Below are 115343 nucleotides of genomic sequence, written 5' to 3'. Positions count from 1 at the left end.
TCCCCCGGGGCCCCTCGCTGCCACAGCCCATCCAAGGCTCGAGCGATGGTGGCCGCGCCCTTGTGCTGGCCGAGCTTCGCCTTGCCCTCGATGCGTCTGGGCCTGATGCACCCGACGAACAGTCCGTCGATCGCGTTGGCATAGAGCGGATCATCGGCCGTGATTGGCTGATGGCGCCCCTCCGGCTGGTGGTGCTCCATCAACGCCTGGAGTACGGCTGCCTTCGTGACCCGGTCGGCCACGCGCTCGATGGTCCCCCACGCGTAGACGCTGCGGTAGTAGGTCGTGGCCGGGCACGCCCTGCGCTCGTCGAAGAACCAGCTGGGCAGGTGCGCCACCACTTCCTCCCCTGCGACCATGACCTCGCGACCGACGAGCTCGAGCTTCGTGCCCCGGTCGGCGCCATGGAAGCACAGCATCCCGTCGTGGACCACGCCATCGACCGTCCGCAGCAAGGGCCCGTCCTCGGTCATTCCCGCGATCCGGAACACCCCAGTGCGAGACAGCACGGCCAGCGCCTCGGACTCGGACATGGCGAAGCAGGGCTTGAGCATGGCCCAATCATGGTCTCCATCTGGATGATCATCGAGGTCCAGTTCCGAGATTCTCGATGGTCCAGTTGATGACCGGTGCATGGGCCCGTGGCATCCTGGGAGAGTCATGGGCTCCTGGACACTTGCGCTCGACCTCGGCCCGTCCTCGGAAGGAGGGGTGGCCATTCGAATTGCTTCGGCCATACGCGCGGAGATCCTTCGTGGTCGGCTCCTTCCCGACCAACGGCTGCCTGGCTCCCGCACCCTCGCCAGGCAGCTGGGGGTCAACCGCAACACCGTGACCGCCGCTTACGACGCCCTCGACGCCGAAGGCTGGATCCGCACCGAGCCTGCCCGAGGGCGGCGAGTGGCCCCACCAAGCAGCCGCAATCGCCCGGTGCGGCGCGACGAAGGGCCGCGAGCCGCCATGCCGGGGCGACTGGGCTTTGCGCTGGGCGACCCTCCGGCCACCACGGCCTCCTCCGATCCCTCCCTTCCCTTCGACCTCGGCGGTGGTTTGCCCGACGTGCGACTGGTCCCGTGGGAGGCGCTCGCTCGCGCCCACCGGCGTGTGCTTCAACGGCATGCGGCTCGCATCCTCGACTACGGTCCGGTGGCGGGCCATCCCGGTCTGAGGGCACAGCTGGCCGTGATGCTCGCAGAGACCCGGGGATTGGCCTGCACCGGTGACGACGTCTTCGTCACCCGCGGCAGCCAGATGGCGCTGTGGCTGGTGGCGGCAGCCATCTTGCGGCCCGGTGATCGTGTTGCGGTCGAGGCCTTCGGCTATCGCCCCGCGTGGGATGCCCTACGAGCCCATGGTGCCGACCTCATCCCCATACCGGTGGACGACGACGGGCTCGATGTACCTCGCCTGACCGAGGTCCTCGAGCAGGGTCCGCTACGCGCCGTCTACCTGACTCCCCACCACCAGTATCCCACCACGGTCGCGCTCGGAGGGCCACGGCGCCTCGCCCTGCTCGACCTCGCCCGCAAGCATCGGCTCGCCATCATCGAGGACGACTACGACCACGAGTTCCACTACGAGGGACCGCCCGTGCTGCCATTGGCCACCCTTGATCACGGTGGACACGTGATCTACGTGGGGACCCTGTCCAAGGTCCTGGCTCCCGGCCTGCGCATCGGCTACGTCGTGGCTCCGCCACCGTTGCTGCGACGGATCGGGGCGCTGCGCGTCGCCATCGATCGTCAGGGGGCGCTCTCCCTCGAAGCCGCGGTCGCCGAGCTCATGGAGGACGGTGAGCTACAGCGGCACGTGTGGAGGACACGGCGTTGCTACCTCTCCCGGCGCGACACCTTGCTCGACGCCCTGCGCACGCACCTCGGAGATCGCATCCATCTGCGCCCGCCGTCGGGCGGCCTGGCCCTGTGGGCCGAGGTCAGCGGGCTCGATGCGGACGAGTGGGCCGAGCGAGCGGCCGTACGCGGCGTTCGCATCCGACCGGCCCGGCAATTCGCCTTCGATGGCCGTCGGCGCCCGTTCGTCCGCCTGGGCTTCGCTCGACACGACGAAGACGAGCTACGCGTCGCCGTCGGGCACCTTGCTCGGGCCGCCAGCGCACGATGACGAATGCCTGCGAGCGACGTCCCGTCGGGCTCAGCGATCCCCGTCACGAAGCTCGGGCCGAACCTCGTCATCACCGATACGCTCCGACGACGGCTCGGGCCGGGCCCCCTCCTCTTCGATGCGTGCCGGCGACGGCTCGGGCTCGGAGGATGCCGCCCCGGTCGCTGGCTCGTCGTCCGCCGTGACCTCCTGGCTCACTCGAGCACGCCGCCAGAGCATCCACCACGACGGCAGGGCACCGGGCGGTCGCTCCCAGTCCGGCGATGGTCCGAGCAATACCGCGATCCACCGCAGCATCTCGTGCCGCTCGAGCGCGATGCGTACCGCGATCGTCATGGGCACGGAGAGCACCATCCCCACCGGACCCCAGACCCAGCCCCAGAACACCAGCGAGACGAACACGACCAAGGGCGACAGACCGAGCCGACGGCCAAGGAGCTGGGGCTCGATGAGATTGCCAATGACGGTGTTGATCGCCAGGTAGCCCAAGCCGACCAACACCATCGACAGCGGCCCCTGATCGGGCTGTACCAGCGCCACCGCCATCGCCGGGAGCGCGGCGATGATCGAGCCCACGTTGGGGATGAAGTTGAGCAGGAACGCCACCATGCCCCACAGCAGCGGAAAGTCCACGCCCAAGGCCGAGAGCAGCACGAGCACGCATACGCCGGTTGCCGCCGAGATCACCGTCTTGAGGCCCAGGTAGCGCTGAACCTCGGCCATGATCTCCGACAACTCGGAGAGATCGGCCTCGGGATCGCCGAGCGCCGCTCTGAGCTTGGTGGGAAAGCCCGCTACCTCGAGCAGGATGAAGACCATCGTGAGCACCACGAGTGCGGTGTTGGAGAGCGCGGCAATGACGTTGCCCACGAACGAGCCCGCCATCCCCACCACCATGCCGGGTTCGATGGACTCTCCTCGCAGCGCTTCCTCCACGTCGATGCCGTGGCCGGCGAGCCACTCCAACAGCTCGGCGAACGTGGCATCGAGCGCGGCGCGGTAGCCAGGCACGGCTTGCTCGAACCCTGCAACGGACTGGGTCACCAATGCCCCGAATCCGAGCATCACCCCGATGACGCCCACCATCGTGACCATCACCGCCCAGCCCGGAGGAAATCCCCTTCGCTCGAGCCACAGCACGAACGGCGCGACCACGATCGACAGGAACACCGCCACCAGGAACGGCAACAGCAGCGTTCCGGCCAGCTTGAGCCCGGCCACGATGATCACCAGCGCCGCCAGGACCAGCAGCGTGCGAACGGCGGTCGTCTCGGTGACCCGAGCCACGGGACCTCACGAGGCATGCTGCGGGTCTGGGCGACGGCCAGCGCCCGCGGCCACCTTGCCCGCGGCGTGCGTCACTTGACCCCGTGCATCATCTTGTTGAGCCAAGGTGATGCCAGCGAGAGGGCCACGCCGATCGCCAGCGCAATCACCCCCATCTGCGTGTAGATGTCGACGTAGGTATCGAGACCCGTAGCCGCTTCTCCCCCGCCCTCCCCGGCCCCCGTGCTCTGCGCGATGGTGGCCGCCAGCGAGTTGGAGAACGCAAAGCTGAGGAACCAAGCTCCCATCACCGCGCCCGTCATGTGCTTGGGCGCCAGCTTGGTCACCATCGACAGCCCGATCGGCGACAGGAACAGCTCGCCGGTGGTGTGCAGCAGGTACATGAACGCGAGGATGAGGAGCGGCACCTTGGCGTCGTCTCCCGCCATCGAGGCCCCCACGTACAGCAGGAGGTAGCCCAGTCCGAGCTGGACGATGCCCAGACCGAACTTGAGCGGGATGTTCGGGTTGGCGTTGCGCTCCTCGAGGCGAATCCACATCACCGAGAAGAACGAGCCGAACAGGATGATGAACGCCGGATTGAAGAACTGCGTCATCGACGCAGGCATCTCCCAGCCGAGGACCATGCGGTCGACGTTGCGATCGGCGAACAGGGTCAGCGACGAGCCCGCCTGCTCGAAGCAGGCCCAGAACACCACGTTGAACACCATCAGGATCATCAGCACGAAGATGCGATCGCGCTGCACGCGATCACCACCGGCAAACGCCGCCTGCAGCAGCTGGATGACCACCACCGCGAGCGCGACCAGCAGCAGGATGTCGACGAGCTCCTTGTGCTGCAGCAAGTAGTAGAGCACCGGTACGATCACCACCGAGAGCACGATGGTGACCGTCTGCAGGCTCATTCCCGCAAAGTAGGGCGCGGCCAGCTTGGCCGGATCGGGCGGCTCGCCCTTGCCCTCGAGCTTGTGCTTGCCGAGCACGAAGAAGGCCAAGCCCGCGACCATGCCCACTCCCGCCAAGGCGAAGCCCACCAGGTACCCGGCGTCGCCCATGGAGCCGCGTGACAGTCCCTCGCCCACCGGTGCGCCGATCAGGGTCGCCCCGACCGCACCGATGTTGATGCCCATGTAGAAGATGGTGAAGCCCGAGTCGCGACGAGGATCGCCGTCACGATAGAGCTTGCCCACGATGCTCGAGATGTTGGCCTTGAAGTACCCGTTGCCGACGATGATGACCCCCATGCCGAGGAACAGCGCGTCCTCGGTCCCCAGGCAGATGATGAATTCCCCGACCATCATCATCACGCCGCCGAGGATCACCGCGCGGCGATAGCCCAGGATGCGATCCGCGACCTGCCCGCCGATCACGGGGGCCGCGTACACGAGCGCGGTATAGGCTCCGTAGATCGCGAAGGCCCGCTCGTCACCCATGGCGAGCGCCTTGATGAGATACAGGGTCAGAAGCCCCCGCATCGTGTAGTAGCAAAACCGCTCCCACATCTCGGCCGAGAACAAGACGTAGAGGCCGAGTGGGTGCCCCTTGTCGGAGCCCTTCTCGGGGCCCTTCTCGGGGTTGGCAGGGGTCGGGGCATTGTCGTCGTCGGCCACGGTCGTCTGACTCCAAGGAGAAGGGGCGAGAGCCGGCATGCTCTCAGCCTCGCGGCGTCCACGCAAGACGCGCGGGAGCCTCGCGTCGTCCACCGGGCGGTGGTCCCCTCGACAGCGAGACCTGGACCGCCAGACGGGCGTCACGTCGAGCTAAGGCGGCATCGCCACGACGCCTGCCCGACCCATGCCGGCCCAACGAGCGGGTCTAGAGCAGCGGGAGCTGCGGAGGAGCGAGGCGGGTCATCACCGCGTCTTCGACCAACGACAACCACCCGTCCCGGGTGCCGGGATCCAGCATCAACGCCGTGAGTCCGCGCCGCTGCAGCTCGCGTCGCACCCCTTCTTCGACCGCCCGCTGAAAGCTCGGGTCGGTCGCTCGAAGGCCATCTGGCCGGGGTTCGTCCACGATCGGCACGAGCACGAGGAGGTCGTACGTGGACATCCACGCTTCCATCATGACCTCGACGGATCGCTGTCGACCGCCCGCGAGCCACATGTAGACATAGTTGTCGAGCGCGCTCCGGTCACAGACCACGACGGGGTAGCGCTCGGCCGCCACGATCTCGGCTGCGACCTGCGTGTGCAGGATCCAAGACTGCGCGGCAACGCTGGTCTGCTCGTTGATGGGCAGCGGACACTGACGCGCGACCTCGTGCACGACCTCGAGCGAGACGTCCCGCGCCTTGAGCCGTGCCGCGAGGCCGTAGCACAGCGTGGTCTTGCCCACGCCATGGCTGCCGATGAAGGCGACCTTCAGCCGCTGGGGGTCGTCGGCCATCGGGGCGATTCTACGCACGGAGGCGATCGAGCGCCGCCCGGCGACGACGCTCCTGGGTCACGAAATGCGACGATGCCCCGTGCGAAGCACGGCTCATCCGGAGATCTCCTCGCGGAGCACCAGGGTTTCCGGGACGCGGACAGCCGCTCGATGCCAGCGACCCAGCTCAGCTCGCCAATGCGCTGGGCTCGGACCGGAACGGCGAGCGACGATGGCCCGCCAACGTCGTGCGCTGAGCCACCATCAGGCGCGACACCGCCTTCCAACGCCGAATGTCATCGTGCAGGTCGGCATCACGGGTCAGCAAGCGAACGACTCGGTCCACGCTGCGGGCCGCGAGGCGCTCGCCCACCCAGGCCCCCAACGTGCTGCCCGCCACCAACGCCATCATCAGCGCGACCATCAGCAGCATGCCGCCCAGCATGTAGACCGGGTTGTTGACGCCGATCATGAACCAGCCCAGCAGCAAGAACAGACAAAGACCCACGCCACCGCCGATCAAGCGACCGTGTCGAATGAGGCGGTCACCCACGGCATTGGCCCGCACCACGGCGTTGGCACGAGCCCGGCCGAACATGCGGACCAACGGACTTGCGGAAACAGCGCCGCGCCCCCGTAGCTCGAGTTCGTGCTCGATCGCAACGGTGGCTTCGAACTCGCCCCGACGCACGGACATCCGCAGCCCCTGCGCAGGATCCGCCGCCGGCTCGACGACCACCTGATAGCCACGCTCGGCGGGAAAATGGCGGGTCCATGCGCTGGTGGACGACCGCACCAGCGCCCGCACATCGTGCTCTACCTCGGCAGGCTTGCGCCCGGCGCACGCGATTGCCCACCCAAAGGGCGGAATCCCCCCTCGCTCGTCCAGCATCTGGTTCCAAGAAACGTAACGTGGCGTCCGTGCTGCGTCCACCATCGACGGACCTGGACTGCTCCGCGAAGCGCTACGTCCACTGGTAGCTCACGTACGCGATGGTCTTACCCTTGGCCTCGCCGCAGATGAACGTCAACGAGTAGCGGTCCGTGCTCCCCTCGAGCTGAATCCTCCCGTCGGCCTGCACCTCCCGCTGCACGTTCGACACCTCGCCGGCCACCTTCTGCTCGAGATGATCGGCACACGCCTCGACCGTCATGTCCGAGAGCTCGAAGCGGATGAGGCTGGAGAAGCGCCCCTGATCGTCGGCCTGGGAGCGCTTCGTATCGAGCACCTTCGCCCCCTCTCCAAACATGGTCTTGCGATACCAACGAGGATCCGCCAAGTGGGCTCCAAGCGCCTTGTCGGGCTCGGCGGGCGGCTCGGCCGAACCGGGCTCGGGGGAGCCGGCAGCGGAGACCTCGGGGGCTGCGTCGGCGGCCGAAACCGCCTGTGACATGGCCGCGCCGGCTTGCTTGCCTTCGACTTGCTTGCCCTCGGCCTGCGTGCCGGTCGGGCTCGGCCCCACGCCCTTGCTCTGGCAAGCGGGTGCAAGGGCGAGGATCCACAGTGAACCAAGCCAGGCGAGGCGAAGCGAGCTCATCGGCGAGACGGTAGCAGAACTCACCAAACGAGGCATCCGCGTCGGCCCATGCCCGTCATGGGACGGTCGAGGAGCCGTCGAGTCAACCCGCGTCGTGCACACATCGAGCAACGAGCGCATCGGAGGGCTCGGCTTCGTCCTGCTCCCACGGCTCGTCGGGGCCCAGCTTGCCCCCTCCTCGCTGGACGATGGCTCCGTCGGCCGCCCAGAACGGACCCGGACCACGAAAGACCTGCGCGATCGACTGAACCTCCACGAGGGTCGGCAACCGCCAATCCTCGTGGACTTGGCCCTCGAATTCCACCCGTAGGACGTCGCAGAACGCTTCGGCCTCGCGCCGGTCCACGGCCTCGACCACTCCACCGAACACCGCGAGGCTCGATCCTGCCGCGCGCATCAACGGGATCGCAGGCGGCTCGGCCGGCACCGTCAGCGGTTCCTCCCCTGGGCCCAGGTCGGCCACACAGCGAAACCCTACCCGAGGATCGGCCGGGCCCATGTCACGACGCGCCCCCGCCTTGCCACCCTTCATCACGAACCGAGGAGCCCGAGTCGACTCGGCGCGGAGCAGGGGGCCATCGGCCCGGCGAAACGGCCCAGGGAGGAAGCTCTGGAGGCCCGCGTCGACCTGATACGGCTCGGCAATCCACTCCAGGGCGCTCGTCCCCATGCCCCGGATGCCGAAGTAGCTGATGTCTCCCGGGGTGGCGCTGATCGGCATGAGCATCGCGGTGTATTCGTCACGCATGTCGTTCCCCCACGGGAAGAGCCTGGCGTCCGGGCCCCGTGCGGCGTACTCCCACTCGATCTCCGTGGGCAGGCGACCCTCGTGGGCCTCACAGAAGCGTGCGGCTTGCTCATGAGTCACGCAGGTCTGCGGGACCAGCCGAGCGGCGTCCTCGGAGTACTTGTCCACCGGATCGCGGCCGTCGGGACAGGAGGCCTCGGTGCACTGCCCTGCGGCCACGCACTTGGCGTAGGCCTCCCGCGTGACCTCGTGCAGATCGATCCAGAAGGCCGGGGCCTCCGCGTAGCGGGGGGGCTGGCCGGCCCAGCGCTCACGGGGATCATGACGGCCGATCTCGGCCGCGTAGCTCTGGGGAATGTCCCCCATCACGAAGCGACCCGCCGGGAGCTGCACTTGCTGCACATACGCGAGCTCGCGGGTGTGAAGCTGCTCGCATTCGCCCTTGGCATTGCGACCCGTCGCCCGACCGCAGCCATCCGCGTCGGCTTCCGAGCTCGCGCCAGACTCCACTGGACGTGGCGGCTCGGGGATCTTCGCGGGAGCCGGCTGAGGAACATCGACGAAGTCGTACTCGTGGGACGCAGGCCCATCGCACGAGCCCAGGGACATCACGAGCAAGAGCGGCAAGATGAAGGTCGAGCGAGGCATGGGAAGCGTTCGGCCGGGTCGACGCAGTGTACAGCCGGTTCGTGCTCGCCCGCGATGCCCGGGCCACGCCAACTCGGTTGGCGTGCGGGTGGCCACGGAGACGAGTTCACGAGGTTCCCGGGGAAAGCCCGCTCGGGAGAGCCGCTCGAAGTCGTCGAAGGGCAAAATTCATCATGCCGGCCGCAAACCGGTCAGCCGCTCGATGGGTCCGAGGTGCGGCCGTCGGTCGCGGGGCGGGGACCTGGTCCGGCCCACAGCATCCCGAGCCCGTCGTCAACCAGCACCAGAGAAGCGTAAGAATCGCCGTTCAATCATTGTTCTGAGGGATCTCACCCGCGTGGGAGGACTCACGACCCCCTCGAGCCTACGACCTGACGTTGTGTAACGTTGCCCCTTCCGAGGGGGTTTTAGGCGTGAGCGGGACCACCGCCGCGATCGGCAGCCAGGAGCAGGACAGACCCTTTCTGCCCGACTCGAGCCATCGATTCATCTCCAGGACTGGCAGCCCATTTCGTTTCTTTCAGACTGTGAGCGAGGCGGTCCCCCGCACCGGACCGCAAAGGTAGGCAAACCATGAGTCTCCGAGCCAACATCGAGCATCTGGCCGCCGCCCAAGGCATCGTGGCGGTCTCCGTAGTATCCCCCGCTGGTCCCCGCGAGCTTCGTGGCGACGAGACGTGGGCTCCCATCCTCGACGCCGCGCTCTCCCTGCTGGACAAGACGGGGGAGAAGACCATTCGCTTGGTCGTCGGCAAGCACACCGTCGTGCTGCAAACCGAGAACGACGAGACCGTGGGAGTCGTCCTTCCCACGGGCCACGCGATTGCAAAGAGCCTACGGCGGATGATCCGTAGGATGTCACGCAAGCCTCGAGGTCCGCTGCCGCGGCCCATCGTCACCGCCCCCCAACACGCCGCGCCCCCGAGCGCTCCAAGCCCGGCGGCGCACGAGTCCGGGTCGTTTCAGTCCTCATCCTGGGGCTGATGCACCCGGGACACGGCGTCGAAGCGTGCGTGCGGGGGCTTCGGCGCCGTGATGCGTCCTGCGCACTTCGTCGGGATGCACGCACTTCCTCCTGCACGATGAGCTTTCGCTCGATTGGCTCACCAGAAAATCGAGCCAGGGGCCGGTGAAATCCCCACGCGCAGCCCTTCCGATCACGAGCCCAGCGGCACACCCGCTCACCCGCATCATTGCCCATCCCGCTGCCGGTGCCGGCAGCCCCGGCTCAGCGCCCGCCCGCAAAGTCGTAGAGCTCCGCCCGACGCACCGGAGGCAGTGCGTCGCGGCGTAGGAGGACGGTTCGTACGGCCCAAACGTCACCAAAGACGCGATAGCGCAGAGCGGTTTGATCCAGGTAGTCCACTCCGGCCGATCCTCCGGTACCCGTTCGTCGGCCGATCACCCGCTCGACCATTCGCGCATGACGTTGGCGGAAGATCAGGAATGCCTGCTCGAGCGCCACGATCCCGTCGAGCACCTCACGGGGCCATGCCAACAACGGGAGCTCGCGATAGCTCTCGATGAACACGATCGCGGCGCGAATGCGACTGATCCGAGGACGCATCGCCTCGGGATGGTCCGCAGCGGTGAGGAACCTTCGCGCCGAAGCACTCTCGTCCTCGAAGCGCCTCCGCAGGCGATCTGCATCGTCCGAGTTGAGCGCCTGCACCTTGGCACCGTCGATCTGGGCGGCCTGCTGGCGCTGATGGGCCTCGAGATACTCCTCGATGAACCCTTCCACGACTTGCTGATCATCGGGAGCATCGGGGCCCGAGCCCTGGATGGGCGTTCGATGGAGCCACTCGCCGATGGTGCGCTTGAGGGTTGCTTCGTCCTTCAAGCGCGCCTGCACTCGTAGCAGCGCCGGAGATGCAGACCCATCGGGATGGCGGAGGGCATCGAGATAGCTGCTCTCGTGTCCCATCGCGACGCGCTGGCCGACCTCGAGCCCCATCAAGATCTCGATCTCCCGCATCTGGGCCGACTGGAACCCACTCGCAGGGCTGAGCTTGTCCCGAAACGCCAGATAGTCGCGAGTCGTCATCGTCTCCATCAGCTCGAAGTGCTGGGCGACGTTCTGCAGCAGCTTCGAAGTCCTTCGGATCCCTCGCACCGCCGACGCGAGCGATTGCTCCGGCACCGGACTGCGAGCGAAGCAATCTCGGATCATCACCAACTCTCGGAGGATGAGCTTGAACCAGAGCTCGTCGATCTGGTGCACCGTGATGAACAGGACCTCGTCGTTCGAAAGCGCGTCATCATCACGCTCCAGCCCGGACTGGAGCGCGAGCAGGGGCTCGACCTTGATGTAGTCCCAGTAGGTGATGGGGAGGTGGGCCATGACGTGGCCACGCTGCCACCGATGCGGAACGACTTGCAATCGAGCGTCACGATGGCGGGCTCACGTCCGAGACATACGGCCGCCAGGAATCGGTCCGCTGGTCGGCAACGATTCCTCGATGCGCGTGCTCCTCCCGTTCGCGTCTCGTGCGTGTACAGGCTCGGGACCAGGCTCGGGCCTAGGGGAGATCGAGCCAGCCGGTGTCCGAAGGCGCTTCGAGGCCCGAGCGCTCGAGTTCTACGATGCTGAGGACGGGTACGTGGGGCACGATTCCGGCGACCAGAGCGGCGGCGCAGGGACGAGCTCCAGCCGTCGTGAGGAGCACGACCGGACCCGAGCGAGATGGGCCAAGCCGCGCAATGGTCGACATCGATGGCGGTGGTGCGGGCTCGGATGGAGGTCCATCGCGCTCCTCGTCGCTCCGCAGTGCATCGAGCCAACGGTCACGTTCGGCGGCCGACATTCGCAGTGCCAACCCCGCCTCGCCGCGGAGCGTCCGGTCCATGAGCGCTTCCTCGGCGTCGGGCGTCAGTCGAATCCAGCGGGCCCGTCCCAGGGTAGAGATCCCGTCGAGGACGTCGGTCACCCAGTGGGAGGCCAATTGCTCCCGCACCAGCTCGACGAAGCGAGGGCGCTCGGTCGGCGAGCGAAAGCGGCGATCTTCCGCAACGACCGAGAGAATGGCACGTAGCGGCGGTCGGGGCAGACGCTCGCGGAGGAACGCCCGCACGATGGTCAGGAGGTCGGCGACATCCACCACCTCCAGCGCACGACGCACGACCATTGGATGGGTGCCTCGCAGCTGCTCGAGCGAGTCTTCGAGGTCCTGGAGATCGACCAGGGAAGGCGCGTGATCCATGATGGCTCGAAACACCGCCAGCAAGACCACGTCGATGGCAGCCCGGCCCTCGAGCTCCACGCGAGCCAACCGACGAGAGCCCAGTCTCAGCTCCCACCGCAAGGGAGGCAAGGCATCGTCGAGCACGAGCCGCAGTGGCGGGACCTCCATGCCGAGCGCGGTGCGAAGGCGGGCCCCGAGCTCGCTCAGCGCCCGCTCGAGCGCGCGAGCGTCATCGATGGAGGAGGGGTGCAGGCGAACCTGAAGGCGTGACGGGTCCTCCTCCTGGGGCGGCCGAGCCCGTGCCACCCGAGCCGCCAAGAGCAGCGCACCACTGAGCAAGGCAACCGCCGTGGTTGCAAACGCGAGGCCTGGCATCCCCGGGACCAAGGCGAGGACCAAGAGCATGACGGCGGGCACGAGCAGCATGGCGGGATCGAGCCACTGCGCGTCCGGCTCCCTTCGCGGCCCATCCTCATCGACTCGGGACACCAGGACTCCGGCGGCCACGCTCACCAGCAGAGCCGGAATCTGAGCGAGCAGTCCGTCACCGATGGTGAGGCGCCCGTAGAGATCGAGGCTGTCTTGCCATGGGTAGCCCATGCGACCGATCCCGATCGCCAAGCCCCCCACGAGGTTGATGCCGGTGATGGCCAGCCCGGCCACGGCGTCGCCCTTCACGAAGCGAATGGCTCCGTCCATTGCGCCATGGAAGCTCGAGCGCTCGACCAGGCGAGAGCGACGGCGCGCGGCCTCGCCAGGAGAGATCAAGCCGGCCCGAAGATCGGCCTCGATCGCCTGCTGATGACCCGGCAGGCCGTCGAGGGCAAAGCGCGCCGCGACCTCGGCCACGCGCTCGGCGCCACGCGCGATCACCAGGTACTGGATGACCGAGAGGATCGCGAACATCACCCCGCCGACCACCAAGTCCCCTCGCACCACGAACGAGGCGAACGCGTCGACCACTCGCCCCGCGTCGGCCTGGCTGAGGATGAGACGCGTGGTCGAGACGTTGATGGCCAGACGATAGAGGGTGACCAGGAGCAGCAGCTTGGGGAAGCTCAGGAAGTCGGCCGAGCGCCGCACCCCGAGGCTCGCGACCAACAGCAAGACCGAACCGGCGAGGCTGATCGAGAGCAGCAGGTCCACCAAGGGGGTGGGAAGCGGTACGAGCACGCAGCCGAGCAGGGCCACCACCAAGAAGGTGGGCGTCAAGCCAGGCAGTGAGCCGAGCAGAGTCGTCCCCCCCGAGCGCAGGTGGCCAAGGAGGGGCGAGCGAGGCCGCTTGCTCTGCGCCACGACCGCTCGATCGTAGCGAGGAGCCCCGCTGGACCCAACAAATGGACGAAAACCGGCGTGTCAGGCCCGGTTCCCGACTGGGGGACGACCCCGGGGCGGCTGTGCTACCAATCCCCTGCATGACGACGCTGGTCGTTGGGATCGCGGGCGCCACCGGTTCGGGCAAGACCACCGTCGCACGACGTTTGACGGAGGCGCTCCCGCGGGGCTCGGTGGCGCTGCTGCAGCACGACAGTTATTACCGAGACCGCAGCGACCTGACCTACGAGGCACGTTGCGAGCTCAACTTCGACCACCCCGACTCGCTCGAGACGTCGCTGATGGTGGAGCACATCCAGTCGCTGCGCGAGGGCAAGGCGGCCGGGGTGCCCATCTACGACTTCACCACCCATCGCCGCCGCCCCGACGTCCAGCGCATCGAGCCGGCCGCGGTATTGGTGGTCGAGGGCATCCTGGTCCTGGCCGATGCCGCGGTCCGCGAGATGCTCGACATCAAGGTGTTCGTCGACACCGACGCCGACATCCGGGTGTTTCGACGGATCCGCCGCGACATCGAGCAGCGGGGGCGTAGCTTCGCCGCGGTACGCAAGCAGTACTACTCGACGGTCAGGCCCATGCACCTGCAGTTCGTGGAGCCGTCCAAGCGCTGGGCAGACGTCATCGTGCCCGAGGGTGGTCGCAACCAGGTCGCGCTCGATCTGCTGGTCGCTCGGCTGCGCACGGTGATCACCGAGGAGACCTGATGACCGAGCCGAGCACATCACCGAGGGAAGCCCCCGACCGCGAACCCGAGCAGGCGCCCGGGGAGCCGGCGCCCGGGGTCCCTGCCCCGGATGCAGCAGCGCCTCCGGGCAAGTCGAACAAGCTCCAGCAGCTCATGATGGAGTACGGGGTCATCGCGGTCATCGTGCTGCTGAGCCTGTCCGCGCTGAGCTACCTGGGCTTCTTCTTCGCGTTCATGGTCGGCTTCGAGGTCGAGGGAGCCGGTGGCACCGCAGGAGCGTCGGCCGCCGCCCTGGCGGGATGGGTCGCGACCAAGCCGTTTCGGATTCCGTTGGCCATCGCGCTCACCCCGGTGGTGGCCGCGATCTGGCGTCGCCTGCGAGGGCGCGCCAAGCACAGGGGCTAGCGCTCGGGGAACTCTCGTCTGCGCACGCAGACGACCTCACCGGTGGGCTCCTGCTTGGCAGACAACGAGAGCGCACCCGTGGACGAATCGAGCACGTAGGCGGAATCCTCGTCCTCGTCGGGCACCGTGCGCGTCCAGTAGTCACCCGCAGGCAGCGAGAGCACTGCGTTGACGAGCTTCATCTCCCTGCGGTGGGGCAGGCGCCATCCCTTGATGCCGTCGACGTCGAGCTTGGCGCAGCGCTGCCAGCCTCCCGCGAAGGTGGTCGCGGGACCCGTGCGCTTGGTGGTGAAGAGCGTCTTGAGCATGTAGATGCGGCGCTCGTCGACTGCGATCCCCAGGCGTCGTTCATCCGCGGAGAGCTTCACGGCCGGGTCGGAGGCCGTGGGCTCGGGATCGTCGATGCCCGGGCCGTCGTCCGTGCTCCCGGCGGAGCTCGCCACGGCCACGGTGCCGTCGTCCTGCCCAGTGGAGCCCGAAGCCTCGAGGGGCTCGCCGGTGGAGCCACCGTCTTCCGGCTCGGCCTCGGTCGAGCCGGCGCCCGTCTCCATGGCCGCGGTGGAGCCCGCTGCGGAGGTCTGTGGATCCCCGGTGGAGCCGGTCGCCATGAGCTCCGCGTCCGAGGTCGTTCCCGAGGGCTCGTCGGGCTCGCTGGTGGCAGCCAGCGCGGGAGTCTTCGTGTCGCCGGCAGGCGCGGCATCGTCACCGCCGCCATCGGCCGCAGCGCGGCCAGCCTGGGCGATCGTCGTGTCACTCGAGGAACTCCGACCGAGCAGACCGTCGAACAGGCCCGCCTGGAAGGAGCCCCATCCCACGCCGGCAGCGAGCAGGACGAGGAGCGTCCAGAGCCACCCGTAGCGCGATGACGACGAGCGACGCGCTCGCGTGCGCGGGGGCGAGCTCGCCACCTGCTCGCTCCGAGCCTCGGAGGTGGTGACGCCGGACCTGCGCGTGCGGGATGGTCCCCGGCGCTCGGGCGCGGCCGCTACGGCCTCGTGCTTCTCGGTGGGGATGGCACTCGGCACTCGCTTGCGTGGCTCGCGTGGCTCGGCGCTCGCTGCATCGGCGACGGCCGGCGCTGCGTCCACGGCGTCCGTGGAGGCGGCTGCGGACGCCCATGTCATGGGCCCATCGGACGGTACGCTCGCCGCCGATGGGGGAGCCGGCTCGGCCCCGACGGAGTCGGCGTAGAGGGCGGTCTTCTTGGGCTTGAAGCCATCCTCCTCGGGCTCGACGCGATCCTCGGGCTCCAGCGTGATGTGGGGGCGTCCCTCGACGGGTATCTCGGGTCCAGTCTCGGACTTGGCAGGCCCAGTCTCGGGCTTGGTCATCCCGGAACGAGCCGCTTGGGCCTTCTGCAGCACGGTCTGCGCGCTCTCGAACGCGCCGTCGCTGCGCAGCAGCGTCTTCGCGCTCTCGGAGACCACGGCATCGTTCGGGGACCCCGCGGGGGACGGCCCCACGACGGTCTCGCCGAGCGTGGGTGCCGGGCCGACCACCGTCTTCTCGGCCACGGGCGCGGGCCCGACCACCGTCTTCTCGGCCACGGGTGCAGGTCCCGGCGCAGGCGTCCTCTCGGCCGCAGGCGCAGGCCCGACCACCGTCTTCTCGGCCGCGGGCGCAGGCCCGGCCACCGTCTTCTCGGCCACGGGTGCGGGCCCGGCCACCGTCTTCTCGGCGCGGCCCGGCGCCATCATGATCATCGTCGGCTCGACCGGCTCGACCGCCTCGTCGCCGTCGGCCGATGCCCTTCGATCGCGCGCGCCCTCTTGGAACGGCGGCTCGTCGAGCCGCAGCGTGGACGCGGTTCTGGGCACCTCTTCGAGCACGCCGTGGACCACGGTCCGATCGGCGTCGCCGAGCACCTCGGAGAGCGGCACGCGCGTGACCGCGCCCGCGTGGACTGGTCGCTCCTCGGCCTTCTTGACGCCAGGCGGGGTGAACCGGAATCCAGCGTCGGTCCGCGGCCGAAGCCGGTCGGGCTCGGGGGCAACCGCGCCAGGGTTCGTGGTCAGGCTGGGGGTCGCTGCGCCCGTCGAGGCTTCCGGAGCGCGCCCGCGGGCGCCCGCGGGCTCGAGAGGCCGGGAGGGCGGCGGCGGCGGCGATGCGGAGACGGAAGGAAGGGTGGTCGAGCTGCGGCGGCGCGTCTGACCGGTCGGGGGCGGGGGCGGGGTCGCCTCGCGCGGGGGTAGCGGTCCGGAGTCCTCGCGAACGACGTCCTCCGGAAGACCCAGTACTCGACTCGCAGGCACGGGACGACCGGCCGAGGTCACGAGATGCGAGCGCTCGCGTCGACGTTTGTGCACCCTGGTATCGTTCTGAGGCACGATCGGGTGGCTCGCCGTGATCGCCTGATACTTTGCCGTGGGCGCGACCTTGGCCGCACGCCCGCGCGCTCCGAGCGACCGCGAGCGGCGCGGCCTGTCCTCGCCATCGTCGGCGATCGGAGGCTTGGTGCCAGGGCGCTCCGGCACGCGAGCGACCGAAGGATAGGTTCGCGTGGGCAGCATTTCCTGGTCGCGCGGTGTCGCGCGATCGAGGCCGAGCCCTTGCAGGGGCCCTCCGCCCTCGAGCCCCTCGGCAAAGCGCCGGATCTGCCCGACCATCGCCAACGGGACCTCGAGATCGAGCACCGCCACGAACAGGTGGTGGTTGGGACCGCCATGCGAGGCCAGGGCTTGTCGGAGGGGCTTGAGCACCCGCTCCTGCATCGACCCCTGGACGCAGACCACGTGGATCGTGGGCTGGTTGGAGTCGGTGTGACTGCCGAGCAACGCCGCGCGCGCCTCCGCCCCGCAGACCACCGCGACCTGGAAGCCGAGTTCCTCGAGATTGCGAGCGGCTTCCTCGACGACCCGGTGCACGCTCTGGGCGCAGCACAGGTTGATGACGTGCTGCCTACGAGGACGAGGAGGCGAGGATGCGGCGCGCTCGTCCGGCTCCGCTTCTTGGGCCTTCGCCATGGCTGAGCGAACGCGAGACCCTACCATCACCCGCGCCCCGTGGGCGAGACCCTCCGCATGTCCCGTGAAGGGGGCCGTAGAGCGGTAAAGGAGCGCACCAACGCGCGTTCCGTCCCGATCGCGCGTCGCTCCGCGGAAGCGACCATTCCGGTGACGATCTCCGCCGCGAGGGGAGTGCGCGAACGCTCATCCGTCCGATTTGCGTCGCCAGAGCCCCCCGACTAGTGTGCGGACTCGCAACGCCCACACCTGGAGAAGATCCGATGGCCATCAAGATCGCAATCAACGGGTTCGGACGAATCGGCCGGCTGGTCTACCGCATTGCTGCCGAGCGCGGCGGCATCGAGATCGTCGCGGTCAACGACCTGGTACCGGCCGACAACCTCGCCTACCTCCTCAAGTACGACTCGACCCACGGCCGGTTCCGCAAGCAAGTCGAGACCACGAACGACGGCTTCGCCGTCGACGGTCACCACACGCGCTGCCTGTCGGTGCGAAATCCCGCCGAGCTGCCGTGGCGCGACCTGGGCGTGGACTACGTGCTCGAGTCGACGGGGCTGTTCGTCGCCCACGACGACGCCAAGAAGCACCTCGAGGCGGGGGCCAAGCGCGTGCTGCTCTCGGCGCCCACCAAGACCCCCGAGCAGGTGCCGACCTTCGCCTACAAGGTCAACCACGAGCAGTACGACCCCGAGAAGCACCGCATCCTCTCCAACGCGTCGTGCACCACCAACTGCCTGGCTCCGGTCGCCAAGGTCATCCAGGACTCCTTCGGTCTCGCCGAGGGTCTGATGACCACGGTGCACGCGGCCACGGCCACCCAGCCCACGCAGGACGGTCCGTCCAAGAAGGACTTCCGCGGCGGTCGCAACGCCTACGCCAACATCATCCCGGCCAGCACCGGCGCCGCGAAGGCAGTGGCGCTGTGCATCCCTGCCCTCAAGGGCAAGCTCACCGGCATGGCGTTCCGCGTGCCCACGGTGGATGTCTCGGTCGTCGATCTCACCTTCCGCACGGATCGGGCCACGTCGCTGGAGGACATCAACGCGGCCATGAAGGCCGCCGCGGAGGGGCCGATGAAGGGCGTGCTCGGCTACACCGAGGACGAGGTCGTCAGCAGCGACTTCATCAGCGACCCGCACAGCAGCATCTACGACGCCAAGGCGGGCATCCAGCTCAACGATCGCTTCTTCAAGGTCGTGTCCTGGTACGACAACGAGTGGGGCTACTCCGCGCGATGCGTGGACATGCTGGCCATGATGGCCGAAAAGGACGGCCTGACCGGCTGATCGGCGTTGAGGCCGACCGTCGTGAAGGCGCGGGGGCGATCTCCGCGCCTTCTCGCGTTTCGAAGGCGTGGAGTCCTCCGCTCGTGCCGAAGCGGCAGACCCCCGGCCGAAGCGAGTAGGATGGCACCGTGGCCCGGTCCACGCGACAAGCCATGCTGGCCCAGCTCTGGACGGCCGAGAGCATCGAGGCGCTCCTGGACGTGCTGGCGCGCTCGCGGGACATCCGCTCGCCCGAGGTCATCCACGAGCTCCATGCGCAGGCGATGGAGTGTGAGCGTACCGCGCCCGAGGTCTCGGCCCAGCTCGACCGCGTGGCGGGCCAGCTCACCGAGCTCCACGCCGCGCTTCGTGGTGCCGAGTCGCTCGCGTCGCTCGACGAGCTGCTGCGATGGCAGGCGGAGGCCCCGTGGCGCATGTCCGGCGCGATGCAGCGCTTGCTGGCGGCCGTGGCCGCCAAGCCCGAGCCCGCCGCCTGGCCCTGGGCGCTCGAGCCGCTGACGCGACTCCAGGCCGAGCTCGATCGCCGGGCCGCGACATCGTCTGCGCCCACGACGTCGAGCCCCACCCCGTTCGACGTCCTCGCGGAGCTCATCGAGCCCTGGCACCGGCTCGACGCCGGCCTCGAGCGAGCGTGCCAAGCCCTCGCCGCCGAGGTCGTCGCCGGGCGGCGATCGCTGGCCGACGCCCTGAGTGCGGTGGACACGGATGCGGCGGGCGCCCCGAGCACCAACGCCGACCACACCGCCGCGAGCATTCATCGCCGCAGCAGCCTGCTGCTCCACTTGCTGGAGGACGCCTCGCCCGCGATGCGGCGGGCCGCGCTGGTGGCCCATACGCGCATGCTGTCGAGTCCCGAGGCCCACGGGCTCGAGCCACGGTTGCGCCTCGAGTGGTTGCTGCGATGGGCCACGGCGCTGGACCTCGGCTGGAGCGTCTTGCCCGATCCTGCCGCGGCGTTCGAGGGTGCGCTGCGATTGCTCGACCAAGCCCGTGCAGCCGCAGCGGAGCTCCCCGCCCAGCTCCATCGCGATGCAACCACGGTGTGCGCCCGGATCCTGCGACGCCTGGCGGGCTGGCGCGACGCCATGCTGGAGCCCGCCATCGCGGCCCACGAGCGCGCGTTGGAGGCCCTCGACCCCCAGCCCGCGGCTGGCGCAATGGGCCGGGTGCTCGGCGATCTGGCCGTGCTGCTCGCGGCGCGTCGCAGCGACGAGCCGCAGGTCCAGGACCAAGCCGTCCGCGCCACGTTCGAGGAAGCGCTGGTCGAGCTGCGCGGCTCGGTCGTGCTCCGAGCGCGAGCGCTGGCCGACTACGCAGCGTACCTCGGGCGACCGCGTCACGCCTCGTCGGAGGATCCCGAGCTCGCGCTCGCGCTCGCCCACGAGGCGGTGGCGCTGCTCGAAGGGCTACCGGCCGCGGCACGCGGGCACCCGTGGCTGCGCATCGAGGAAGCCACGCATCGCATGACGCTGAGCAACCTTCGCCTCGAGCTCGGCGAGCACTCGCCGTCCGAGCGCTGGGTGGTGTGCACCCGCGAGCTTCGACGAGCGCTCGAGTGCGTGGGCGACCACGACGAGGTGCTGGTGGGCGCTGTGCACCTGGGTCTCGCCCTGGCGGTGCTCGGCACGGCATCCGCCGAGCATCGTGCCGAGCAGCTCGAGGAGGCCACCCACTGGCTCGCACGGGCGGCTTCGTGCCTTGGGCCGCTGCCCGTGCTCCACGGGCGGGCGCTCGCCGAGCTGGCCATGCTCACGATGCTGACGGCGCCCGAGGACGAGCGAGCACGCGACGATCTCATCACGGAGGTCGAGTCGGCGCTGCAGCGCTTGCCGCTCGGCTCCGATCCGAGCGTCCGGGCTCGAGTGCAGAGCGAGCTCGGCAAGCTGCTGCTCCATCGCGATGGGCCCGACGATCTGGTGCGCGCGGCCGAGCACTTCGCCGCCGCCCGCACCGCCTTCGTCGAAGGAGGAGAGGTACGCTTGGCGGCCGAGGCGGCACGCGACTTCGCCGAGTGTCAGCTCCGCCAGCACGCCGACGGTGGCGATCCCACCGCCCTCGTCCGAGGCGTGGTCGTGCTCGAGCAGGCGTCGTTGCTGGCCGAGCAGCGCTGGGCGGCGCGCGGCCCCGACGATTCCCCCGATGACCCCCCCGACGAACCACTGGCCGAGCTGTCGGCGACGCTCAGCGACATGCATGGAGACCTGGCGTGGTTGCAGGCCAAGCTCGGGCGTCCCGTCGAGCAGCTGCTGCACCACGTGACCCGGGCCAAGCACCTCCAGGCGCCGACTCTTCGCGCTCTGGAGCGGCGAGCCGAGCGCTCCTCGCTGCTGCGTCCGATGTATCTCGATGCGCTCGCGCGCCGCTCGTCGCCGCCCGTGCTCCGTCGCTCGACGCCGTGCGCGGCCCCGGCTCCCGCCAGAGCTCGTGCACGAGCCCTGGCCTTCGCAGCGGCCAACCCCGAGGTGCTCGTCCTCGATCTCACGCTCACGCGCTGGGGCACGGTCGTCGTGGCGGTGTCGCCCAGGGGACTGGACCTCGCCACCATCCCGCTGTCGCAGGCGACCGTACGGCGATGGATCTGGGGTGAGCCCTCGGCCCCGGGGTGGTGGGCCCACTACCTCGCTCATCGCCGGGCGCTGGCGGCAGACGACGTGGAGGCCGCCGCTGCTCACGAGCGAGCCTGGATCGCAGCGGGCGCCCGGCTCGCCGCCGACCTGGGCATGCGCTTGCTCGAGCCGCTGAGCCTGGCGCTGGGCATCCCGCTCGCCGATCGTACGCTGCTGCTGGCCCCGGGACGGCTCGATGGTCTGCCCCTCGCCGCCGCCCGAGTCGCGGGCGAGCCGCTGGTGGTGCACGTCAAGGGCTTGGCAAGGATCGCGTCGCTGGCGGAGCTGCCCCCGGGTCCGCTGCCCGACCCACGCCCTCATCGAGCGCTCTGCGTGCTCGCCGACCCTCGGTCGGTGGAGGCCGAGACATCGGTTGCGCTGGAGGAACTCCACGACGTGGTCCGGTTGCTCGCGTCGGCTCGCGCAGAGGTCGAGGTGCTGGCCCGGCTGGGCACGACCGAAGGCGCGTCGCTCCTTCGATCGGCACCAGCCCGCACCCGCGAGCGTGCGTCGGTGAGCCCGGAAGCACCCACGATCGAGGCCGTGCTCCGGCGGGCACCACGGGTGGACCATGTCTTTCATGGCGGCCAGGGGCGAACCGACGGCCTGTTCCTGCTCGACGAAGAGGGCCGACCCACCCAGCTCGACGGAGCGATGCTCGAGGGAGGGCCGCGGTGGGCTCCGGGCAGCAGCGTGCTCGTGAGCGCGGCGAGCCGCTGTGCTCCCCCGGCCGAGGATCGCCCCACGTGGGACCTGGTCCGGTCGCTCCATCGCGCCGGCGTGACCGCGGTGATCATCGCCCCCCATGCGGTACCCCCGACGCTCGCGCGAGACGTGAGCCGCGGCCTCTACCTCTACTGGGCGCTCGGGCGCAGCCTCGTCGAGGCGAGCACGGCCGCGCTGGCCAACGTGGCGGGCTCCGATCCCTCGCGGATCGGCGCGTTCGTGGTCTCGCTGGGCGCCATGGACGAGCCTCCCGCGGCGGACGCCCCTACCAGTCCACCCGCACCCCGAGGCTAGGGAAGATCGGCAGACCGACGTATCCGGCCTCGCTGCGAAAGTCGGCCGCGTAGAGCACCAGCTCGGGATTGACGCGGTTGTAGACGTTCTGCACGTCGACGTAGGCCGTGACGCTCGCCCGATCGCGAATCCACTGCTTGTCCACCCGCAGGTCGAGCTGATGGGACAGGGGCAGGCGAGCCGCGTTGCGGGTCCCGAACACCGGCTGGTGGCCTCCGGGCAGCGCCACCGAGCCCACGACCGGCGTGTAGGGCAAGCCGCTGACCAGCCGAAAGCGCCCGCCGATCCGCCAGTGCTCGGGCAGCACGTAGCTCGCGAGTGCGACGAGGTTGTGGCGCTGATCGTAGTCCGAGGGTCGACGCGAGTAGTCGAACCCGGGCGGGGCCTGCAGCAGCACGAGATCCGCGAACGTCAGCGTGTAGGCGACCCAGCCGTAGAGCTTGCGACCCACCCGCGCCCTCACCAGCGCCTCCAGCCCCGTCGCCCGACTCACGCTGTCGAACGGATTGCGCGCGCCATCGTCGAGCGGAGGGACGTTGTTGTGCTGGTTGTTGAGGAACCCTCCGAGCTCGGCCGCGCCCCCGTCGCCGAGGCGAACGCGAACGGCCGCGCTGGCATGCAGCGCCTCTCGCACGTTGAGCGACGAATCCTGGGGCGCGAACGTGGCCGCGGGATCGAGGTTGCCGAACGACGAGGGCAAGAACGCGCTGGCCCCCTGCACGCCCGTGCCCTGCCCCACGAGGTCGACCTCATTGCGATCGGCGATGCTGCGGACCTGCGAGTAGCGGCCCAGGCCGGCGCTGAGCTGCCAGCGCTCGCCGAGCGACAGCTCGCCCACGGCGCGAGGATCGACCGCGAACGCGAACCTCGGGCCCACCGAGAACGCGCTGGCTCGCGCCCCGGGGCGCAAGGTCAGCGCGCCCAGGCGCAGCTCGCCGCTGACGTAGACCCCCAGCGAGCTCTGCAAGCCCCGCTGCTCGTCCTCGGAGAGCGTGCCCTGGCCCGTGACCAGATCGAGCCCGGCCTCCTCGTCGAGCGTCGAGTAGCCGTCGAGCTCGAAGTCGGTGCCCACGGTGAGCGCGGCTCGCCGACCCACCGCGTGTCGCAGCTCGGCCCGGGCCGAGCCGATCGCGTCGCGACGACGGCGACGAAACGTGTCGGCCGCGGCCACCAGGCGGTTGCTCTCGTAGCGAAACGAAGGGGTGAGCCGCACCGCCCAGCCCTGCCACTGGGTGCGATAGACCAGATCGGCGCGGTGGAAGCCCGTGCGCAGCACGAAGGCCGAGACGTCGGCCGCCTCGGGTGAATTGCGGGCGCGCAGCACGTCGCCGGCGCCGAACACCCGAACCCCCAGCGTCGCTCCCCCGCGCAGCGGGTGGTCCAGCAGCGCCTGGTAGTCGAAGTAGCGCGGAAGCAGCACGCTGCTGGGCTCGCCCGTCACCCGCTCGGTCACGGCCGCGGCGCTGGCGAGCACCGCGTCCACGTAGCCTCGCTGCCCGCCCACGATGAACGACCCGCGACCGATCGGGCCCTCGACCATCGCGCTGGCGGCTCCGAGGTCCACCTCGCCAAAGCCATGGACACCGTCCCTTCGACCCCGCCGGGGCTCGATCACCACGATCCCGCCGGTGGCGTTGCCGAACGCGGCGTCGAAGTTCCCCGGGACGTACTGCAGCTCGTCGAGCACGTCGGCCGGAAACACGCTGGCGAGCGACAGGATGTGGAAGGCGCGGGGCATGGCATGCCCACCCAGGAACACCTGCGACTGGCCCGGGGGCGTGCCGCGGATCACCAGCACCCCGAGCCCTCCCGGAGGGCGCCCCACCCCGGGCAGGTTCTGCAGCGCGCGCAGCGGATCTCCCTGACTACCCGGGAGCGTCGCGATCTCCTCCTTGGTCAGGCGATGCTCGACGACCTGGCTGCGCGGCACGGGAGGAGCGCCCGCCACCACCGTGCGAAACGGCGAGGCCTCGAGCGGAACCACGTAGAGCGTCAGCCGGATCGTGGCCCCGGGGTCGATGCGCACGATGTGATCCCGGCGCTCGAATCCCGGCACCAGCACCGCCACGCGCACCAAGCCCGCGGGTAGCTCGTCGACCCCAAACAGCCCTTGGTCGTCGCTCCGTGTCGACCGGGCCCACGGCGGCTCTGCTTCTCCAAGCGGCGGATCGTAGTCCCCTGGCTCGGAGCCCGGTGGCGCGGGCATCACGATCAGCGAGGCGTCCGGCAGCGGGATGCGCTGCCCGGCCACCCGAACCTCTCCGCTCACCGAACCACTCCCGTCCTCGCAGCTCGGCCCCGGGCACGAGCCCTCGGCGGGCACGCCCGCAGCGGGCGGCTCGGCTCGCGCCACGGCGCCGAACGACGCGAGCCATGCGACCCACGGCAGGCCTCGCTCCCAGCTCCACCTTCGCGTGGTCAATCGCCGAGCTCGAGGTCCAGCCATCCCCAGCCCTCACCGCCGCGATCGTCACGGAGCACCACATGAGCGCGCACTGGTCCCTGCACGGCTCCGACCCGCACGCGAACCCACAGCTGCCCTGGCGGCGCCTCCTCGACCTCGATGTCGCGGTCGAACCACCACTGATCGTAGAGGAAGTCCTCGAGCGTCGCCGTCTGCTCCCCCACCGCGGTCTCGAACGCGTCGAGATCGTCGTCGGTGGTCTCGAGCGTGAGGGTCACCCACTCGTCGCGTGGCACGACGATCGTGTCCTCGGCCGAGGCCATCATCGTCCGCTCGCCGATGTCGACGCGGATGTGCTCGACCCCAGGATTGCGATTGCGCGGGCGGTTGAGCAGCGTCTCCGCCGTGGGATCGAGCCCGGGATCGATCCCATGGTCCTCGAGCAGGCGCGCCAGGTCGCCCAGGGGCCCGATCCCCAGCACGCGCTCCATCGACAGGCAGCCGTCGAGCGGCTCGCGAGCATCGAAGCGCGCGAGGCAGCCGTCCAGCCCGGGGCCGTCGGGCGCGCTAGCGATGAACCCCACGGTGGGCCCGCTGACGAGGCCGAGCACGGTGGAGAAGCCGGAGGGCAGCTCGGAGGGGGCGTCGGCCATGGTCAGCGTGGCCGTGCCGCCCTCACCGAAGCGGCACGGCGTGGACGGCTGGAGTTCGTCGCCGCTGCACGCCGGCAGCTCGGTCACCGATCCGCGAAGCAAGCACGTGCCGAGCCCCGCGCACAGGATGAAGCGCCCCTCGAGTACGTCCGGATCCACGAGCCCATCGACGTCGACCACGACGGGACGCAGCGAGAGGGTGTCGAGCGGCAGCGCGTCCCGAAACGTGCGCGGGCCGGGCTCGATCCTCGCCCCGTAGGGCCCCTGCGCCACGACCTCGACGTGCATCGCGAGCTCGCGCGGTCCCGTGACGAGCCAGGGAGGATCGATGGGTGGGGCACAGGCGGCGATCGGGAGCAGGAGTGCCCACGAGCCCGCGAGCCAGCGCGGGTGCACCGGTCGATCTTGCGCGGCGCGAGCGGTGCGGAGCAAGCCTCGCGCCCAGCGGCCGGCACGAGCCGCGATCCGGGCTTCGAAAGAGGAAACGGCGAGCACCCCATCGGGTGCTCGCCGTCCCACTCCAGTCGCCGGGACTAGCCGTTGCAGGCGTAGCCAGCCGCGGTGCACTCCGTGTCATCGGCGCACGTGCACTCGCCATCCATGCACACGCCGTACTGATCGGCACCGCCGAAGTCGCAGGGCTCACCCTCGGCCGCCCCACCACAGGGCTCGGGCTCGGGCGACACGCAGATCGCGTTGCCGGCGTCGTCCTCACCGGTGCACTCGAGCATCAGCACGTCGCACTCGTTGCCGTTGGGGCACGGGATCGTGCAGATGTTGACGCCGCCCACGTCGGCGCAGGCAAACCCAGCCGCCGCGGGGCAGGTGGTGTCGTCGCAGGGCGGAGGCTCACCGATGTACTCGCAGAAGCCTTCGTTGCACGCCCAGTCGGCCTCATTGCCGCCCATGGCGCAGTCGGCCGGCGCCTCGCAGGCGAGGGCGCAGAAGCCCGAGCCACCGGCGGTGGTGGTCATGCCGGTGTCGGCAGTGGTGGTCATGCCGGTGTCGGCGGTGGTGGTCATGCCGGTGTCGGTGGCCGGCGTCTCGGTGTCCGCCGTGGTCGGGGTCGGGCCGGTGTCGGCCATGGTCTCGGTCCCCGAGTCATCACCAGCAGGGCAGCCGGCGAGGGGCATGACGAAGGCAAACGCGAGGGCAAGGCTGGAAATCTTTCGCATGGTCTGAAATCTCCTGAGGATCAAAGCAGGGGCCGAGGGCGCTCGTTCGGTGCAAGACAAGGGATCGAAGAGAAGAGCACCGCGCCGCGGCCCGGAGCAGGGCTTGTAGCACCAAATCGTCGGTTCGGTGACGAACGCCGCCGACGTCGGTTGCACCCTCCTGCCAATGCAGCGCTCGACAACGACCGTCTCTGCTCACGATCGAGCTTGGTTTTGCGAGGTTTGACGTGCTCGTGGGCCCGCGATCATGCTCATCGTGCTCGTCAGTGGCATTATTCCGGTTTTGAACAGTGTTCTGATGTGACAAAGCAGACAGAGGATCTCCCGCACGCGTTGGGTGAGCACACGACGGTACCCTCCTCACCGCGTGAGCAGCTTCGTGAGCGACCTTGCCGAACGTACTCAGGTCTGGCTCGGACATCGCCTGGCCCGTGCTCCCGATCTGGTGGTGGAGCACCTCACCGCGCGTCGGCCCATGTCCATTGCGGGCCAGCGCCTCGAGCCGCGCACTCAGCATGCGTTGCTGCTCGTGTCCCGCTCGGGACGACCGCCCCTCGAGCAGCTACCGGTCGCTCGGGCGCGCCGCGAGTACACCCGCTTTCCTCTCGTGTTCGAGGACCCACCGCTCCCGCTCCCGCACATCGAGGACCAGGCGCTCGAAGGACCCGAGGGCCCGATTCCGATCCGCATCTACCATCCTCGGCATCCACCTCGGCATCCATCGCCGTCGCACGGCCGCCTTCCCGTGCTCGTCTACTACCACGGCGGTGGCGGGGTGGTGGGCAGCATCGAGACCCACGACGGCCTCTGCCGCCTGATCGCCCGGCAGCTCCGTGCACTGGTGGTCTCGGTCGAGTACCGCCTGGGGCCCGAGCATCCGTTCCCCGCGGCACCCGAGGACGCCTGGGCGGCGTATCGCGGGCTGCTCGACCGCATCGACCGGCTCGAGGGCGATCCCACGAGGGTCGCCGTGGGCGGCGACAGCATGGGCGGCTGCCTGGCGGCGGTGGTGTGCCAGCGCGCGCGCGACGAGGCTGGCCCCATGCCCCGGGCGCAGTGGCTGATCTATCCCGCGACCGACCGCGCGACCCACCGGCCCTCGCAGAGCCTGTTCGGCGAGGGATTGCTGCTCACCGAGCCCATGATGCAGTGGTTCTCGGACCTCTACCTCGGCGAGGCCGATCGCCACGATCCGCGCGCCTCGCCGCTCCACCACCCCAATCTGACCGGGCTTCCGCCCGCGGTGGTGGTGACGGCGGGCTTCGACCCCCTGCGCGACGAAGGCCAGGCCTACGCGGAGGCGCTGGCCGCCGCCGGGGTCCCCGTGCGCCATCGCTGCCACGAGGGCCTGGTCCACGGATTCGCTCAGATGACCGGCGCCGTGCCGGCGGCTCGCCGCGCCATGATGGACGCGATGGCCCAGCTGCAAGCGCTGCTTGACTAGGCGCGTCGACGGCTTGTTAGGATCCCCGACATGCGCACCCTCTCGTCGTCGTTGCTCGCCCTCCTTTTGGTCACCGCCTGCGACTCGGGCAAGAAGAAGACCGAGCCCAACCCCGATGAGGCCAAGAAGGCCACCGAGGACGAAGAGGCCGCCAAGCGGATCGAGGCACGCCGCCTCGAGCGGGAGGCCAAGGAAGCCGCCAAGGTCAAGGAAGAAGAGGAGCGCAAGGTCAAGATGGCCGAGCTGTGCGTGGTGCCGGAGGACGCCAAGAAGCCCAAGAAGCTCGACGCCGCCTGCGATGCCGCGGCCGAGGCCCAGCTCGAGTTCCTGCGCCGCCAGTACGCCGAGGAGCCCGCCAAGCTCGAGGGGGTGGAGAAGAACGCTCCCATGCAGAAGGCCAACCTCATCAAGATGTGCTCGAGCTTCGAGGTGGCCCTGGGCCTCAAGAACGCGTTCGACAACGCACCCATGGGCTACGGCGAGCACCTCAACGACCTCATCGCGACCTGCATGCAAAAGCTCGGCAAGCCCAGCGACGCGAGCGCGGCGGTGCCGATGAAGAAGCCCGGGTGATCGACCACGCGGGCCCGGCCGCCGAGCGGTGCTACGCTCCGTTGCACCCACGTGAGCGAGCTCGGCAGCATCTTCGACGATGAAGCTCCGAAGGTCGGAGCCAAGGGACCCGATCTTCGGATCGAGATCGCCGTGCGTCGCTCCGATCTCGAGTCCGATCGCCCCCTGGTGGTGTCGGTGCCCGAGCGCGTGCCCCATGGCGAGTCGAGCGTGCCGCGGCACCGCGAGGTCGGAGACCCGCCGGGCGAGGTGACCCTGCACCTGTCGCCGCGGCTGAGCGACGGCTCCGTGCTGCGCTTGCGTCGGCAGGGCGGCGAGCATCCGAGCGGAGGGGCGCCCGGGGACCTCCTCATCAGGATCTCGCTCGTGACCGAGGCCAGGATGCGGTGGGTGGTGGTGGTGGCAGCGGTGGTGCTCGCCGCCGTGGCCGTGGCTGCGTTCGCGTGGCTCGGCTGACGCCGCACCCCCTCACCCGCACCCCCCTCCCGAGATCCTCACCGACGCATCCGTACCCGCCCCCTCCGGCCGGGTCAACCTGAGCGCATACCTCCCCTTCCTCAAGAACACCACCGGGATCGGGATGTCGAACCCCAGTGACATCTCGGCCATGATCTTGTCGCACCCCAACGCGCACTCCTCCACCACCAGCCGAGACCCTGCGGCCCCTTCCTCCACCCACGAGAAGAACGTGTACTCCCCATCCTCGGGCACATCCACCGCGATCGTCTTCCAGATCTCCCCATTCCGCGGCCCGACCGTTCCCGGCTCGTCACATGCGATCCGCTCACGGATGAACACCGCCTCGTCCCCCTCACAGCGAGCCCGCAGTGCCGTCGGCTCCTCGCAGCCATATAGCGGATACCGAAACCGCGCCTGATCGCACTCCGGTTCCTTCGCGTACTCATCCACGAGATCCTCCCACTCCACGCCGGTCACGTCCTCGATCACCTCGATCGCCCGCTCCGCCCCAGAGGACGCATCAGTCTCCAGCAGCAGCGCCCGGGTGACCTCCAGCCCGTATCGATCGTGCAAGTGCGCCACGAAGTGCCCCGCGCGCGGGTACCAACGGAACGGCAGCCCAGTCTCATCGCTGGCCGCCTCGATGCCTTCCATCAGGTCTCCGTTCGACGTCTCCCGCATCTCGAAGCGGGCGTCGTCACCAAGGATCTCGGCCGTCCCCTCCTCGAAGAACAGCTGCGAGAACCCGTACCAGCCGCGAACCCCGTGCACGATCTCGTGCTCCTGCGGAGCCACCTTCGCATATACGCCGTCACGGAAGGCACAGCCCACCCCATCCCTCTCGCACGGAGAGTCACCGTCTTCGGACCCATGCACGTAGATCAGCGGCCGCTCTACCTCCCCTCCCATTGCATCGGCCACCAGCCCGACGTACCGATCCATGTACGGCAACGTCCCCTCGCACAGCTCGTACGCCCCTGGCTGCGGCGCGTAGTCGAGCTGCGCGCCGCTCCAGATGATGGGAGGAATCTCGAGGCCCGACTCCTCGGCCTCGCAGCCGGCGGCCCCGAGTAGGACGATCATGCTCCGCCACACGAGCGATGATTGCATCGATCCGATTCCTCTCTGCGCTCATCATGCGCCACCACCGGCTCATTGCCACTGCGCCGACGCCACCACCAGCGTCCAGTGCCCCAGGCCATCCTCGTGTCCGATCGTGAATGCCGAGCTCGCCCAACCTTCTGCGGTCTTGATCAACACCAATGCCGTCTCGTTGGTGGCGTTCACCACGCCCGGAATCCCACCGCTGGTTGCACTCACTGCAAACCACGCCGCCCCTGGCGAGATCGCGAGCGACATGCCTTCCTCGTCGACCACGGCCGGCGTGCTGTCCCAAAGGCGTACCGCAAAGCCATCGACGGTGACCACGAGGTCCTCGGTGCCGACCTCGGCCGCTCCCGCTGCATGGATCTCGAGGTTCTCGAGTGACGCCGTCCCCGCGGCCGCATCCAGGAGGACGGCGAGAGTCGAGCATGCACCAGGTTGGCATCCGTTGACCTCCGAGGCGAGTTCTCCGCTTCCTCGCACAATCGAGTCGTAGAGCGACGGTCCTTCGAGTTCCGCGCTCCCCGCTACGAGGTACGAGATCGCAGAGCCGGGGTCGGGGTCGATCTCGAGGAAGAGCACCCCGTCGTTGTCGTCCGCCGAGAAGCACTCGTCGGGCTCGCCCGTTGGATGCACCCCGGTCCAGTTGGCCTCGACGACGGAGATCTCTACGTTGTTGACGAGGCCAGGTGGATCGAATGACCACGACCCAGACTCGAGCAACGTGTCGTAGCCGATGCCGTTGTCGTCGTCGTCGCAGCTCGGCAGGATCGACCCGATGCCCGTGTCCTGGATGAATGCACTGATGCACTCGTCTTGATGCCCCCGAACATAGTCCGCGATCTTGTTCACGGCAGCTCGTCTTGCCGCATCGGCGATCGACCCCCCTCCGAAGGCATCATCGGCAAAGTCACGAAGATTGGGCTCCATCGACTTGCACCCCTGCTCGGCCAGGTCGGCCATGCAGTAGCGCTCGTGCGGCTGCCCGCAACTGGGAACCGAGTCATCGTACTCCGGGCAGCACGCCATCACATGCGGACTCTGGTAGCTGTCCCCCATCACCCCCGGGCCGAACTCGAGCACGAGGCCATCGAATACGGGAGCACCATCGAACGGCCCGTCGACGACGATCTCGATCGCGATGTCGCCCGCACACTGATGCTTGTACGCGAAGCGATTCGGTACCGTGTCCATGAGACAGCTTCTCGAGGGCAGCGGTCCACCTCCCTCTTCGCCGTAGTCGTAGCCGTCGGTCTCACCGATGTCGATCGGCTCATCTGGATTTTCTCCCCCACATCCGACCTCGCTCATACCGGCCAGCAGGGCTGCGATGCTCATCATGCTCTGGGTTCGCAACTGCCACGTGTGCATGAAGGCGAACGTGCCGTTCGTACGCGCCTCGACAACTCACGATCCTCCAAGCGGTCGCATGACGATGTCTTCGATGCCTCCCGCTCCCCGCTCCATGATCTGCTGGCCCAAGGGCCTTCCCTCGCGCCGCCATCGCCCAGACATGAGCAACGAGCCGTCCGGAATCCAACTCCCGATCACCCCAGCGTCTTCATCACCAGGTTCTCCCCCGTGATCGCCGAGGCCGTGAGGAAGCCGGAGAGCAGCGCGCCTCCGACTCCGCAGGTCACGATGTCCTGACCAGTGAGGTAGAGGCCGCGCAGCGGCGTCCTCGGCCGCAGGAAGCGATGCTCGAAGCGCTCGGGGTCGTGCGACAGCCCGTAGATCTCGCCGTGCCCGTAGGCGGTGAAGTGCCGGGTGGACAGCGGCGTCGACAGCTCGGTGAGCTCGATGTGCTCGCGGACCTGCGGCTCGAACCGCAGCAGCGGCTCGAGCAGCCGCTGCGTCAGGCGCTCCTTGTACTCCGCGTACTCCGAGCCGCGCTTCTTCCACGGCCGATCGGCCCAGCGTTCGAAGCGCTCCCACGGCGCGAGGGTCACGACCTCGATCGTCGCCCGCCCCGGGTGTCGCGACTCGAACTCCGGATCCTTGGCCGAGGGAAACGAGATGTACGCCACCGGCAGCGGCGCGCTCTCGTCGGCCAGGAAGCGCTCGATGCTCAGGTCGTGATCGTACTCGTCGGGGTAGATCCAGTAGTTGGCCCGGGGCAGCCGCAGCTGCTCCGCGGTGCGATCGAGCCCGATGTACAGGCTCACGTGGGACGCCGACGGCTGGACGCGCTGGGTCAGCCCCCCGAGCCCCAGGCGCTCGCGCTCGGGTCCCGGAACCAGTCGACCGAACGTGTTGGGCACCCCCGTGTTGCTGATCACCAGCGGCGCACGGATCTCGCGGCCGTCGTCCATGCGCACGCCCACCGCCGTGCCGTCCTCGACGAGCAGGCTCTCCACCTCGGCATTGGTGAACGCCACGCCCCCGGCCGCCTCGATGCGTGGCACGATGGTCTGGGCAATGCGGGCCGAGCCCCCGACCGGATAGCACCCTCCGGCAAAGTAGTGCTTGACCAGCGAGGCGTGCATGCCAAAGCTGCTCTGGCGCGGCGGCAGGCCATAGTCGCCGTACTGCCCGGTGAGCACGCCGATGAGCCGCAGATCATCGGTCAGCGAGCGCAGCACCTCCCAGGTGGTCTTGCGGGTGTGCCGAAGGTACTTGCGGCGCAAGAGTCCGCCCGCGGCCCACGAGCTCAGCGAGCCCATCGCCTTCTCGATGAAGTAGTTGCGCGAGGACGCCACGGCCGAGAACACCAGGTCGACGTACGCGTCGATCGCCTTGGCATGGGCCGCGGTGGGGAACTTCTCGCGCAGGCCCTCCTTGAACGCCGACACCCCGGCCCGCAGCGGGTACTCCTCGTCACCAAAGACGATCCGGTCGTAGACCTCGCCCATCTCGGCCCAGCGCAGTTCCCCGTCGGTCACGTGGTCGAACAGCTGCCGCAGGATGCTGCGAGGCCGGTGGACCTCGCCCACGTAGTGCACGCCCACGTCCCACTCGTAGCCCTTGCGCCGGAACACGTGCGTGAAGCCGCCCAGCACGTAGTGGCGCTCGAGCATGGCCACCCGCTTGCCGCGCTGCGCCAGCAGCAAGGCGGTGGTCATGCCACCGAGGCCCGAGCCGATCACGATCGCGTCGTAACGCTCGTCGACGGGGGCTTGCTTGTAGGAGCGACCAAGGCGAGACACCCGCGGGTTATACGTCACCCCTGCCGTTCCGCGAGGGCGCCCTCGGCCGTGGTTTGCGTGAGATCGAGCGCCGGTTATCATGGCCACCCACCCGCTCGCCATGAGCAGCCGCGATCCTCAGACCCCCGCGGGGCCACCCGGTCACGCACCGCTGCCGCACGGGGGCGGGTCGTGGCCAGCGCCCGCGCCCGTCGTGCCCACGCACGGCCACCAACCCGGCGGCCCGCCCGTCGCGCCCGCCTTCGGGGCGGTCGCCCCCGCGGCACCCCGGGCTCCGCAGCCCGAGCCGCCCGTCACGCCCGCCCCCACACAGGGCCGCTTCGGCACCTTCGGGGGCGTGTTCACGCCGGTGGTGCTCACCATCCTCGGCGTCATCATGTTCATGCGGGCCGGCTACGTGGTCGGCGTGTCGGGACTATGGATGGCGCTGCTCATCCTCGCCCTGTCCAAGGCGATCACCACCCTCACCACGCTGTCGCTGTCGGCCATCGCCACCAACCTCGACGTGCGGGTGGGCGGGGTCTACTTCATGATCTCGCGCGTGCTGGGCCCCGACTTCGGGGGCAGCATCGGCATCACGCTGTTCATCGCCCAGGCGGTCAGCGTCGCGTTCTATACCATCGGCTTCACCGAGGCGATCTTCGCCCTCATCGGCCAGCTCAGCAGCTCGGTGGCCGCCGGCATGATCGCGGCCAAGGTGCCGCAGATCATCTCCACGCTCGTGGTCACCGGCCTGTTCGTGCTCACCTTCAAGGGGGCCGACGTGGCGCTGCGGGCCCAGTACTACGTGCTGGGCCTGCTGATGCTCTCGGTGCTCTCGTTCCTCGTGGGCGGCATGATCGAGTTCGACCGCGCCACGTTCGAGGCCAACCAGAGCACCGCCTTCACCCCGCAGGTGGGCTTTTGGACCGCGTTCGCGATCTTCTTCCCCGCCGCCACCGGGATCTCGGCCGGCGCCAACATGTCGGGCGACCTCAAGGATCCCGGGCGCTCGATCCCCTGGGGCACGATCGTGGCGATCGCGTTCACCGGCGTCGTCTACACCGCCCAGCTCGTGCTGACCGCAGGCAGCTCGACGCGCGCCGACCTGCTCCGCGACCCCTTCGTCGCCCTGCAGCACATGAGCCTGTGGGGCCCGCTGGTGGTGCTGGGGGTGTTCGCCGCCACCCTCAGCTCGGCGCTGGGCTCGTTCCTCGGCGCCCCGCGGATCTTGCAGGCGATGGGCCAGGACCGGCTGATGAAGCCGCTCGAGCTGTTCGGTCAGGGCTCGGGCCCGGCCAACGAGCCCCGCCGAGCCACCGTGCTCACCTTCGTCATCGCAATCGCCGTGATCTGGGCCGGCGACCTCGACGCGGTGGCCGAGGTGATCTCGATGTTCTTCCTCATCGCCTACGGCATGATCAACACCTCGGCCTTCGTCGAGAGCAAGAGCGCCAACCCCAGCTTCCGGCCGAGGTTCCGCGCGTTCCACTGGAGCCTGGCGCTCGCGGGTGCGATCGGCTGCCTGGTGGCGATGATCAAGATCAACGAGACCTACGCGCTGGTCGCGTTCGGGATCACCGGGCTGCTCTACTTCTACCTGCGCAATCGCGACATCCAGACCAGCTGGGGCGATGCCAAGCAGGGCTACATCTTCCAGCGCACCCGCGACAACCTGCTCTACCTGGGCAACGCCAAGTCCCACCCCAAGAACTGGCGTCCGATCCTGGCGGCGGTCGGCTCCGACCCCATCAACGAGCCCCGGCTGATCCAGATGGGCGCGTGGCTCGAGTCTCGTCGCGGGCTGTTCACGGTGGCCCACATCCACGAGAGCGGCGAGCCCGAGCTCACGGGGCGCCTGCGCGCACGCAAGGATCGTCGCGACGAGCTGCGCCGCCATCTCGACTCGCTCGACATCGTGGGCTTCCCCGAGGTGGTCGCCGTGGGACGCTTCGACGAGGGCCTCGCGACGTTCCTCCAGAGCTACGCCATCGAGGGCGTGCGCCCCAACACCGTGCTCGCCTCGATCCCCCCACCCACCGACCTCGCGGGGCGCCAGCGGCTGCTCGTCACCGAGGAGATCCTGCGCGCGTTCGACTTCAACCTGGTGCTGCTCAAGCCGGGCGACATGGCGCTCGACAAGCCGGTGCGGGTGATCGACCTGTGGTGGCGAGGCGATCGCAACGGCAGCCTCATGGCGCTGCTCGCCTATCTCATCACCCTCGACCGCACGTGGCGCACGGCCCGGCTCCGCATCTTCCGGGCCGTGGCCGATCCCAGCGCCGAGGCCCTGGGCCGCAAGCACCTGCGCGACCTGCTGACCAACGCCCGCATCGACGCGGAGATCCACGTGTTCGTGGCAGAGTCCCACCCGCACGAGTTCATCCCCGAGCACTCGGGCACCGCCGCCGACATCGTGATGCTCGGCCTGTCCACCGTGGACATGGAGCGCTTCCCCGAGTACCTCGCGGCCATGGAGCCCATGCTGGCGCGGCTGCCCACCACCCTGCTGGTGCGCAGCAACGGCGAGGCCGACCTGTTCGCCTGAACCCGGGACCATCCCGGCGCGCACCTCCGGCTGGCGACCAACGATGCTCGCGCTCTGTGCTTCGCTCGCGCCGCTGTTCCTCGCGGTCTTGCTGGGGTTCTCGGTCCAGACCGCGCTCGGCTTCGGCGGCGGGCTGATCTCGCTGTCGCTGGCCGCCCTGTGGATGCCCATCGACGAGGTCGTGGTGCTCATCGCCCCCCTGTCGATCGGTCAATCGCTCGCGGTGCTGCTGACCGAGCGCGAGCACGTGGCCTGGCGGCCACTGCTGCGAACGCTCGTGCCCGCGATGCTGGTCGGCATGACGGCGGGCCTGTGGCTCGCCACCGTGCTCGCCGGACGAGACGAGCTGCTGCGCCGCGCCTACGGCGGGTTGGTGATCGTGCTCGCACTCCAGAACCTGTGGCCGCGCTCGTCCAGGGAGGACGACCCTCCCCGCGTGGCACTGGCCATCGTGGCCGCGCTCGCTGCGGGCGTGATGCACGGGGTGTTCGCGACCGGAGGACCGCCGCTGGCCTACGCCGCGCACTGCCTACGCCTGCAGCGCGACGCGTTTCGAACCACTCTGATGACGATCTTCCTGGGGACCAACGCGATCATGGTCGTCGCCTTCGTGAGCCAAGGGCGCCTGCGCGCCGAGCATGGTTCATCGGTGCTCGGGTTGCTGCTGGCGATCGCAGTGTCGGTCCCCCTGGGTCGCTGGCTCGCCCGCCGGCTCCCCGAGGCCGGGTTTCGACGAGCGGTGTACGCCCTGCTGCTGCTCGTGGGAGCGTCGCTGCTGCGCTGACCCTTCAGGCCCCCGGCGCCCGTGGTGGAAGCAAGCCTTCCTCCACCGCACGCCGACGCATGAAGCCGTGGATCTCGGCCCGATCGGTCTGCGCCCGCATCCACCGCGTGCCCAGGCGCGCGGGCGCGTCGGGGTCGAGGCCGAGCCGCTGCGCCCGCTGTCGAAAGCGAGCCCCGGGACTCGCCAGGGCGCAGTGCCCTCGGCTGAAGCGGCGATCGACCACCGCATAGGTACCCGGCAGCCCCTGCCCCTCGCACTCGCGCTTGGCCGCGCGCGCCACCCACACCGCGGTGATGATCGCCACCAGCCCATCGTCCTGGCAGAACACCCACGGCGGCGCGCGGGCATCCCACACTGGCACGTAGTACGCAGGGTTGAAGCCGAACGCCCCGTAGCCAAACGCCCACGCATGCTCGCTGCCCCACGATGCGGTCCCGTCGGGCGCCAGCACCTCGAGCGGGATCATGGCGTCGAGGTAGTCGTTGTCGCGAAAGGTCCGAACCCGGCGCAGGCGAGCCTTGGCCTCCCAGTAGGCAGGATCGCGAGCGCTCACCGAGGCCAGCACCTCGAGCAGCTCCGCCTCCTCGGTCGCCGAGTAGCGCAGCCTTCGATACGCCGCGGTTGCGGCCTCGATGTCGGGATCGAGCACGTGGAGCGCATGAGGTCGGTAGCTCGACTCGCGCATCGCCCACGCCCGAAACAGACGCGGCTCGGCACCCATCTCGGTGGCCACCAAGCTCACCAACGAGGCAAAGCGCCGTCGATCCTGCTCCGTCCACCGCCGACGGATCCGCTGGTAGCGTGGGCGACCACCTTCGAGGTTGAGGCGAAAGCGCTCGCAGCGATTGGTCGCATCGAGGACCACGGGCCCCGCGTGCGAGAGCACGTCGTCCTCGTCCTCCGATGGCTCGGGAGCCCCGGCCGTCCCCTCCGCGTCGGCCACCACCGTCTCGGGTGCAGCCACTGCCGGCTCGGCCACGACCGGCTCGGCCACCACCTCGACCGGCGAGGCCGCGTCACCGCGCTCGTCCACGCCGCCGCCACATCCGAAGACCGCAACCACACAGCCGAGCACGGCAGCCCGCCCGGCCCGCCACAGGCGCACGAGCCACGCACGCCACGGCCGGCCACGACCTCGAGCCGTTGCGGCTACTTCTTGCGGCCCTTGGGTCCCTTGCCCTTTTGACTCTTGCCCTTCTGGAATTTCTTGGCGTGCTTGACGTTGCGGTTGGCCCGCTGCGTCACCTGGCCGTCTTGCTGCATGCGCTGCGGAGCCTCGCCGACCTCGGGCATGGCCTGCCCCTCGAGCAGCTGGGCCAGCTGCAAGAGCGACGCCGCCATGAACGGGTTGAGCTCGAGGGCCAAGCGCTTCTCGAGCTGCCGGATCGTCACCTGCTGTCGCACCGGCATCCGCACGTTGTGGGCCTTGACCGCCTTGGGCCAGCCCGCATGGTCGGGACGCGTGGTGGCCTCGTCGACCACGGGCAAGTGCATTCGACAGGCCACGGGGCGCTTGTCCCAGACCCGGCAGCGCTGCTTGGCCTCGTCCAGGAACGGACACGCCTGCATGCGCTTGGCGTAGTCGACCCGCCCCTGCTGCACCGCCTTGCCGGCCATGCGCATGCGCTCGGGGTCCTTGCCGGTATGCAGGGCCTGGATGTCCTTGATCTGCTGCTCGCCCTGCGCGGCCAGGCGCTGTGCAAGCTTGGGAAAGTCGCGCCATGGTCTCACCTCGCGATAGAGATCGATGGCCTCCCACGCCATGACGGGCATGACCGCCGCGTAGCAGGCACCACACCCACCGGGCTCGCCGGGGCGCTTGGCCTCCAACCCGCCGGGGAGGAACTTGCGAACCGTTTCGAAGTACTCGTCGTACGCCGTGCGGAGCTCCTGCACCGCTTCGGAGAAGCCCCGGGGCAGCCGCTTGGTCTGCTTGATGTCGGCGATGCCGGGCAGCGCGGAGATCTTGTCGAGCGCGGCCTGCATGGCATCGATGGAGGCCTTGGCCGCCTTGTTCGCGCGCCGCGACGGCCGCGTGATGTGGTCGCGGGGGAGTCGAAGCCGCGGACCAAAGAGGATGCCGAGCAGATCCGCCAGGGCCATGGTGCGCGCGTCTTAGCACCGGGCCACGACGCTTGCCAGCGCCGACGGCGCGCGGGTAGCGTGGACGTCGTGGTTGCGCGTCGTTTGCCCTCCTCGCGCCTCGTGCTCGTCCTCGCGGCCCTGGCCACCGGCGGGTGCCCGCGCAACGAGCCCCCGGCCGAGCCCCCCGCACACGAGGCCGCATCGCACGTCCTGGAGCTGCGCTACGCCGCCGTGCCCCTCGTGCAGGCTCTGGAGCTCGAGCTCACCGACACCCGCGTGGGCCAGTACGTGCAAGCCACACTCACGCTCGAGGCCGTGCTCGAGCCCGTGGCCGACGGCGATGACCTGCGCACCCGGTGGTCGCTCGAGCGGATCGACGCTCTCGAGCTGAGCGGTACCGTGGAGCCAGACGAGCTCGAGCGCGCGCGCACGCTGCTGCTCGACCACGGCCGCGGTACGACCGTGAGTGATGCCCAGGGCATACCGGATCTCGCCGCGACCGACGCCGATGCGAGCAACGCCGCTCGCGACGCAGCCCTGGACGGCGCGCCGCCCTCGGGCGTGCTGCTGATGACGGTGCTCGCCGAGCAGCTCCGGCTGCCGCGCCTCACCACCAAGGGGCTGCCGCTCGGCGAGCCGGTGGAGCACGCGGAGGAATCGGAGACCGCCATCGCCGGCACCGACTGGGTGCTGCCCACCACCACCGTCCACCGCTTCACGATACGGCGCATCGACGACTCGGGAGCCGCCCGCGTCGCCGAGGTGGCGATCCTGCTCGCGTCGGTGGCCGAGCCCGAGGAGGGCACCGAGCTCGACGCCCGCCTCGAGACGCGTGCGGAGGGCACCCTGTTGTTCGACCTCGACCACGGGCTCCCCGTGAGCCTCGAGCTGTCGCGCACCGACTCGTTCCGCGTGGGCGAGACCGAGGGCGAGCGCAGCCTCGTGATGCGCTCGACGTTTCGCAGTCGCTGACCACCCCTCGCGTTCTCCCGCCCGTTTCACGCCCTGCAACAGTGCAACGAAGGCTCGCCCCAACGGAGCGCGGGCGCCCCCGAAACGAGGGGAATTCGGCCTGGCACGCATCCTGCTCTACCGTGCGACGGCAGGACCCCAATGACCGACTTCACTCCCGTCGCCTCCGCCCTCGGCGGCTTGCTCATCGGAGGCGCCAGCGCGCTCCTGCTGGCCTTCAGTGGTCGCATTGCCGGCATCTCGGGCATCGTGGGCGACCTGCTCGCGCCCTCGTCGAACGCCGAGCGAGCGTGGCGAGCCGCCTTCTTGGCGGGCTTGCTGCTCGGCGGGGCGCTGCTGGGCGCGATGCTGCCCGCGGCCATCGGAGCCACTCCGGTCTCGCTGCCCGTCGTCATCGCCGCGGGGCTGCTGGTTGGCTTCGGTTCGCGGCTCGGTGCGGGCTGCACCAGCGGCCACGGCATCTGCGGGCTCTCGCGCATCTCGGCGCGCTCGCTCGTCGCCACCCTCACCTTCATGGGCACGGGCATGGCCACCGTGCTCGTCGCTCGACACCTCGGCTAGTCCCTCGACCCTGAGCGCCGGAGAGATCGACGTGTCCAAGCAAGTCCTCGTCGCCCTGGTGTCCGGCCTGCTGTTCGCGGTGGGACTGGGCATCGCGGGCATGACCCAGCCGCAGAAGGTCATCGCCTTCCTCGACGTCACCGGAGACTGGGACCCCAGCCTCGCGTTCGTGATGGGCGGTGCGATCTTGGTGTACATGCCCATCCTGCGGCTGATGAAGCACCGAGGGCGAGCCGTGCTCGCCCCCACGCTGCAGCTTCCGACCCGCGAAGATCTCGACGCGCGCCTGCTGCTCGGCGCCGCGATGTTCGGAATCGGCTGGGGCCTGGCCGGCTATTGCCCCGGGCCTGCGCTCGTCTCGCTCGCCTCGCTGACGGTCCCCGCGCTGCTCTTCGGGGCCGCAATGTCGGCCGGAATGGGCCTGCACACCCTCTACGAGCGCAGCAGGAACACCTGAGCGTCGTTGGAGCACCGGCCGCTTCGTCGTTGACCTTTTGTCTCGGCTGGGCGAGCGTGCATGCGGGAGATTCGCATGGGACTGAAGTGGATCCATGAGTCACCGCCGTACTGGGATGCCGACAAGGCCCGCATCGTAGGTGGTGCGGGCGCGGGCATCTTCGAGCCTTCGCTCACCAATCGAGAGCTCGACACGATGCTGCCCAACGACTGGTGGCGTGCCGAGGAAGACGGCAAGACCGTGGGCTACGGGTGGATGGACACCACCTGGGGCGACGCGGAGATCCTCTTGGCGGTGGATCCCGACGCGCGCCGACACGGCATCGGCACCTTCATCCTCGAGCGCCTCGAGGCCGAGGCTCGCGAGCGCGGCCTCAACTACATCTACAACTTGGTCCGCGAGACCCATCCGCTGCACACCGAGGTCACCACGTGGCTCGAGGCCCGGCGGTTCACGGCCTCCGAGGACGGCAAGCTGCTGCGCGCGGTGGTGGGCGGGAGCTAGCCCGAGCCGGCCGGCTCGTGATGCGTGTACTGCAAATCATGCGCTGGGTTCGGAGCCCTCGGCGGGGCATGGTGTGCCTGCATGCCTCGTCATCCAAGTCGGTCCTCGTGGGCAGCCTGGCTGCTCACTGCGATCCTGGCGATGGCCTGCGATCCCCCCGGCGGACGCCAGACGAGCGACGAGGACGCCAAGGGCAAGACCGCCCGGGATCCCGTGGCCGATGCTGCTCTGGGCAGCGCCAAGGTGATCGTGCTCGAGGACGGCACCGTGGAGATCCACGACCGCAACGGTGAGCTTCGCGCCCGGATCATCGATCCGCAGGCGAGGTTCGTGGACACGATGGAGCCGCTGTCGGGGACCAAGGAGTGGGCCAAGCCGCATCCATACGTCAGCGTACCGATCGCCGGCCTGTCCGACTGGCTCACCCGTCGCGGCAACGAGCGCCGACCCAAGGCCGCGCTCGAGTCCAAGGGGCTCGTCGAGTCGCATCGCATGATGGTCGCCATCGCCGAGGCGGCGGAGACCACCGAGCAAGGGCTCGCCGCGCTCGAGAGCGAGCTGGCCGCCCTGTGGTCGGACACCAGCAAGCCGGCGAGCGAGCGTCGCAAGCTCCTGTTCTCGCGCTGGGACGAGAGCGAGGAAGACCGTAGTGGTAATACCACCGCGGCCGTGCTGCGGATCGACGGCGCCGCCGCGGCTCCGGACGCGCTGCGGGCCCACGCAGGCCAGCGAGCGCGAGAGGCAATCGAGGCGTTCATCCGGGCCCGGCTCCCCGCGGGCAGCGGCGATGCCTACGGCGCCGCCGAGCTCGCAGGGCTCAACGCCACCCGCGCAAGCCGGCAGCGGTTCGACCCCTACCGCACTGCGCCGCCACCGAGGGCCCCGACCGACCGGCCGTAGCGCGGGTCCGGCGTCGGCCATGATGCCGGCCGCGGATCCCGTCCGTCGCCGAGCCGGGCATCAGTCGTCCTCGACCTGGGCGATCGCCTCCTCGGCCGTCGCCTCACCGTGCATCACCGCGATCAAGCCCTCGAAGTAGAGCCCCATCATCATGAGGTTGAGCTCCACGAGGTTGTGCAGCAGGCGATCGTCGAGGGGCACCCCCTCGACGTCGATGGAGGTCTTGAGGCGCACCTCGCCGTCCTCGAGGTCGAGTTCGAAGTTGCCGACCTGCATGCCGTAGTTGGCCATGGTCACGAACCGCATCACCTCGTTGCGACGCTCGGCCACCACCGTCTCCAGCACGACCGAATAGAACATCACCTGCTCGGCCTGCTCCTCGGCCACGGCCAGGCAGCCCCACTCGTGGCCGTCCTCGTCCTCGAGGCGAAACGAGATCATGTCCTCGTCGTCTGCCTCGAGGCCCTCCTCCTCGAAGTGGGTGCGCAAGAAGGCCTTGAGGGCGTCGAAGATGCGAGCCATGGGGGCGGCTTCATAGCATGGAGCCACGGCCGGTCGGGAGTCTTGCTCGCCACCCGCTCGTGCGGCGTCCCTCGCTGCACGAAGACCCCACCAGGCCTCGATCGGAGCTCGGCCGCCTCATCGTGCGTTCAGTGCGCAACGCCGCACGGGGGACTGGATGGCACATTGGTGCCCTCCACGCATCCATTGCGGCCTCGTCCTCCAGCCCCCGTGCAATGATCGGAGGGTGCCGATGGCTGTCAGGGAGAACAGCGAAACGCTAAAGGATGCGTCGCTGCCCACCCGCGACCTCGACGAGCGCGAGCTGGACCAGGCTCGCGCTCGATCGAATGGCCTCGCGCTCGGCGACGTGGTCGACGGCCTCTACGAGATCACCGGCGTGCTCGGCTCGGGCGGGATGGGTACGGTCTACAAGGCGCGCGACCGGCATCTCGAGCGCGACGTGGCGCTCAAGGTGATCCACGCCAACAAGCTCGGAGACGAGCGCGCCGTGAGGGGATTCCTCGCGGAGGCCCGGGCCATGGCTCGGGTACGGCACCCCAACGTGGTGATGATCCATTCCTTCGGCGCGCCCGACGGACGACCCTACCTGGTGATGGAGCACGTGCCCGGGGTCAACCTGGCGCTGTGGAGCCGGCGCCACGGGCCGCTCGCCCCCGCTGATGCCATGGTGGTGCTCGATCCCTTGCTACGCGGAGTCCAGGCCATCCACGACGCGGGCACGATCCATCGCGACCTCAAGCCCGGCAACATCCTCATCGGTCCCGCGCAGTGGGTTGCGGTCACCGACTTCGGGCTGGCGCGCCCCGTCGATCGCGGTGAATTCGGCGGACCTGCGGTGCTGTCGGGAACCCCCGCCTACCTCGCGCCGGAGATCACTCGCCGCGAGCCGCTGTCGGCCTCGCTCGCCACGCGCATCGACGTCTACGCGCTGGCCGTGATCGCCTACGAGCTGCTCGCCGGGCGACCGCCGTTCCTTGGTCCCACGCTGCCCGAGCTGCTCACGCAGCATGCGCTCGACGAGCCCTTGCCTCCGTCGCGCGTCCGCGAGGAGCTCGGCACGGCCTTCGATGCTCCGCTCCTGCAGGGGTTGGCCAAGGCCCCCGCCGATCGTCCGCCGTCCGCCGAGGTGCTGCGCCGGGCCTTGCTGGCCGCGCTCGAGGCCTCCTCGAGCGCGCGACCCGGCATGCGAGTGCTGCTGGTCGATGACGAGGCGTCCACGCTGGCGGCCATGAGCGACCTGCTCGAGCTGTCGTTCCCTGGCATCACCGTGAGCACGGCATCCAACCCCGGCGTCGCGCTCGAGCTCGCCGACCGGTTCCGGCCCGACCTCGTGATCACCGATCTGCACATGCCCGGAGGCGGCGGCATGGCGCTGACCCGAGCCCTGCGCGAGCGCGAGAGCCTGCGCAAGGTCCCGATCGTGGTGGTCACCGCCTACGGCGGTGCGTCCGACTGGCAGCAGCTACGAGAGCTGGGTGCCGACCGGTTCCTGGTCAAGCCGATCGACTTCGACACCATGGTGACGGTGGTCCGCTCGCTGATGGGGCCACGGAGCTGAAGGCTGGGGCTCAGCCTCGCTGGGCCTTCGCGAGCTCCTCCCAGCGGTAGCCCTCGAGTGCCACGGGGGGATGCACGCGCTCGCAGCGGCTGCATCGCCGTCGCGCGGGCTCGGCGTTGAACGAGCGGCACCCCGCCAGGTAGCCCTCGTGCGCGAGCGTGTGCTCGGTGTCGAACACGTGGCGATGGAGCTCGACCTCCTCGCACGCATCGCAGTACCAGGCCACGCCCTCGAGGCCGGCCTCGCGCGCCTTGTAGCGCAAGATCACCGACTCGGTCCGCGGCACCAGACGGGTGGGCACCCCGGCGGGCACGTACACGTGGTCGCCGGGCTCGAGCGGGAACGTGCGCACGCTGGTCGCTCGCAGCTGCACCTGGCCCTCGCCCGAGAACACCGCGATCACCGTGTCCTTCTCGCACACCAGGAAGAACGGCTGCGGTACGTCGTTGCGGCTCAGGTAGACCTGGGTCTGCACATCGGCCGGGAGCATCGGCCGCTCGTCGTAGGCGCCGAGCCTGGCCGCCTCGCGAAACACCATGAACGTCTTCTTGCGCGGCAGCGGCATCGCGCTACTTCGCTTCCCCGGCCGACGCGGCGGCGTGCAGCACCTGCTTGGCGTGGGCCATCGTGGCCGACTGCTTGGCGTAGAGGTCCCAGCCCCAGGTGCGCAGCGGGAACGGCTCGTTGACGTGGCCGCAATCCGGGCACGTGCGACGGCCGGGGTCGGTGTTGTACTCGTGCACGAGCGGCGGGACCTTGGCGATGGTCGCAAACGGGTGCTCGAGCTCGTGGGCATCGGGGGGCGAGGCGCCGTCGAGCTCGCCCCGGAAGATCTCCTTGCGGCACTGGGCACAGAGGATGGTGATGGCCTCGGGCTGCGCACCCTCGTCGAGCTGTCGCTGGGTCACGGTGAACAGCGCGAACGAGCCTGCCTTCTTCTGGTCCTTGAGGAACGAGTTGACCCCGTGGACGCGCCCGCCGTTGTAGACCTGCCCGGTCTGCAGCGTCGCCTCGTTGGCCACGAACGCGATGATGACCTCGTCGACCGAGTTGTGGTGGTAGAACTGGCCGTAGTCGCGATCGGGGCCGCCGATGAACAGCGCGCCGGTGGGGACGATCGCCCCCGCGTGCATGTAGGGGAACAGCGGCGTGAGCGTGGTATTGGCCTTCTGCATCACGTTCAGCAGGTTGGCCCGCAGCGGGGGACGATCGGGGCGAGGCGGGGGGATCACCAGCTCGCGCGAGGGCTTGGCATCGGACATGGCAGGCTCCTTCGTGGGCGGCTTCGGGGGCCCGACTCGGGGGGCCCGGCTCAAGGGCTCAGATGCGCCCCTGCGACCTCAGCATCGCCACCATCTCGTCGTGGGACTGGCTGAACTGGATCTCGTGGATCTCGTCGTAGACCAGCCCCAGCTCCTCGAACTGCTCGACGAGCGCGTCGCGATCCTTGGCGTCGTAGATCGTGAAGATGAAGCCGGTCCCCAGGTTGACGTGGGCCTGCACGAAGGTGGCGTGCTCGCCGGCGTACACACCCTCGGCGTTCTCCGCCCACTGCTCCTGCAAGAGCCCCGGTGCGCGATGAATGGTCATGTAGCGTGGCATTGGCGACGACTCCCCCGAATCATCCACGGGGACGGACCACTCGGTCAACCGAACGTGCGAGCCAACGACGAGCCCGCTCCGCGCCACCCCGCTCAATAACTCTCACACCGCGAGTTCCCGGGCGTGCACGTGAACCGCACGTGCAGGTGCACCGTGTGCCCGGGCGAGTGCCGCACCACGCCCTTGTTCGTATCGGACTTGCGCGGATACTGAATCATCTTCTCGAGCAGCTCCGTGTTCGCCCCCGCGCTCTGTGCTGCGCGATACAGATACTTCTGCCGCGACCACGACACGAAGATGTACTCCACCTCCCCGGTGGCCACGAGCGCCTCGACGAGCTTCCACGTATTGCGCCAGTCGATCGACGAGGGCGCCTCGCCCTTGGGCGCGCCGGGCTTGCGCGGCAGCCGGATGTCCACGTCGCGGCCGGTGCGGTGCGAGCTGTGCGGGCCGAACTTGCCGCCCTTCCGGAGGCTGATGGAGCTTATCGTCAGCGGCTCGTCGTACCCGGTGTCGCGCCGGAACATGGCGATCGCTTCTTGCAGGTGCTCGATGGTGTGGCTGGTCCCCCAGACCTTGTCGGGATCGAGGATCCGCACCATCTCGCTCTGCGGCAGCTGCACCGCGTTGACGAGATACCCGCGGTTGGGCTTGCCCACGCCCATGCCGCCCTTGCGCACGGCCGGCAGATCGGCAAGCGCCTCGGTGCCCGCTTCCCCACCCGCGACGGTAGGCGGTGGAGCCTTGGGATCGGTGTAGACCTTGAGCTTGGCCCCCGCCTTGAACTTCTTGGGGACCTTGGGGTTCCACGCTCGCAGGTCCGACATCGGCACGCCGAAGTGGTCGGCGATCTTCCCCCAGGTGTCGCCCTTCTCCACGATGTACTCGATCTTCTCGCGCGGCGGCGGCTGGAGGGTGGCGTGCACCTTGAGCGTCTGCCCGGCGTAGATCCACTTCCGCTCGCCGAGCTTCTTCTTGTTCCACCGCACCAGCTGGTCACGAGTCACGCCGTAGCGGATGGCGATCGTGTCCAGCGTCTCGCGCGGCACGACCCGATGCTTGATCCACTTGGGGCCTCCCTCCGTGCCCTCGCCGCCCGCGTCCTCGCTGCCTTCTTCGTCGGGCGGCGGAGCCCAGGCATGCGCCGCCCGAGGCACCGCGCCTCCGAACCCGAGCCCCATGCATGCGATCAGGGCCAGACGGAGGGCTCGGGCTGCACGGGGTCGCTGCATGGGGAGCTCGTATCGCCGGAGGGGAGACCGGCAAGGAGGCGCCGGCGCGCGCTCCCCTCGCCTATTGCGCGGCCGGCTGTGGCGCAGAGGGCTCGGCCGCGGGGTCGCCTTGGACGTCGGTCAGACCAAGAGCTTGCAGGATCTCGGGATAGACGCGGTCGGCAAAGTACTCGCTGCCCGCCATCGTGAAGTGGATGCGGTCGTCGGCGCGGATGGTGTGGGTCTTGCCCCTGGGGCCCACCTTGGCCTCGGTGAGCATCTCGCCTGCATCCGTCGTAACGAAGGGCACGGTATCGAGGTAGAGCGCGTCGTCGCCCAGCGCTTCCACCGCGTTTTGCTGCACGTCGCGAATGAGGGTGAGCTTCTGCTCGAGGCTGCGCAAGCCCATGGTGGGCAGGCCCAGCCACACGATCTTGCGGCCTGGCGCGGACACCTTGCCCAGGAAGGAGTCGACGCGTGCGCGGTACTCGGCCGCCCAGTCCTCGTGCTTCCACGATACGCGCTTGCCCTCGCCGTTCTTGCGACGCGTGAGATCCTGACCGTCATTCCCGCCCATGATCACCACGACCATGTCGGGCTCGCGAAACTCGACCTGCTTCTTGCCCTCCTCGTACCAATCGAAGAAGTCCGGGCGGGCCAGGCCGGAGGCGCTCTTCCCCTTGCGGTAGCACACCACGTGCGGGTGTGCGTCGAGCCTGCGCTCGAGCAGGGCGCCAAAGCCGGTCGCCGCCAGGCTGTCGCCGAGGATCAGGACCTTGTAGGGCTCCTCGGGTACGGCGGGGGTCTCGGGCTCGGGATCGACCGCAGCGATCTCGGTGTTGGCGGGCTCGGGCTGCGGGTCGAGCGCGTCGGGCTCCCCCACGGTAGGCGTCCCCGCGGCGAGAGTTGCGCCTTCCTCGGCTCCGGCGGGCTCGCCTGGGCCTTCTTGGGCTTCGGGCGCCTGGGAGGCGGGGGGCGAGGAGGCCTCGGCGGGAGCTTCGGCCGCGGTGGCGTCGGGCTTGCAGCCCGCTCCGATGCCGGAGATCAGGGTGCAAAGGAAGAGAGTGCTCAGCGAGCCCGGCCAACGCGGTGCGCGTACGGTCATGACTGGACCCTATAGCCGACCGCGCCAGGCAAGGAAACATCTCGGCGAAACCGGCAGGCACGCCTCCGGAGCGCTCGAGCGCCCCTTTGGAAGCGCCCCGTGGAAGCGCGCCCCGTGGAAGCGAGGAACCGCTGGAGTTGGGCAGCGAGCGCGGGGGAGATGAGATCTCCCGAACCCCATCGCGCCCCTCGAACGCCCCGCGGAAACGAAACCCAAACGAAAACCAGTGAGTTCGGCAAAGGCGCCGCTTGGCAGCATCGCTCTCCTGTGGAACACTGTCGCCTGACCGCCGTTTGGGAGGCCTCCTCGACATGAGCTCCGCAGATCCGACTCGCACTACCCTCGCTCGTTGGCGTACGGCTCGTCGCGCCGTTCTCGGTGCCATCGTCCTCGCCGGCTCCGTCGTCACCTCGGCCGCGGTGATGTACCGGATGGGCTCCACCGATTGCGGCGCGCACCATCGCGTCGACCGTGCCTACACGTACAGTGGCATCGGCGTGGTGATCGAGCGCCATCGTGACGAGGTCGTGGTCCGTCGCGTGCTGCGAGGCTCGCCGGCCACCGGCAAGCTGCATCCGGGCATGCACTTGGTCGCCGTCGATGGTGAGAACCCGCCCTCCCTCGAGGCGTGGGCTGCGTCCATCCGCGGTGCACCGGGCACCACCGTCGATCTCGACGTGCAGACGCCTTGCGGGCGCACCAAGACGGTGAGCATCACCCGCGACATCGTCCGCATGTCGTACTAGCCATGACCCCCGCCGCCGACTCGGGCTGGCGGTACGACGAGGTGCCCCCCTGGAAGGGGGGCATTTTCGTTTGGTTGGCGGGCGGCTGTCTCGGCGAGATGGCGAGCGACTGTCCTGGTGGGTCGGCGGTACGCCACGTAGGCATGCCTGGCGTGGTGGTCGACTCAGGCGACGCGGACGTAGGCTCGTTTGCCGTCGAACACCGCGGCCATGCAATGGATGGGGCTGGCCCCACGCTCCCGTAGCTCGGTGGCGTAGTCGCGGGCCTCGATCTGCGCCAGCGCGACCGCGAGGGCAGTCGCGGGGGCCTCGCCGGCCTCGCTGTCGACGCGCTTGAGCTCGAGCACCACCCCGGGTCGACCGGCGTGCTTGGGCAGCACCATGATGTCGCAGCGACCAAAGCCCGACTCGCGGTTCGATCGGACCTCGTACGTCGAGCCGAGCCCGGCGAGAAGACCCACGACCAAGCCATGGTAGAAGCGCTCCGGCTGCGGTCCGCCGGTGTCGAAGTACGAGAGGTCGACCTTCGCAAGGTGGCTCAGGTGCCGCTCCACGACCGGACCGTCGCCCCGAAGTAGGGCCGAGAGCAACGCCTCGAGCGCTTCGGAGCCCCCCACCTGGAGTTCCATCCACACCTTGGTCATCTTGCGCAGCGAGATGCCCACCTCGGCGTTGGGAACGGCGAGCTTGGCGATGCGCTGTCCTTCCTCCACGCGCAGCTCTACCGGCTTGAGATAGCCGGTGAACAGCAAGAAGCTCCACACGGCCCCTGGATCGAGCGAGAGATCGCGCAGCGCGATGCTCTCCTCGATCCGCTTCTCGATGGTCCCACCGCCGAGCAACACCTCGAGCTCGGCCCGGACCCCGGCGGGGCCGGTCAGCAACAACTCGCGCACCAGCTCGTTCGAACTGGTCTCCACCCAGTAGGGCAACAGCTCCTTGTTGGCGTCGTGGAGGAACGACAGGACCGACCAGGGGTTGTAGATCGCCTCGCCGCCGAAGAGATAGCCGTTGTAGAACGCACGGATGTCCGCGAGCACCTCCGGCCGCCCGACCTCGGTGACGAGCTGCCGCACCTCGGCCTCGGTGAAGCCGAAGTAGGGCGCGTACTCCGAGCGGAGGATCCCGTAGACCACGATGTTGTTGAGCCCGGAGAACAAGCTCTCCTTGGCGATGCGGAGGATGCCGGTGAGTACGCCCTTGAACAGGTTGGGATTGTCCTTGAGCCCTCCCGACAGGAGCTCGCGAAAGAACGCCACGACCTCGCCGTAGAAGCCGTTGGCGTGCCCCGCGTGGATCGGCGAGTCGTACTCGTCGAGCAAGATGAGCACACGCTCGCGATGGTGCTCGGCGAGCAGCCGCGAGAGCAGCTCGAGGGAGATCGCGAGCTCCGCCTTGGTGGCACGACGATCGAGGACGGCCCTGAAGATCCTGGCGTCCTCGTCATCGAGGCTCCCCTCGGCGAGCAGATGGCGGTGCTCACCGTAGACCTTGGCCAGCGCGTTGGCGATCCCAGCGACGCAGTCCTCCCACGACGACGGCTTGATGTCCTTGAAGGTCAAGTAGATCACCGGATAGCGCTGCGCGTGGGGCCGCGCGGCCTCGGAGGAGGCGACGGCGAGCCCCTCGAACAACGGACGGCAATCCTCGGCGCTCTTGTCGAGGAAGCACCGAAGCATCGACAGGTTGAGCGTCTTGCCGAACCGCCGGGGCCGAGGCAGCAGCATGACCTGGGCGTCTCCGTCGACCACCGCGTCGACGAACGCAGTCTTGTCGATGTAGCGGTAGCCCCCCTCCCGCAGGGTGCGGAAATCCGAGATGCCGAGGGGAAAGCGAAGGCGCGAGGCGGTCATGAGCTCGACCACGCGCAGCATGGCACGCGGGCTCACGAGGTGGAAAGCGGAGGTCTTTGCGGCGGGACGGGCGCAAGCGCTTGGGGCCGACCACACTCAAGGGACGAGCCACAGATCGTCCACGTAGAGCGCGGCCTCGCTGCTGTGGTCGCCGAGGCACAGGCGGGCTCGGGCCCCGGCCCACTCGGGAGGGCTCTCCCAGCGGAGGGAGTGCAGCGAGTGGGGCGTGGGCGGGATGGCGAGCGTGACGGTGCGACCGCCGGCTTCCTCCACGAGCTCCACGGTGAGACCCCGGGAACGACGGCCGGCGAAGCCGGCGAGGAGCTCGAGGTGACCGGAAGCGGGGAGCTCGATGATGGGCGAGCACACGCGGCCCTGTAGCTCGAGCCGGCCCGAGGGGCCGGCGCTGGTCAGCAACATCTCGCCGCCGTAGGGACCCGCGAGGGGGAGCTTGCGCGGCGTGCCGCGCTGCGGGCGGGTGAAGGCGCGACCGTCGAGCACCTGCCAGCCGTCGAGGGTGCCGCTCTCGAAGTCGGCGATCACGGTGGTGCCCGGCGGTGGCTCGCGCAATGTCGGGAGCGCAAGGAGCAGCTGATCGCGCTCGTAGGGCGTGACCATGCCGGCCTCGGACATGTAGCCGCTCAGGGGGCGCACACGGGCCTCACCGTGCAGGCGCTCCTGTACGCGATAGCCTCGCGATAGCTCGCGCGCGAGCCAGCGCGGAGGCTCGCCCTCGAGCCACACCCACGCGTAGCGCCGCTCGCCGACCGCTTGCCGGAGCGCACGCTCGATCTCGGCGCGCTCGTCCGGGCGTACGTCCGTGATGCCCATGTTGCCCACGTGGCCCTCGCCGCCCGCGAGCAGCGACCACCATGGCCGATGCAGCGCGAGGATCTCCCCCGGCGCAGCCTCGATGCGGTCTCGCAGCGCACGGGCCTGCTGCCACTGCGTGAGGCGAGGCACCGTGCGCCAAGGGTCCTGCCACGCGTAGCTGTGGCGCAGGCCCGCCAGGCCGTGCTGCTGCACCGGTTGATAGAGCGGCTCGACCAGCAGGCTCAGCACGAGCTGGAGCGACACGAGGCCCAGCGCCGCTCGCTCGCCGCGTCCGCCCGCGGGCAACGCGACCGCGAGCGCCACCGCCCCGAGCACCACGCCAGGGATGAACGCGTTGGGCTCGGCCCACTGGGTGGCGTAGCCCAGCGCGGAGACCAGCAGGCCTGCGAGGGCCATCAGCGTCCAGTAGGCGAGGCCGCGCCAGCCTGGCGTCGGGGTCGACGACGACGATGCGGAGGCGATCGTGCCGTCGTCGGGCGATGCGGTGGTGGCCCCTGCCCTTCGCGAGCGCCACGCTCGCAGCCGCTGGTTCGTCCGTACCAGCCCGTGCGCGAGCAGACCGAGGACCACGAGCATCACCGCGGGCCAGGCGTGCACGAACATGCCCCAGGTCTTGGTGGTGAAGCGCTCGCGGTTGAACGCATGGCTCTGGTGCAGCTCGTAGACGTAGGTCCACAGCCAGCCGTCGGTGAGCGCGTTGCCGAGCAGCATGCCGCCACCATCGATGACTCCGATGGCGACCACGTAGATCCAGAGCTGGCGCGGGGCGATCCACAGCGCGGCCACGCCCGAGGCGAGCACGAAGGATGCGGCCGTCTGCTTGGTCCAGAACGCCAGGGCCATCAGCACGCCGGCCCACAGCACGCGCCGGGGCCGATCACGGCCCTCTCGCAGCAGCACCAGCGCCCACAGCGTGAGCGCGATGAACAGGGTGTCGGGGCGGGCGAGGTCGAGCCAGCGAAAGGTGAAGACGTAGCCGGCGCAGCAGAGGCCCACGGCGGCCGCTGCATGAGCGCGAGGCTTGCCCTCGCCCCGCACCGCTCGCCACACGGCGAGCCCGGTGGCGAGCCAGGCGAGGATGCTGATCACCCGACCCAGCACGTAGCCGAGCGGCAGCACGGTGCCGAGGACGGCGAGCACCACCGAGTAGAGCGGGGTGTAGAGGAACGGCACGAACTCGGGACCGGGCGCCGGATAGGGCGACTGACCGTGCGCGATGCGATGCGCCTGGTGCAGCAGGCCGCCCTCCATCCACTCGAGCTCGAGCGGAAAGCCCACGCGCCACGCGAACACCACCGCCAGGAGCACGGCCCAGCCAATGGCCAGTACCTCGACGAGGCGGCGGAGCTGGGCGAGGCGGCGGTCGGTGCTCCCATCGGTGGCGCTCCCGGCCTCGTTCATGGATCCCTCCGACCGAACGGGCCGACGACGCGATCGCGAGGGCGCCGGCAGCAGTAGAAGCCCACGTCGAGCATCCCGCCCTCGGCCCGGGGATCGACGACGGCAGGCGGCTCGATGCACGCCCACACATAGCCGCTTCGAAACGCAGGATGAGCGCGCCGCTCACCGGGACGCGTGGGCCCGCGGTAGCCCACGTGGCACACGAGATCGGGGTCGCGCGCCTTGATGTACGAGGCGGGAGCGATCACCTGATGACCCGGGCGTGCGCCGGGACCCTGGTGCGGGCGCAGCTTGGGCAGGTGCACGAGCTGGGGATCGACCAGGCCGAACGCATCGACCACGGGCAAGCGCGCGCCGTAGGGCACCGCGCCGGCCGCTCCCACCGAGAGCAGGGTGTCGGGGGGAAGGTTGCCGTGCATCCACTGGCCGACGGCCACGCCCACGCGGGCAAAGCGATCCATGGCCGCCACGCCCTCCCACTTGCCGTCGAGCCACCCGGTGGGCTTGGCCATGTCCGCTTGCCAGCGCTCGTGGGCACGGATCCCGAGGCCGGCCGCGAGCACCAAGGCAAGGGCGATGGGCACGATGGCGGCGATCGAGGGCCGGAGCCGGCGGGCGAGCAGGCGCCCGGCATCGGCGAGCAACCAGCCCACCAGCGCGGCGAGCAGGCCGGTGGCGACCACGTAGAAGCGCCCGTAGGCCATGAAGTCGCCGCCCACCCACCAGCCGTAGCCAACCACGGACGCGATCGGCAGCACGAGCACGAGGTGACGCGGACGCAGCAGCAGCGCGAGCGGAGCCACGTAGAGCAGCGGCAGGGCCTCGAGCCATGCCTCCACGTAGGCCTGGCCGTAGGTGTCGCGCAAGAGCGTGCCGTAGGTTTTGATGGCCCAGGTGTTGGGGAGCCAGCTGCCGTAGTAGCTGCGACGCCACCAGAGGTGCACGAGCAGCGGGACCACGAACACCACGGCGGCCTGCACCAGGCGCTTGCCGGGGACGCGGGCCCAGGCAGCCCGGCGCTCTGCCGCGAGCACCGGAGCGCCGACCACCGCGAGCCAGGTCAGGCCGAACACGGCGATCGGAAGCAGGCCGTCGAGGCGCAGCAGGGCGGTGGCCGCGGCCAGGCCGGCGGCGAGCCGCAGGCGATCGGCCGACCACGCGGCGATCGAGCCGAGCACGAGGGCCGCGGCCCAGCTGGTCTCGAGGCCGCCGTGGGCCCACACCATGTGCTCGGGCACGGACACCAGCAGCACGGCGGGGATGAGATCGATGGGATGCAAGCGCGGACCGAGCTCGACTCCGCCGAGACGGCGACGCAGACCGCGAGCGACCAGCACCGAGGCGACCAGACCCGCGAGCGCACCGAGGCCGGTGAGCACCGGGGCGGCGCTATGCGGATCCCACCCCAGGCGATCGAGCGTCGCGAGCACCACCACCCACAGGAAGTTGGTGTAGCCCTCCACGCGCTCGGGAGGGTCGACGCCCACGTTGAAGACCAGCGCTCCGTGCTCGGCGAGGTTCTTGGCGTAGCGAAACGAGATGAACGCGTCGTCGCACAGGAACACCCAGGCGCGCGCGTGCACGAGGAACGCCACCGTGATCGCAGCCGCGAGCACGAGGGCCGGGACGGTGGGCCACCGCGCCGACGCGGGCGCCTCGGAGGCAGGCTGGGAAGGCGACGCGATGGTCACGCATCCTAACGGAGCGAGGGAGGAGGGCCAGGCTGGATTTATTGCTGCATTGCAGCATCGATGATGGCATGATTGGCGCCCATGAAGGCCGCTCGCTCCGCATCGCTGGTCTGGACGTTCTGCGCTGCAACATTCGGCGGGCTGCTCGGGGTCCCGAGCCACGCCCATGCCGCGTGGCAGACCCTCGACCTCGGCGGGCTCACCACCCACGTGTACACGCCCGCATCGCGCAGCCCCATCGGAGACGGGCGCGGGCTGATGCTGGTGCTCCACGGCTGCTCGCAGACGGCGACGACCCTGCGCGACCACGGCAACTTCGAGCCGGCGGCCGAGACCTTCGGGATGGTGATCGCAGTGCCGGCCGTGCCAGGAGGTGGGGTGCTGGCGGGGTGCTGGGACTACTACTACGGCGAGACCGATGCGGAGACGCTCTCGCTGATCACGGCAGCGCAGGAGCTGTCGATGGATCCCGCGCTCGGCATCGATCCGAACCAGGTGTACATGGCGGGATTCTCGTCGGGCGGCGGCGAGACGCTGGTGACCGGCTGCACGGCCCCGGACATCTTCGCGGGGGTGGCCGTGATCGCCGGGCCGTCGCTGGGCACCAGCGCGGTCGACGTGTTCGCGGTGCCGGCGGGGCTCGATGCGCCGACGCTGGCGCAGCACTGCTCCATGCTGGCCGGGCCAGCAGTGACGTCGTTCTCGACGCACCTGGCGATCACCATGGCCGACACCTCGGACTTCTCGGTGGCTCAGGGCTATGCGCCGCTCAACGCCGAGATGTTCGCGCAGCTCTACACCGATGAGGGCGCCACGTTGCGCTCGTCGCTCGACGACCTCTCCGACGAGGAGGGCTCGATGCCCAGCGGCGTCGCGTTCCTCGAGTCCGATGCCGACGGGCCCCGGCTCTCGCGCCTGCAGACGTCGGGCATCGGCCACAACTGGCCGGCGGGCTCGGGGCTGGACCCGGGCGGCTTCTCGTTCGTCGAGGGCGAGGGGATCGACTTCACCTACTACGCAGCGCGGTTCTTCACCGACAACAACCGTCGCGTGCCGGACGAGCCCGAAGGCACGGGCACCGACGGGGGCGACTCGAGCGGAGGCGAGACCGACAGCGAGGACACGACGGGCGCGGGGCTCGATGACACGGGACCGGGCGCGAGCACCAGCGGGGGCTCGAGCGACCCGGTGGGTGGAAGCAGCGGAGAGGGTGGCTCTGGCCCGCAGGCCACCTCCAGCGCGAGTTCCTCGGGCGACGGCGGCGGAACCGGCAACCCCGATCAGGGCGCTTCGGGGTGCCAGTGCGGGCTGGGCTCGCCATCGGGACCGGGCTCTCCGCTCGCGGGATGGCTGGGCCTCGGCCTGGGCCTCGGCGTCTTCCGGCGACGGCGGCCGGTGCTGCGGTGAGCGCGGGCCGGCGTGGTACAACGCGGGCTGCGGGTGAAGCTGATCATCCAGATCCCCTGTCTCGACGAGCGTGAGCAGCTCGGCACCACGTTCGCCGATCTGCCGCGGCAGGTGCCGGGAATCGACGAGATCGAGGTGCTCGTCGTCGACGACGGCAGCAGCGACGGCACGGCCGAGCTCGCGCGCGAGCTCGGGGTGCACCACATCATCCGCTTCCCCCGCAACCGCGGGCTCTCTGCGGCCTACGCGGCCGGGATCGACGCGTGCCTGCGCCTCGGGGCCGACGTGGTGGTCAACACCGACGCCGACAACCAATATCCGGGCAAGGACATCGCACGGCTGTGCGAGCCGATCCTGGCCGGGCGCGCCGAGGTCGTGGTGGGCGACCGCCGGACCGACACCATCGAGCACTTCTCGCTGCTCAAGCGGGTGCTGCAGCGCTGGGGCTCACGGGTGGTGCGACGTGCGTCGGGCACCGAGGTGGCCGATTCGACCAGCGGCTTTCGAGCGTTGAGCCGTCGGGCCGCGGCCACGCTGTTCGTGCACAACCGCTTCAGCTACACGCTCGAGACCATCATCCAGGCCGGGCAGGCGGGGCTGGTGCTCGAGAACGTGCCGATCGAGACCAACCCGCAGACCCGCAAGTCTCGGCTGTTTCGCTCGATCCCCGAGTACCTGCGCCGCAACGGCGCGGTGATCGTGCGGGCCTACAACATGTACTGGCCGGTGCAGACGTTCGGCTTCGTGGCCGCGGTGCTCTTGCTGGTGGGCCTGTTGCTCGGAGGCCGCTTCTTCTACTTCTACGTGCAGGACCCGAGCTACAGCGGGCACGTGCAATCGCTCCTGGTCGGGGTGGGGGCGGTGGTGCTGGCGTTCCTGGTGGGGCTCATCGCACTGCTCGGGGATCTCATGGCCACCAACCGCCGGCTGCTCGAGGATCTGTTGACCCGAGTGCGACGCCTCGACGCGGCGCTGGCGGCCGGCACCGAGCACGTGGAGGGCGTGGAGAGCACGGGTGCGGCTGCTTGGCGATCGTCGTCGGCGGCCCCCGAGACCGAGGCTCCGTCATGAGCCGCTCGACTGGTGATGGCGTCGACGCGGGGAACGTGGTCGGCAACGTCTACGACAAGTACGGCACGCGCAATCCGATCGCCCGCCGCTTGATGCGGGGCTTCCTCGACGCGGTGACCGAGCTCTACGGCGTGGCCGCACCGCGCTCGGTGCTCGAGGTGGGCTGCGGCGAGGGCGAGCTGGCCGCCCACCTGTGGCGGCAAGGGCCGAGGCCCGAGCGCTTCGAACTCTGCGACGTGGACCTCGAGCGCCTGCGTCCTGATCTTCCGCCCGAGCTGGCTGCGCGACCGGCCTCGATCTACGAGCTGCCCTGGCCCGACCACGCGTTCGACCTGGTCGTGTGCTGCGAGGTGCTCGAGCACCTGCACGACCCGGCCCGGGGTCTGCGCGAGCTGGCCCGGGTGGCGCGGCGGCACGTACTGCTCTCGACCCCGTGGGAGCCGGTGTGGCGCGTGCTCAACGTGGCCCGGGGCCGCTATCTCTCGGCGTGGGGCAACACCCCCGGTCACGTGCAGCACTTCGACCGCTCATCGCTGACTGCCCTGGCCCGCACCGAGCTGCGCCTAGTGGATCAGCGCACGCCGCTGCCGTGGACGATCTTGCTGGGCACGCCGCGGCGCGCGGACGCGTTCGAAGGCGACGCATCCGAGGGCGGGCCCGACCATGGCTGAAGACGGTGGGTCCGACCCGCTCCCGCGGCTCGACGGCGCTCGCCTTCGGGCGGCGCAGCGCTGGCTTCGCTGGGCTCCGCTGCTGCTGGTCACCGGCTTCTCGCTGTGGCTGCTGTGGCCGATGCCGCTGGGGCGCATGCCGCTGTCGGCCGACCACACGGTGCACCTGACCCGCATCTGGATGTACGCGGAGCAGCTGGCCTCGGGGCAGCTTCGCGGCTGGGACACGACGTGGTTCTTCGGCACGCCAGTGGGCGAGCTCTATCCGGTGCTCGGCGATCTGCTGATCGTGGCGATCCGAGCGCTGTCGCTGGGGGCGCTGTCGTGGCCGCAGGCCTACGCCCTGGGCATCACCGTGGTGTTCACCACCCAGGGCTGGGCGATGCTGCGAGTGGGGCGAGCGCTGGGGCTGGGGCCGCTGCCGGGCCTGGTGGCGGCGCTGCTGGTGCTGGCCGACGTGGGGGCCTATCGCGAGGGCGGATGGATCTACACCATCACCTATGGCGTGTGGCCGCAGGCGCTGGCCACCGCGCTCACGTGGCTCTCGCTGGCCGAGCTGTGCGTGGCGTGCGAGACCGACGACTCCACCGTCCGCCGCACGCGGCTCGCCACCGGCGCCCTGGCCATGGGGGCCGCGTTGCTCGCCCACCCGATGGCGATGACGACGATCGCGCTGGGCGGTCCGCTGCTGGTGCTGGTGCTGGGTCTGCGCTCGCGCGCCGCGCTGGCCCGCACGGCGACCGTGGCCGCGCTGGGTGCCGTGCTCGGGGTGGCGATGGCGGCGTGGTGGCTGTGGCCGATGCTCGAGCACCGCGCCTGGATGGCCAGCTACGGGTGGATGTGGCTGCCGCTCGATCGCATGGCCGCGATGGCCGGCAAGGGACAGTGGACACAGGTGATGCCCACCGCGGTGGGCATGGTGGTGAGCGTGGGGCTGGTGCTCGTGGCCGTGCTGGGCTCACGACCCGCGCGTTTCATGGCCGCGCTCGCGCTGCTGCAGTGGCTTCTGGCCAGCCGCGACGTGCTGTGGGCGCTGCGTCTCGATCGGCTGAGCGAGGGCTTCACCCACCTGCAGTACCAGCGCTTCCTCATCGCGGCCAAGCCGGGGCTGCTGCTCGCGGCGGGCGCGGGCCTGGCCCTGCTGACGCGCGGCGCGTGGGAGGCGTGGCGTCGGCTGCCGAGGCGGTGGGCACGGCCCACGGCCGCGGCCCCGCTGGTGGTGATGCTGGGGCTGTGCGCGTGGATGTTCGTGGAGCAGCGCGCCGCCATGCGCGAGCACCAGGTCGGGCAGATCCAGCGGGTGCGTCTGCCGGACCAGCCCGAGTTCGACGACGACTACGCCGCGCTGATCGAGTGGATGCGCGAGCGCGCGGTGGCCGACGCGGAGGCCGGCACTCCTCCCTACCGCGCCACCGTGGTGGCCAGCCGCAACCTGCACTGGTTCATGGATGCGCCGGCCCTGACCGGGATGCGGCTCTACAAGCAAGGGTTCACGCCCGGCGACAACTTCGTGCACAAGCCCGAGGCGAGCACGGACCACTTGCTGGACCGCCTTCGCGTGCGCTACGTGATCACCACCGATCGCCGACGCCAGCGCGGTGCGGTGGAGGTGGCGAGCTTCGGGCGGATCCGAGTGCTCGAGCGCGAGGGCTGGGCCGAGCAGCCGATCGCCTGGCTCGAGGGTCCCGGAGCGCTGTCCGTGCTCGAGGAGGACGTCGACGGTGGCGTGGTGCGAGTCCGAGTCTCGGGAGCGGGCGAGGGTACGCGGGTGACGTTCGCGGTGGCCGGCTTCCCGCGCTGGACGCTCGAGCAAGGCGGCCAGGAGATCGCGTGGGAGGAGGCCCCGGTGCTCGGAGACGGGCCCGGCGTGACCCCGCAGGAGCGGCGCAGCGGTGCCCTGCGCGGCGGCAAGGCGCGCGGCGACGACGGCACCGAGCCCACCTTGATTGCGGCCGACGTGGGTGATGGCGAGCTGGTGCTGCGCCATCACCCGCGCCGAGCATCCGATGTGCTGGCAGGGGTGCTGTCGCTCTCGGCCCTGGCGCTCGGCGGGGTGCTGCTGTGGCGTCCCCGTCGGTGGACCATCCCCACCGAGCGCCTCGATGCGCTGGTGAGCCGGATCTCGCGGTGGGTGCGACCGTGGCTGCTGGGAGGGCTGGTGCTGGTGCTCGCGCTGGCGGCGGGACTACGCGAGCGAAGCGGTGCGGCCGCGGAGCGAGGCCAGGCGTTCGGATGGGCCAACGATGGTCGCGCTCGGCTCGGCCGCCACGCGCGGGCCGGGCTGCTCAAGACCGACATGCTCATTCGGCCCGCGGTGCTGGTGGACCCGCGACGCAACGGCACTGCGGAGCTCGTGTTCCCGGGCGTGACGCTGGGCGGGGCCCTCACCGGCTGGATCGCGCTCGACGACGACGCGACCATGATGAAGGCGCGTGGCAACCATCGGGTCCACATCGAAGCGATCGGTGCCGATGGGGTACACACCTCGCTGGGCACGATTCGGCTGCCCCACCGCCCGGGCCGACGCATGCTCGAGCTCGATGCCTCGGCGCTGTCCGGGCAGCGGGTGGATCTGCTCGTGACGGTGGAGTCCGACGGAGAGTCGCCGCCTGCGCTGGGCTTCGACCTCGACCTCGACCTCGAGCACGGCGGCGAGGGAAGCACCGTGGAAGGGGGTCCGTCGTGAGCCCGAGCCCCGAGTCGAGCGCGCTGCTCTCGCGTCGGGTGGCGCGAGCGCTGCTGGGCGGCGTGCTCGCGGTGGCGCTGGTGGAGGCGATCGCCAGCACGGTGGTGTATCGGCCCGCCTTGCAGCCGCAGGACTGGGAGGCGGCCGCCGCGGCCGTGGAGGCGCTGCCCCCCGACGAACCGGTGTGGCTGGGCACGCCGTGGCTGGGGCCGCGGGCTCGACTCCACGCATCACGGCTGGCTCGGTGGGACGCGGTGGCGCCGGCCGACCTTCGAGGAGCACCGCGCTTCCACGTGCTGGGGCTGACGGGCGATCGATGGGCGCCGACGCTGGAGGCCGATCGCGAGGATCTGCCGCCACCAACGCTCGTGGGCACCGAGTCGCTGGGGAGCCTGGAGCTCTACACGTACGAGCTGCCCGAGGCCGGCACACGGCTGGGCGGATTCGTGGAGGATGCCGCCGAGCTTCGGGTGGAGCTGGCCGGAAGTGCGTGCCGAGGCAGCGGTCGCAGCTGGAAGTGTGCCGACGGGCGGGTGGAGCTGGGCGTGGTGGAGGTCGACCACCGCCCACGACGCTGCTTGAAGCTCGAGCTGCCCGACGGTGCGACGGTGCGGCTGCGCCATCCCGGGATGACCACCGGCAACGTGCTGCGCGGGCACGTGGGCGTGCACGACTTCAACGCTCGCCTGCGCAGCGACGCCCCCGTGCGGGTGCGGGTGGTGGTGGATGGCCAGCGCGTGGCGCAGTGGCTGGTCACCGACTCGCAAGGGTGGTGGCCGTTCGCCGTGCACACCGAGCCTGGCGTTCACGACGTGGAGCTCGAGCTGAGCGCGGCGGTGCGAGGCACGTGGCAGCGCTCGGGCTACGAGGCCGGTCAGGCGCATGCGCCCTGCGTGGAGCTGCGGGCGCTGCAGGAGGCGGGCACGTGAGCCGCCGACCACCGACCGCATGGTTGCTGGGGGTTGCCCTCGGTCTACTCACGGTGGTGCTCCTCGCCCGCGGCCACCGCGACGTGGGCTACGCCCGCGACGAGGGGGTGTACTTCGAGGCCAGCCGTCACTACGCCGCCTGGGTGGCCGAGGTGGCCAAGGAGCCGGGGCGCCTCTCGGATCGCAAGCTTCGCGATCGGCACTTCGCGATCAACCACGAGCATCCGGTGCTGATGAAGACCCTGGCCGGGCTCGCCGCGAGGGCCCTGGCTGCGCCTGCGGTCGATCCTCGTGCGAAGGCCCCGGCCTCGGCGGGCGGCATGCCCGAGGGCGCAGCCATGCGCTTGCCCGCGCAGATCATCGCGGGCCTCGGCGTGTCGCTGTTGTTCTTCGCGGGCTGGGCATGGGGTGGAATCGGTGCGGGGCTGCTGGCCGCGGGCTGGTTCATCCTGCTGCCGCGGGTCGCCTTCAACGCCGGGCTGCACGCCTTCGACGTCCCCGTGGCCGTGGCCTCGCTCGGGGTGGTGTTGGCCTACCGTGCGAGCGCGAGCCGTCGGGCGTGGGGGATCGCGGTGGGGCCATTGCTGGGGATCGCGATCGCGGTCAAGCACAACGCGTTGTTCCTCGGGCCCCTGCTCGCGCTGCACTACTACGCGTGCCTGATGTGGGGGCGCTGGCGTCACGGCCGGACGATCACCCGGGCACAGTGGGTGCCGCTGCCGTTGGTGAGCATGGCCGTGCTCGCGCCGCTGGTGGCGTGGGCGCTGTGGCCATGGATGTGGAGCGACACCACGGCCCGGCTGCTCGAGTACCTCGAGTTCCACCGCAACCACTCCTGGTACAACATGGAGCTGCTCGGGCGGAACTACAACCAGCCGCCCATGCCGATCTCCTATGCGGTGATCATGACCTGGGCCACCGTGCCCACGACGCTGTTGCTACTGGCCGGGATCGGTCTGGGGCTCGGCGTGCGCCGCGAGCTGCGAGCGCCGGCCGCCGAATCGGCCGATCCACCGCGCTTCGCCGCCCCCTTGCCAAGCGGATGGTCGCGGCTCGACCCGCTGCTCCTGGGCATGCTGGGGCTGTTTCCGATCGCACTGATCAGTCTGCCCAGCACGCCGATCTTCGGGGGGACCAAGCACTGGATCACCGCGTATCCGTTCCTGGCGCTGGCGGCCGCAGTGGCGTGGAGGGAGCTGTGGCAGGCGGTCGAGGTGCCCAAGCAGCATCGTCGCTGGCTCGCGCCGCTGGGGCTGGCGCTGTGCCTGGGGCCGGCGGCGGCGGCCACCGCCGATGGTCACCCCTACAACCTCTCGCAGTATGCCCCGCTCGCCGGAGGGCCTCGCGGCGCGGCCGACCTCGGGCTCAACCGCGGCTTTTGGGGCCACGCGGTGCACGAGCTATGGCCCACACTCGAGCAGACGCCGGGGCCGATCCACCTTCACGACATGCACGAGCTGGCGCGCAAGCAGTACGAGCGCGAGGGCCGGTGGCCAGGGCAGCTCCAGCCCACGTCGGTCCGACGCGCACGCTCGGGGCTGATGTTCTACGAGCTGCACATGACCACGGACGAGGTGGCGCTATGGGAGCAACTGGGCACCACGGTACCGCTGCAAGTGCTCAGCCTCGATGACGTGCCGCTGACGAGCCTGTACGTGGAGCCGGCCGATCCAGCCGGTCGTGGTGGCTGATGGTGATTGCGTACGAGGTCCCGCCGCGTCGTATACTCCACGCGCCATGCCTCTGGAGCGGCTGCAGCTGACCAATTTCCGCGGGTTCGAGAGCCTCGACCTCTCGTTCGAGCCCGACCTGACGGTGTTGGTGGGGGTCAATGGATGCGGAAAGACGAGCGTGCTCGACGTGCTGGCGATCGGCTTCGGGTTGCGAACGAGTAAACCCCAGGACGTCCGTACCAATGCCGACAAGGCAACCATCATGATGCAGGTGGATGGCATCGACCATGGGATCAGAATCCCGGGGCCAGCTCTACACCACCCATCGGACCTACCGGAGACCTTGGCCCTCTTCTACACGGTCAACCGTGCGGTCACGGACCAAACGCCGGGAACGACTCGCCCTCGGGCTTGGGGCAAAGAGGATGCCCGCATGAAGGGCGGCTCCGATCCCTATTCGGAGCTCTTCAGCTGGATTCGCGAAGCGGAGGACGCGGAGAACGAGAAGGTACGCTTCGAAAAGGGATCCGAGGACCCGCAACTCCGTGCAGTTCGACATGCAGTCAAACGATTGATGCCTGGTCATACCAACCTTCGCGTTCGTCGCCGGGGTGCGATGGGCGACTCGCGGCCCAGGCTCACGATAGAGAAGGATGGAGAAGCCCTGCTCTTCGATTCGCTCAGTGAAGGCGAACGCACGCTCATCGCCATGATCGCCGACATCGCCCGTCGGCTGGCGATCTACTATCCGGAAGCCGACGATCCGCTCGTGCAGCCCTGCCTGCTCGTCATCGACGAGTTCGAGCAGCACCTCCACCCTCAGTGGCAACGCGAGTTCCCACTCCGCCTGCGCGAAGTCTTCCCCGGCGCTCAGATGATCCTCACGACGCACTCGCCGATCGTCGTCAGCGAGCTGCTGCCGCAACACCTCCGTGCCATCAAGGACTTCCGTCTGCTCGAGGGAGCCCACCGCGAGGGGCAGGACGTCAACGAGATTCTCGAGGCCCTGTTCGGCACGCCTTCACGCAATGTCCGGACCCAGAAGCTCATCGCCGCCATCCACGAGGCCATCGACGAGGACCGACTCGATGATGCCGCGACCAAGCTCGAGGCCCTCGCCGCTCAGCTCGGCAGCGACGATCCCGAGGTGGTACGCCTCACGACCATCCACCGCATGCTCGGAGCGATCGACGACGATGCGGTTTCACAAGGGTAGGGAGCCCACCAGCCTCCGACGCTGGCGGACGAACAACCTCCACGAGGACTCCTGGGAGGCGCTCGACGTCGCCGTAAAGGTCAAGCTGCGCGATGACCTCTCTCGCGACCAACACGGTGTGTGCTGCTATTGCTACGGCCCCACCGACGTCGCTCCTCGCATCGAGCACATCCAGGCGCGGACCAACGACAACATCTTCGCATGGGACAACCTCGCCTTGGCGTGCAGCGGCGCCGAAGGGCAGCCCGCCTCCGAGCATCACTGTGACAAGCGCAAGGGCAACCGCCCCCTGCGAGTCGTGCATCCGTACTCGAACCCCGTGATCAACCTGGTGCGGGTGAGCATGGCCGGTCACCTCAAGGGGCACGCAGACGACGATGCGCTCCGCGAGGACATCGACCACACGCTGAACCTCAACGGGCGGCGCCCCATGCAGGCACGCCAGAAGGCGCTCTTGGCTGCGCTCGCCGAGCTTCCCAAGGATCGCAAGTGGACGATCCGCCGAATCGCAGGCCTGCTCGCGAGGATGCGCAGCGACAGGGCACCGATCCCCTACTGCGCGTGGGTCGAGCAATGGCTCGAAGCCAAGCTCGCCTCACGTTGATCCAGTCGCCCCGACCACAGCCTCCATGCGGGACCGTCCCCCGCTTCACTGCGCAGCGTCGTTCGTCCCCTGGCCAGCCCCCTCGCCAAGCGGCGCGTTGGCGGCCTCGGCGTGGTGCTCCAGCACGTGATCGCGCACCTCCGGCGGCAGCTTGCCCTGGCGGCCGAAGAACACGAACGCATCCCGCACCGCGTCGCGGATCGTCCCCGGGCGATAGCCCAGCTCGCGCTGCGCCTTGCTGGTGTCGGCATGCCGCCGCATCCGCAGCACCCCGATCGCTCCCGGGGTGAGCCGCTGCGGCAGGCTGGGGAACACCTTCGCCAGCGAGCCCGCGTAGATCCCGGTGATCCCTGCCATCAGCGAGGGCGGCACCTGCAGCCGCACGGGAGGCAAGCCCGTGATCTCGGCGAACATGTCGACCAGATCCTCGAGCGTGTGGAAGTGGGTGCTGCAGATGTACTTGTGCCCGCGCCGACCGTTCTCCATGGCCAGCAGGTGCCCCGCCGCGATGTCTCGCCCGTTGACGAAGTCGAAGCCTCCGGGGATGAACGCCCGCAGCTTCCCGCTGGCGTAGTCGATCATCGTCCGCCCCATGCGCGAGGGAAAGTAGTCCCACGCCCCGATGCACGAGCACGACGTGACGATCACCGCATCGAGCCCATCGACCACGCACTTGAGCAGCTCGTGCTCGGCCAGCGCCTTGGTGTACGAGTACGGCATCACGTGGCCGAACGGATAGAACGGCAGGTCCTCATGGCTGGGCTTTTGGGGGTCGTCGAGATCGTAGCCGGTCGACGAGAACGAGCCGGTCAGCACGGCCCGCGCCACTCCGTTCTCCAGGCTGGCCCGGAGCACGTTGCGGGTCCCGAGCACGTTGATCTCGTAGAGCTCGCGCTGCTCACCGGCGCTGGCGCTGAGCGTGCTGACCTTCGCGGCGACATGGAACACCCGCGTGCACCCGGCGGTGGCGCTGCGCATGGCGTCGTAGTCGCGGATGTCCCCCTCCACCGTCTCGACCGGCAGCCCATCGAAGGCGCCGAAATCGGAGGCGCCCGGCTGTACCAGGCAGCGCACGTCCTGCCCCTCGGCCACCAGCGCGTGCACGATGTTGGCCCCCACGTGGCCGGTGCCGCCCGTCACGAAGACCTTGCCCTGGGGAATGCTCGTCTCGGTGGATGCCATGGCGTACCGGGCGGCCCTATCACCCCCGGACCGACCATGTCCACGGCTCGATCCCCGCGCCGCCGCGATCGGTCCCGATGCGCGTTCGGGCCCGTGATCTCGGCGACGCCAGTGTGAGCCCAGTCAGCACGCTCAGCGCGCCCGTGACTCGCCCACGAGCCAGGCCGCGTGCTCCGACAGCCACTGCGGGTCGAACACCCCAGCCGCCAGCGTGCGTGCACGTCCCGAGCGCATCAGCCGGTGGAGCGCCTCTCCGGCCCAGAACCTGGGCAGCATGTGCCGGGCCACGCTCGAGCGGTAGCGAGCCCTCCGGATCGCCGACAGGCCCGTACGGGGGTCGAAGCCCAGGACGTGCTGGGCGGCCAGCATGCCGCTTTGCAGGGCGAAGCCGATGCCCTCGACCGTGCCGGGACACACCAGGCGCGCCGCCTCGCCACACCACACCGCCCGCGGCTCGGCGATGGCTCGCCCGACCCTGGTCGTCACCGTGGCCGGATGCCCCATCCACTTGCCGATGGGCTCGGCGTGGGTCAGCGCCGCGCCGAAGTACTCGTCGAGCAGCTCGCGGAACAGCACCCGCAGGCGCTTGGCGTGGGCACCATCGTCGGGGATGGTCAGGCCGATGTTCACCACGCCACGCGGCTCGGGAAATGCCCACGCGTAGTAGCCCTCGAGCCTCGCGTCCCAGATCATCACGCCTTCATCGGGTGCGGGCAGCCGCACGCCCCTCCACCAGCCCATGATCGTGCGGATGCCTCGGCGCGGCGTCGGGTCGACCTCGAAGCGGGACGGCGAGCCGTTGGCACAGATCACCAGGTCGGCCTCGATCTCCCCCTGCGAGGTCCCGACCCCACAGGCCTGCCCTGCCCCGTCGCGCAGCAGCGCGGTGACCTTCGTGCCCTCGCGCAGCTCGGCCCCCGCCGTGCGGGCCGCTCGGACGATTGCGTGATCGAGCACGACCCGCGGCACCACCCATGCTCCCTTGGCGCCGCGCAGGTGCACCTGCCTGCCCGAAGGCCCGCGCGCCGTGATCCCGGCCATGTGCAGGTGCTCGGGAGCGAGCATGCCTCGCAGCTCGAGTTGCTCGAGCACCCGCAGTGCATGCGGAGACAGGCCGCTGCCGCACACCTTCACCCGCGGGTATCTCGACTTGTCGACGAGCACCACCTCGGCCCGCCGGGATCGAGCGAGCACCAGCGAGCAGGCGCCGCCGGCCGGACCCGCGCCCACCACCACGATCTTCGCACGGCGCACCTCCACGGTGTTGACCGTGACCATCCCCCTGCAACCCGACGGCAACGCCGCCACGCCGCGCTGGCGCCGAAGGCCGACGATCGACGTACGGGCGCGGCGAGCCCGGCCGATTCCCGAATGCACGAAGGCCGCGAGGTGTCCCCTCGCGGCCTCGTCTCGAAGACACGCTCGGCCTCGGGCCCGGCTAGTCCTCGATTTCCTCGCCGCGCGCCTTGGCCTCCATGCGGGAGGCAGCGCCCATCGACAGCTCGTCGACGTTGGGGCTCATGCCGCCCGAGGGGCTGCTGATCCACGAGCCGACCTTCTTGTAGTGCACGCCGTAGGCAAACCCGAACACCAGGCCGTAGAGGCAGATCCACGGGAAGATCGAGCCATTGAACAGCACGTGCACGTAGCGAATGCTCATGTCGGCGCTGCTGGTCACGCTGTGGAGGCCGCCGTAGACCAAGGCCGCCACGCCACCCAGGATCATCAGCGCGGCGTACAGGTTGGTGTGGGTGAGCTTGCCCCACAGCCGGCCGCGGTCGTCCTGGCGGAAGTACTCCAGGCTGTAGCGGATGATCGAGTGGGCGATGAGGTAGATGCCGGTGAGCGCCCCGTCGAACGGCATGTAGGGCAGCAGCGCGTAGAACACCGCGAACATGCCCAGGTAGACCACCAGCGCGTAGAGCTGCGCCGGGTGGATCTTGACGTTCTCGAGGTGGGGAGCGCAGCGCACCACCTTGGAATCCTTGCTGGTGTAGCGCACGCCGAAGCGGCTGCCGAACGCGCTGCGGGTGGGGCGACCCCAGCAGCAGCCGTACACGAAGCAGCCCAGCCGGGCGATGGCCTCACCCAGGGGCATTGCGAAGGCCGGGGCGTCGAGCACCCGCAAGAACGGCACCCCGCTCAGGTAGCTCACCGCCAAGAGGCCCACCGTACCGCCCGCGATGCCGCCGTGCAGCATGTAGCCGGGCTTGATGAGGGTGGCCAGCGGACGACGGAACAGCTCGCGCCACTCGAGCATCACGCTGAAGGCCCGCAGACCCACGAGCACGGCCGGCACCGCCAAGAAGAGGTAGAGCTTGGCCATGTACACCACGTCCATGCCGTGCATGGCGTCGAACCACAGCGACACGGCGAAGCCGGTCGCGAACGCAGCTCCGGCCAGGAACGCGTAGGTGGTGAACAACCAGTTGCCCAGGCGAAAGAGGACGGTGCGGTTGTGGAAGTCGAGGATCCAGGTCGAGATGAAGCCGCGCCGCGGAGCGGCTTCGTGCTGTGTCGTCGTCGTCGGCATGTGCGCGTTTCGGTCCCGGGGGGGACCTTAGACGATGACGGTGCTCGGAGGCCAATGGGCCGCGTAAAATCGCTGTGACACCGCCCACGCGGCACGGTGTTTGCCTAGGTCAGGCGCGGGGTGGTACTTTGATTCGATTTGTCGGAGCCCAAGCCAGCGGTGGTGCCCGCGCAAGCGACTGCGCACATGCGTGCGCATCTGCATGCGCATTCGCATCACGATCATGGCCACCACCACGGTCACGACCATGACCACGAAGGGGCAACGGGCGACGACGAGGGCTCATCGACCGGCTTCTTGCCCATGGGGCTCGCCGTCGGATTGTTCGTGACCGGGCTGTTCGTGCTGGGGCTCATTCCCGGCGTGACCTGCGGCCAATGAGCGCCCCATCGCCGGGCCCGGTGGCATGGGCCACGCGAGCGAGCGGCACGGACGATGCCGGTCACCCGCATCACGCGTGATCTCCACGCAGGGCCCGCGTCGATCCACTCCTCGGCGCTCCCTCGTACGCCTCCGTGATGACCCGCCTCGCGCTGGCCGCCCTGCTCGCTCTTGGCTCCGCCTGTGGCCACGGCGACGCCGCCACCTCGTCACCCGAGACGACCACGCCCGCCGCCCACGCGCAGCCGCAGTGGGTGGGCTGGGAGCCCGCGAGCTTCGCGGTGGCCGCGGCCGAGGACAAGATCCTGCTCGTCAACGTGGTCGCCAACTGGTGCCACTGGTGTCACGTGATGGAGGAGGAGACGTACGGCGATCCGGAGATCGCCGCGCTGCTTCGCGAGCACTTCGTGACCATCCGTGTCGACTCCGATGCGCGCCCCGACGTCGCCGAGCGCTACCGCGCATGGGGCTGGCCGGCCACCGCGTTCCTCACCCCCGATGCCCAGCCGGTGCTCGCGCTGCGTGGCTATCGAAACCGCGACGTGTTCGAGCAGCTGCTGCGCGAGCTCGTTGCCGACCGCGATGCCGGCACGCTGGCCCAGCGCACGCAGCCAGTCGAGCCGCCGCGCCCGGTCGACGGCGCACTGGGACCGGTGCTGGCCACCGCCGCCGCGCAGCTCGATGGCTTCTACGACGAGGCGATGGGCGGCTGGGGGCAGCGACAGAAGTACCCATTTCCCGCCCCGCTCGAGCACGCGCTCTGGCGAGCCCGCGTGCACGACGAGCCCGAGCACCGCGAGCGAGCGGCGCTGACCCTGCGCAACGAGGAACACATCATCGATCCGGTGTGGGGCGGGGTCTATCAGTACTCGCTCAAGGGTGACTGGGACCACCCGCACTACGAGAAGATCGCGGCGATCCAGGCGGGGGCGATCGAGAACTACGCGATGATGGCCCGGGTCAGCGGGGACGATCGCTGGCTCGAGCCGGCGCGCAAGGTGGCGGGATACGTCCTCGGCATGATGCGGGCCCCCGACGGAGGGTTCTACACCAGCCAGGATGCCGACCTGCGGCGCGAGGGCCAGCCCCCGGTGCTCGGAGAGGTGTACTACGCCCTGCCCGACGGCGAGCGCCGGGCGCTGGGGATGCCGCGCATCGACGACAACGTGTACGCGGATCTCAACGGGCTGATGATTCGCGCGCTGGTGGAGCTCTACGCGGCCACCGGAGCGCCCGAGGACCTCGCCGCGGCGAGCACCGCCGCCGAGCGGCTGCTGCAAACCCATCGGACCGACGAGGGCGCGTTCCTGCACGGAGCCGACGACGATCCCAGCGGGCTCTACTACCTTCGCGATCAGGCCGCGATGGGCTGGGCGCTGCTGGCCCTCTACCGAGCGTCGGGCGACCCGCGGTGGCTCGAGGCGGCCAAGCCCGTGGGTGCATTCATGCTGGCGCGGCTCGCCGACCGCGAGCTCGGGGGGTTCTTCGCCCACACCGAGGATCCCGCGGCGGTGGGGGTGTTCGCCGTGCGGCGCAAGCCGGTCGAGGAGAACGGGCTGGCGGCGAGCTTCCTCATCGAGCTGCATCGCTACCTCGATGGCGACGGCCGCACCCAGACCCCCTACCGCGAGGCGGCCGAGCGAGCGCTGGCGGCCGTGGGCCGCACCGAGACGATCGCCAAGGAAGGTCGCATCGTGGGGCGCTTGCTGCTCGGGCTCGAGGAGGTGCTGATGCCCACGGTGGACGTCACGGTGGTGGGCACGGCCGAGGATCCGCGCACGCTGGCGCTGCATCGAGCCGCGCTGCGTTACTTCGAGCCGCGTGCGGTGATCGAGCGCAGCCGCCCCGGCGAGCGCTACCCGGACATCGGCAAGCCGGCCGTGTACCTGTGCACGGACACGGCGTGCTCGTCTCCGGTCACCGACCCCGCGCGGTTCTCCGCGCTGGCCGACGCGTTCCTGGCCGAGAGCCTCCCGCCGCAGCAGGGCTGACGAAGCCCATCATCCACGTCATGGGCAACGTGCACTCGATCGTCGGCCTCGCGCCATGCCTCAGCGCCGAGGGAGCCATCATTCCCGTGCGACGAGAGGCCGAGGTCGCGTTCACCGAGCGGCTGCGCTCCGTTCCACCGCCCAGCTACGTGAGCACCGCGCGTCAGCTCCCCTCGATTCGCATCAACAACCCCAACGTCTTCGGCAACGACGTCCCCGATCGCGATCGTGCGGCCTACTACCTGGTGATCGAGGGCGGCGGCAAGTGGGGCTACGACGACGAATTCCGCGAGTATCTCGCGAACACCGCGCCGATGCTCGAGGATGCTCGGTTCCTCCTCTCGGACGAATACACGGGCTACGTCGATGCCTTCGAGATCCGCGACGGAGCGCTCGTGGTCGAGCGCCTGGTCGCGGAGCAATCCGAAGCCCTTGAGCATGCACGGGAGCTCCTCGCCGATGACCCAGAGGCTCGATTCGAAATCGATCGCCAGGTGGCCCAGCAGTGGATCCGGGAGGCCTCGGCCGCCCACGCGCTGCCCTACCTGGAGCGAGCCCTGAGGCATCGCCCCCTCGACGCAGCGCTGCTGCGCGAGCGTGGCTACTGCCTGAGCGCGATGGGTCGTCACGAGCAAGCCGTGGCATCGCTCGAGGCCAGCCTGGCCGCCCTGCCTGCTCACACCCTGCGTACGTGGGGCAAGGACGACGCGCTGCTCGAGGTGACCAACGACGTGGCCGAGGAGGTCGCCGCTGCCCTCAAGCTCACTCACGAACGCCTGGGCTTCGCCCTCTTCGGGCTCGGCCGCCTCGAGGACGCGCGAGCATCCTTCATCCGCTCGCACTCGATCACACCGACCCGCGGCGCAGTGGGAGCCCTCGACAACCTGTGCGTGGTGTCGATGAAGCTCGGTCACCTCGACGAGGCCGAGGCCGGGATCGCCGAGCTGCTGCGCACCGCGTCGAGCCGCCACGCCATCGCGCGAGCCTACTACCACCGGGCATGCCTTCGGGCGCGACGCGGCCAGCTCGACGACGCAGTGCGGGACGTCTCGGTCGCCCTCGAGCTGCAGCCGCGCTGGCGCGAGGACATCGGCGCAGACGACGAGCTCGAGCCGCTGCAGGGCCGAGAGGACTTCGCCGTGCTGATCGCCCCGCCCCGGTGAGCGTTCGACGGCCTCATGCGGCCGTGCGGCTCAATGACTCCCGAACCCACGATGCGGCGTTCGGCGCTTGGGCACGGCACGCAACGCCGAGGTCGTACGGATCCAAAGCGACGGCCGGCGCTGCAGCTCCTGGAGCAGGTCATCCATGCTGGGCCAGCGATCCTCGGGCCGCTCGGCCATGCCGCGCTGGATCGCCAGCGCGAGACGTGGCTCGAGCTCCGCGTCGGGATCTCGGCGGAGTGCATTCCACAGCGCCGAGCAGAACCCGAACTGATCGGCGTACTCATCGGGCTTGGCGCCCCGCCGCGTCTCGGGGGCGGGGTAGCGCGGCATCGGATCGCGATCGGAGGGGTTCATCGGCCGGGCTCCCGCCCCCGCGAAGTCGACCAGGCGCACCACGCCGTCGCGTCCCACGATCATCGACGCGGGGCAGCAGTCGCCGTGCACGAGGCCCGCGGTGTGAGCCGCCGCCAGCCCGCGGCCCACCGCACAGAACATGGCGAGGATCTGCTTGGTCTCCGCTTCGTCTCGTGTGGTCGGCCGGCGATCGATCCAGCTCTGCAAGTCCAGCCCTGCCACGAAGTCACGGGCGAGGAACACCCCCATGCGGCGGCCCGCCTCGTCGCGTGGATCGAGGAACAAGCCGACGTCGAGGATCTTCGCGACGTTGGGGTGATCGAGCTGGGCCCACGCCGCCGCATGCTCGGCCAGCGCCTCGCGTGCCTCGCTCTTGGTGCGCATCAGCGTGACGGCCACCTCTCGATCGAGCTCCGGATCGTAGGCCGCCCACACGGTGCCCGAGATGCCCGCCCCCACCTTGCGACGCAGCGCGTAGCGTCCCAGCGACACCAGCTTGTGTCGCGCGACGAACAGCGGCTGCTCGACGAAGCGATCGGACATACCCGGAAGACCCCGGACGCAGGTATAGCCGAAGGCGTCGGGGATGGTAGCAGAATGTGCGACTTCGACCCTGTAATTACTCACAGGTTTTCCCAAGCGATTTCGGGAGGTAAGGTCGAAATCGAGCCAGTTGCGCACAGTGTTCGGAATCGCTCAGGATTCGCGCACATTGCGTGACGATCGAGTGGGTTCGAGCGCCACCACGAGTGGCGGAATCCGTCGCCCGTTTGGCGGCGACCGCCCCTGGTCGCTGCGGTCCGGTCCCCTACAGTGGAGACAGGAGGACGACGATGACCCTGGCCCACGCGATGACCCTTCGGCAAGCCCGCGACCACTACCTCGCGGAGGCGGGCTTCTCCACCGACACCTACGTCGAGGACTGGGTCGACATCCCGTTCGGGCCCCTGCCCCTGCGCCTGCCGAGCACGGACGCGCGCAAGCGCGTGCTCCCGGTGCACGACATCCACCATGCGCTCACCGGATACCGAAGCGACCTCATGGGTGAGGCGGAGATCGGCGCCTGGGAGCTCGGCGGCGGCCTGGGTCCGCACACGGTCGGCTACGTGCTCGACCTGCTCACGCTGTCGTGGTCACCGCTGCTCGGTGCCCGCCGCGTGTTCCGGGCGTTCGTTCGCGGTCGCCACACCAAGAACTACTACCGCGCCGCGCTCCCGCTGCCGCAGAGCCTGCTCGACCGCGACGTCGACGAGGTTCGTCGCGAGCTGGGCCTCGACCGGGAGCTCCCCGCGGCCAAGGCCTCCGACGTGGCGGCATTCATCGGCTGGTACCTCGCGTCGCTGCTGATGGCGGTGGTGGGCCTGGCCGGGCTGCCCGTGCTGGTGGCCCTGGGGCTGTGGGGGCGCTGGCAGGCGCGGCGAGCGAGCACGGGCGCTCGCCCGCAGGCTCACGCGAGCGTCGTGTAGCGCGTCGTCACTGCCCAGAGAGCAGCAGCGTCACCCCGACCCCGTAGTGATCGCTCGCCTCGAAGGTCGTGCCCGACAGCGGCTCGGTGTACACGATGGCGCTGTCCTGCACGCGCACCCGCTGCAGGGCGTCGCGCACCAACACGTGATCGAGGCGTGCGGGGTACTCGGTGGCGGCGTACTGCTCGAAGTACAGCGAGTTGCAGTCGCTCCCCGTGAAGACCCCGGCGAGCTCGTCACACAGCGTCGCATCCCCGAGCGGCTCGTCGTGGAACGAAGGCCCGAAGGCCGGCAGCCGATCCAGGATCGCCACGTCCTCGGCCTCGCCCGCCGCCGCGTGGGCATCCCAGGCACCAGTCCCGGCCCCAGCCCCGCCAAGGTAGTGCAGCAAGAATGCATACGCCTGCGCGTTGCGCCACCACCCCTCGGTGGGCACGCCATCGACCTCGCCGAAGCGATCGAGCGGATAGTACGGACCCGCATTGACATCGCCCGCGAGCACCACCACCTCGTCGTCGGGGACCTCCTGGGCGCGCAGCCCCAGCTGCCGCACCTGCCCCTCCCGTACCCACGCCAGATCGGGGAACGCGGTGGTGTGGGTATCGAACACGTCGATCACCACGCCGGTGGGCGCGTGACGGAAGCGCCACGTGAGGAACCCTCGGTCGATGCCCGGGCCCGGAAAGTCCTCGACCCCGCGCTGTAGCTCGAAGGTCTCCTCGCCGCGATCGTCGGGCCCGCTGGGATCGACCAGCGACTCTCGCACCAGCATGAGCAGGCCGTGCTCTTCGTGGTGCTCGCTCGATCCGGCGTGCACCAGGTAGCCGGCCCGTGCGGCCTCGTCCGCGAACACCGCGACGTCGCGCTCGTCCCAGACCTCCTGCAGCAGCAGCACGTCCCAGCCATCGCCGAGCAGCTCGGCCGGCACTCGGACCCGGCGCTCGTCGACGTGCGGCACCTGGAGCACTGCGAACGGGTACCAGCGATCGAGCAGCCCCACATTGAAGCTGAGCACCCGCAGCGGCTCGGCCGTCGCCAACGGAGGCAGCGCCGCGTGCTCGTCTCGCATGCGCGCGAGCAGGGCCGAGGGGTCGGGCGCACGCACGTAGCCCGGGGCCTCGCGAAACAGGTCCTCCACCGTCAGCGCCTCGCCGTCGGGCAGCGCCACCGCGAGGTGCTCGAGCACCTCGGACTCCGACAGCCGCGTGCCATCGAGCTCGTGCTCACCGAGATCGGACGGCAGCATCGAAGGCGAGCAGCCAAGGAGCATCGTTCCACCGAGCACGGGCAGGAGCACCAGCCGTCGCATCAGAACCTTCCCCCCACCGCGAGCCCACGACCGCTCGGTCCGAGCGTGGGGGTCACCGCCAGACGTCCCGTCGCTCGGCGCTCACCCGCCGCCAGGCCCGACAGCACCGCGCCCGACGTCGTCAGACCCAGGCCCAGCCAAAACGTCGACTCTACGAAGCCGTAGGCGCAGCCATTGGTCTGACACGCCCGCAGCACGGGAAGCGCGGCCGCACGGCTCACCACCCACAGCGACAGCCCGCTGCCCAGCAGCCCCAACCCGAGCTTGCGGCGTCGATCGGTCCTCGCCGCATCCTCGGGTCGCGCCCCGCTCGCCACCCGCCACGCCCCGTAGCGACGAGACCCGAACCCGGTGAGCACCAGCCCCGGTACGACCAGCACGTTCGAGAACACGGTGAAGAACGCGATGTTGGGGATGCTCCACTGCCCGAAGGGCTCGCTCGGCCGCAGGCGGGCGGGCCCCGCCCAGAATCCTCCGATCGCCATGCGGCCAACGGCGCCCAGCCCCAGCAGCACGCCGCCGGCCGCGAGCATGCGGCGACCCGATCGCGCGGGATCGGCCGGGACGCGCGGCACGGGCACGACCTCGTGCTGCACGGGAGGATCGCCCACCTCCGGCCCAGGCTCGGCCGCATGCACACGCACGGGAGCAGCCGCGCAGAGCATCAGCCCGCTGACGACCGCGAGCGCCCTTTTGTGGGATCGCACCACTGAGCGGATGCTAGCCGTTTCGGGCACCGGCCGCCTTGGGCTCACGCCGCGATCTCCGGCGTGAATCCCGCTTCCTCCACCGTGTGCCCGCCCGTGCACGTTTTTCTTCGGATCCCGCCGATCGATCGACGCACGGTCGCGACTGGTCGCGAGCAAATGCCCATGATGCGCTCCAACCTTGGCTCGATCGTACTCGGACTCGCGGGACTGCTGCTCCTGCCCTCCGTCGCCTCGGCGACCGGCAGCGGAGGCTACGACACCGGATGGGGTGACACGGCTGCCCCGGACGAGACCGAGGGTGACGACACGGGCGGGACCGCCGACACCAGCGGCGGAGGTGGGGACACCGGCGGCGGCAGCTCGCCCGCGACCTCGGGCATGCCGAGCTCCGACTCGGGCACCACGGGTGAGGAAAGCGCCACCGAGGGCGAGACCGACGGAGACATGGAAGACGGCGCGGTCGACCGCGGCTGCACCATCGGTGCGGGCTCGCCCTCATCGGGCCTCGCCGCGCTGGCCGTGCTCGGCCTGCTCGCCCTGCGTCGACGTCACGGCTCACGACGCTGACGCTCGACCAAGCCACCGCCGCCAGTCGGTGCGAACGCGCTCGCACGGCCCCCTGCGTGCGCCGGGTCGCTTGACATCCCCCATCATGGGGAATTACAGCCGCCCCGATGACCGACCTCGCCGGGCATGCCCCTGGTCCGCCGCCCTCGTTCGAGCAGGCCATCGGACGCCGTCAGAAGGCCCGCGCCGCCGGCCTCGACCCCGACTACTGGTACGCGGTGGGGCAGAGCAGCCACCTGCGTCGGGGCCAGCACCTCGAGACCAAGTTCCTCGGGCGCTCGATCGCGGTCTTTCGCGGGAGCGACGGCCAGGTCCGCGCGCTCGAGAACCGCTGCGCCCATCGGCACATCGAGCTCACCCGGGGGCAGGTCGTCGACTGCAAGCTCGTGTGCCCCTACCACGGCTGGGCCTACGACGGCGACGGCAAGGCCCACATCCCGCACGATCTGTTCGGGCGCAAGGAGCCCGACATCCGCATTCCCACCGTCCCGGTGCGCGAGCGCTACGGGCTCGTCTTCATCTTCCCCGGTGACCCCGAGGTCGCCAAGACCCGCGACATCCCCTCGATCCCCGAGCTCTCGGGCCCGCGGCCGTGGCCCCACGCCATCGTGCAGTTCGACTGCCCGGGCCACCACTCGATGCTGCTCGAGAACGTCTCGGACTTCACCCACGGGTTCCTGCACCGCAAGTTCCAGCCGTTCCAGGGCACCGATCTCTTGCGCTGCGAGGAGATCGGCGATCGGGTCGAGGTCGAGTACGCCTCGAAGATCGCCGCGGGGCGCCTGCAGGACATGTTCATCGACCGGGGCGACGGCGCCTGCGATCACATGCGGGCCTGCTACGACTACCCCTATCACTGGTCCAACACCGACGACCGCATCAAGCACTTCCTGTTCACCTTGCCGCTGACCGCGTCGAGCAACCGGCACGTCTTCATCTTCTACCTGCGCCCCGGCACCATCCGCTTGCCGCTGCTCGGCCGAGTTCCGCGTCGAGTCGCCGATGCGATGATGAAGCTCACCCGCTTGACCACGCTGCAGCCGCTGCTCGGCCAGGACGTGTGGGTCATCGGCCACGAGCAGCAGGGCTGGGAGCGCTACTGGGATCGCCCGGCGCCCGAGCTGTCGCCCGTGGTCAAGGCCTTCCAGGATCTGACGATCCGCAAGTGGAGCGAGTACCTCGAGCGCCGCGGGAGCGAGCGCCCTGGCCCCGTGGTGCCCGCCGAGAGTCTCAGCCGATGAACGCCTCCCGACCCACCTCCGTGGCCATCTCCACCGCCGTCCCCGATGCCATCCCAGACTTGGGCGCGGCTTCGGGCGTGATCCGCTGCTTCGACCCCGCCACCCGCGAGCTGCTCGGTACCGTGCCCGTCGATGGGCCGCCGCAGGTTCGAGCCGCCATCGCTCGCGCTCGCGAGGCGCAGGTGGGCTGGCGCGAGACCTCGTTCGCCCTGCGCCGCCGCGTGCTGCGGAGGGTGGCCGACGCGGTGCTCTCCGGCGTCGACGACCTCTGCGAGCTCATCGTGCGCGACTCGGGCAAGACCCGCGAGAACGCCCTGATGGGCGAGATCTGGACCGTGCTCGAGAAGCTGCGCTGGACCGCATCGCAGGGCCCAAAGCACCTGCGCCCCGAGCCGGTCTCCGCGGGCCTGTTCCTGCACAAGCGGGCCCGCCTCGAGTACCACCCGCTGGGGGTGATCGGGGCCATCATCCCGTGGAACTACCCGCTACAGAACATCATGAACCCGCTCATCCCCGCGCTGATGGCGGGCAACGGGATCGTGATCAAGCCGTCGGAGTGGGTCGCGTGGTCGGCCCGTCGCTTCGTGCAGCTGGTGCGCGACGCCCTCGTCGCCGAGGGCCAGTCGCCCGAGCTGGTGCAGGTGGTCCAGGGCTACGGCGAGACCGGCCAGGCCCTCATCGCGGGCGGAATCGACTCGCTGGTGTTCATCGGCTCGGTCAAGAACGGTCAGCGCGTGCTCGAGGCCGCCGCCCGCACCATCACCCCGGTGGTGCTCGAGCTCGGCGGCAAGGACCCCTTCATCGTGTGCGACGACGCCGAGCTCGAGCCGGCCGTCCACGCCGCGCTCGCGGGCTGCTTCATCTCGGCCGGCCAGAACTGCGTGGCGGCCGAGCGCCTGCTGGTGTTCGATGCGATCTACGACCGCTTCGCAGAGCGCGTGGGCGCGCTGGTGGGGAGCATGCGGCAGGGCCAGCCCATGGGGGAGGACGGGCCCGTCGACGTGGGCGCCATGGTCACCCCCATGCAGCTGCAGATCGTCGAGCGCCTGGTGGCGCGAGCGATCGAGCAGGGCGCGCGGGTCGTGGCCGGCGGCCACCGGGTGCTGGCCGATCGCGGCGACTACTTCGCCCCCACCGTGCTCGCCGACGTCACGCCCGACATGGACATCATGCGCGAGGAGACCTTCGGCCCGGTGATGCTCCTTTGTCGGGTTCGCGACGAGCACCACGCGATCGAGATCGCCAACGGCACCGGCTTCGGGCTGTCCTCGTCGGTGTGGAGCCGCGATCGCGCCCGGGCGCGCCGCATCGCCTCGCGCCTGCAGGCGGGCATGACCGCCATCAACGAGTTCGGTGGCATGACCTACATGGCCCAGGATCTGACCTTCGGCGGGATCAAGGAGTCGGGCTTCGGGCGCCTCAACGGCCGCGAGGGCCTGCGCTCGTGCTGCAACGTCAAGGCCGTGCTCGACGACCGCCTGCCGGTGAGCTTTGCCAACCGCCTGTTCCCCGTGGCCGAGGGCGACTTCGAACGCATCAAGGGCGCGATCGAGATCGTCTACGGCCACGGCCTGCGCGGGCGTCTACGAGGCGCAGTAGAGCTGGTGCGAGCACTGCGGGGGCACAAGTGACGGAGACCAACTCGGCGCCCGAGGCCAACTCTGGCGGCCGGTCCATCCGGTCGCCTTCGGCGCCCGAGGCCTTCGACTACATCGTGGTCGGTGGCGGCTCGTCGGGCTGCATCGCCGCCGCCCAGCTCGCCGACGATCCCGACTGCCGCGTGCTGCTGCTCGAGGCCGGCCCGGCCGCCGAGGATCACCCCGAGACGCTGTCGGCCGATGGCTACAAGCACGCGTTCATCAACGACCGCGTGATCTGGGAGCGCTTCACCACTCCGCAGTCCCACGCGGGAAACCAGCGGATCTTCGCGGGCACGGGCACCGTGCTCGGCGGCAGCGGCTCGGTCAACGGCATGGTCTACACCCGCGGCGACCGCCGCGACTACGACGAGTGGCCGCGTGGCTGGCAGTGGAGCGATGTCCTGCCCGACTTCGAGCGCATCGAGGCCAAGCTGCGCCCGCGCCCGCGTCCCCCCACCCGCTGGAGCGAGGCCTGCATCTCGGCCGCCGTCACCTGTGGCTTCAGCCGCAGCCCCGACTTCCAGGACGGCAACCTCGGCAACGTGGTGGGCTACGAGCCCATGGCCTACGAGGGCGACCGTCGCCGCAGCTCCTACGTGGCGTTCATCAAGGACGCGGGCCCGCGCCCCAACCTCGTGGTGCGAGCCCAGGCGTTCACCCACCGCCTGGTGCTGGGCGAGGGCGGCCGCGTGGTCGCGGTGGAGTACGAGCACGAGGGCACGCGCCAGCGCGCCGAGGTCCGCCGCGAGGTGGTCATGTGCGCGGGGGCGCTCGAGACCCCCAAGCTCCTGATGCTCTCGGGCATCGGCCCCGCCCCCGTGCTGCGAGCGTTCGGGATTCCCGTGGCCGCCGAGGCGCCCCGCGTGGGCGAGGGGCTGCACGACCACCCCAACGTGCCGCTGTTCTTCGTCTCGCGCGGCCAGGTCGACTGCAACTACCCCCAGCTCTACAGCTTCTACCGCACGCGACCGGGCGCCCCCCTGCCCTCGGGCCAGAGCGACACCTGCTACGTGTTCTGGCCCGCGCGCTCGGCCATGAAGCAGGCGGTGCAGCGCGTGCTGCCGGGGCAGCTGCTTCCCCCCTCGCTCTACGACGGCCCGCTCAAGCAGCTGATCCGCGGCGGCGTGGGGCTGGCGTTCCGCTCGCATGCGCTCCAGCGCTTGGTCGAGCACCTCTACGGCATCGTGGTGATCCTGGGCAAGCCGCAGAGCCGCGGACGCGTGCGGCTCAGCAGCGTGGATCCGCGAGCGCAGGCCGAGATCGACCCCGCCTACTTCAGCCACGCGGGCGACATGGCCACGATGGTCGAGGGGGTCCGGCTCGCCCGTCGCCTGGCCCGCAGCGGCGGGCTCGGAGCGTGGGGCAGCCGCGAGCTGATGCCCGGGCCGCTCACGCGCAGCGACGAGGGCATCGCCCGCTGGGTCGCTCGCAACGCGATCACCACGTATCACTTCGCCGGCACCTGCAGCATGGGTGACGGACCGACCACGGCCTGCGACCCGCGCTTGCGCCTGCGAGGAGTGCCCAACGTGCGGATCGCCGATGCGTCGGCCATCCCCTCCACCCCCGTGTCGGCGCTCAACGCCCCCAGCATGCTGGTGGGATGGCGAGCCGCCCGCTTCATCCAGGAAGAGGCCCGCCAGGGCGCGGCGCGAGCGGGCTGACCGGCTCGCGCCGCGGCGGGCAGACCACGGCGGCCGGTTGCAGCGAGGGCGAGCCCAGACGCATAGTCTCGATCCTCCTCGCGAGTCGACCATGCCGCGCTACGACGCCACCACCGCCGAGTGCCATGTCTTCACCTTCAAGGAGGGCATGCTCTCCGCGATCGCGCACGACCTGCGGATACGCGTGGCTCGCTTCACCATCGACATCGACGCGGCCACGGGCGCGATCGAGGCTCGGCTCTCGGCCGACTCGCTGCGGGTCGACTGCGCCATGAAGGACGGTCGCGAGGACCACGGAGCGCTGCGCGACGGCCACAAGCGCGAGATCGAGGACAACATCGCCAGCAACGTGCTGCACGTACGCAAGCACCCCGAGATCGTGTTTCGCTCGACCAAGGTCGAGGGCGGGGGTCTGCAGGACGCCGGCGACGAGCGGCGCATCGACGGCGCCCTGAGCCTGCACGGCAAGGACCGCCCCCTCCGAGCCACCGCCCGCCGCCACGACGATCGCTGGGTGGCCGAGGTCGAGCTGCACCAGCCCGACTTTGGCATCAAGCCCTACTCGGCCCTGCTCGGCACGCTGAAGATCCGCGCCAACGTGCGCGTGCGGATCTCGGTGCCGGCCGGCGCCGAATAGCACGGGCGGATGTCGAACATCCTGCACCAGCTCACCCACGAGACGGATCCGTGAGCGAGCCGCCGCGCCGGAACCCTCTGGGACCGCCGCGGACGCTCGCCGCAAGGCATCGGGCCTACTTCACACCTCGTGGACTTGCCCGTCGACGATGAGCACCTGCGTGCCGTCGAAGGTGGTCAGCTCGAAGCCGCCGAAGTCCTCGTTGTAGTTGCGGCTCTCGTCGGCGAGCAGCGCCAGCGCGACCTGCTCGCCCAGCCGCATGCCCTGGACGCCATCGGAGCGGTAGTGCACCCCGGCGGTGTCGCGACCCAGGCTGATGTTGGCCGCCAGCTTGTTCACCTCGCCACCGATCGTGAGATCGGCGCCCGCCCACGGGTCGAGGTCCATGCCGTCGGCGGTGGCCTCCACCGGGTTGGGGATCACGAACGACTCGTCGAAGAGCGCCTTGAGCATCGTGGCGCAGGCTCCGGCGGCCGTCGCATGCCCAGCCGGATACGCGGGGTGGACGGGCGATCCCTCCGGATAGGCCTGGGGCAGGAGCGCCGTGCCGTGGGCCGACAACACCGTCGTCACCGCCACGCTGTCGGTGATGTCGCTCGGCAGCCCATAGTTCTTGATGCCGTCGAGCTGCACCGTGAGCCGCCCCCCGTAGGCCTCGGGCCGTAGCCGACGGTGCACCAGCCACTTCTGGTGCCACGACGCACGCATGGCCACGGAGGCCACCCTCGAGACCAGGTCGACGATGTCGACCGGGCCGAAGGTGACGAACCCCTCCTGGGTGGGTGAGGTCGTGTAGGGGTTGCTGGGCGCGAGCGCAGCCGGGCCGTAGCTCAGCAGCACGAGCGCGCCGAACAGGAACGCCTGGAACGGGATGTCGAGGTGGACGTACTCGGCCAGCGTGCGTCCGTCGTGGATGTAGCGCGCGGGCAGGTACACGGTGGACGTGACCGGGGCGGCCCCGCGCTGGATCGACAGCCACGACGGGAAGTCGGTCATGAAGTCCACCGCGGTCGTTGCGACATAGCGCTGATCCACGACCGCGGCGGCATACGGCACCGGCTGCCACAGCAACTGTGACAGATAGGGGCCCACGAGATCGCCCGGAGTCTCGCCGCGCAGGAACGTGCCCGCGGTGACCTGCCCCCCCACCTTGGGCCCCACCGGGCTGGTGAAGGCGTTGAGATCCGCAACCGCCTGCCCCACGGTGGGATCGACCGAGTAGTGGCGGAAGGGTACGTCACGAGTGAGCGCCGCCCAGTACAGCTCGCCCATCTCGGCCGCAGCCTCGAGGCTGGTGAGCGAGGGGGCGGCCGCAATGCGCCCGAAGTGAGGGTCGACTCCCGACATCACGTACGACAGGGACGCCTGTGGGCTCACCAGGCGGCGTGTGGCCGATGGGTCGAGCGAAATCGCGTCGAAGTCGGCCGCATCACCCGAGTCGAGCGCGTCGAGCAGCTGACCATAGGCGGAGGGAATCACCTCCCCCAGCGCGTTGTGAGGCAAGCACTTGTGAAAGCTCCCTCGGCGGTCCCCGTGGGCCTCGTCGCCGTTGGTCGGCTGCGCGCTCGTGTTCTTCCACTGCTGCCAGTTGTCTTGGGCAGCGTCGTTGCGGCGCTTGCGGGCCTCGTTGCGACGCTGCGGCGGCGGGGAGCCTGCGGCGACAGCCACGGGCGAGGCCAGCAGCGTGGCCGTGGCCGCCGAGCCAGCTCCGAGCCCGAGCCCGAGCACGGGCGCGCGACCGACCGCCCTCAATAACTCGCGTCGCGAGAGCCCATTGGGCCCGGGGTCGTGCTCGCTCGAGGTCTGGCTCGAGGTGGTACGATTGGTGTGCTTCGACTCCATCTTCGACTCCATCAGCGTGGTCCTCTTTCCCGTAGTGAAGAATCCCCCGACCCTCGAACGACGGCGACCCAACGAGCGACTCGATAGCGACCTATTGAGTCGAGCTTGCGGGATACCAAGACGGACGCAAGGCCCAATGTGGGCTAGCGACATGATCGAGACCGACCAGTGCCCCTCTATGGGCCACTGATTTCTTCGGGCCACCCGTGATGGGCGATCCGGTTCAGACCATCCGCAGCTCGAAGTGCTCGTGCTGCCACGGCACCCGCCGCACCGATTCCCCGGGCACGGCCTCGCCCGACTCGGTGATCACCCGCACCAACACCGCATGGCCCGAGCCCGGAATCGGCAGCCCCACCGAGATCGGCTCGTCGACCGCCACCCGGTACTCGCGAGCGCCCGTCACCACGTGCTCGCGCCACACGTGACCGTCGGCCTCGAGCCACAGCCACGGACCCGAGCCACACAACAGCCGCCCCTTGCCGCGACGGACCTCCTGGTGATTGGCATCGAACACCACGTAGGCGTCCTCGGGTCCGCCCACGCGTACGCCACCATCACCCCGGATCCGCCAAACCTCGCGATCGAGGCCCAGCGTGTAGCGGTGCCCATTGTCGGGCCCCAGCGCCACCGTGGGAGAGTCCCCGCGGCCGTCGTTCTGCAGGCCCTTCATCGTCCCCTCGAGCGCCTTGGCGTGACTCCAGTCGGGGCAGGTGAGCACGGCTCGCATGGGATCGCCGGGCGGCCACTTCGGCACCACCGCCGGCCCGGCCCGGCGCCAGCGCGGGGCCAACAACGAGCCCACCACCGTGTCCACGTCGTAGACCGAGAGGTAGGCGTCCCCGTCGTCGGCGACCTCGATGCGCACCGGATCGTTGTCGATGTAGCCGTAGAGCTTCTTCTCGTGCCCACACGGCCAGTCGTGCAGGGCCGCCGAGAGCACGGATGCATCGTGCTCGGTCACCCTCACCCAGTGGAACCAGCTGCGGGTGCCCACGGCTCCCAGCCCCAGCATGGGGTCGACGAAGATCGGGTGCTCGCGCGGCGCCTCCACCTGGCGCCGTGGGCCATCGAAGAGACCGAATTCGAGCCCCGAGGAGCCACGCCCCAGCACGTACTGCCCGTCGGGGCTGATGGTGGCGGGCGACCCGATCGTGGTACCGGTGCGTAGCCGAGCCCCGTCGGCGAGATCGACGAGCACGGGCGGCGAGGTCCGCAGGTCGAGCAACGCGGGACGACCGTGGTGCGTACACAGCCGCCGCGCGATCGCCCCCAGCCCGCCGAGCCCCTCCGTGTCCCAGCGGCGCCACGGTCCGGGCGCGTAGGCCGAGGGCTCGGGGAGCCGCGTGCGGACTCGTGGTCGCGGCACGCGTTCCTCGCGCTCACCGGCCACGGCCAGCAGCATGGCCGCCACCTCGGCCGAGGACTCGGGGCTGCCCGTCCACTTCACGCTGCGCACGTCGTCACCCAGCGCAGCCTCGACCGCCATGTGTTCCTCGTCGACCAGCGCCATCAGCTCGACGTCGGAGAACAGGTCGTCGGCCCCCACGAGGTCTCGCACGATCACGATGCGCTTGGCCTGCCGCAGCCACGCGCGATGGCGAGTGAGCAGCGCCTCGGTACCAAAGCCCATGAGCACCGCCAGGGTGCGTGGCGGGTCCAGGCGACGCTCGTCGATGCCGTCTTCGATCGGCCACCCCAGCGCCTCGAGGAACGCAGGGAGGCGGGGCTTGGACCAGGGATACCCGACCGCAAAGTCGCCGAGGTGGACGATGCCAAGCCTGCTCTGGGACATCCCCCTGAGCCTAGCAGCCTCGACGACCGCCGGCGCGCTCCCTTCTTCGACCGGCGCGGGCGCGCCCCTGGGCCGACCACCTTCGTCAGGATTTCCCTCCAAACCCTTCCCGCCTCACTCAGCGGCGCCCACCCGACCAACGCGAACCGATCGACTGGTAGCGGCGCGCGAGCGCATCGACATGCTCGTCGCGCTCGATCTCGGGCTTCTTGGGGAACAGCTTCCGCATGAGCTGGGCCAGTCGGGGCGCGGAAGCGTGCAGGCCTTCGGCGAACGCAAAGTCCTCCAGCGCCTCCTGCAGCTCGAGCGCGGTCTGAAAGCGAGCCACCGGGTCGCGCGCGAGGGCTCGCATCACGATGGACTCGAGCGCCACGGGATAGGTGGGATCGATCGAGCGAGGCGTCGGCGCATCCTGGCCGACGATGCGGTCGAAGACCTCGGCCTGGGTGGGGGCTCGATAGAGCCGCGACCACACCGTCAGCTCCCACAGGATCACACCCAGCGAGAACACGTCGCTACGCCGATCGAGCGGCGTCCCCAGGCACTGCTCGGGCGACATGTAGGCCATCGTGCCGCGACGGAGCTTGTCGTCGACCTCCTGGGGAATCGGACCCACCCACGAGCCATCGGCCAGAAGCCGCAGGAACGCGCTGCGATCGGTCTTGGCGATGCCGAAGTCGATGAGCTTGACGTAGCCCTCGTCGTTGACCAGCACGTTCGAGGGGCACACGTCCAGGTGTACGATCCGCAGCGGGTGGCCTCCACGAGTCGTCAGCTCGTGGGCGTAGTGCAGCCCGGCCGCGACGCCGAGCACGATGCCGATGGCATGCGAGGGCTGCAGCCGCCCTTCGATCCGCCCCGCCTCGCGCACGATGTGGCGCAGCTCGGAGCCGCGCACCAGCTCCATCGTGAAGAACAGCTGCTCGTCGTGGTAGCCCACGTCGTAGGCCTCCACGAGGTTGGGGTGGTGCAGCGCCGCGCCCAGGCGCGCCTCCTCGAGCAGCATCTCGGTGTACTCGCGGTTGCTCGCCAGCTCGGGGCGAATGCGCTTGAGCGCCACCTCCTGGTCCTGGGCCCAGGCGCTGGCCCCGGCCACCTGCCGACGCACGTGGAACACGTCGGCCATGCCTCCCTGCCCGAGCTTGCGGACCACCCGGTAGGTTCCGAGCGAGGCCTGCATGGAGAGGGGGCGTGACATTGGAGCGAGGGCACGCGCACCGTAGCACGGCTGGGTAGGGCTTTGGCCGACCGGGGTCGTGGGCTCGCCCCGCTCGTTCGCGCCAGCCGGCCGATGCGCCGCTGGCCCGCTCCTTGCGACTTGGGTAGGCTCGGTGCGGTGAGCGCGATTGCGGACAGGGAGGCGTTCCTGCGCGAGTTCTACAACGCGCTCGCCGATCGTCCCCTCGAGCCCGACTCCGACTTCTACGAGCCGCTCTACGAGGGGACGGAAACGGACCCGGTGGAGCACCTCGCGACCACCATCGAGTGGCGCCGCTTGGGGAGCGTGCAGCTCTTCAGCGGATTTCGAGGGACGGGAAAGAGCACCGAGCTTCGTCGGCTTCGGCGACGTCTGATCGACAACGGCGCCAAGGTGGGGCTGTGCCCCATGGAGAGCTACCTCAACCTCACCACCAAGCTCGACATCAGCGACTTCCTGGTGACCTTGGCGGGAGCGTTCGGGGAAGCTCTGGCCGAGCCCGACATGCTCGGCGAGGACTCTGCTCCGCTGGAGTACTGGTCGCGGTTCTGGCGCTTCCTCGAGAAGACGCGGATCTCGATCGACGGCAGTGGCAGCCCGACGGACGACGCCAACGCGCTCAAGCTCAATCTCAAGAGCGACCCGAGCTTTCGCCTGAGGGTGCAGGAGCACCTCAAGGGCCACATCGGCCAGCTCACCGAGGACGTGCGGGGGTTCATGACCGACGGGGTCAAGGCTCTCCGGGCGCGGCATGGGGACGACGTGAAGATCGTGCTCATCCTCGACTCGCTCGAGCAGATCCGCGGGACCTCGGTCAATGCGGGCGAGGTTCAGTCCAGTGTGGAGCAGGTGTTCATGGGGCACCACGACAAGCTGCGCTTTGGCGGGCTGCACATGGTGTACACGGTGCCGCCGTGGCTGAAGATCCTGTCTGGCGGGGTCGAGGGGCTCTACGACGACGGGCAGCTGATTCCTTGCTTGAAGGTGCGAGAGCAACAGGGGGGACCGAGTCGGGAGGGGCTCGACCGGGTGGAGCGGATCATCGCGAGGCGAGGCGACTGGAGGGTGCTGCTCGGCGAGCGTGAGCGACTCGACGCGCTGGCGCTCAAGTCGGGTGGGTACCTGCGGGACTTGTTTCGGCTGGTGCAGAGCTGCTTGCAGCGGGCGCGCAACCCCGCGATCGCCCAGGGGCGGCTGGTCGAGCTGGCGATCGACGATCTGCGCAACGACTACCTGCCCATCGCGAACGCGGATGCCTCGTGGCTCAACGAAGTGCGGCGGACTCATCGCGCGAGTCTGCCCACGGGGGCCGAACTCCCGCGGCTGACGCGGTTCTTCGACAACCACTTGGTGCTCTGCTACCGCAACGGCACGGAGTGGTTCGACGTTCACCCGATCATCGAGGACGACGTGGTGGCGCAGGTGAAGCTCGAGCGCGAGCGCGCTTCGGCCGGGAGCTGAGCCTTGGCCAGACCCGGACGCAAGGTTCGTCTCGACCGCGTCAAGCCGCCACGGTACGCGACCGAGGCCGCTTGGCAGCGGCTGCGCGAGCACATGGAGTGGGCCGACCGGGGGTGGATCGGGTTCGTGTTCGCGGTGGATCCGGGGCAAGCACGGGAGCTCGAGGGGCGGCTCGAGGATTTTCTGCGGCAGCGCGCGAAGGTGCTGCGGGTATTTCGACCCAAGGAGCCCGTGGAGATCGCGGAGTTGCTGCCACGGATGCTGCTGGCGGTGGATGCTGGAGAGTCGCTGTGGATCGAAGGGCTGGAGCTCGACCCGGGGGAGGAAGGGACCGGGCCATGGCAGGAGGCGTGGACGTCGCTGATGCTCCGAACCAACGAGAAGCGGGACGTGCTGCGCAGGCAGGCGGGGGTCGCGGTGGTGTTCGTGGCGCCACCGCAGCTCAAGCCGTGGATTCGAGATGCGGCGCCGGATCTTTGGTCGGCGCGGGCGATCGCGGTGGATGTTGGGGCGGAGTGGCGGGCGGGGCTTGGAGCCGCACTGGCGGCTCCCGGCATCGACATAGCGGGGTTGGGGCTGACCGATGTGCCCGATCTGGAGATCGCGCTGGCGGATGTCGAGCGGCTTGAGCGGGATCCCGGAGGAAGCGCGGAGGATCGGGCGCAGGCGCACCTTCGACTCGCTTCGGCGCTGCTCGATGTACAGCAAGGACATCAAGCCATCGAGCATGCACGACGAGCCGTGGAGATCTTGCCGGACGATGCACCGGAGCTTGCATCCGCCGAGGCCGTGCTTGGGGCCGCCGAATTGGCGATTGGTGACCTTGCGTCCGCCAAGATCCACTTCCACGCGGCCTTGGACTCAGAGGTCCTCGAGCCAAGCGTCGGGATTCGTGTGAGGTTGGACCTCGCCGGGATATGCACCCAAGTTGGTGAGTGGAAGGCTTCGCGGGCGATCTATGACCAACTCGTCGAGCTTGCGCGCCTCCGCGGAGATCGTGCGCTCGAGGCCGGCAGCCTCGAGATGTCGGGACGCATGGCCTTGATGGATGGAGGAATCGATCTCGCCGAGTCCTTGCTACGCAAAGCCACGTCCCTAACACGGCTCATGGTCCGGCACCATTTCGGCCGAGGAATTCAGCTACACGCCCACGCGCTTCAGGGGCTTGCCGCAGTCATGATGGCCGCCGGTCACATCAGCGAGGCAAGAAGTGCTGCGGAAGAAGGTTTGACCACATTATCGGTCCCGTCACCCAACGACATGGATGACGTGGTCCTACACGCTCAACTACTGTCCCTCCTCCTCCACACCACAATCGATGACACCACTGACGCTTCGCGAACCGAGCTGGAGCTGCGCCACGACATCGAGACAATCGAAGAGGCACTGAGATCTGGTGCAGCCCCCGACGATACTGTGCCCATGTTCATCGAGACATTGCGAGAATTCGCCACATGGATGCGCCGGCGTTCCCGGCCTCGAGATGCGCTCGAGGTGGCGCAAGCCGCCGAGTTCTTCGCAAGGGATCTCTTGGACCGCCACCCCGCGTTCTCCCATGCCTGCTTGCTGGCCTTGGTGCTGGAGGAGGCAGGCAACGCTCACGCGGCGTTGGAAGACCACGAGAGCGCATTGCGCTACTATCGAGAGCGAGAGCAAGTGCTCGCCCAGATTCGGCGCACCCAACCCAATGAGACGTGGTCCGAGTCACTTCGGCTCGTACGACTCGAGTTCATTGCCGAGATCTTCAAGGACGAGTGCTGGACCGAAGCTCCCGCGTTGGCGCGATCGATCATCGCCGATGCCCAGGATTCGCGCATTGCCGCCGACATCGCCGATTGCCTGGTATTACTATCCCCCGCGCTGCTCCTCGCACGAGAACGAGACCTCGCGTTGGAGGCCACGACGATCTCCGTCTCTCTCTCTCGAGCGCTCTCGTCGCATGAGCAGGACCGCTCAGCGCTCGAGCGCCTCCACAGAGCACTCTACTATGCCGCCGGCATCTACGGGGAGACCGAGCGCGAGGACGACGCCGCAGTAGCATTTGCCGAGGCCATCGCCATTGCGGAATCGCTCGCGGCTCGGGACGATGCGGGTCCAAGCGACATCGAGCGTCTGCGAGATCTCCAAGAACACCTTGAGGACGAAGTCGACGACAATGATGAGGACTGAGCCCACTCTAGCCTGATCCTCTCCGGCCCTGGCCACCGTCATCGCCCGTCGGCTAGAGTCGTCCGATGCAGCACCTACCCTCCACTGGCATGATCTTGCTCTGCGCCACCACCTTCGTGTGGAGCTGCGGCGACGACACGTCCGTTACCGATCCGACCTCCGCTCCGGGCACCACCATGCCCGATCCCACCGCCACGGGGCCCATCGATCCCACGACCGGTGGTCAGCCCACCAGCGTCGGCACGGGTGAGGACACCACCTCCGGTACCACCACCGAGCCCATGACCACCAGCCTCGACTCGTCGAGCGAAGGTCCCGGCCCCGTGTGTGGCAACGACGTGATCGAGGCCGACGAGCCCTGCGACGGCACCGACCTCGGCGGGGCCACCTGCGTCTCCGAGGGCTTCGACGGTGGATCCCTCGCCTGTGCCGACGACTGCTCGGGCCTGGACACCTCGGGCTGCTCCGCGGCCGTATGCGGCAACGCGACCCTCGAGGGTTCCGAGCTGTGCGACGGCGCCGAGCTCGGAGGCGCCACCTGCCTCTCCGAGGGCTTCGACGGCGGCACCCTCGCCTGTGCCAACGACTGCTCGAGCTTCGACACCGACGAGTGCAGCACCTGCGGCAACGTGATCGTCGAGGGCGACGAGCCGTGTGACGGCGTGGCCCTGCTCGGCGAGAGCTGCGAGGACCAGGGCTTCGACAGCGGACAGATCGCCTGCCTGCCCGACTGCTCCGGCTTCGACACCACCAGCTGCGGCATGTGTGGCAACGGGGTGCGCGATGGCGACGAGCTCTGCGACGGCATGGACCTCGGCGGCGAGAGCTGCCTCTCGCAGGGCCTGGGCAACGGCAACCTCGGCTGCCTCGCGAGCTGCCAGTACAGCTTCGTGGGCTGTGAGCTGGCCTCGGGGGTGCTGCTGACCGTGCGCACGGGCGACGGCTGGCTGCGCGCGCTCGACCCGTTCACCCTCGCGTTCACCGACATCGGCCCGCTCGGCGTGGGCTTCGACTTCGGCGAGGTGGCCTACGACACCACCAACGGGATCCTGTGGATGATCGACGGTCGCCCGCTCGAGGCGCTCTACACCGTGAACATGGCCACGGGCGCGGCGAGCCTGGTGGGCGTGCACGGCATCGACGACCTGTTCGGCCTGGCTCACGACCCCACCACCAACACCCTGTTCGGCAGCGGCGAGTCACCCACCGGCTTCTACAGCATGAACACGATGACGGGAGCCGCATCGCTCATCGGCGATCCGGCCATGGCGGCCGACGGCCTCACCTACGACTCCACGCGGGATCAGATCGTGGCGCTCGCGGCCGGCGGGGGCACGATGTACTCGATCGACCGCATGACGGGCGCCCCCACCGTGCTGTCGAACGCGGGCTTCATCGACAACTGCGGCCTGGCCTACGATCCGTTCCAGGACCTCTACTGGGCCATCGACTGGTCGGGGAATCTCTATACCTACGATCCCAACATGGCGTACACACGCACGCTGGTGCTCAGCGGGCTCGGCTCGCACGACGGGCTGACCTACGTGCAGGGCTTCGCGCCGTAGCGCCAGCGCCTCACAGGCCCACCCCGCTCCCCCGCACCCCCACCGTCGCCGATCCCTCCCTCGTCGGCTCCTCCGCCGCTCGCTCCGCCACGCGATCGAGCGGCACGATCACCCCGCCACGACGACCCAGGCCGTACGTGGCCAGTACACCGTCGAGCTCGTCGCGCGCCACCGCCTCTCCGTCGAGCATGTACGCAGGCACCCCCACGAAGCGCCGGGCGTGCACCTTGGCCGCGTCGATCGCGAGCTGCTCGCACAACCACCGCTCGGGTGCAGCCCATAACCACGGCGCCTCGATGCGAACCCGCTCCACTGCCACCGCACATGCGGCTTGCCAGAATTCCGGGTCACGACCCTCGGGGTCGAAGTCGATCGGGACCGGCGTGACATGGGCCCGAACCTCCTCGAAGGCCAACACGCTGTGCAGCACGTCATGGCTGTAGGCACACGAGTCGCTGACCAGGGCAATGAGCCCTCGCCCCTCGACGAAGCGCCAGGGCCGGGTGGCGAGACCGACCACGCCGGCCAAGCCCAACCCCACCGCGACGGGCACGATCCACCGCACCACCCACCGCACCACCCACCGTCTCATCGGCCCTCCTCCTCTTCCTCGTCGCCCTCTTCCCCGCGCTCGGCCAGCAGCCGCTGCCGATGCACCTCGAGGTATCGCGCGAGATTGACCGCATGCCAGTAGTTCGCGGCATCCAGCGCCGATTCGAAGTGCGGAGGATCTCCACGCTTCACCACGTCTCGCTCGAGCGTCGCCTTCAGGCGCTCCACGCGGTCCACGTCGAACAGCGAGGCGGCGACCCATGGCGAGTAGAGCTCTTGCCCGATCGCGAGCCGATCGGGACCCTCCGGAATGCGCACCGTCTGCCCGAGGCGGATCCCACCGATGCACATGACGTAGTCGGGACAGTGAGCATCGGAGCGCTCCTCCGGATCGAGCACGCTGTGCTCGCGCAGCACGGTACGAACGTGCACGATGCGACCGCGTCGCTCGTCGACGCGGTCGAGCACCATCTCGACCCGGTAGCTGCATGCACCCTCGATCTCCGCTGCGTATCGATCGGCGCACTCGAGCCGCTCGTCGCTGACGAACGACAAGTCCTCGAGATCGGCGAGCAGCTCCACGTACGCCCAGTTACCGTCCGTGACCGCATCGATGATGCTCACGGCATCGGTGTCGAGCAGGGCCTCGTGCTCGTGGGCCCGTGCGGGCTCGATCGACCAGATCTCGCGCAGTTCTTCCGGCTCGGGGGCACCAGCCGCCGTCCCGGCCAGCCGAGCGCGCAGCTCCGACGCCCGCTCCGTTCGAGCCGGACTCTCTCCCACGAGCAGCCAACAGCCGATCGCAAAGGCCACCAGGCCCAGCAACAGGGGACCCCGCATCGTCATCCCTCGTGTCTGCGAACACACGACCCGACGACTAGAGCCCGATCCCTTGCGCGCGTACCAAGGGTCTCCTCGGCGCGACCGACGGGGATCCCCGTAGCGGCAGGAGGTCTTCGGCCACGATGTACTGCGCCCCGTAGCGCTCGAGCAGCTCTGCCGGGGTACTCGACTCGATGATGCTCGATGTCGACAGCGCCATCCTTCCCCCGGCAGGGTCGGAGGGGGGCACACGGATGATCACGCAGTCGAGGGGGACCTCGATGCAGTGCGTCTCTCGAGCCGTGCCGTTCAGGGTGATCGCCGCTGCGTCCGCTCCGAGGAGGCACGACACCATGCCGACCAGCACGCCCAGGCGCAATGTTCGCTGCTGCCTCTTCATGACGGGGGGCTACCCCATCATGGGCCGAGCACAACTCGTGCCCGTCGAATTCTCCTTGGCCGCCTCGTACCGTGCTCCCATCCTACGGCGTGCGCACTTCCTGCCCGCCGCTGAGCACCAGCCGCGGAAACGCGCTGCCCACCGTCGTCACCACCTGCATCACGTCGCCGACCGTCGCGCCTTCCTCGGGCACCACGATCACCGTCTCCTTGCCGGGGTAGCTCTTCTTGATCTCGCGCAGCAACACCTGCAGCTTCGCGGGCGAGTCGACTTGGTGCTCGCGGGCAAACCGGGGATCGGTGGCGCTCACGTGCACCGTGCCGCCCCCCACCCGAATCGTCAGCCCCAGTGCGGCCGAGCCCTGGCGCAGCTCCAGTCCCCGCGGGGGCACCAGGAAGAACGTCTTGGCCCGCAGGCTCCCGCGGGTGTTGTTGACCAGCAGCGAGAGCTGGGGAGGCTGCACCGGGCGGGTCTCGGACGCGGCGTAGGCGATCTGCAGCAGTGTCGAGGCCGGCAGGTCGCGGTGCACCGCGAGCAGCACCCGTGCGGGAATCTCCACCGCGAACGCGGACGACTCCACCGCCGACTCGAGCCACGTGCGCTGGAACGCATCGTAGAACGCAGCGGGGCACCCACTGTCGCACTCGGCCGCGATCGTCGAGTCGGCCAGGCGCCCCTGCTGCAAGGGGGCCACCGCGTGATCGTAGATCTGCACTTGCTCGAGAGTCGCGGTGACGAACATCCCCGGCTCGAGCCCGCCCCCGTCGGCCACGGGCAGCTGCTCGGTGCCCAGCACGTCGTTGACGTGATTGATCACGATCGTGCTGAAGCCCTGCAGCCGCTCGAAGTCGGCGCGCGAGCTCTGCGAGGTGCCCGCGGGCGTCGCAGACGGCTGTGCCGCCACGTGCTCTGCCCCCAACCCCAAGCCGATGAAGCTCGCGATCACGAGCCCTCCCACCATCCCGAGCATGGACCTGCGCATCTGGCTAGAACTCCTCCACGGGAAAGCCCATCCACCGATCGACCAGGCCCTCGGGGATGGGCGCGCTGGCGGTCGCCAGGCCCAGGGCACGGCTTCGGAGGCGCTCGTCGACCACCTCGCGCGCGGGCGGCTCACCGGCAACCGAGGCCGTCGCGGATCCGGCCGTCGCTCCCGTCAGCGACCCCGGCAGCAGCGTGGTCATCCCCACCACCGCGTACCGACCGTCGCGCTCACGCGTGGCCACGTAGACCCGAAAGGGATCGCGCTCACAGTCGAGCCGCACCAGCGTGCCGCCGCCCAAGCCCTCGTGGGACTCCTCGACGAGCACCGCGATGATGTCCAGCATGTTGGCCTGCCACAGGCCCAGCCGCTGCAGGCGCTCACCCGCCACCGCGCCCACCTGATCGATCAACGGATCGATCGGCTGCGACGCGTTCGCGGTGCACACCGCCCCGCGCATGGTGGACGAGTAGCGCTCGACCTCGTCGACGAAGCGGCGCTGCACTCGGCGAGGATCGGCGTGGTCGGCCAGCTCGGCCGGCAGCGCCTCGAGGATCGCCAGCGGCGAGCCCCCCGCGAGCCAGGCGAGCAGATAGAACGAGTCCCAACCCACGAGCTGGTCAGCCGCCTCCACGCACTGGCTCGCGCGCGACTCCACGCACTGCACGAAGCTCTGGGCCGTACGCTCGGCTGGCGGGGCGTCGGGCAGGCGCACCACGGGTGGGTCCTTCTTGCAGGCGGTCGCGGTGGCAAGCCCGCCCAGCACGATCGGGACCGACCAATGGCATCGACGCGAGCGGCATCGATGGGAACGGCGAGGCGGTCGCAGGGCGATCACGGCTCCTCACGCTAGCAGACGGCCCGCGCAGGGCCAAAGAAAGCGCGCGCCCTGGGGGGTGCGCGAGCCAGGGTCGAAAATTTCGGGTCTGGGGGGTCCCCATGAAAAGCAAGGTCCGTGGCTGTCTCGATCGGCACCAGCGCGGCGGCGGCCGGCCCCGCCCTCGACCTCCCCTCCACTGCGCTCCACTGGGCCTCGCCCGATGGCGCTGCCACCCTGCTCCATGGCGACAGTCTCGAGCTGCTCGAGGCGATGCCCGAGGAGTCGTTCGACGTCGTGTTCGCCGACCCGCCGTACTTCCTCAGCAACGGCGGCAGCACGTGCAAGAACGGACGCCGCGCCAAGGTCGACAAGGGCGGCTGGGACCGTAGCCGTGGGGCGGAGGACAACCACGCGTTCAACCGCCGCTGGCTCGCGGCCTGCCAGCGCCTGCTGCGGCCCGACGGGACCATCTGGGTCTCGGGCACGAGCCACGTGATCTACAGCGTGGGCTTCGGTATGCAGCAGCTCGGGTTCAAGCTGCTCAACGAGATCGTGTGGGAGAAGCCCAACCCGCCGCCGAACCTCTCGTGCCGCTACTTCACCCACTCGACCGAGTCGGTGCTGTGGGCCGCACGGGGGCGCAAGAGCAAGCACCACTTCGCCTACGCACGCATGCGCGAGCACAACGGCGGCAAGCAGATGAAATCGGTGTGGCGGATGACCGCGCCCGGCAAGGGCGAGAAGCTCCACGGCAAGCACCCCACGCAAAAGCCGCTGGCGCTGCTCGAGCGGATCCTCGAAGCCTCGTGCCCACCCGGAGGGGCGGTGCTCGATCCGTTCAACGGCAGCGGAACCACCGGGGTGGCGGCCACGCGCATGGGGTACCCCTATGTGGGGATCGATCAGCAGGTGGAGTACCTCGAGCTGACCAGGCGACGACTGCTCGACGAGCGACCGGCGTGGGCCGGCAAGGCGCGGCTACGGCTGGCGTAGGTGGGACGCTGATCTCGCCCCGCGCCACGATGAAGGCCGGCCCGCGCTCTCGAGAGCCCGAGCCGGCCTTCCTCCGCGTGCCGGCTACTTGCCCTTCTGGGTGTTCTTGGCCTGCTCGAGCGCGATCTCCTTGATCGCATCGAACGACGAGGCATTGCTCGCACCGTCGATCGCCTTGACCGCGAGCTCGGTGGTCTGCTTGCGCGCGCCGTCGAGCTGGCGCGACAGCTCCTCGATCTGCTGATCCTGCTTGGCGATCGTGTCCTCGAGGGACTTGATCTTCAGCTCCCACACCCGCTGCACGGCCTCGTTGTCCTTCTTCTTGAGGTCGGCCTGGGTCTTGGTCTGACGCTTGGCAATCCCGGTGCCCTCGGCCTCGGCCTTCTTGGTGGCCGCCTCGAGCTCGCCCTCGAACGCCTCGTTCTTGGCCGTGAGCTCCTTCAGCTCCTTCTCGCGCTCGGCGATCGCCTTCTCGCGCTCGGCCCAGCCGGTCCGCTTGCCCTCCTCGAGCGCCGCGAGTTCCTCCTCGAAGCGCTTGCGGGCCTGCGCGGCCTCGTCGGCCTGCTGCTTGTGGCGCTGCTCGGTGTCGTACTTGTACTCGGCCCCGTCGCGCTGGCGGCTCTTCTTGAGCGAGGCTGCGGCCTCCTTGGCCTCGCGCGCGTGATCGTCTTGCTCGCGCTTCCAGGCGGCCTTGGCCGCGCTGGCGTCCTTGTCGGTCGCGCTGCGCTTCTCGGCCAGCTGAGCCTCCACCGCCTTGCTGGTCTCGTGGTACTGGGCGATGAGCGTGTCGAGGGTGTCGGCCGCGACCTGGAGCCCGTGCAGGGCCTCGAGCTGCGCGATGAACCCGTCGGCCTCGCTGCGCAGGCGCGCGAGCGCAGTGGCCTCGGCCGTCAGCTTGCTCTGCAGCGAGCTCGACGACTCGCCGATGCTCGCCGTGAGTGCGTGGAGCCGGCCGACGATGTCGGAGATCGACAGCTCCTCGCCGTCGCCACCGTCCGAGCCACCGCCACCGCCACCGCCGCCGTCGGAAGCAGCCTCGCTCCGATTGGCCTTGGCCGCCTTCAGCTCCTTCTCCAGCTCCTTGTATGCGGCCACGAGCTCTGCCTTCGTGTTTCGAGTGGAAATCTTGCTTGCCATGTCGCTCACGCTCCGCGGGTGGTGGGACGCTGGAAGGCCTGCTCGGCCAGGTTCTGGCTCTTGGCGATGGTCGCGTCGAGCTTGGCGCTGAGATCGGCGATCTGTGCGGTCTGACGCTCGATGCGTTGCTCGAGGGTCTGCACCTTGAGCTCGAACACCTTCACGTTGGCGTCGTGCTCCTTGTCGAGCATCTCGAGCTCGAACTTCGCCTCGCGGTTGACGGTAGCGATGGCCTTGTCGCGAGCCTTGTTGGCCGCGTCCTCGAGCGCGGCGGGGAAGCCCCCCACCTTGGCGCGCAGCTCCTCGGTCTCCTTGCCGCGCTCGCCGAGCACCTTCTCGCGCCCCGCCCAGTCCTTGGCCTTGGCAGCCTCCTCGTCGGCGAGCTTGCGCTCGAGCCCCGTGCGACGCACCGCGTCCTCGTCGGTCTGCACCTTGGCCAGCCGTGCGCGCTCGTACTCGTGCTCCTCCTCGGCCTGCTGTCGCTCCTTGGCCTGGTTGTGCTCGAGTTCCTTCGCCGCCGCCTCGGCATCCTCGCGCTCGCGCTGCCACTGCTCGCGCAGCGCCGCCATCTCGTCCTCGAGTTGCTTGCGCGCCGCCTCGGCCTGCTCGGTCAGCGCGGCCAGCCGCTGCTGCCCGTCCTGCTTGAGGATCGCGAGGGCCTCGGCCGCGACCACGGTGGAGCGCAAGCGATCGAGACGCTGTCTCTCCACCTCGATCGCTCGCCGCAGCTCACCGAGCTTGGACGACTCGGCCTGCAGCTCGCTCGAGATCGCCTCCACCGAGCTACCGAAGCCGAGCTGCAGCTTGGCCAGGCTGTTGATGATGCTCTCGACCGTGTAGCCGGCCGCTCGCTCCACCAGCTCGCGATTCTTGATCTGCTCGGCTTCCTCGGCCTTGGTGGCGATCTGAGAGGCTCGTTGCTCGTGCGTGCGAAGGAGCTGAGTGAACTCCTTTTGGATCTCTTCTCGGGTCTTCGGTTCGTTCACCGCGGCCATGGGTTCCTCGGGGCTGACGATGTTGACGACCGCGGCTCACCATGAGCCGGCGGCAGGGGCGCCATCGTAGCCCCGATCGTCCGCAGGTGGATCGCATTCGCCCACGCTGGACGTCGATCCAGTCGTCCCATCAACCGGCGGTACGAAGCTCGACCGTGGCTCCGGCCGCCACCAGTTGCGCGCGCGCGCGCTCGGCCTCGACCTGGCCGACTCCCGCGAGCACGCGGCATGGCAGCGTTCGTAGCCGCTGCACCAGATCGCGCACCGAGGCGCGCGTGATGCCGCGCAGTGCCACCGCCAGCGGCAAGCTCACGGAAGGACACCCCACGATGGTCACGTCGAGGCTCGTCTCGGTCTGCGCGGAAACGACCGCTGCATCCGGGCTCGCCTTGGATTGCGGCTCAGGGGCCGGCTCGGTCGCCAACCCGGAAGCCGGCTCGCGAGCGGAACGCGCGGGCGCGCTCGGGCTCGGGCTCGGCGAGGCCGCGGCCCGTCGGGGCGCGCTCGGGGGCCGCACATCCACGCGTCCGTCGACGCCCAGCAGGGAGCGAACCTCGGCGAGCAGCTCCTCGAGCACGCCCCGGCCGAGCTGCTCTGCCACCAGCTCCCCAAAGCTGCCCTCGAGCAGCTCACGCGGCTCGCAGGCATAGCTGCGCTCGACCCCGTCGTGCGCGTAGCGATCGCCCACCACCACCTCGCCGCCACGCAGCGCCACGAAGGTCGTGTGCCCCGGCCACGCAGGGCCCGGCCGCTGCCACCGATAGACGCGACCATCGTGCCTCCACCGAGTGATGCCGTCGTCCTCGTTCGCTTCCGCCATCCTGCTCAGACCCATCCGAGACCCATGCGAGACCTGGTAGCAGTACCCCAAGCCATGCCACCATGTCCATCCTCGATGGCCGAGCCCAAGCCCGACATCAGCGCGATCTTGCAGCGCCTGCGAGAGGGTTACCCCAACGCCACCTACGAGCTGGACTGGCAGACCCCCGAGCAGATGTTGGTCGCCACCACCCTCGCGGCCCAGTGCACCGACGAGCGGGTCAACCGCGTGACCAAGACGCTGTTCGTCAAGTATCCCAGCCCCCAGGCGTTCGCGCAGGCCGACCTCGACGAGCTCGCCAACGAGCTCAAGCCCACCGGGTTCTTCAAGCAAAAGGCCAGAGCCGTCCAGACCATCAACCGCGCGTTGGTGCAGCGCTTCGGCGACAAGGTCCCCACGACCATGCGCGAGCTGACCTCGATCAAGGGGATCGCGCGCAAGACCGCCAACGTGGTGCTCAACTGCTGCTTCGACCTGCCCACCGGGATCATCGTCGACACCCACGTGGCGCGGGTCAGCCAGCGCATGGGGCTGTCGCGGCAAAAGGACCCCGAGAAGATCGAGGCCGACCTCATGCGGCAGGTGCCCAAGGACGTGTGGACGTTCTGGGGCCCCGCCATGGTGCTGGTGGGGCGCTACGTCTGCACGGCCAAGGACCCCGGGTGCGATCGCTGCCACTTCCTCGAGCAGTGCCCCCGCAAGGACGTCAGCGGCCCGCGACCAGCCAAGGTCACCCTGCCTCCGCCGCGGGTGGTCACGGCCGTCTCGCCGCGCACCACCGCAGGCGCAACGAGCCCCGCGGGCGCAGCGGCAACGGCTCCCGCGGTCACGCCCAAAGCAGCCACGCCCAAAGCAGCCACGACGACGGCCAAGGCTGCGACTTCGCCGAGCTCGCCAACCGCTTCGGCTGCGACCGCATTGGACCCGTGGGTCGAGGCGCTCGCATCCGAGATCGACGAGCCATACTTCCTCGAGCTGCTCGACTTCGTCGAGCGCGAGCGCGCCGAGCACCAGGTGTTTCCGCCGCGCGAGCAGGTGTTCTCGGCCTACGTCCACACGCCGCTGTCCGCGGTGAAGGTGCTCGTGCTCGGCCAAGATCCGTACCACGACGACGACCAGGCGCACGGGCTGAGCTTCTCGGTCGGGCCCGACGTCAAGGTCCCCCCGTCGCTGCGCAACATCTACAAGGAACTCCACGGCGATCTCGGCCTCCAGCCGCCCAAGCACGGCCACCTGGTCAAGTGGGCGCAGCAGGGAGTGATGCTGCTCAACACGGTGCTCACCGTGCGCGCGCACCAGGCGGGCTCCCACCAGGGCCACGGCTGGGAGCGCTTCACCGATGCCACGATCAAGGCGGTGAGCCAGCGCAGCGAGCACGTGGTGTTCGTGCTGTGGGGCAAGCCGGCGCAGAAGAAGAAGAAGCTCATCGACGGCCGCAAGCACACGATCCTCGAGGCCAACCACCCCTCGCCGCTGTCGGCGAGCAAGGGGTTCTTCGGCAGCAAGCCGTTCTCGGCCATCAACGCGGCCCTGCGAAGCAAGGGCCAGGCCGAGATCGACTGGCGGCTGTGAGACCGTGCGACCTGCGTGGCCGGCGTGGGCTGGCGCGAGGTGCGACCCCGGTGTGAGCGTTCCACGACCCCCGGGGTCGGCGCGCGGCCGACAACGGGGTAGATTCGCGCCGTGCCCCAGGTGGTCTACGCGCTGTTCGAGGATGCCAAGGCGGCCGACCAGGTTCGCGCCGACCTCAGCCGTGGGGGCAAGGACGGCCCCGGCCTCGATGTACGCCCGCACGAGCGCCGTCTCGACGCCAACCAGCTCCCCGAGGGCGCGACCACGTTCGGCCGCAACCTCGTGATCACCACCGCCATTGCCAGCGTGTTCTTCATGGTCACGGGCCTGGTGCTCGGCCTCTACGACGTGGTCGTGGGCATGGGCCCCGGCATGGGGCTCGCAATCGGGCTCATCACCGGACTGGTGATCGGGGTGTACACCGCCATGCAAGCGGGTACTCGCGTCGCCAAGCCCGAGATCCTCGAGCTCGCCCCGCGCGTGTCGCAGGGCGCCGTGCTCCTGACCATCGAGGTCGACACCCGCCGCGAGGCCGACCAGGTCGTCGATCAGCTCGACGATCGCGGAGCCGACACGGTCGGCATCTGCTGAACGCGTGCACTGCTTGCGCCCTTCCGTTCCCATGCGCTCTCCACGAACCACTCCAATCGCGTCGCTCCGCACGATCGCGCTGCTCGGTCTGCTGCTCCCCATCGCCTGCGGGACGGGCGAGGACTCCACCCAGCCCGCGACTCATGCCGAGGCCAAGGCGGCCGACGACGGACGGCCCGCGTCGGCCCACGAAGCCGAGGCCGAGGCGGCCGACGGCGCGTCCGCGGGCCCAGCCAACGCCGATGGAGGCGAGGCGGCCGAGGGCGAAGCGGCCGACGCAGGTGCCGGTGACGAGGTGGCCCACGCCAATGGAGGAGCGGACACGAGCGCCTTGCTCGTCCCCCCGCCGGCCGAGTCGCTGACCATGCACGGGCTGGCCGCCTACGAGGTGGTCACGATCTACGCCAAGCCCAACCTCGCCTCCACCAAGCTCGGCTACCTGCGCTTTGGCCATCGCACCATGGTCACGCCCAAGATCGCCGACGAGGGCGAGGGTTGTCCCAAGGGCTGGCATCAGCTCCCCGCCGGCGGCCACGCGTGCGCCAGCAAGGGGCTCACCGTCGAGGCCGACAAGGAGCCCTACATGTACCATCCGCCGCCGCGGCCTCGAATCGAGGAGCCGATGCCCTACGACTACGGGGCCATCGCGCGCGACGGAACCGAGACCTGGTGGCGCCCGGCCACCGCCGCCGAGCGCCAGCTCGCGGCGGAGAAGTTCGCGCTGCTGCAGGAGGAAGCGGCGGCAGCGGCGGCAGCGGCGGCCGGCCTTCCGCCTCCGCCGCCCAAGGCCAAGCCCGCGCCCAAGCCCAAGGCCGGCGATGGCGCTGCTGCGGGCGATGACGGCGGTGGCGGCGAGCCCCTTCCCGGAGTCGACGATCCACCGCCCGAGCCCGCCGCACCGCCCTCTCCCGAGGAGCTCGCCGAGCTCGCGCGCAAGGCCGAGGAGGAGCGCCTGCGGCAAGAGGAGGAGCGCAAGGCTCGACTCGAGCAGATGAGCAAGCTGCCGCTGCATCCCGAGCACCCGTTCCTCGAGCGCGGCTTCACCATCACCACCGCGCTCAAGGTCAACGACCAGGGCCGCACCTGGTGGAGGACCAGCCGTGGTGGCTACCTCGATGCGGCCAAGGTCTACAAGAAGCCCCCGCCCAAGGTCGCCGAGGTCGGCGTCGTGCTCCCCGAGACCTCCGGGTTCCCGTTCGGCTTCGCGGGCGACGACAAGACCCCCGTGTTCCAGCGCAACGAGGACGGCAAGCTGCAGCGCAAGGGGTCGCTCGCCTACCGCACCTTCGTCGACGGGGTGGAAGAGCTCGAGATCGACGGCAAGACGTACCTGCGCACGGCCGACGACACCTACGTGCGGGCGTCCGATCTACGACTGGCCGTGCCCCAGACTCCGCCGCAGGACCTGGGCGGGATCGACCGCTGGGTCGACGTCGACCTCTCGCAGCAGCTCCTGGTGGCCTACGAGGGCGAGCGTCCCGTGTTCACCACGCTGGTCTCGACCGGTCGCAAGGGCACCAAGGAAGAGCCGTTCGACACGCCCACCGGGACCTTCCGGATCGTCACCAAGCACATCTCGTCCTCGATGGACGGCAACACCGCCTCCGACGGCAACTACTCGATCCAGGACGTCCCCTGGGCAATGTTCTTCCACGGCAACTATGCGCTGCACGGGGCCTTCTGGCACGCGGGGTTCGGCGGACGGCGAAGCCATGGGTGCATCAACCTCGCCGTCACCGATGCGCGCTGGCTGTTTTGGTGGGTGGGTCCCGAGCTACCCGAGGGGTGGCACGGAGCGGCGGCGCACGATGGCTCGCCGGGGAGCGTGGTGGTGGTGCGGGCGGGGTGAGCGGTGCACACGAGGTCCGCTTGCAACCGTGCGGTGGGCTCGCTAGCGTCGATCGGGTGCAGCCCACACGCGAGCAGCTGTGCGACCGGCTCCGCGAACGGCTTCGCGGTCGCACCGACGTCCGCGTGGTGGTGCTGTTCGGCTCACACCACGCTCGAGACCGACCGGCCGTGGTACGAGCGCATGAGCGAGGCCTGGCTGGCCAGGGTCGCCCGGGAGGGGCTCGGGGGTGGTTGATCGTCATCTCATGGCAGCCAAGCTCGCCGAGGCCGAAGCTGTTCATCCGACGCCGAGCTGGATGTCGAGCTCGGTGAGCTCGGCGAGGAAGGCCCCCAGGCTGGGGCTTTGTCGGCCCGTGGTCAGCAGGGTCTTGCGTTTGCGGTAGGGCGCGGCCTCCTCGGTGTAGCGGCGTAGCACATTGCCCTGGTCGAGAGCATCCCGTCCCGCTCTCTTCAAGGCCTCGTTGGCTGCCTTGGCACAGCCGATCGTCTTGCTCTGCTTGGCGCGCTTGTCCTCGAGCAGCGGTAGCAGCCAGCACTCGATGGTGTCCACTGCGATCGCGAACAGCACGCGGTGGCCGTGCTTGGCGTGGAAATCGGCGCCCATCCATTCGACGAGGCGGGCCCTCGCGGCCTCTCGTAGCTGCCAGGGATCGAGGCTGGATCCCGTGCTCGGATCGCGGCGGGAGACGTCGTAGCCGGGGTGATCACACACGTCGGTGTCGATGTGGATCACGAGGTAGTCGTTGAACCCGAGCGCCTGGAGGTGATGGCCGTCCTGTAGGCGCCGCTTGAGGACCGTCCAGCCGCCTTCCTCGGGCTCTCCGGGCAGTGGGATCTCCGGGGGGAAGAACGAGTTGATCTCGAGGGCGTCGAGCGCAGCGCCTTGGTCGGCAAAGTACCCGAGCAGCACCTGCTTGATGACCGCCTGGTCCGTTCGGCCTTCGGAGAGGATTCCGATCGTGGTCATCGTGGCTGGCCCACTCGTCGCGTTTAGAAGTTGTCGGGCAGGCCGCCGAGGTAGCCGCGGAGGAACGCCTCGGAGAGCCGCAGCGCTGGGGCGCCTTCGATTGGCTTGGGGGCGGGCACCCGGCGGACGCGGGTGGCACCGTGCTCGGTTCGCGACACCACGACCAACCGCTGCTCGTCGTCGGAGAGGTCGAGACCGTCGAGGACCGCGGGGTTGTGGGTGGTCACGACGACCTGGCGGTCCTGCTGCTTGGCGAGCTCGACGACGTCATGCATGAGCCGGGCGCACAGGCGCGGGTTGAGTGAAGCGTCGATGTTGTCGATGGCAAAGAAGGTAGGCGTGTCGGGGCTGAGCAGCAGCGTGTAGTAGAAGAGCAGGAACAGGAAACCCTCATTGGCGCTGCGCTGGTCGAGGAGAGCGTCGGAGGCGAGGTAGCGATCGCGGAGGCTGAGGCGGCGCTCGCCAGGGCCGAGGTCGGTGGGGAGCTCGAAGCCGGAGAACCAATCGATGAGCGAGAGGTGGCGGTTGAGCTCCTCGAGGACCTCGGTCTTGCCTGCGCGGTCGAGGGCGCGGAGGTGGGCGAAGAGGCCCTCGCCGTTGATGCCGATGGGGAGGATCTGCCCCTCGCGCTCGAAGGTACGGAGTGCGGAGTTCTCGGGGGAGAAGATCAAGAACCGTTCGAGCTCGCCCACGAAGGGTCTGAGGAACCCTCGTTTCGCGAAGTGCTCAGCAACCAGGCGTTGAGCATCCGAGACCATCGTCCCCTGGCTGGTGATCTCGTCGACGAGCTCGCCTACGGCAGTGCGAAAGCGTTCGTCTACGTTCTTGACTGCGTCCCCTCGCTCGTTCACGAGGAGGGACTCCACCAACCAACCGGTCATGGTAACCGACGGATCTTCATGGAACCGAAAGTCGACCAGCACGTTCCTGAGCGCGCCGATGCACACTCGCATCCGATCTGCTGTTCCACCTGAAAACGCGGGTCGCATCAGCCTCGGCTCCACGCTCCGTATCCCCCTCGAGGCCAAGAATTCGTGGTCCAGCCGATTCGAGTACGCCGCCGATGCGAACGCGATCGCCTCGAGCACGTTGCTCTTGCCGCACCCGTTCTCGCCGATGAGCACCGTCACCCGGCCGAGCTCGAGCTTCAGCCGCTCGATCGACTTGAAGCCCTCGATTTCGATCTCGCGGATCACCAGCCGTTGCTCCTCGTCTGCGGTGTTCGCACGGCGCCCCAGCACGCGCAACCGGGGTACCCGCGCAAGACCCGCGATCGTGGCCCTCGGTGAGCCCCATTCGAGGCCAGTCGACCTCGATCGGAGCTTCCCCAAGCTCCTCGGAAGGTCCCGGGACATCCGCCGGAGCTTCCCCAAGCTCCTCGGAAGGTCCCGGGACATCCGCCGGAGCTTCCCCAAGCTCCTCCCCCAGGTCCTGGGACATCCGCCGGAGCTTCCCCAAGCTCCTCCCCCAGGTCCTGGGACATCCGCCGGAGCTTCCCCAAGCTCCTCCCCCAGGTCCTGGGACATCCACCGGAGCTTCCCCAAGCTCCTCCCCCAGGTCCCCGGACCTACTCGCCCACCTCCACCCGCACGAACCGCGGCCAGTAGAGCGTCTCATCCGCCACCAGCACCCCGAAGTCGGTGGCATTGCTCGCGTACGTGACCACCAGCCCCTCCCCTTCGAGCTGCGGGTGCGCCTTGGCGGCGTACACCAGCACCCCTGCTCGATCCGACTCGGGCGGCCGAAACACCGTGGTCCTTCGGCTCCATGGCCCCTCGGGTCGCGGCGCCGTCCGAATCCCGATCGTCGTCCCGCCGAATCCCTCGGTCTGCACCAGCACGAAGCGCTCGTGCTCGGCATCGAAGCTCACGCTGAACTCCGTCTGCGCATCCCCGAACACCACCGCCGGCGCTCCCGAGAGCGACGCGTGCGGCACCCAGCCGTCGCGCCACCACTGCGGCTCTCGCAGGTCCCCCGCGTCGAAGGCCGCCTCGCTCCACCGCAGCAGATACACGTCGTGATCTCCGGGCTCCTCCACCGCATACGCGTACACGAAGCCCGGCAGCGCCAGCACGCTCGCGCCGATCCTCACCCCGTCGTCGGCCCCGAACGACACCTCCGGCAGTTCCAGCTCCCGCCACGTCCACGCGCCGGGCTCGTCTCCGGTCACGTCGTCCGCTCGCAGCGCCCGCGTTCCCACGGCCTCGAACCCGAGCCCGCCGCCCGCAGCCTCCTCGAGCCAAAACGTGGTGACCACCCCGTTCCGCTCGATCCCGTGCAGCGGCCAGAACCAGTGCTCCGCCGCCTCGGGCACGTAGCTCGCCGGTCCACCATCCTCGGCCTCGCGCCACGCGAACGCGATGCTCGCGGTGACCGGATCCTCCCCACGCTGCACCGCCACCGTGTTGCGCACCAGCGTGGACTCGCTCCGCACGTGGCGCTCGGTCGTCGCCACGAACGTGTCCCCGAACAGCCACAGCGTGCGCGTGTCACCGAGCGCGACCGAGTACGCCGCATCCCCACCGAGCCACCGCACGTCGCGATGGAACAACGCATCCGCCTCGGGCCACGCACGCGCACTGGTCGCTGGCCCGCAGCCAGCCATCACGGCCGACCCCACGAGCCACCCGATCATCGCGCGCATGCGACGATCGTGCCGCCATCGCCCGCGCCGGGCAACCACCCGGCGCGCAGGCCACCTCGACTAGCCGTCGAGGATCTCCGCTTCCTTCTTGGTGATCACCTCGTCGACCTCCTTGATCTTCGCGTCGGTGAGCGTCTGGACGTTGCCCAACCCCCGCTTGAGGTCGTCCTCGGAGATCTCCTTGTCCTTCTCGCCCCTCTTGAGCATGTCGTTGGCGTCGCGCCGCGCCTGCCGGATCGCGATCCTGGCATCCTCGCCGGCCTTGTGCACCTGCTTGACGAGATCCTTGCGCCGCTCCTCGGTGAGCGCGGGAATCGGCACGCGCACGATCGCCCCGTCGTTGCTCGCGTTGAGCCCCAGCTGCGAGTTGTTGATGGCGCGCTCGATCGCGGCGATGTTGTTGCGATCGTAGGGCTTGACCACCAACATGCGCGCGTCGGCCACGCTCACCGTGGCCGCCTGCTTGAGCGGAAGCTGGGTGCCGTAGCTGTCGACCCGGACCTCGTCGAGCAGCGCAGGGTTGGCCCGCCCCGCCCGCACGCGGGCCAGCTCCTTCTTGAGCCGATCCAGGGCCGTGTCCATCCCGTCCTTCGCCAGTTCCTCAGCTTCCTCGAGCATCGCTATCTCGCTCCCGTCGTCGTGGTCGTGGTGGTCGTGCGTTGGTTGCTCACCAGGGTGCCCACCGGCTCGCCGAGCACGACCCTCCGGATGTTACCCTGGGTGCGCAGGTTGAACACGATGATGGGCAGATCGTTGTCCTTGCACAGCGAGGTGGCGGTGCTGTCCATCACCTGGAGGCCCCGGGCGAGGACTTCCATGTACGTCAACGTCGAGAACCGCACCGCGTCCGGGTGCTTGGCCGGATCCTTGTCGTAGCAACCGTCGACCTTGGTGGCCTTGAGCATCACCTCGGCCCCGATCTCCAGGGCCCGCAGCGCCCCCGCCGTGTCGGTGGTGAAGTACGGGTTGCCCGTGCCCGCCGCCAGGATCACCACCTCGCCCTCCTCGAGGTGCTGCACGGCCAGCCGCTGCGCATAGGTGTCGCACACGGTCTTCATGGGGATCGCCGACATCACGCGCGCCTTCACGCCCGCGTGCCGCAGCGCGTCCTCGAGCGCCAGCGAGTTGATCACCGTGCCCAGCATCCCCATCGAGTCGGCCATGGCCCGGTCCATGCCGTCGGCCGCCGCGCTCACCCCTCGGAAGATGTTGCCAGCCCCGATCACCACCCCCACGTGGACGCCCAGAGCCACCACCTCGTGGATCTCCTCGGCCACCGCGCGCAGCACGGCCGCGTCGATGCCATGACCGCGGTCGCCTTGGAGCGCCTCCCCCGAGAGCTTGAGCAGGATCCTTCGATAGCGCGGCGTGGGTCCGGTCATGGCGTCTGGCTCGGGTCTTGCTCGACGGTCGAGGGTTGGTCTCGTGCCCCCGCCATGGCTCGCCGAGCACGGCGGGGGCGAGATGGCCACGCGAGGCTAGCTCGAGGCAGCGGCGACCTGCGCGGCCACCTCGGCCGCAAAGTCGTCCTGCTTCTTCTGCAGGCCCTCGCCCAGCTCGTAGCGCACGAAGCGACGGATCTGAATGTTCTCCCCGATCTTCGCGATCATCTCCTGCTGGAGCTGCTCGACGGTGCGCTTGCTGTTCTCGGGCGGGTTCTTGACGAACACCTGCTCGAGCAGCACGCGCTCGGAGTAGAACTTGTTGATCTGCCCCTCCACGATCTTGTCGACGATCTTCTCGGGCTTGCCCTCGGCCAGCGCCTTCTCCCGCAGGATCCCGCGCTCCTTCTCGACCGCCTCCGTGTCCATCTCCTCGCGGCGCACGGCCTCGGGAGCCATGGCCGCGATCTGCATGGCGACGTCGTTGCAGAACGCCTGGAAGCCCTCGGTCTTGGCCACGAAGTCGGTCTCGCAGTTGACCTCGAGCAGCACACCCACGCGGTTGTTCGAGTGGATGTAGGAGACCACGGCGCCCTCGGTGGCCGCGCGCCCGGCCTTCTTGGCCGCCGAGGCCAGCCCCTTCTTGCGCAGATACTCCATCGCCTTGTCGATGTCGCCATCGACCTCCGCGAGCGCCTTCTTGCAGTCCATCAGACCCGCGCCGGTGGCCTCGCGAAGCTCCTTGATCAATGCAGCGTTTACCTGTGCCATTGCTCGCTCTACTCCATCACTGGGGCGTCACTGTCGTGGACCAGCGTCAGCTGGTGGCGTCGGCGCCCTCGGCCGCGGCCGCGGCGGCCTCCTCCTCGGGCGTGGCGGCGGCCTCGGGCGTGGGCAGGTTGCCCCGCCGCGACACCAGCTCGACCCGCGGGCCGTCGCCCCCGGTCATCACGCGAATGGTCTCGGGAGCCTCGTCCTCGCCCGACGAGGCATGCACCGCGCGCTGCTTGCCGATGCGGGTGCCCTCGATGCACGCGTCGGCGATGCGGGTGCAAAACAGCTTGATCGAGCGGATCGCGTCGTCGTTGCCGGGGATGACGTGGGCGATCCGGTCGGGGTTGGCGTTGGTGTCGGCCACCGCCACCACCGGAATCCCCAGCCGATTCGCCTCGCTGACCGCGATGTACTCCTTGGCCGGATCGATCACGAAGATCGCCCCGGGGAGCTTGGGCATGTCCTTGATGCCGCCGAGGTTGCGCTCGAGCTTCATGCGAAGCCGCTCCTTGCGCAGGACCTCCTTCTTGGTCATCTTCTCGTAGGTGCCGTCCTCGGCCATGCGCTCGAGGCCGCGCAGCTTGTCGACCGACTGACGCACCGTCTTCCAGTTGGTCAGCGTGCCGCCCAGCCAGCGCGAGGCCACGAAGAACTGCCCGGCGCGCTGCGCCTCGGCCACCATCACGTCGGCAGCCTGCTTCTTGGTGCCCACGAACAGCACGGGGCTGCCGTCGGCCGCCACGTTGCGCACGAAGTTGTAGGCGCGGCGGAACAGCACGGCCGTCTGCTGCAGGTCGATGATGTGGATCCCGTTGCGGGCCCCGTAGATGAACGGCTTCATCTTGGGGTTCCAGCGATCGGTGCGGTGTCCGAAGTGGACCCCCGCCTCGAGCAGCTGGCGAACGGTGATGATGCGTTGGGCTTGGTCGAGGGCGCCAGCGTCGCTGGCCTCGGTCGTCGTCTCCATGTCGTCTTCCTTGGGTGGCGTTGGGCCTCTGCCCCCGTCGTCGGTGCTCGCAAAGCCGCTGGGGACCCAGGCCGAGCCCGGGACCACGACGACCACGCCACGAGCCCCTCGAGGAGCATGGGTCGTTGAAAGCGGGGCGCTTGGTAGCACGCTCCCTCCGCACCCGACAAGCGATCGCGCCCCGCCCGACCACAGCCCCTTGGCCGCCTACCGCAGGCCCCTCCATGATAGTGAGGAAACCGGCGCCTAGCCCCCCAGAATCGGCGTTCTACGCGCACGATCCGCACCGCATGGATGTCATGGCCCTTCGGCCGGCTTGCGCTATCGTTGGCGCCGCATGACCGCCACGCGCACCTTGGCCGCCGCGCTCGCGCTCGGCTCGGTCCTCGGCATCAGCTGCTACTCGGAGCCTCAGCCGCCCTCGACCTATCGCTACGCCTGCAACGGTGACGGCGATTGCAACGGCGACGAGTTCTGTCGGCGTGGCCGCTGCGAGCGTCCGTGCACGCAGATCACCGCCGCCAACGACTGCCCATTCGAGGATGGCTACGTGGCTTGCTACAACGGCGCCTGCGTGTCGACCTGCGAGCTCGATCAGGGCTACTGCCCATCCGGTCTCGAGTGCATCGACCTCGGCATCGACCTCGGAGGGAGCAGCAGCCCCTTCGGTGGGGGCTCGAGCGCCGCGGTGGGCATCTGCGGAGTCCAGTGCGAGGCCGACGACGACATCTGCCCCGAAGGCGAGGTCTGCGTGCCCGACTTCGGAGCCTGCGCCGTCGACTGCTCGCAGGGGCAGGACTGCCCCGACGGCTACATCTGCTTCTTCGGCCTGTGTGCCCCCGAATCGGGCTTCCCCTCGGGGGATGATGGTGGCTCGGAGAGCTCGGGCATGGGAGCCAACGCCGACGACGAGGAGCGCCGCTGATGGACCGCCGCTTCATCGCACCCACCACCTTCTCGCTGGCCCTCTCGCTGTGCGTCTCGGCCTGCGCGACTGGTTCTTCGTTTGGTCCCACGGTTGGTTCTTCGTTTGGCACGACCGCGGCTCCGCGGCTTCTGTCCAACGACCTCCACGTGGGCGGGCTCGACGAGCGCACGCGCTTCGAACTCGACGATGCCGACTCGCCGCGCACGACCAAGCGCGGGGCATCCGAGGACCGCGTCGACACCCCCGCCAAGCAGCGCCGCCGCAAGGTGCTCTACTTCCTGGGTCTGGGCGCCGCCGGCTTCGGCGTGGTGGGCGTGACCGCATTCGGGATCGGCGGCCGCATCGTTCAGGCCCAGGTCAACAACGGCTACGACGACGGCACGCTCACCCACGAGCGCGAGGACCAGCTCAACACCACCGGCGCCGTGATGAACGGCATGGCCATCGGTAGCGCGGTGCTGGGCCTGGCCGGGGTGATCCTGAGCGCCACCATGTACGGCATCGACCATGCGCGCTGTGGCGACCTGCCGCCGCGACGCAAGGACGACTGCCGCGACGAGGGTGCCGTCGATGAGCCCGCACCGGCACAGACGGCCGAGCCCACCGACGCGCCCGGACCCAAGCCCATCGAGCCGGCTCCCAAGATCGAGCCGACGCCGGCCCCCGAGGCAGGACCCGAGCCCGAGCCCAAACCCGAGCCCACACCCGGCTCCGTCGCCTCCTCCCCGCAGCCCCAGCCCACGGCTGCAGCCGCGGGCGAGTAGTCGTGTCCGACCGAGCGCACGCGGACGATCCGTGGTCGCGCGTCTCGCCACGGGTGCTGTTGCTCGGCGTGCTGCTGCTGAGCGCGCTGCTGTACCTGCCGACCCTCACCTTCGCGTTCGTCTACGACGACCACTGGACCCTGCTCGCCAACGGCTTCCTGCGCCAGCCCGGCGACCTCCCGCGGCTGCTCGGGCCTTCCGCCCACGCGGCCCACGTGCCCGACGCGTTTCGGCCCACCCTCGTCGCCTTCGACACCGCGAGCTACTGGCTGCTCGGCGTGGATCCCTGGCGTCACCATGCGGTGTCCGTGCTGCTGCACGTGAGCGTCGTTGCGGCGATGGCCACGTGGCTGCGCCGACTCGGAGCCCCCACCGCCTTGTGGGCCAGCAGCGCGGCGCTGTTCGGAGTGATGGCCATCCACGCCGAGGCGGTCGCCGTGGTCTCGTTCCACGAGGATCTCCTGGCCGCGGGGTTGGGCATGGCGGCCTTGGTGCTCGCCGACGGCAGCGGCCGAGCACGAGGCACGGGCTCGATGCTCGTGCTCGCAGCCGCGAGCGCGGTGCTCATGGCCCTGGCCGCCGGGGCCAAGCTCAACGCAATTGCGCTGGTGGGTCTGTGGGTGCTCGCGCGCGGGCTGGCCCCATGGGGGCGCAGCCTCGGCGCTCGCGATCTTCCAGGCGCGCTGGGCCTGCTGGTCGGGGCCTCCCTCGCCTTGGCCCACCGACTTGCGATCTACGGCGGCCCGTCTCCCTATGGCGATGATCCTCGGATCGCCCTGGTCGAACACGGGCCAGTCTCCGTGCTCGCCCGCAGCGTCCAGATCCACGTGGGCTACCTGCAGCAGATGGTGCTGCCGTTCGGCCTCTCGCCCGAGTACGTCGAGCCCCCCGACGCCTGGACCTCGATCGCGACGTTGGTCTGCGCGCCCGCCTTGCTCGGCCTGCTCGGCCTGGGCCTCCACGCAGCATGGCGCCGCCGACATCCCGTGCTCGCATTGGCCGTGCTCGGTGCCATCGGCCTGGCACTCCCCACCAGCAACCTTTGGCCCATGCCCAACCTCCGAGCCGATCGCCTGATGTACCTGCCGTCGATCCCCGTGGCCGTGGGTCTGGCTGCGCTGCTGCTCGGGGCCGGTCGCACATGGGCAAGCAGGGTGCGAGCCGAGCGAGCCGACCAAGGCGGCGGGGAAGTTCGGGCCCTGGCGCCGCTGCTGACCATGCTGATCCTGCAAGGGGCGCTGGCCCAGGGCGCGAGCACCATCTACCGCAGCGACCTGCGACTATGGGAGACCGCGCTGCGACATGCTCCCGGCTCGGCCCGCGCTCACGCCATTCTTGGTGAGCTCTACGTGGCCCAGCTCGGCGATGCCCCCAACCCCGATCCCAAGCCGTTGACCCGTGCGTCTACTCACTGCACGATGGCTCAGCACCTCGCGCCTCGGCAGGCGCTCCCTTGGCTTTGCGAGGCCCGGGTCGCCGTGGCCGCGCACGACTGGGCGCGGGCCTACGATCGCTTCACCCGAGCCCTCGAGCTGGGCATGCCCCGTCGAGATCGCGTCCTCACAGCCCTGGCCTCGGTGGTGCTCGATCACCCCGACCTTCCCTATGAGGATCGCACGGTCCGGGCCCGCGAGTTCGCAGATCGCGCAATCCGCGAGTACCCCTACTCGGCCTTGGCTGCGGCCACGGCTGCGGGGATCCATCATCGACTGGGCGATGCGGCAGCGGCTCGCGAGCTCTACGCCCGTGCAAGGAAGCTCAGGCCCGAGCGTTGGGACCTCGTGCTGGCCGGGGTGGAACTCGAGCTCGATCTCGGCCATGCTTCGGCGGCTCGTGCCGCATGGGCCGCAAGCAAGGATCTGCTCGAAGGGGCCGATCCAACCCGGCGAGACCACGTACGGCGTCGTCTGGCCGACGCCGAACGCCTGGCTCCCCGACCATACCCACTGGACTCCACGCCATGACCCGCAAGTTCTTCGCGCTCCTCGCCTTCGTCGCCCTGTCGATCGCCATCGGTGGCATGGCCTGCATCGAAACCCAGGAGGAGATCGACTTCAGCGACGAGACCGACGGGGCGACTTGATCGAGCCCCCCGCGTTGGGCTCGAGCGTCTCGAACCGAACCGCAGGCGCCTCGGTGGACGGCGTGGGGGGTAGCGCCAGATCGTGCACCAGCCCCATCGGAGCCCACCAGTAGCGATCGAGCGCCGCTGCGTCCGAGGGGCCGTCGCCCACGAGCACGAGCCCCAAGCCCTCGAGGGCGGTGCGAGGACGAGCCTCCGCCGCCGAGACCAGCGCGGTGACCTCTCCGCAGCCGAGCGGCTCGAGCCGAGGGGCGAGAGCGTCGACATCCCCCAGCTCGCCGTGGATCCACACCGCCGCCGCGGCCAGGCACGCACGGTGAAGGGCGTGCTCCACCGCCAGCCGCTCCGCACCGCGGCGACCACTCCCGGCTGCGATCGCAATCTTCAGCACGAGACCCTGCGCCAGCGGAGCCGCGCGGCCGTGGACCAGCGCCACATCGATGCCCGTCGCGGCCAGGTGAGCGCGACGGGTGGGCTCGATCGTCCCGAGCTCGATGAGCTGGAGCACCAGGTCGGCATCGGTGGCTGGCTCGGGTCGATCCCCAACCCCCTGGAGCACGGCATCGCACGGTGGCTCGATGGTCCGTCCTTCGCCCTGGGCGAGGATCCAGGTCCCTAGCGAAGTCCACACGGCTTCGCACGCGGCGGCATCGAACGGCCGGGGCAACGCGGTCTCCTCCACCGGGGTCCGTCGGCTGCGCTCGAGCATCGCCCATAGCCGCAGCACCGTCCCCTCGGCGCGCTGGAACAGGACGTCGGGAGCCAGTCCATACGCCTCCTCGTCCTCGAGGACGTGCCGTAGCCTCGCCGCCCCCCAGCGTGCAGGTCGACGCTTCCACCCTCCGAGCGTGGCCGGGGCCACCGCCTCGGACCATGGCAGCTCGGGGGCCGCTGCGAGGGCTGCGGCCTCACGTGCGAGCTCGGTCAGCACGAAGTCGAGATCGGCCTCGAGGGGACCACGGGCGAGGACCACGGGATGCGAGGCGGGCATGCCATCGGTCCACTGCGACAGCATGCCACGTAGAGCCGTCAGATCCTCGCGTGCCGCGGCCATCGTGGGCTCCGAGGCCGAGCCGAGCTCGGCCAGCCCCAGGCGCAACGCCGGACCGAGCTCGGACAGCCCGCAGCCGTCGTCGCAGCGCCCGGCCGCGAGCCGGGTCGACAGCGCGTGAAGATAGGGCTCGATCGCGTGGACCAACGCATGCGGGTCATCGCGCCACGGGGGGCGCCGACGGTGCTGCTCCTCGCGCTCGAACGCGGTCTGCAACGCTCGCAAGATCACGCCGTCCTGCGGGGACGACAACGCCAGCGAGATCGCAGCCGCGTCCCGTTCCAACCTCACCGACACCTCGCGTCGCGCGGCTCGAGCGGCCGCGCCGAACTGGGGCGGATGCAGGGGCGTGCCCTCGACCTCGGCCGCGGCCACCGGATCGAGCATCCGCAGCGCCGCCGGAGCATCGCGCCGGAGCATCGCCATGGCCTGCGCATGGGCCTGCCGCCGCAGCTCCTCCGGCGCCAGCGCGCCCTCGGCGGGCGTCGAGTCCTCATCGCTCGAAGGGGGGGAGCCCCCCGGGCACCCGAGCAATGCTCCGCCGAGCCCGAGCATTGCGAGCCATCGCGAGATCGTCACGGCCCGAGGCGAGCCCCTGCCCACGCGTGGCGGACTACTCGACGGGAGTGAACCCACCCAGCTCCTTCTG

The 115343-nt window shown here is 69.5% G+C and carries 98 protein-coding genes (1 of these 98 running past the window's edge); 46 read left to right on the top strand and 52 right to left on the bottom strand.

Annotated features, from left to right (window positions below; genetic code table 11):
- Nucleotides 1-554, bottom strand: the 5' portion of a protein-coding gene (locus tag OEB96_RS24290) for a GNAT family N-acetyltransferase (RefSeq protein WP_266219098.1). 481 nt of this gene lie to the left of the window's left edge; 554 of the gene's 1035 nt are visible here — the first part of the coding sequence; it begins with the start codon at nucleotides 552-554; its stop codon lies off the left edge, out of view.
- A gap of 79 nt (nucleotides 555-633) precedes the next feature.
- On the opposite strand from OEB96_RS24290, the gene pdxR reads away from it, so the two are divergent.
- Nucleotides 634-2121 (top strand): MocR-like pyridoxine biosynthesis transcription factor PdxR, encoded by a 1488-nt coding sequence (pdxR, locus tag OEB96_RS24285; RefSeq protein ID WP_456320262.1) that lies wholly within the window; start codon nucleotides 634-636, stop codon nucleotides 2119-2121.
- Between the two features lie 30 nt (nucleotides 2122-2151).
- On the opposite strand, the gene OEB96_RS24280 is transcribed toward pdxR, so the two are convergent.
- The 6 genes from OEB96_RS24280 to OEB96_RS24255 form a co-directional block, all read right to left on the bottom strand.
- The gene (locus OEB96_RS24280) at nucleotides 2152-3408 is read right to left on the bottom strand and encodes an AI-2E family transporter (RefSeq protein WP_266219096.1); all 1257 of its coding nucleotides are present in this window, start codon (nucleotides 3406-3408) and stop codon (nucleotides 2152-2154) included.
- A gap of 71 nt (nucleotides 3409-3479) precedes the next feature.
- Entirely contained in the window at nucleotides 3480-5018 is a 1539-nt protein-coding gene (locus OEB96_RS24275; protein WP_266219095.1) for a peptide MFS transporter, read from the bottom strand.
- A 205-nt stretch (nucleotides 5019-5223) separates the two neighbouring features.
- Nucleotides 5224-5796: an ATP/GTP-binding protein gene (locus OEB96_RS24270; RefSeq protein ID WP_266219094.1), complete on the bottom strand. Its 573-nt coding sequence runs from the start codon at nucleotides 5794-5796 to the stop codon at nucleotides 5224-5226.
- A 166-nt stretch (nucleotides 5797-5962) separates the two neighbouring features.
- The gene (locus tag OEB96_RS24265; protein WP_266219093.1) at nucleotides 5963-6667 is read right to left on the bottom strand and encodes a hypothetical protein; all 705 of its coding nucleotides are present in this window, start codon (nucleotides 6665-6667) and stop codon (nucleotides 5963-5965) included.
- A gap of 73 nt (nucleotides 6668-6740) precedes the next feature.
- A complete protein-coding gene (locus OEB96_RS24260) occupies nucleotides 6741-7313 on the bottom strand; it encodes a hypothetical protein (RefSeq protein WP_266219092.1) in 573 nt (190 codons plus the stop codon).
- Between the two features lie 82 nt (nucleotides 7314-7395).
- A complete protein-coding gene (locus OEB96_RS24255) occupies nucleotides 7396-8709 on the bottom strand; it encodes a formylglycine-generating enzyme family protein (protein ID WP_266219091.1) in 1314 nt (437 codons plus the stop codon).
- Between the two features lie 573 nt (nucleotides 8710-9282).
- Here OEB96_RS24255 and OEB96_RS24250 point away from each other — a divergent pair.
- Nucleotides 9283-9693 carry a hypothetical protein gene (locus tag OEB96_RS24250; RefSeq protein WP_266219090.1) on the top strand — a complete coding sequence of 137 codons (411 nt, stop codon included), beginning with the start codon at nucleotides 9283-9285 and terminating at the stop codon, nucleotides 9691-9693.
- A gap of 244 nt (nucleotides 9694-9937) precedes the next feature.
- Here the strand turns inward: OEB96_RS24250 and OEB96_RS24245 are convergent, their stop codons facing one another.
- Together OEB96_RS24245 and OEB96_RS24240 are read right to left on the bottom strand one after the other, a co-directional pair.
- Nucleotides 9938-11053 (bottom strand): tryptophan 2,3-dioxygenase family protein, encoded by a 1116-nt coding sequence (locus OEB96_RS24245; RefSeq protein WP_266219089.1) that lies wholly within the window; start codon nucleotides 11051-11053, stop codon nucleotides 9938-9940.
- A 178-nt stretch (nucleotides 11054-11231) separates the two neighbouring features.
- Entirely contained in the window at nucleotides 11232-13106 is a 1875-nt protein-coding gene (locus OEB96_RS24240; RefSeq protein ID WP_266219088.1) for an FHIPEP family type III secretion protein, read from the bottom strand.
- A 203-nt stretch (nucleotides 13107-13309) separates the two neighbouring features.
- Between OEB96_RS24240 and udk the strand changes: the two genes are divergently transcribed.
- Nucleotides 13310-13933 (top strand): uridine kinase, encoded by a 624-nt coding sequence (gene udk, locus OEB96_RS24235; protein ID WP_266219087.1) that lies wholly within the window; start codon nucleotides 13310-13312, stop codon nucleotides 13931-13933.
- Nucleotides 13933-14319, top strand: a complete 387-nt coding sequence (locus OEB96_RS24230) for a hypothetical protein (RefSeq protein ID WP_266219086.1) — start codon at nucleotides 13933-13935, stop codon at nucleotides 14317-14319. The genes udk and OEB96_RS24230 overlap by 1 nt, the downstream gene beginning before the upstream one ends.
- Here the strand turns inward: OEB96_RS24230 and OEB96_RS24225 are convergent.
- Nucleotides 14316-17282, bottom strand: a complete 2967-nt coding sequence (locus OEB96_RS24225) for a hypothetical protein (RefSeq protein ID WP_266219085.1) — start codon at nucleotides 17280-17282, stop codon at nucleotides 14316-14318. The two genes, OEB96_RS24230 and OEB96_RS24225, sit on opposite strands and share 4 nt — an antisense overlap.
- A 263-nt stretch (nucleotides 17283-17545) precedes the next feature.
- On the opposite strand from OEB96_RS24225, the gene gap reads away from it, so the two are divergent.
- Together gap and OEB96_RS24215 are read left to right on the top strand one after the other, a co-directional pair.
- Complete coding sequence (gene gap, locus OEB96_RS24220; RefSeq protein ID WP_266219084.1) at nucleotides 17546-18571, top strand: type I glyceraldehyde-3-phosphate dehydrogenase; 1026 nt, start codon at nucleotides 17546-17548, stop codon at nucleotides 18569-18571.
- Between the two features lie 128 nt (nucleotides 18572-18699).
- A complete protein-coding gene (locus OEB96_RS24215; protein ID WP_266219083.1) occupies nucleotides 18700-22197 on the top strand; it encodes a hypothetical protein in 3498 nt (1165 codons plus the stop codon).
- On the opposite strand, the gene OEB96_RS24210 is transcribed toward OEB96_RS24215, so the two are convergent.
- From OEB96_RS24210 to OEB96_RS24200, 3 genes are all read right to left on the bottom strand, one after another.
- A complete protein-coding gene (locus OEB96_RS24210; RefSeq protein ID WP_266219082.1) occupies nucleotides 22169-24619 on the bottom strand; it encodes a TonB-dependent receptor in 2451 nt (816 codons plus the stop codon). The two genes, OEB96_RS24215 and OEB96_RS24210, sit on opposite strands and share 29 nt — an antisense overlap.
- The gene (locus OEB96_RS24205) at nucleotides 24616-25650 is read right to left on the bottom strand and encodes a hypothetical protein (protein WP_266219081.1); all 1035 of its coding nucleotides are present in this window, start codon (nucleotides 25648-25650) and stop codon (nucleotides 24616-24618) included. The genes OEB96_RS24210 and OEB96_RS24205 overlap by 4 nt, the downstream gene beginning before the upstream one ends.
- A 137-nt stretch (nucleotides 25651-25787) precedes the next feature.
- Nucleotides 25788-26429, bottom strand: a complete 642-nt coding sequence (locus OEB96_RS24200; RefSeq protein ID WP_266219080.1) for a hypothetical protein — start codon at nucleotides 26427-26429, stop codon at nucleotides 25788-25790.
- Nucleotides 26430-26796: 367 nt separating this feature from the next.
- Between OEB96_RS24200 and OEB96_RS24195 the strand changes: the two genes are divergently transcribed.
- From OEB96_RS24195 to OEB96_RS24185, 3 genes are read left to right on the top strand one after another with little or no spacing between them, the layout of a single operon-like run.
- Nucleotides 26797-27873 (top strand): alpha/beta hydrolase, encoded by a 1077-nt coding sequence (locus OEB96_RS24195; RefSeq protein ID WP_266219079.1) that lies wholly within the window; start codon nucleotides 26797-26799, stop codon nucleotides 27871-27873.
- A 30-nt stretch (nucleotides 27874-27903) separates the two neighbouring features.
- A complete protein-coding gene (locus OEB96_RS24190; protein WP_266219078.1) occupies nucleotides 27904-28446 on the top strand; it encodes a hypothetical protein in 543 nt (180 codons plus the stop codon).
- A gap of 51 nt (nucleotides 28447-28497) precedes the next feature.
- Nucleotides 28498-28902, top strand: a complete 405-nt coding sequence (locus OEB96_RS24185; RefSeq protein ID WP_266219077.1) for a hypothetical protein — start codon at nucleotides 28498-28500, stop codon at nucleotides 28900-28902.
- Between the two features lie 12 nt (nucleotides 28903-28914).
- On the opposite strand, the gene OEB96_RS24180 is transcribed toward OEB96_RS24185, so the two are convergent.
- The 3 genes from OEB96_RS24180 to OEB96_RS24170 all read right to left on the bottom strand — a co-directional run bounded on the left by OEB96_RS24180 (nucleotide 28915) and on the right by OEB96_RS24170 (nucleotide 33155).
- Nucleotides 28915-30015, bottom strand: a complete 1101-nt coding sequence (locus OEB96_RS24180; protein ID WP_266219076.1) for a hypothetical protein — start codon at nucleotides 30013-30015, stop codon at nucleotides 28915-28917.
- 42 nt (nucleotides 30016-30057) lie between these two features.
- A complete protein-coding gene (locus OEB96_RS24175; RefSeq protein ID WP_266219075.1) occupies nucleotides 30058-31380 on the bottom strand; it encodes a hypothetical protein in 1323 nt (440 codons plus the stop codon).
- Between the two features lie 176 nt (nucleotides 31381-31556).
- A complete protein-coding gene (locus OEB96_RS24170; RefSeq protein WP_266219074.1) occupies nucleotides 31557-33155 on the bottom strand; it encodes a phytoene desaturase family protein in 1599 nt (532 codons plus the stop codon).
- A 79-nt stretch (nucleotides 33156-33234) separates the two neighbouring features.
- Here OEB96_RS24170 and OEB96_RS24165 point away from each other — a divergent pair, with 79 nt between their 5' ends.
- Complete coding sequence (locus OEB96_RS24165; RefSeq protein WP_266219073.1) at nucleotides 33235-35682, top strand: APC family permease; 2448 nt, start codon at nucleotides 33235-33237, stop codon at nucleotides 35680-35682.
- 43 nt (nucleotides 35683-35725) lie between these two features.
- Entirely contained in the window at nucleotides 35726-36466 is a 741-nt protein-coding gene (locus OEB96_RS24160) for a sulfite exporter TauE/SafE family protein (protein WP_266219072.1), read from the top strand.
- 4 nt (nucleotides 36467-36470) lie between these two features.
- Here the strand turns inward: OEB96_RS24160 and OEB96_RS24155 are convergent, their stop codons facing one another.
- The gene (locus tag OEB96_RS24155) at nucleotides 36471-37571 is read right to left on the bottom strand and encodes a hypothetical protein (RefSeq protein WP_266219071.1); all 1101 of its coding nucleotides are present in this window, start codon (nucleotides 37569-37571) and stop codon (nucleotides 36471-36473) included.
- Nucleotides 37572-37615: 44 nt separating this feature from the next.
- The gene (locus tag OEB96_RS24150; RefSeq protein WP_266219070.1) at nucleotides 37616-38569 is read right to left on the bottom strand and encodes a YkgJ family cysteine cluster protein; all 954 of its coding nucleotides are present in this window, start codon (nucleotides 38567-38569) and stop codon (nucleotides 37616-37618) included.
- Nucleotides 38570-38638: 69 nt separating this feature from the next.
- On the opposite strand from OEB96_RS24150, the gene OEB96_RS24145 reads away from it, so the two are divergent.
- From OEB96_RS24145 to OEB96_RS24125, 5 genes are all read left to right on the top strand, one after another.
- Nucleotides 38639-39523 (top strand): hypothetical protein, encoded by an 885-nt coding sequence (locus OEB96_RS24145; protein WP_266219069.1) that lies wholly within the window; start codon nucleotides 38639-38641, stop codon nucleotides 39521-39523.
- Between the two features lie 141 nt (nucleotides 39524-39664).
- Nucleotides 39665-40084, top strand: a complete 420-nt coding sequence (locus OEB96_RS24140) for a YeeE/YedE family protein (RefSeq protein ID WP_266219068.1) — start codon at nucleotides 39665-39667, stop codon at nucleotides 40082-40084.
- Nucleotides 40085-40115: 31 nt separating this feature from the next.
- Complete coding sequence (locus OEB96_RS24135) at nucleotides 40116-40541, top strand: DUF6691 family protein (protein WP_266219067.1); 426 nt, start codon at nucleotides 40116-40118, stop codon at nucleotides 40539-40541.
- Nucleotides 40542-40616: 75 nt separating this feature from the next.
- Nucleotides 40617-41045 (top strand): GNAT family N-acetyltransferase, encoded by a 429-nt coding sequence (locus OEB96_RS24130; RefSeq protein ID WP_266219066.1) that lies wholly within the window; start codon nucleotides 40617-40619, stop codon nucleotides 41043-41045.
- Between the two features lie 81 nt (nucleotides 41046-41126).
- The gene (locus OEB96_RS24125) at nucleotides 41127-41945 is read left to right on the top strand and encodes a hypothetical protein (protein WP_266219065.1); all 819 of its coding nucleotides are present in this window, start codon (nucleotides 41127-41129) and stop codon (nucleotides 41943-41945) included.
- A gap of 60 nt (nucleotides 41946-42005) precedes the next feature.
- Here the strand turns inward: OEB96_RS24125 and OEB96_RS24120 are convergent, their stop codons facing one another.
- Entirely contained in the window at nucleotides 42006-42467 is a 462-nt protein-coding gene (locus OEB96_RS24120; protein WP_266219064.1) for a YbjN domain-containing protein, read from the bottom strand.
- Nucleotides 42468-42699: 232 nt separating this feature from the next.
- Here OEB96_RS24120 and OEB96_RS24115 point away from each other — a divergent pair, with 232 nt between their 5' ends.
- The gene (locus OEB96_RS24115; RefSeq protein WP_266219063.1) at nucleotides 42700-44028 is read left to right on the top strand and encodes a protein kinase domain-containing protein; all 1329 of its coding nucleotides are present in this window, start codon (nucleotides 42700-42702) and stop codon (nucleotides 44026-44028) included.
- Nucleotides 44029-44038: 10 nt separating this feature from the next.
- Here OEB96_RS24115 and OEB96_RS24110 read toward each other — a convergent pair whose 3' ends face one another.
- From OEB96_RS24110 to OEB96_RS24090, 5 genes are all read right to left on the bottom strand, one after another.
- Nucleotides 44039-44593: a cupin domain-containing protein gene (locus OEB96_RS24110; RefSeq protein ID WP_266219062.1), complete on the bottom strand. Its 555-nt coding sequence runs from the start codon at nucleotides 44591-44593 to the stop codon at nucleotides 44039-44041.
- Nucleotides 44594-44597: 4 nt separating this feature from the next.
- Complete coding sequence (locus OEB96_RS24105; RefSeq protein ID WP_266219061.1) at nucleotides 44598-45290, bottom strand: cupin domain-containing protein; 693 nt, start codon at nucleotides 45288-45290, stop codon at nucleotides 44598-44600.
- Nucleotides 45291-45348: 58 nt separating this feature from the next.
- Nucleotides 45349-45618: a nickel-binding protein gene (locus OEB96_RS24100; RefSeq protein ID WP_266219060.1), complete on the bottom strand. Its 270-nt coding sequence runs from the start codon at nucleotides 45616-45618 to the stop codon at nucleotides 45349-45351.
- Nucleotides 45619-45722: 104 nt separating this feature from the next.
- Nucleotides 45723-46862: a penicillin-insensitive murein endopeptidase gene (locus OEB96_RS24095; protein ID WP_266219059.1), complete on the bottom strand. Its 1140-nt coding sequence runs from the start codon at nucleotides 46860-46862 to the stop codon at nucleotides 45723-45725.
- Nucleotides 46863-46923: 61 nt separating this feature from the next.
- Complete coding sequence (locus OEB96_RS24090; protein WP_266219058.1) at nucleotides 46924-47946, bottom strand: SGNH/GDSL hydrolase family protein; 1023 nt, start codon at nucleotides 47944-47946, stop codon at nucleotides 46924-46926.
- Nucleotides 47947-48257: 311 nt separating this feature from the next.
- Between OEB96_RS24090 and OEB96_RS24085 the strand changes: the two genes are divergently transcribed.
- A complete protein-coding gene (locus OEB96_RS24085; protein WP_266219057.1) occupies nucleotides 48258-48692 on the top strand; it encodes a PDZ domain-containing protein in 435 nt (144 codons plus the stop codon).
- Between the two features lie 164 nt (nucleotides 48693-48856).
- On the opposite strand, the gene OEB96_RS24080 is transcribed toward OEB96_RS24085, so the two are convergent.
- From OEB96_RS24080 to OEB96_RS24070, 3 genes are read right to left on the bottom strand one after another with little or no spacing between them, the layout of a single operon-like run.
- Nucleotides 48857-50581, bottom strand: coding sequence for an AAA family ATPase (locus OEB96_RS24080; RefSeq protein WP_266219056.1), 1725 nt, complete (start codon nucleotides 50579-50581; stop codon nucleotides 48857-48859).
- A gap of 60 nt (nucleotides 50582-50641) precedes the next feature.
- Nucleotides 50642-52780, bottom strand: a complete 2139-nt coding sequence (locus OEB96_RS24075; RefSeq protein WP_266219055.1) for a glycosyltransferase family 87 protein — start codon at nucleotides 52778-52780, stop codon at nucleotides 50642-50644.
- Nucleotides 52777-54471, bottom strand: a complete 1695-nt coding sequence (locus OEB96_RS24070) for a hypothetical protein (protein ID WP_266219054.1) — start codon at nucleotides 54469-54471, stop codon at nucleotides 52777-52779. Before OEB96_RS24070 ends, OEB96_RS24075 begins: the two co-directional genes overlap by 4 nt.
- An 81-nt stretch (nucleotides 54472-54552) precedes the next feature.
- Here OEB96_RS24070 and OEB96_RS24065 point away from each other — a divergent pair, with 81 nt between their 5' ends.
- From OEB96_RS24065 to OEB96_RS24030, 8 genes are read left to right on the top strand one after another with little or no spacing between them, the layout of a single operon-like run.
- Complete coding sequence (locus OEB96_RS24065; RefSeq protein WP_266219053.1) at nucleotides 54553-55878, top strand: PHB depolymerase family esterase; 1326 nt, start codon at nucleotides 54553-54555, stop codon at nucleotides 55876-55878.
- 33 nt (nucleotides 55879-55911) lie between these two features.
- Entirely contained in the window at nucleotides 55912-56949 is a 1038-nt protein-coding gene (locus OEB96_RS24060; protein WP_266219052.1) for a glycosyltransferase family 2 protein, read from the top strand.
- Nucleotides 56946-57620, top strand: coding sequence for a class I SAM-dependent methyltransferase (locus tag OEB96_RS24055; RefSeq protein ID WP_266219051.1), 675 nt, complete (start codon nucleotides 56946-56948; stop codon nucleotides 57618-57620). Before OEB96_RS24060 ends, OEB96_RS24055 begins: the two co-directional genes overlap by 4 nt.
- Nucleotides 57613-60306, top strand: a complete 2694-nt coding sequence (locus tag OEB96_RS24050) for a hypothetical protein (protein ID WP_266219050.1) — start codon at nucleotides 57613-57615, stop codon at nucleotides 60304-60306. Before OEB96_RS24055 ends, OEB96_RS24050 begins: the two co-directional genes overlap by 8 nt.
- Entirely contained in the window at nucleotides 60303-61235 is a 933-nt protein-coding gene (locus OEB96_RS24045; protein WP_266219049.1) for a hypothetical protein, read from the top strand. The genes OEB96_RS24050 and OEB96_RS24045 overlap by 4 nt, the downstream gene beginning before the upstream one ends.
- Complete coding sequence (locus OEB96_RS24040) at nucleotides 61232-62926, top strand: hypothetical protein (RefSeq protein WP_266219048.1); 1695 nt, start codon at nucleotides 61232-61234, stop codon at nucleotides 62924-62926. Before OEB96_RS24045 ends, OEB96_RS24040 begins: the two co-directional genes overlap by 4 nt.
- A 46-nt stretch (nucleotides 62927-62972) precedes the next feature.
- Nucleotides 62973-64124 carry an AAA family ATPase gene (locus OEB96_RS24035; RefSeq protein WP_266219047.1) on the top strand — a complete coding sequence of 384 codons (1152 nt, stop codon included), beginning with the start codon at nucleotides 62973-62975 and terminating at the stop codon, nucleotides 64122-64124.
- Nucleotides 64105-64728, top strand: a complete 624-nt coding sequence (locus OEB96_RS24030; RefSeq protein WP_266219046.1) for an HNH endonuclease family protein — start codon at nucleotides 64105-64107, stop codon at nucleotides 64726-64728. The genes OEB96_RS24035 and OEB96_RS24030 overlap by 20 nt, the downstream gene beginning before the upstream one ends.
- 45 nt (nucleotides 64729-64773) lie before the next feature.
- Here the strand turns inward: OEB96_RS24030 and OEB96_RS24025 are convergent, their stop codons facing one another.
- The 3 genes from OEB96_RS24025 to OEB96_RS24015 form a co-directional block, all read right to left on the bottom strand.
- On the bottom strand, nucleotides 64774-65910 hold the full coding sequence (locus tag OEB96_RS24025; protein WP_266219045.1) for an NAD-dependent epimerase/dehydratase family protein: 1137 nt from the start codon (nucleotides 65908-65910) through the stop codon (nucleotides 64774-64776).
- A gap of 132 nt (nucleotides 65911-66042) precedes the next feature.
- On the bottom strand, nucleotides 66043-67188 hold the full coding sequence (locus OEB96_RS24020; RefSeq protein ID WP_266219044.1) for an NAD(P)/FAD-dependent oxidoreductase: 1146 nt from the start codon (nucleotides 67186-67188) through the stop codon (nucleotides 66043-66045).
- A 160-nt stretch (nucleotides 67189-67348) separates the two neighbouring features.
- Nucleotides 67349-68443 (bottom strand): prolipoprotein diacylglyceryl transferase, encoded by a 1095-nt coding sequence (locus OEB96_RS24015; protein WP_266219043.1) that lies wholly within the window; start codon nucleotides 68441-68443, stop codon nucleotides 67349-67351.
- A 186-nt stretch (nucleotides 68444-68629) separates the two neighbouring features.
- On the opposite strand from OEB96_RS24015, the gene OEB96_RS24010 reads away from it, so the two are divergent.
- The 3 genes from OEB96_RS24010 (at nucleotide 68630) to OEB96_RS24000 (ending at nucleotide 71978) form a co-directional block, all read left to right on the top strand.
- Entirely contained in the window at nucleotides 68630-68824 is a 195-nt protein-coding gene (locus tag OEB96_RS24010; protein ID WP_266219042.1) for a hypothetical protein, read from the top strand.
- A gap of 137 nt (nucleotides 68825-68961) precedes the next feature.
- Nucleotides 68962-70815: a thioredoxin domain-containing protein gene (locus OEB96_RS24005; protein ID WP_266219041.1), complete on the top strand. Its 1854-nt coding sequence runs from the start codon at nucleotides 68962-68964 to the stop codon at nucleotides 70813-70815.
- 20 nt (nucleotides 70816-70835) lie between these two features.
- Nucleotides 70836-71978 carry a TPR end-of-group domain-containing protein gene (locus OEB96_RS24000; protein ID WP_266219040.1) on the top strand — a complete coding sequence of 381 codons (1143 nt, stop codon included), beginning with the start codon at nucleotides 70836-70838 and terminating at the stop codon, nucleotides 71976-71978.
- Nucleotides 71979-72008: 30 nt separating this feature from the next.
- Here the strand turns inward: OEB96_RS24000 and OEB96_RS23995 are convergent, their stop codons facing one another.
- Nucleotides 72009-72878 carry a protein kinase gene (locus OEB96_RS23995; RefSeq protein WP_266219039.1) on the bottom strand — a complete coding sequence of 290 codons (870 nt, stop codon included), beginning with the start codon at nucleotides 72876-72878 and terminating at the stop codon, nucleotides 72009-72011.
- A gap of 290 nt (nucleotides 72879-73168) precedes the next feature.
- Here OEB96_RS23995 and OEB96_RS23990 point away from each other — a divergent pair, with 290 nt between their 5' ends.
- Nucleotides 73169-73801, top strand: coding sequence for a hypothetical protein (locus OEB96_RS23990; protein WP_266219038.1), 633 nt, complete (start codon nucleotides 73169-73171; stop codon nucleotides 73799-73801).
- A gap of 7 nt (nucleotides 73802-73808) precedes the next feature.
- Here the strand turns inward: OEB96_RS23990 and OEB96_RS23985 are convergent, their stop codons facing one another.
- A complete protein-coding gene (locus OEB96_RS23985) occupies nucleotides 73809-75110 on the bottom strand; it encodes an endonuclease/exonuclease/phosphatase family protein (RefSeq protein ID WP_266219037.1) in 1302 nt (433 codons plus the stop codon).
- Complete coding sequence (locus OEB96_RS23980) at nucleotides 75110-75817, bottom strand: hypothetical protein (protein WP_266219036.1); 708 nt, start codon at nucleotides 75815-75817, stop codon at nucleotides 75110-75112. Before OEB96_RS23980 ends, OEB96_RS23985 begins: the two co-directional genes overlap by 1 nt.
- 165 nt (nucleotides 75818-75982) lie before the next feature.
- On the opposite strand from OEB96_RS23980, the gene OEB96_RS23975 reads away from it, so the two are divergent.
- The 5 genes from OEB96_RS23975 to OEB96_RS23955 all read left to right on the top strand — a co-directional run bounded on the left by OEB96_RS23975 (nucleotide 75983) and on the right by OEB96_RS23955 (nucleotide 81569).
- Nucleotides 75983-76387 (top strand): MYXO-CTERM sorting domain-containing protein, encoded by a 405-nt coding sequence (locus OEB96_RS23975; RefSeq protein ID WP_266219035.1) that lies wholly within the window; start codon nucleotides 75983-75985, stop codon nucleotides 76385-76387.
- A gap of 107 nt (nucleotides 76388-76494) precedes the next feature.
- On the top strand, nucleotides 76495-77628 hold the full coding sequence (locus OEB96_RS23970; protein WP_266219034.1) for a Rieske 2Fe-2S domain-containing protein: 1134 nt from the start codon (nucleotides 76495-76497) through the stop codon (nucleotides 77626-77628).
- On the top strand, nucleotides 77625-79259 hold the full coding sequence (locus tag OEB96_RS23965; protein ID WP_266219033.1) for an aldehyde dehydrogenase family protein: 1635 nt from the start codon (nucleotides 77625-77627) through the stop codon (nucleotides 79257-79259). The genes OEB96_RS23970 and OEB96_RS23965 overlap by 4 nt, the downstream gene beginning before the upstream one ends.
- Complete coding sequence (locus tag OEB96_RS23960; protein ID WP_266219032.1) at nucleotides 79256-80932, top strand: GMC family oxidoreductase; 1677 nt, start codon at nucleotides 79256-79258, stop codon at nucleotides 80930-80932. The genes OEB96_RS23965 and OEB96_RS23960 overlap by 4 nt, the downstream gene beginning before the upstream one ends.
- A 91-nt stretch (nucleotides 80933-81023) precedes the next feature.
- The gene (locus OEB96_RS23955) at nucleotides 81024-81569 is read left to right on the top strand and encodes a YceI family protein (protein WP_266219031.1); all 546 of its coding nucleotides are present in this window, start codon (nucleotides 81024-81026) and stop codon (nucleotides 81567-81569) included.
- Nucleotides 81570-81689: 120 nt separating this feature from the next.
- On the opposite strand, the gene OEB96_RS23950 is transcribed toward OEB96_RS23955, so the two are convergent.
- From OEB96_RS23950 to OEB96_RS23940, 3 genes are all read right to left on the bottom strand, one after another.
- Entirely contained in the window at nucleotides 81690-83423 is a 1734-nt protein-coding gene (locus OEB96_RS23950; protein ID WP_266219030.1) for a vanadium-dependent haloperoxidase, read from the bottom strand.
- Between the two features lie 211 nt (nucleotides 83424-83634).
- Complete coding sequence (locus OEB96_RS23945) at nucleotides 83635-85206, bottom strand: hypothetical protein (RefSeq protein ID WP_266219029.1); 1572 nt, start codon at nucleotides 85204-85206, stop codon at nucleotides 83635-83637.
- Between the two features lie 118 nt (nucleotides 85207-85324).
- Entirely contained in the window at nucleotides 85325-86404 is a 1080-nt protein-coding gene (locus OEB96_RS23940; protein WP_266219028.1) for a serine/threonine-protein kinase, read from the bottom strand.
- 138 nt (nucleotides 86405-86542) lie between these two features.
- On the opposite strand from OEB96_RS23940, the gene OEB96_RS23935 reads away from it, so the two are divergent.
- The 3 genes from OEB96_RS23935 to OEB96_RS23925 all read left to right on the top strand — a co-directional run bounded on the left by OEB96_RS23935 (nucleotide 86543) and on the right by OEB96_RS23925 (nucleotide 91599).
- Entirely contained in the window at nucleotides 86543-87865 is a 1323-nt protein-coding gene (locus OEB96_RS23935; protein ID WP_266219027.1) for a hypothetical protein, read from the top strand.
- A 3-nt stretch (nucleotides 87866-87868) separates the two neighbouring features.
- On the top strand, nucleotides 87869-90034 hold the full coding sequence (locus tag OEB96_RS23930) for a hypothetical protein (protein WP_266219026.1): 2166 nt from the start codon (nucleotides 87869-87871) through the stop codon (nucleotides 90032-90034).
- Between the two features lie 89 nt (nucleotides 90035-90123).
- Nucleotides 90124-91599 carry a hypothetical protein gene (locus OEB96_RS23925; RefSeq protein WP_266219025.1) on the top strand — a complete coding sequence of 492 codons (1476 nt, stop codon included), beginning with the start codon at nucleotides 90124-90126 and terminating at the stop codon, nucleotides 91597-91599.
- 10 nt (nucleotides 91600-91609) lie between these two features.
- On the opposite strand, the gene OEB96_RS23920 is transcribed toward OEB96_RS23925, so the two are convergent.
- The 5 genes from OEB96_RS23920 to OEB96_RS23900 form a co-directional block, all read right to left on the bottom strand.
- Entirely contained in the window at nucleotides 91610-92191 is a 582-nt protein-coding gene (locus OEB96_RS23920) for a hypothetical protein (RefSeq protein ID WP_266219024.1), read from the bottom strand.
- Entirely contained in the window at nucleotides 92188-92991 is an 804-nt protein-coding gene (locus OEB96_RS23915; RefSeq protein WP_266219023.1) for a hypothetical protein, read from the bottom strand. Before OEB96_RS23915 ends, OEB96_RS23920 begins: the two co-directional genes overlap by 4 nt.
- 37 nt (nucleotides 92992-93028) lie before the next feature.
- Nucleotides 93029-93373 (bottom strand): hypothetical protein, encoded by a 345-nt coding sequence (locus tag OEB96_RS23910; protein ID WP_266219022.1) that lies wholly within the window; start codon nucleotides 93371-93373, stop codon nucleotides 93029-93031.
- 82 nt (nucleotides 93374-93455) lie between these two features.
- Nucleotides 93456-94355, bottom strand: a complete 900-nt coding sequence (locus OEB96_RS23905) for a hypothetical protein (RefSeq protein WP_266219021.1) — start codon at nucleotides 94353-94355, stop codon at nucleotides 93456-93458.
- A gap of 4 nt (nucleotides 94356-94359) precedes the next feature.
- Nucleotides 94360-95121 carry a hypothetical protein gene (locus OEB96_RS23900; RefSeq protein WP_266219020.1) on the bottom strand — a complete coding sequence of 254 codons (762 nt, stop codon included), beginning with the start codon at nucleotides 95119-95121 and terminating at the stop codon, nucleotides 94360-94362.
- A 189-nt stretch (nucleotides 95122-95310) separates the two neighbouring features.
- Here OEB96_RS23900 and OEB96_RS23895 point away from each other — a divergent pair, with 189 nt between their 5' ends.
- Nucleotides 95311-96168, top strand: coding sequence for a DNA-methyltransferase (locus tag OEB96_RS23895; RefSeq protein ID WP_266219019.1), 858 nt, complete (start codon nucleotides 95311-95313; stop codon nucleotides 96166-96168).
- A gap of 84 nt (nucleotides 96169-96252) precedes the next feature.
- On the opposite strand, the gene OEB96_RS23890 is transcribed toward OEB96_RS23895, so the two are convergent.
- The 3 genes from OEB96_RS23890 to OEB96_RS23880 form a co-directional block, all read right to left on the bottom strand.
- Nucleotides 96253-97305 carry a hypothetical protein gene (locus OEB96_RS23890; RefSeq protein WP_266219018.1) on the bottom strand — a complete coding sequence of 351 codons (1053 nt, stop codon included), beginning with the start codon at nucleotides 97303-97305 and terminating at the stop codon, nucleotides 96253-96255.
- 5 nt (nucleotides 97306-97310) lie between these two features.
- On the bottom strand, nucleotides 97311-98291 hold the full coding sequence (locus OEB96_RS23885) for a coiled-coil domain-containing protein (protein ID WP_266219017.1): 981 nt from the start codon (nucleotides 98289-98291) through the stop codon (nucleotides 97311-97313).
- Between the two features lie 139 nt (nucleotides 98292-98430).
- On the bottom strand, nucleotides 98431-99120 hold the full coding sequence (locus tag OEB96_RS23880; protein WP_266219016.1) for a hypothetical protein: 690 nt from the start codon (nucleotides 99118-99120) through the stop codon (nucleotides 98431-98433).
- 75 nt (nucleotides 99121-99195) lie between these two features.
- Here OEB96_RS23880 and ung point away from each other — a divergent pair, with 75 nt between their 5' ends.
- The 3 genes from ung to OEB96_RS23860 all read left to right on the top strand — a co-directional run bounded on the left by ung (nucleotide 99196) and on the right by OEB96_RS23860 (nucleotide 103132).
- On the top strand, nucleotides 99196-100692 hold the full coding sequence (gene ung, locus OEB96_RS46845) for a uracil-DNA glycosylase (RefSeq protein WP_323137428.1): 1497 nt from the start codon (nucleotides 99196-99198) through the stop codon (nucleotides 100690-100692).
- Between the two features lie 111 nt (nucleotides 100693-100803).
- On the top strand, nucleotides 100804-101283 hold the full coding sequence (locus tag OEB96_RS23865) for an MGR2/ROMO1 family protein (protein WP_266219015.1): 480 nt from the start codon (nucleotides 100804-100806) through the stop codon (nucleotides 101281-101283).
- 31 nt (nucleotides 101284-101314) lie between these two features.
- Nucleotides 101315-103132, top strand: a complete 1818-nt coding sequence (locus OEB96_RS23860) for a L,D-transpeptidase (RefSeq protein ID WP_266219014.1) — start codon at nucleotides 101315-101317, stop codon at nucleotides 103130-103132.
- 279 nt (nucleotides 103133-103411) lie between these two features.
- Here the strand turns inward: OEB96_RS23860 and OEB96_RS23855 are convergent, their stop codons facing one another.
- From OEB96_RS23855 to rpsB, 7 genes are all read right to left on the bottom strand, one after another.
- The gene (locus OEB96_RS23855) at nucleotides 103412-104101 is read right to left on the bottom strand and encodes a hypothetical protein (protein WP_266219013.1); all 690 of its coding nucleotides are present in this window, start codon (nucleotides 104099-104101) and stop codon (nucleotides 103412-103414) included.
- Nucleotides 104102-104124: 23 nt separating this feature from the next.
- Entirely contained in the window at nucleotides 104125-105627 is a 1503-nt protein-coding gene (locus OEB96_RS23850) for an AAA family ATPase (protein ID WP_266219012.1), read from the bottom strand.
- Between the two features lie 41 nt (nucleotides 105628-105668).
- On the bottom strand, nucleotides 105669-106745 hold the full coding sequence (locus OEB96_RS23845) for a DUF4185 domain-containing protein (protein ID WP_266219011.1): 1077 nt from the start codon (nucleotides 106743-106745) through the stop codon (nucleotides 105669-105671).
- Between the two features lie 60 nt (nucleotides 106746-106805).
- Nucleotides 106806-107363, bottom strand: coding sequence for a ribosome recycling factor (gene frr / locus OEB96_RS23840; protein ID WP_266219010.1), 558 nt, complete (start codon nucleotides 107361-107363; stop codon nucleotides 106806-106808).
- 2 nt (nucleotides 107364-107365) lie between these two features.
- The gene (gene pyrH / locus OEB96_RS23835) at nucleotides 107366-108127 is read right to left on the bottom strand and encodes a UMP kinase (RefSeq protein WP_266219009.1); all 762 of its coding nucleotides are present in this window, start codon (nucleotides 108125-108127) and stop codon (nucleotides 107366-107368) included.
- 96 nt (nucleotides 108128-108223) lie between these two features.
- Entirely contained in the window at nucleotides 108224-108898 is a 675-nt protein-coding gene (tsf, locus tag OEB96_RS23830; protein ID WP_266219008.1) for a translation elongation factor Ts, read from the bottom strand.
- A 46-nt stretch (nucleotides 108899-108944) separates the two neighbouring features.
- Nucleotides 108945-109868 carry a 30S ribosomal protein S2 gene (gene rpsB, locus OEB96_RS23825; protein ID WP_266219007.1) on the bottom strand — a complete coding sequence of 308 codons (924 nt, stop codon included), beginning with the start codon at nucleotides 109866-109868 and terminating at the stop codon, nucleotides 108945-108947.
- A 337-nt stretch (nucleotides 109869-110205) separates the two neighbouring features.
- Here rpsB and OEB96_RS23820 point away from each other — a divergent pair, with 337 nt between their 5' ends.
- The 4 genes from OEB96_RS23820 to OEB96_RS23805 are packed head-to-tail and all read left to right on the top strand — an operon-like array spanning nucleotide 110206 to nucleotide 113643.
- Complete coding sequence (locus OEB96_RS23820) at nucleotides 110206-110793, top strand: hypothetical protein (protein ID WP_266219006.1); 588 nt, start codon at nucleotides 110206-110208, stop codon at nucleotides 110791-110793.
- Nucleotides 110793-111560 carry a hypothetical protein gene (locus tag OEB96_RS23815; protein ID WP_266219005.1) on the top strand — a complete coding sequence of 256 codons (768 nt, stop codon included), beginning with the start codon at nucleotides 110793-110795 and terminating at the stop codon, nucleotides 111558-111560. The genes OEB96_RS23820 and OEB96_RS23815 overlap by 1 nt, the downstream gene beginning before the upstream one ends.
- A 2-nt stretch (nucleotides 111561-111562) precedes the next feature.
- On the top strand, nucleotides 111563-113524 hold the full coding sequence (locus OEB96_RS23810; protein ID WP_266219004.1) for a hypothetical protein: 1962 nt from the start codon (nucleotides 111563-111565) through the stop codon (nucleotides 113522-113524).
- Nucleotides 113521-113643, top strand: coding sequence for a hypothetical protein (locus OEB96_RS23805; protein ID WP_266219003.1), 123 nt, complete (start codon nucleotides 113521-113523; stop codon nucleotides 113641-113643). Before OEB96_RS23810 ends, OEB96_RS23805 begins: the two co-directional genes overlap by 4 nt.
- On the opposite strand, the gene OEB96_RS23800 is transcribed toward OEB96_RS23805, so the two are convergent.
- Nucleotides 113615-115273, bottom strand: a complete 1659-nt coding sequence (locus OEB96_RS23800) for a hypothetical protein (protein WP_266219002.1) — start codon at nucleotides 115271-115273, stop codon at nucleotides 113615-113617. The two genes, OEB96_RS23805 and OEB96_RS23800, sit on opposite strands and share 29 nt — an antisense overlap.
- Nucleotides 115274-115343: the final 70 nt, after the last annotated feature.

This window comes from Paraliomyxa miuraensis, from assembly GCF_026337845.1.
Classification (GTDB): domain Bacteria; phylum Myxococcota_A; class Polyangia; order Nannocystales; family Nannocystaceae; genus Paraliomyxa; species Paraliomyxa miuraensis.
Note: the sequence above shows the minus strand (reverse complement) of the source record. Positions and strands in the feature narration are given on the sequence as shown.

Bases quoted from the DNA above. Each gene is read 5' to 3' on its own strand.
- OEB96_RS23995 (WP_266219039.1), bottom strand. From the start codon at position 72,878: ATGTCCGATCGCTTCGTCGAGCAGCCGCTGTTCGTCGCGCGACACAAG.
- OEB96_RS24100 (WP_266219060.1), bottom strand. From the start codon at position 45,618: ATGACCATTCATCGCGCACCGGGGCTCTTGCAGGAGCAGTGGGCGGAG.
- OEB96_RS23955 (WP_266219031.1), top strand. From the start codon at position 81,024: ATGCCGCGCTACGACGCCACCACCGCCGAGTGCCATGTCTTCACCTTC.
- OEB96_RS23890 (WP_266219018.1), bottom strand. From the start codon at position 97,305: ATGGCAAGCAAGATTTCCACTCGAAACACGAAGGCAGAGCTCGTGGCC.
- frr (WP_266219010.1), bottom strand. From the start codon at position 107,363: ATGCTCGAGGAAGCTGAGGAACTGGCGAAGGACGGGATGGACACGGCC.
- OEB96_RS23950 (WP_266219030.1), bottom strand. From the start codon at position 83,423: ATGGAGTCGAAGATGGAGTCGAAGCACACCAATCGTACCACCTCGAGC.
- OEB96_RS24255 (WP_266219091.1), bottom strand. From the start codon at position 8,709: ATGCCTCGCTCGACCTTCATCTTGCCGCTCTTGCTCGTGATGTCCCTG.
- udk (WP_266219087.1), top strand. From the start codon at position 13,310: ATGACGACGCTGGTCGTTGGGATCGCGGGCGCCACCGGTTCGGGCAAG.
- OEB96_RS23965 (WP_266219033.1), top strand. From the start codon at position 77,625: ATGAACGCCTCCCGACCCACCTCCGTGGCCATCTCCACCGCCGTCCCC.
- OEB96_RS23940 (WP_266219028.1), bottom strand. From the start codon at position 86,404: ATGTCACGCCCCCTCTCCATGCAGGCCTCGCTCGGAACCTACCGGGTG.
- OEB96_RS24010 (WP_266219042.1), top strand. From the start codon at position 68,630: ATGCGTGCGCATCTGCATGCGCATTCGCATCACGATCATGGCCACCAC.
- OEB96_RS23805 (WP_266219003.1), top strand. From the start codon at position 113,521: ATGACCCGCAAGTTCTTCGCGCTCCTCGCCTTCGTCGCCCTGTCGATC.
- OEB96_RS23905 (WP_266219021.1), bottom strand. From the start codon at position 94,355: ATGCGCAGGTCCATGCTCGGGATGGTGGGAGGGCTCGTGATCGCGAGC.
- OEB96_RS24260 (WP_266219092.1), bottom strand. From the start codon at position 7,313: ATGAGCTCGCTTCGCCTCGCCTGGCTTGGTTCACTGTGGATCCTCGCC.
- OEB96_RS24025 (WP_266219045.1), bottom strand. From the start codon at position 65,910: ATGGCATCCACCGAGACGAGCATTCCCCAGGGCAAGGTCTTCGTGACG.
- OEB96_RS23915 (WP_266219023.1), bottom strand. From the start codon at position 92,991: ATGCGGGGTCCCCTGTTGCTGGGCCTGGTGGCCTTTGCGATCGGCTGT.
- OEB96_RS24055 (WP_266219051.1), top strand. From the start codon at position 56,946: ATGAGCCGCTCGACTGGTGATGGCGTCGACGCGGGGAACGTGGTCGGC.
- OEB96_RS24225 (WP_266219085.1), bottom strand. From the start codon at position 17,282: ATGGCGAAGGCCCAAGAAGCGGAGCCGGACGAGCGCGCCGCATCCTCG.
- OEB96_RS24065 (WP_266219053.1), top strand. From the start codon at position 54,553: ATGAAGGCCGCTCGCTCCGCATCGCTGGTCTGGACGTTCTGCGCTGCA.
- rpsB (WP_266219007.1), bottom strand. From the start codon at position 109,868: ATGGAGACGACGACCGAGGCCAGCGACGCTGGCGCCCTCGACCAAGCC.
- OEB96_RS24230 (WP_266219086.1), top strand. From the start codon at position 13,933: ATGACCGAGCCGAGCACATCACCGAGGGAAGCCCCCGACCGCGAACCC.
- OEB96_RS23815 (WP_266219005.1), top strand. From the start codon at position 110,793: ATGGACCGCCGCTTCATCGCACCCACCACCTTCTCGCTGGCCCTCTCG.
- OEB96_RS23945 (WP_266219029.1), bottom strand. From the start codon at position 85,206: ATGTCCCAGAGCAGGCTTGGCATCGTCCACCTCGGCGACTTTGCGGTC.
- OEB96_RS24140 (WP_266219068.1), top strand. From the start codon at position 39,665: ATGACCGACTTCACTCCCGTCGCCTCCGCCCTCGGCGGCTTGCTCATC.
- OEB96_RS23920 (WP_266219024.1), bottom strand. From the start codon at position 92,191: ATGAGACGGTGGGTGGTGCGGTGGGTGGTGCGGTGGATCGTGCCCGTC.
- OEB96_RS24030 (WP_266219046.1), top strand. From the start codon at position 64,105: ATGCGGTTTCACAAGGGTAGGGAGCCCACCAGCCTCCGACGCTGGCGG.
- OEB96_RS24200 (WP_266219080.1), bottom strand. From the start codon at position 26,429: ATGCGAAAGATTTCCAGCCTTGCCCTCGCGTTTGCCTTCGTCATGCCC.
- OEB96_RS24005 (WP_266219041.1), top strand. From the start codon at position 68,962: ATGACCCGCCTCGCGCTGGCCGCCCTGCTCGCTCTTGGCTCCGCCTGT.
- OEB96_RS24095 (WP_266219059.1), bottom strand. From the start codon at position 46,862: ATGCAGCGACCCCGTGCAGCCCGAGCCCTCCGTCTGGCCCTGATCGCA.
- OEB96_RS24050 (WP_266219050.1), top strand. From the start codon at position 57,613: ATGGCTGAAGACGGTGGGTCCGACCCGCTCCCGCGGCTCGACGGCGCT.
- tsf (WP_266219008.1), bottom strand. From the start codon at position 108,898: ATGGCACAGGTAAACGCTGCATTGATCAAGGAGCTTCGCGAGGCCACC.
- OEB96_RS24015 (WP_266219043.1), bottom strand. From the start codon at position 68,443: ATGCCGACGACGACGACACAGCACGAAGCCGCTCCGCGGCGCGGCTTC.
- pdxR (WP_456320262.1), top strand. From the start codon at position 634: ATGGGCCCGTGGCATCCTGGGAGAGTCATGGGCTCCTGGACACTTGCG.
- OEB96_RS24175 (WP_266219075.1), bottom strand. From the start codon at position 31,380: ATGCACACGTGGCAGTTGCGAACCCAGAGCATGATGAGCATCGCAGCC.
- OEB96_RS24265 (WP_266219093.1), bottom strand. From the start codon at position 6,667: ATGCTGGACGAGCGAGGGGGGATTCCGCCCTTTGGGTGGGCAATCGCG.
- OEB96_RS24245 (WP_266219089.1), bottom strand. From the start codon at position 11,053: ATGGCCCACCTCCCCATCACCTACTGGGACTACATCAAGGTCGAGCCC.
- OEB96_RS23990 (WP_266219038.1), top strand. From the start codon at position 73,169: ATGACCCTGGCCCACGCGATGACCCTTCGGCAAGCCCGCGACCACTAC.
- OEB96_RS24125 (WP_266219065.1), top strand. From the start codon at position 41,127: ATGCCTCGTCATCCAAGTCGGTCCTCGTGGGCAGCCTGGCTGCTCACT.
- OEB96_RS23855 (WP_266219013.1), bottom strand. From the start codon at position 104,101: ATGACCACGATCGGAATCCTCTCCGAAGGCCGAACGGACCAGGCGGTC.
- OEB96_RS24250 (WP_266219090.1), top strand. From the start codon at position 9,283: ATGAGTCTCCGAGCCAACATCGAGCATCTGGCCGCCGCCCAAGGCATC.
- OEB96_RS24105 (WP_266219061.1), bottom strand. From the start codon at position 45,290: ATGTCCGATGCCAAGCCCTCGCGCGAGCTGGTGATCCCCCCGCCTCGC.
- OEB96_RS24130 (WP_266219066.1), top strand. From the start codon at position 40,617: ATGGGACTGAAGTGGATCCATGAGTCACCGCCGTACTGGGATGCCGAC.
- OEB96_RS24085 (WP_266219057.1), top strand. From the start codon at position 48,258: ATGAGCTCCGCAGATCCGACTCGCACTACCCTCGCTCGTTGGCGTACG.
- OEB96_RS24150 (WP_266219070.1), bottom strand. From the start codon at position 38,569: ATGGCCCTGGCGGATCTGCTCGGCATCCTCTTTGGTCCGCGGCTTCGA.
- OEB96_RS23850 (WP_266219012.1), bottom strand. From the start codon at position 105,627: ATGTCCCAGGACCTGGGGGAGGAGCTTGGGGAAGCTCCGGCGGATGTC.
- pyrH (WP_266219009.1), bottom strand. From the start codon at position 108,127: ATGACCGGACCCACGCCGCGCTATCGAAGGATCCTGCTCAAGCTCTCG.
- OEB96_RS23860 (WP_266219014.1), top strand. From the start codon at position 101,315: ATGCGCTCTCCACGAACCACTCCAATCGCGTCGCTCCGCACGATCGCG.
- OEB96_RS24190 (WP_266219078.1), top strand. From the start codon at position 27,904: ATGCGCACCCTCTCGTCGTCGTTGCTCGCCCTCCTTTTGGTCACCGCC.
- OEB96_RS24180 (WP_266219076.1), bottom strand. From the start codon at position 30,015: ATGCAATCATCGCTCGTGTGGCGGAGCATGATCGTCCTACTCGGGGCC.
- OEB96_RS23975 (WP_266219035.1), top strand. From the start codon at position 75,983: ATGATGCGCTCCAACCTTGGCTCGATCGTACTCGGACTCGCGGGACTG.
- OEB96_RS24090 (WP_266219058.1), bottom strand. From the start codon at position 47,946: ATGACCGTACGCGCACCGCGTTGGCCGGGCTCGCTGAGCACTCTCTTC.
- gap (WP_266219084.1), top strand. From the start codon at position 17,546: ATGGCCATCAAGATCGCAATCAACGGGTTCGGACGAATCGGCCGGCTG.
- OEB96_RS23985 (WP_266219037.1), bottom strand. From the start codon at position 75,110: ATGCGACGGCTGGTGCTCCTGCCCGTGCTCGGTGGAACGATGCTCCTT.
- OEB96_RS24020 (WP_266219044.1), bottom strand. From the start codon at position 67,188: ATGGTCACGGTCAACACCGTGGAGGTGCGCCGTGCGAAGATCGTGGTG.
- OEB96_RS24115 (WP_266219063.1), top strand. From the start codon at position 42,700: ATGGCTGTCAGGGAGAACAGCGAAACGCTAAAGGATGCGTCGCTGCCC.
- OEB96_RS24110 (WP_266219062.1), bottom strand. From the start codon at position 44,593: ATGCCGCTGCCGCGCAAGAAGACGTTCATGGTGTTTCGCGAGGCGGCC.
- OEB96_RS23970 (WP_266219034.1), top strand. From the start codon at position 76,495: ATGACCGACCTCGCCGGGCATGCCCCTGGTCCGCCGCCCTCGTTCGAG.
- OEB96_RS24120 (WP_266219064.1), bottom strand. From the start codon at position 42,467: ATGGCTCGCATCTTCGACGCCCTCAAGGCCTTCTTGCGCACCCACTTC.
- OEB96_RS24270 (WP_266219094.1), bottom strand. From the start codon at position 5,796: ATGGCCGACGACCCCCAGCGGCTGAAGGTCGCCTTCATCGGCAGCCAT.
- OEB96_RS24035 (WP_266219047.1), top strand. From the start codon at position 62,973: ATGCCTCTGGAGCGGCTGCAGCTGACCAATTTCCGCGGGTTCGAGAGC.
- OEB96_RS23910 (WP_266219022.1), bottom strand. From the start codon at position 93,373: ATGAAGAGGCAGCAGCGAACATTGCGCCTGGGCGTGCTGGTCGGCATG.
- OEB96_RS24160 (WP_266219072.1), top strand. From the start codon at position 35,726: ATGCTCGCGCTCTGTGCTTCGCTCGCGCCGCTGTTCCTCGCGGTCTTG.
- OEB96_RS24075 (WP_266219055.1), bottom strand. From the start codon at position 52,780: ATGAACGAGGCCGGGAGCGCCACCGATGGGAGCACCGACCGCCGCCTC.
- OEB96_RS23820 (WP_266219006.1), top strand. From the start codon at position 110,206: ATGACCGCCACGCGCACCTTGGCCGCCGCGCTCGCGCTCGGCTCGGTC.
- OEB96_RS24000 (WP_266219040.1), top strand. From the start codon at position 70,836: ATGGGCAACGTGCACTCGATCGTCGGCCTCGCGCCATGCCTCAGCGCC.
- ung (WP_323137428.1), top strand. From the start codon at position 99,196: ATGGCCGAGCCCAAGCCCGACATCAGCGCGATCTTGCAGCGCCTGCGA.
- OEB96_RS23845 (WP_266219011.1), bottom strand. From the start codon at position 106,745: ATGCGCGCGATGATCGGGTGGCTCGTGGGGTCGGCCGTGATGGCTGGC.
- OEB96_RS23880 (WP_266219016.1), bottom strand. From the start codon at position 99,120: ATGGCGGAAGCGAACGAGGACGACGGCATCACTCGGTGGAGGCACGAT.
- OEB96_RS24165 (WP_266219073.1), top strand. From the start codon at position 33,235: ATGGCCACCCACCCGCTCGCCATGAGCAGCCGCGATCCTCAGACCCCC.
- OEB96_RS23925 (WP_266219025.1), top strand. From the start codon at position 90,124: ATGATCTTGCTCTGCGCCACCACCTTCGTGTGGAGCTGCGGCGACGAC.